This is a genomic window from Streptomyces sp. NPDC001231, from assembly GCF_042896885.1.
Classification (GTDB): domain Bacteria; phylum Actinomycetota; class Actinomycetes; order Streptomycetales; family Streptomycetaceae; genus Streptomyces.
Genome location: NZ_JBIAXS010000009.1, coordinates 1 through 113,311, shown reverse-complemented (window position 1 = coordinate 113,311; position 113,311 = coordinate 1). Strand labels below are relative to the sequence as shown.

97 protein-coding genes and 1 pseudogene (1 of these 98 cut by a window edge) are annotated in these 113,311 nt (G+C 73.2%); 43 read left to right on the top strand and 55 right to left on the bottom strand.

What is annotated here, in order from left to right; translation table 11 throughout:
- Nucleotides 1-7: the 3' portion of a rhodanese-like domain-containing protein gene (locus ACFY3J_RS13390; RefSeq protein ID WP_390840878.1), read on the top strand. 581 nt of this gene lie to the left of the window's left edge; only the last 7 of its 588 coding nucleotides appear in the window; its start codon lies off the left edge, out of view; it ends in the stop codon at nt 5-7.
- A 126-nt stretch (nt 8-133) separates the two neighbouring features.
- Here the strand turns inward: ACFY3J_RS13390 and ACFY3J_RS13385 are convergent, their stop codons facing one another.
- Nucleotides 134-940: a ribonuclease BN gene (locus ACFY3J_RS13385; RefSeq protein WP_384179873.1), complete on the bottom strand. Its 807-nt coding sequence runs from the start codon at nt 938-940 to the stop codon at nt 134-136.
- 701 nt (nt 941-1,641) lie between these two features.
- Between ACFY3J_RS13385 and ACFY3J_RS13380 the strand changes: the two genes are divergently transcribed.
- Complete coding sequence (locus tag ACFY3J_RS13380) at nt 1,642-3,891, top strand: tetratricopeptide repeat protein (protein WP_384179875.1); 2,250 nt, start codon at nt 1,642-1,644, stop codon at nt 3,889-3,891.
- A gap of 272 nt (nt 3,892-4,163) precedes the next feature.
- The gene (locus tag ACFY3J_RS13375; RefSeq protein ID WP_390840877.1) at nt 4,164-5,732 is read left to right on the top strand and encodes a phytoene desaturase family protein; all 1,569 of its coding nucleotides are present in this window, start codon (nt 4,164-4,166) and stop codon (nt 5,730-5,732) included.
- Between the two features lie 610 nt (nt 5,733-6,342).
- Here ACFY3J_RS13375 and ACFY3J_RS13370 read toward each other — a convergent pair.
- The 6 genes from ACFY3J_RS13370 to ACFY3J_RS13345 form a co-directional block, all read right to left on the bottom strand.
- A complete protein-coding gene (locus tag ACFY3J_RS13370; protein ID WP_384179879.1) occupies nt 6,343-8,304 on the bottom strand; it encodes a PQQ-binding-like beta-propeller repeat protein in 1,962 nt (653 codons plus the stop codon).
- A 49-nt stretch (nt 8,305-8,353) separates the two neighbouring features.
- The gene (locus tag ACFY3J_RS13365; protein WP_390840876.1) at nt 8,354-9,946 is read right to left on the bottom strand and encodes a VWA domain-containing protein; all 1,593 of its coding nucleotides are present in this window, start codon (nt 9,944-9,946) and stop codon (nt 8,354-8,356) included.
- A gap of 31 nt (nt 9,947-9,977) precedes the next feature.
- Complete coding sequence (locus ACFY3J_RS13360) at nt 9,978-12,566, bottom strand: hypothetical protein (protein ID WP_390840875.1); 2,589 nt, start codon at nt 12,564-12,566, stop codon at nt 9,978-9,980.
- Nucleotides 12,567-12,602: 36 nt separating this feature from the next.
- A complete protein-coding gene (locus ACFY3J_RS13355) occupies nt 12,603-14,015 on the bottom strand; it encodes a hypothetical protein (protein ID WP_390840874.1) in 1,413 nt (470 codons plus the stop codon).
- A gap of 98 nt (nt 14,016-14,113) precedes the next feature.
- Nucleotides 14,114-15,970 (bottom strand): hypothetical protein, encoded by a 1,857-nt coding sequence (locus tag ACFY3J_RS13350; RefSeq protein ID WP_384179887.1) that lies wholly within the window; start codon nt 15,968-15,970, stop codon nt 14,114-14,116.
- Between the two features lie 357 nt (nt 15,971-16,327).
- Nucleotides 16,328-18,115 (bottom strand): serine hydrolase, encoded by a 1,788-nt coding sequence (locus ACFY3J_RS13345; protein ID WP_384179889.1) that lies wholly within the window; start codon nt 18,113-18,115, stop codon nt 16,328-16,330.
- Between the two features lie 193 nt (nt 18,116-18,308).
- Here ACFY3J_RS13345 and ACFY3J_RS13340 point away from each other — a divergent pair, with 193 nt between their 5' ends.
- The 5 genes from ACFY3J_RS13340 to ACFY3J_RS13320 all read left to right on the top strand — a co-directional run bounded on the left by ACFY3J_RS13340 (nt 18,309) and on the right by ACFY3J_RS13320 (nt 23,001).
- Complete coding sequence (locus ACFY3J_RS13340; protein ID WP_384179891.1) at nt 18,309-19,808, top strand: acyl-CoA synthetase; 1,500 nt, start codon at nt 18,309-18,311, stop codon at nt 19,806-19,808.
- The gene (locus ACFY3J_RS13335) at nt 19,805-20,401 is read left to right on the top strand and encodes a GNAT family N-acetyltransferase (RefSeq protein WP_384179893.1); all 597 of its coding nucleotides are present in this window, start codon (nt 19,805-19,807) and stop codon (nt 20,399-20,401) included. Before ACFY3J_RS13340 ends, ACFY3J_RS13335 begins: the two co-directional genes overlap by 4 nt.
- Nucleotides 20,402-20,495: 94 nt before the next feature.
- Complete coding sequence (locus tag ACFY3J_RS13330) at nt 20,496-20,738, top strand: DUF397 domain-containing protein (protein ID WP_384179895.1); 243 nt, start codon at nt 20,496-20,498, stop codon at nt 20,736-20,738.
- Between the two features lie 124 nt (nt 20,739-20,862).
- On the top strand, nt 20,863-21,765 hold the full coding sequence (locus ACFY3J_RS13325; protein WP_384179897.1) for a universal stress protein: 903 nt from the start codon (nt 20,863-20,865) through the stop codon (nt 21,763-21,765).
- 738 nt (nt 21,766-22,503) lie between these two features.
- The gene (locus ACFY3J_RS13320) at nt 22,504-23,001 is read left to right on the top strand and encodes a hypothetical protein (RefSeq protein ID WP_141364343.1); all 498 of its coding nucleotides are present in this window, start codon (nt 22,504-22,506) and stop codon (nt 22,999-23,001) included.
- 76 nt (nt 23,002-23,077) lie between these two features.
- On the opposite strand, the gene ACFY3J_RS13315 is transcribed toward ACFY3J_RS13320, so the two are convergent.
- Complete coding sequence (locus ACFY3J_RS13315; RefSeq protein WP_384179899.1) at nt 23,078-25,057, bottom strand: N-acetylmuramoyl-L-alanine amidase; 1,980 nt, start codon at nt 25,055-25,057, stop codon at nt 23,078-23,080.
- A 326-nt stretch (nt 25,058-25,383) separates the two neighbouring features.
- Nucleotides 25,384-26,523, bottom strand: coding sequence for an aminoglycoside phosphotransferase family protein (locus ACFY3J_RS13310; protein ID WP_384179901.1), 1,140 nt, complete (start codon nt 26,521-26,523; stop codon nt 25,384-25,386).
- Nucleotides 26,524-26,757: 234 nt separating this feature from the next.
- On the opposite strand from ACFY3J_RS13310, the gene ACFY3J_RS13305 reads away from it, so the two are divergent.
- Nucleotides 26,758-28,251 (top strand): hypothetical protein, encoded by a 1,494-nt coding sequence (locus ACFY3J_RS13305; RefSeq protein WP_384179903.1) that lies wholly within the window; start codon nt 26,758-26,760, stop codon nt 28,249-28,251.
- A gap of 21 nt (nt 28,252-28,272) precedes the next feature.
- On the opposite strand, the gene ACFY3J_RS13300 is transcribed toward ACFY3J_RS13305, so the two are convergent.
- Nucleotides 28,273-29,727 carry a PP2C family protein-serine/threonine phosphatase gene (locus ACFY3J_RS13300; RefSeq protein ID WP_384179905.1) on the bottom strand — a complete coding sequence of 485 codons (1,455 nt, stop codon included), beginning with the start codon at nt 29,725-29,727 and terminating at the stop codon, nt 28,273-28,275.
- A gap of 417 nt (nt 29,728-30,144) precedes the next feature.
- Here ACFY3J_RS13300 and ACFY3J_RS13295 point away from each other — a divergent pair, with 417 nt between their 5' ends.
- On the top strand, nt 30,145-30,558 hold the full coding sequence (locus ACFY3J_RS13295) for an SsgA family sporulation/cell division regulator (protein WP_384179907.1): 414 nt from the start codon (nt 30,145-30,147) through the stop codon (nt 30,556-30,558).
- Between the two features lie 82 nt (nt 30,559-30,640).
- Here ACFY3J_RS13295 and ACFY3J_RS13290 read toward each other — a convergent pair whose 3' ends face one another.
- The gene (locus ACFY3J_RS13290; protein WP_384179909.1) at nt 30,641-31,741 is read right to left on the bottom strand and encodes a chemotaxis protein; all 1,101 of its coding nucleotides are present in this window, start codon (nt 31,739-31,741) and stop codon (nt 30,641-30,643) included.
- 435 nt (nt 31,742-32,176) lie between these two features.
- Here ACFY3J_RS13290 and asnB point away from each other — a divergent pair, with 435 nt between their 5' ends.
- Nucleotides 32,177-34,021: an asparagine synthase (glutamine-hydrolyzing) gene (gene asnB, locus ACFY3J_RS13285; protein WP_384179911.1), complete on the top strand. Its 1,845-nt coding sequence runs from the start codon at nt 32,177-32,179 to the stop codon at nt 34,019-34,021.
- Between the two features lie 6 nt (nt 34,022-34,027).
- Here asnB and ACFY3J_RS13280 read toward each other — a convergent pair whose 3' ends face one another.
- Entirely contained in the window at nt 34,028-35,635 is a 1,608-nt protein-coding gene (locus ACFY3J_RS13280) for an alpha/beta hydrolase (protein WP_384180072.1), read from the bottom strand.
- Nucleotides 35,636-35,899: 264 nt separating this feature from the next.
- On the opposite strand from ACFY3J_RS13280, the gene ACFY3J_RS13275 reads away from it, so the two are divergent.
- The gene (locus ACFY3J_RS13275) at nt 35,900-36,559 is read left to right on the top strand and encodes a chaplin family protein (protein WP_384179913.1); all 660 of its coding nucleotides are present in this window, start codon (nt 35,900-35,902) and stop codon (nt 36,557-36,559) included.
- A 116-nt stretch (nt 36,560-36,675) separates the two neighbouring features.
- Nucleotides 36,676-37,452, top strand: coding sequence for a GNAT family N-acetyltransferase (locus ACFY3J_RS13270; RefSeq protein ID WP_384179915.1), 777 nt, complete (start codon nt 36,676-36,678; stop codon nt 37,450-37,452).
- 31 nt (nt 37,453-37,483) lie between these two features.
- Here the strand turns inward: ACFY3J_RS13270 and ACFY3J_RS13265 are convergent, their stop codons facing one another.
- A complete protein-coding gene (locus ACFY3J_RS13265; RefSeq protein WP_141364363.1) occupies nt 37,484-37,750 on the bottom strand; it encodes a GlsB/YeaQ/YmgE family stress response membrane protein in 267 nt (88 codons plus the stop codon).
- A 142-nt stretch (nt 37,751-37,892) separates the two neighbouring features.
- On the opposite strand from ACFY3J_RS13265, the gene ACFY3J_RS13260 reads away from it, so the two are divergent.
- The gene (locus ACFY3J_RS13260) at nt 37,893-38,660 is read left to right on the top strand and encodes an ArsR/SmtB family transcription factor (RefSeq protein ID WP_390840873.1); all 768 of its coding nucleotides are present in this window, start codon (nt 37,893-37,895) and stop codon (nt 38,658-38,660) included.
- A 20-nt stretch (nt 38,661-38,680) separates the two neighbouring features.
- On the opposite strand, the gene ACFY3J_RS13255 is transcribed toward ACFY3J_RS13260, so the two are convergent.
- The 3 genes from ACFY3J_RS13255 to ACFY3J_RS13245 all read right to left on the bottom strand — a co-directional run bounded on the left by ACFY3J_RS13255 (nt 38,681) and on the right by ACFY3J_RS13245 (nt 42,504).
- On the bottom strand, nt 38,681-39,385 hold the full coding sequence (locus tag ACFY3J_RS13255) for a sigma-70 family RNA polymerase sigma factor (RefSeq protein ID WP_384179919.1): 705 nt from the start codon (nt 39,383-39,385) through the stop codon (nt 38,681-38,683).
- 119 nt (nt 39,386-39,504) lie between these two features.
- Nucleotides 39,505-40,878: a cryptochrome/photolyase family protein gene (locus ACFY3J_RS13250; RefSeq protein ID WP_384179921.1), complete on the bottom strand. Its 1,374-nt coding sequence runs from the start codon at nt 40,876-40,878 to the stop codon at nt 39,505-39,507.
- Nucleotides 40,879-40,971: 93 nt separating this feature from the next.
- Nucleotides 40,972-42,504 (bottom strand): SDR family oxidoreductase, encoded by a 1,533-nt coding sequence (locus ACFY3J_RS13245; protein ID WP_390840872.1) that lies wholly within the window; start codon nt 42,502-42,504, stop codon nt 40,972-40,974.
- Nucleotides 42,505-42,747: 243 nt separating this feature from the next.
- Between ACFY3J_RS13245 and ACFY3J_RS13240 the strand changes: the two genes are divergently transcribed.
- From ACFY3J_RS13240 to ACFY3J_RS13230, 3 genes are all read left to right on the top strand, one after another.
- Complete coding sequence (locus ACFY3J_RS13240; RefSeq protein ID WP_141366972.1) at nt 42,748-43,104, top strand: YciI family protein; 357 nt, start codon at nt 42,748-42,750, stop codon at nt 43,102-43,104.
- 375 nt (nt 43,105-43,479) lie between these two features.
- The gene (locus tag ACFY3J_RS13235; protein WP_384179925.1) at nt 43,480-44,850 is read left to right on the top strand and encodes a PI-PLC domain-containing protein; all 1,371 of its coding nucleotides are present in this window, start codon (nt 43,480-43,482) and stop codon (nt 44,848-44,850) included.
- A gap of 55 nt (nt 44,851-44,905) precedes the next feature.
- Entirely contained in the window at nt 44,906-45,814 is a 909-nt protein-coding gene (locus ACFY3J_RS13230; protein WP_384179927.1) for an aldo/keto reductase, read from the top strand.
- A gap of 46 nt (nt 45,815-45,860) precedes the next feature.
- On the opposite strand, the gene ACFY3J_RS13225 is transcribed toward ACFY3J_RS13230, so the two are convergent.
- Nucleotides 45,861-46,568 carry a dienelactone hydrolase family protein gene (locus tag ACFY3J_RS13225; RefSeq protein WP_384179929.1) on the bottom strand — a complete coding sequence of 236 codons (708 nt, stop codon included), beginning with the start codon at nt 46,566-46,568 and terminating at the stop codon, nt 45,861-45,863.
- A 329-nt stretch (nt 46,569-46,897) separates the two neighbouring features.
- Here ACFY3J_RS13225 and ACFY3J_RS13220 point away from each other — a divergent pair, with 329 nt between their 5' ends.
- From ACFY3J_RS13220 to ACFY3J_RS13205, 4 genes are all read left to right on the top strand, one after another.
- Nucleotides 46,898-47,272: a BlaI/MecI/CopY family transcriptional regulator gene (locus ACFY3J_RS13220; RefSeq protein ID WP_384179931.1), complete on the top strand. Its 375-nt coding sequence runs from the start codon at nt 46,898-46,900 to the stop codon at nt 47,270-47,272.
- Nucleotides 47,269-48,204, top strand: a complete 936-nt coding sequence (locus ACFY3J_RS13215) for a M48 family metalloprotease (protein ID WP_384179933.1) — start codon at nt 47,269-47,271, stop codon at nt 48,202-48,204. The genes ACFY3J_RS13220 and ACFY3J_RS13215 overlap by 4 nt, the downstream gene beginning before the upstream one ends.
- Before the next feature lie 89 nt (nt 48,205-48,293).
- The gene (locus ACFY3J_RS13210) at nt 48,294-48,692 is read left to right on the top strand and encodes a VOC family protein (protein ID WP_390840871.1); all 399 of its coding nucleotides are present in this window, start codon (nt 48,294-48,296) and stop codon (nt 48,690-48,692) included.
- A 44-nt stretch (nt 48,693-48,736) separates the two neighbouring features.
- The gene (locus ACFY3J_RS13205; protein ID WP_384179937.1) at nt 48,737-49,807 is read left to right on the top strand and encodes an adenosine deaminase; all 1,071 of its coding nucleotides are present in this window, start codon (nt 48,737-48,739) and stop codon (nt 49,805-49,807) included.
- Here ACFY3J_RS13205 and ACFY3J_RS13200 read toward each other — a convergent pair.
- Together ACFY3J_RS13200 and ACFY3J_RS13195 are read right to left on the bottom strand one after the other, a co-directional pair.
- The gene (locus tag ACFY3J_RS13200; RefSeq protein ID WP_384179939.1) at nt 49,789-50,304 is read right to left on the bottom strand and encodes a DUF664 domain-containing protein; all 516 of its coding nucleotides are present in this window, start codon (nt 50,302-50,304) and stop codon (nt 49,789-49,791) included. The two genes, ACFY3J_RS13205 and ACFY3J_RS13200, sit on opposite strands and share 19 nt — an antisense overlap.
- Nucleotides 50,305-50,356: 52 nt before the next feature.
- Nucleotides 50,357-51,250: a LysR substrate-binding domain-containing protein gene (locus ACFY3J_RS13195; RefSeq protein ID WP_384179941.1), complete on the bottom strand. Its 894-nt coding sequence runs from the start codon at nt 51,248-51,250 to the stop codon at nt 50,357-50,359.
- A 129-nt stretch (nt 51,251-51,379) separates the two neighbouring features.
- Between ACFY3J_RS13195 and mgrA the strand changes: the two genes are divergently transcribed.
- Complete coding sequence (mgrA, locus tag ACFY3J_RS13190) at nt 51,380-52,372, top strand: L-glyceraldehyde 3-phosphate reductase (protein ID WP_390840870.1); 993 nt, start codon at nt 51,380-51,382, stop codon at nt 52,370-52,372.
- A gap of 106 nt (nt 52,373-52,478) precedes the next feature.
- Here the strand turns inward: mgrA and ACFY3J_RS13185 are convergent.
- Nucleotides 52,479-52,877, bottom strand: a pseudogene (locus tag ACFY3J_RS13185) (nuclear transport factor 2 family protein); the annotation flags it as partial.
- A gap of 309 nt (nt 52,878-53,186) precedes the next feature.
- Here ACFY3J_RS13185 and ACFY3J_RS13180 point away from each other — a divergent pair.
- The gene (locus ACFY3J_RS13180) at nt 53,187-53,597 is read left to right on the top strand and encodes a hypothetical protein (protein ID WP_384179947.1); all 411 of its coding nucleotides are present in this window, start codon (nt 53,187-53,189) and stop codon (nt 53,595-53,597) included.
- Here the strand turns inward: ACFY3J_RS13180 and ACFY3J_RS13175 are convergent.
- Complete coding sequence (locus ACFY3J_RS13175) at nt 53,581-54,762, bottom strand: streptophobe family protein (RefSeq protein ID WP_384180074.1); 1,182 nt, start codon at nt 54,760-54,762, stop codon at nt 53,581-53,583. The genes ACFY3J_RS13180 and ACFY3J_RS13175 overlap by 17 nt on opposite strands.
- A gap of 233 nt (nt 54,763-54,995) precedes the next feature.
- On the opposite strand from ACFY3J_RS13175, the gene ACFY3J_RS13170 reads away from it, so the two are divergent.
- Entirely contained in the window at nt 54,996-55,451 is a 456-nt protein-coding gene (locus ACFY3J_RS13170) for an ATP-binding protein (RefSeq protein WP_384179949.1), read from the top strand.
- A 58-nt stretch (nt 55,452-55,509) separates the two neighbouring features.
- Here ACFY3J_RS13170 and ACFY3J_RS13165 read toward each other — a convergent pair whose 3' ends face one another.
- Nucleotides 55,510-56,394 carry an RNA polymerase sigma factor SigF gene (locus tag ACFY3J_RS13165; protein ID WP_390840869.1) on the bottom strand — a complete coding sequence of 295 codons (885 nt, stop codon included), beginning with the start codon at nt 56,392-56,394 and terminating at the stop codon, nt 55,510-55,512.
- A gap of 326 nt (nt 56,395-56,720) precedes the next feature.
- On the opposite strand from ACFY3J_RS13165, the gene ACFY3J_RS13160 reads away from it, so the two are divergent.
- Nucleotides 56,721-57,137, top strand: coding sequence for a helix-turn-helix domain-containing protein (locus tag ACFY3J_RS13160; protein ID WP_384179953.1), 417 nt, complete (start codon nt 56,721-56,723; stop codon nt 57,135-57,137).
- A gap of 67 nt (nt 57,138-57,204) precedes the next feature.
- On the opposite strand, the gene ACFY3J_RS13155 is transcribed toward ACFY3J_RS13160, so the two are convergent.
- The 3 genes from ACFY3J_RS13155 to ACFY3J_RS13145 all read right to left on the bottom strand — a co-directional run bounded on the left by ACFY3J_RS13155 (nt 57,205) and on the right by ACFY3J_RS13145 (nt 59,782).
- Entirely contained in the window at nt 57,205-57,807 is a 603-nt protein-coding gene (locus ACFY3J_RS13155) for an ATP-dependent Clp protease proteolytic subunit (protein WP_365426042.1), read from the bottom strand.
- Nucleotide 57,808: 1 nt separating this feature from the next.
- Entirely contained in the window at nt 57,809-58,468 is a 660-nt protein-coding gene (locus ACFY3J_RS13150; RefSeq protein WP_384179956.1) for a ClpP family protease, read from the bottom strand.
- A 111-nt stretch (nt 58,469-58,579) separates the two neighbouring features.
- The gene (locus tag ACFY3J_RS13145; RefSeq protein ID WP_390840868.1) at nt 58,580-59,782 is read right to left on the bottom strand and encodes an epoxide hydrolase family protein; all 1,203 of its coding nucleotides are present in this window, start codon (nt 59,780-59,782) and stop codon (nt 58,580-58,582) included.
- 373 nt (nt 59,783-60,155) lie between these two features.
- Between ACFY3J_RS13145 and ACFY3J_RS13140 the strand changes: the two genes are divergently transcribed.
- Nucleotides 60,156-60,638 carry a VOC family protein gene (locus ACFY3J_RS13140; protein WP_384179960.1) on the top strand — a complete coding sequence of 161 codons (483 nt, stop codon included), beginning with the start codon at nt 60,156-60,158 and terminating at the stop codon, nt 60,636-60,638.
- Nucleotides 60,639-60,729: 91 nt separating this feature from the next.
- Here the strand turns inward: ACFY3J_RS13140 and ACFY3J_RS13135 are convergent, their stop codons facing one another.
- Complete coding sequence (locus ACFY3J_RS13135; RefSeq protein ID WP_384180076.1) at nt 60,730-61,737, bottom strand: zinc-binding alcohol dehydrogenase family protein; 1,008 nt, start codon at nt 61,735-61,737, stop codon at nt 60,730-60,732.
- Between the two features lie 189 nt (nt 61,738-61,926).
- Between ACFY3J_RS13135 and ACFY3J_RS13130 the strand changes: the two genes are divergently transcribed.
- The 4 genes from ACFY3J_RS13130 to ACFY3J_RS13115 all read left to right on the top strand — a co-directional run bounded on the left by ACFY3J_RS13130 (nt 61,927) and on the right by ACFY3J_RS13115 (nt 65,152).
- The gene (locus ACFY3J_RS13130) at nt 61,927-62,724 is read left to right on the top strand and encodes a VOC family protein (RefSeq protein ID WP_384179962.1); all 798 of its coding nucleotides are present in this window, start codon (nt 61,927-61,929) and stop codon (nt 62,722-62,724) included.
- A gap of 54 nt (nt 62,725-62,778) precedes the next feature.
- The gene (locus ACFY3J_RS13125; RefSeq protein ID WP_384179964.1) at nt 62,779-63,471 is read left to right on the top strand and encodes a ribonuclease H; all 693 of its coding nucleotides are present in this window, start codon (nt 62,779-62,781) and stop codon (nt 63,469-63,471) included.
- A gap of 107 nt (nt 63,472-63,578) precedes the next feature.
- A complete protein-coding gene (locus ACFY3J_RS13120; protein ID WP_384179966.1) occupies nt 63,579-64,562 on the top strand; it encodes an aldo/keto reductase in 984 nt (327 codons plus the stop codon).
- Between the two features lie 95 nt (nt 64,563-64,657).
- Nucleotides 64,658-65,152 carry a DUF6328 family protein gene (locus ACFY3J_RS13115; RefSeq protein WP_384179969.1) on the top strand — a complete coding sequence of 165 codons (495 nt, stop codon included), beginning with the start codon at nt 64,658-64,660 and terminating at the stop codon, nt 65,150-65,152.
- An 18-nt stretch (nt 65,153-65,170) separates the two neighbouring features.
- On the opposite strand, the gene ACFY3J_RS13110 is transcribed toward ACFY3J_RS13115, so the two are convergent.
- The 4 genes from ACFY3J_RS13110 to ACFY3J_RS13095 all read right to left on the bottom strand — a co-directional run bounded on the left by ACFY3J_RS13110 (nt 65,171) and on the right by ACFY3J_RS13095 (nt 68,752).
- Complete coding sequence (locus ACFY3J_RS13110; protein WP_390840867.1) at nt 65,171-65,596, bottom strand: SsgA family sporulation/cell division regulator; 426 nt, start codon at nt 65,594-65,596, stop codon at nt 65,171-65,173.
- Nucleotides 65,597-65,727: 131 nt separating this feature from the next.
- Nucleotides 65,728-66,687 carry a threonine/serine dehydratase gene (locus ACFY3J_RS13105; protein ID WP_384179973.1) on the bottom strand — a complete coding sequence of 320 codons (960 nt, stop codon included), beginning with the start codon at nt 66,685-66,687 and terminating at the stop codon, nt 65,728-65,730.
- Nucleotides 66,688-66,804: 117 nt separating this feature from the next.
- Complete coding sequence (locus ACFY3J_RS13100) at nt 66,805-67,482, bottom strand: AIM24 family protein (protein WP_390840866.1); 678 nt, start codon at nt 67,480-67,482, stop codon at nt 66,805-66,807.
- A 37-nt stretch (nt 67,483-67,519) separates the two neighbouring features.
- The gene (locus ACFY3J_RS13095; protein WP_384179978.1) at nt 67,520-68,752 is read right to left on the bottom strand and encodes a serine hydrolase domain-containing protein; all 1,233 of its coding nucleotides are present in this window, start codon (nt 68,750-68,752) and stop codon (nt 67,520-67,522) included.
- A gap of 312 nt (nt 68,753-69,064) precedes the next feature.
- Between ACFY3J_RS13095 and ACFY3J_RS13090 the strand changes: the two genes are divergently transcribed.
- Nucleotides 69,065-70,855, top strand: coding sequence for a M4 family metallopeptidase (locus ACFY3J_RS13090; protein ID WP_390840865.1), 1,791 nt, complete (start codon nt 69,065-69,067; stop codon nt 70,853-70,855).
- Between the two features lie 73 nt (nt 70,856-70,928).
- Here the strand turns inward: ACFY3J_RS13090 and ACFY3J_RS13085 are convergent, their stop codons facing one another.
- The 3 genes from ACFY3J_RS13085 to ACFY3J_RS13075 are packed head-to-tail and all read right to left on the bottom strand — an operon-like array spanning nt 70,929 to nt 74,451.
- The gene (locus ACFY3J_RS13085) at nt 70,929-71,279 is read right to left on the bottom strand and encodes a UBP-type zinc finger domain-containing protein (RefSeq protein WP_384179982.1); all 351 of its coding nucleotides are present in this window, start codon (nt 71,277-71,279) and stop codon (nt 70,929-70,931) included.
- Entirely contained in the window at nt 71,276-72,763 is a 1,488-nt protein-coding gene (locus tag ACFY3J_RS13080) for an ATP-binding protein (protein ID WP_390840926.1), read from the bottom strand. The genes ACFY3J_RS13085 and ACFY3J_RS13080 overlap by 4 nt, the downstream gene beginning before the upstream one ends.
- A gap of 11 nt (nt 72,764-72,774) precedes the next feature.
- Nucleotides 72,775-74,451, bottom strand: coding sequence for an FAD-dependent oxidoreductase (locus tag ACFY3J_RS13075; RefSeq protein WP_384179984.1), 1,677 nt, complete (start codon nt 74,449-74,451; stop codon nt 72,775-72,777).
- Nucleotides 74,452-74,649: 198 nt separating this feature from the next.
- Here ACFY3J_RS13075 and ACFY3J_RS13070 point away from each other — a divergent pair, with 198 nt between their 5' ends.
- Nucleotides 74,650-75,522 (top strand): universal stress protein, encoded by an 873-nt coding sequence (locus tag ACFY3J_RS13070; protein WP_384179986.1) that lies wholly within the window; start codon nt 74,650-74,652, stop codon nt 75,520-75,522.
- Between the two features lies 1 nt (nt 75,523).
- Here ACFY3J_RS13070 and ACFY3J_RS13065 read toward each other — a convergent pair whose 3' ends face one another.
- Together ACFY3J_RS13065 and ACFY3J_RS13060 are read right to left on the bottom strand one after the other, a co-directional pair.
- Nucleotides 75,524-76,783 (bottom strand): DUF4032 domain-containing protein, encoded by a 1,260-nt coding sequence (locus ACFY3J_RS13065; RefSeq protein ID WP_384179988.1) that lies wholly within the window; start codon nt 76,781-76,783, stop codon nt 75,524-75,526.
- A gap of 10 nt (nt 76,784-76,793) precedes the next feature.
- A complete protein-coding gene (locus tag ACFY3J_RS13060) occupies nt 76,794-77,540 on the bottom strand; it encodes an MBL fold metallo-hydrolase (RefSeq protein ID WP_384179990.1) in 747 nt (248 codons plus the stop codon).
- 23 nt (nt 77,541-77,563) lie between these two features.
- Between ACFY3J_RS13060 and ACFY3J_RS13055 the strand changes: the two genes are divergently transcribed.
- The 4 genes from ACFY3J_RS13055 to ACFY3J_RS13040 all read left to right on the top strand — a co-directional run bounded on the left by ACFY3J_RS13055 (nt 77,564) and on the right by ACFY3J_RS13040 (nt 81,259).
- A complete protein-coding gene (locus tag ACFY3J_RS13055; RefSeq protein WP_390840925.1) occupies nt 77,564-78,055 on the top strand; it encodes a class I SAM-dependent methyltransferase in 492 nt (163 codons plus the stop codon).
- A gap of 63 nt (nt 78,056-78,118) precedes the next feature.
- Nucleotides 78,119-78,673 (top strand): YciI family protein, encoded by a 555-nt coding sequence (locus tag ACFY3J_RS13050; protein WP_384179994.1) that lies wholly within the window; start codon nt 78,119-78,121, stop codon nt 78,671-78,673.
- A gap of 234 nt (nt 78,674-78,907) precedes the next feature.
- Complete coding sequence (locus ACFY3J_RS13045) at nt 78,908-79,540, top strand: TetR/AcrR family transcriptional regulator (protein WP_384179996.1); 633 nt, start codon at nt 78,908-78,910, stop codon at nt 79,538-79,540.
- 45 nt (nt 79,541-79,585) lie between these two features.
- Nucleotides 79,586-81,259: an FAD-binding dehydrogenase gene (locus tag ACFY3J_RS13040; RefSeq protein ID WP_384179998.1), complete on the top strand. Its 1,674-nt coding sequence runs from the start codon at nt 79,586-79,588 to the stop codon at nt 81,257-81,259.
- Between the two features lie 44 nt (nt 81,260-81,303).
- On the opposite strand, the gene ACFY3J_RS13035 is transcribed toward ACFY3J_RS13040, so the two are convergent.
- Nucleotides 81,304-81,657: a DUF488 domain-containing protein gene (locus tag ACFY3J_RS13035; protein ID WP_384180000.1), complete on the bottom strand. Its 354-nt coding sequence runs from the start codon at nt 81,655-81,657 to the stop codon at nt 81,304-81,306.
- Nucleotides 81,658-81,775: 118 nt separating this feature from the next.
- Nucleotides 81,776-82,993: a saccharopine dehydrogenase family protein gene (locus ACFY3J_RS13030; RefSeq protein WP_384180002.1), complete on the bottom strand. Its 1,218-nt coding sequence runs from the start codon at nt 82,991-82,993 to the stop codon at nt 81,776-81,778.
- A gap of 103 nt (nt 82,994-83,096) precedes the next feature.
- Between ACFY3J_RS13030 and ACFY3J_RS13025 the strand changes: the two genes are divergently transcribed.
- Together ACFY3J_RS13025 and ACFY3J_RS13020 are read left to right on the top strand one after the other, a co-directional pair.
- The gene (locus ACFY3J_RS13025) at nt 83,097-83,852 is read left to right on the top strand and encodes a TetR/AcrR family transcriptional regulator (RefSeq protein ID WP_384180004.1); all 756 of its coding nucleotides are present in this window, start codon (nt 83,097-83,099) and stop codon (nt 83,850-83,852) included.
- Between the two features lie 39 nt (nt 83,853-83,891).
- Nucleotides 83,892-85,199: an MFS transporter gene (locus ACFY3J_RS13020; RefSeq protein ID WP_384180007.1), complete on the top strand. Its 1,308-nt coding sequence runs from the start codon at nt 83,892-83,894 to the stop codon at nt 85,197-85,199.
- Between the two features lie 19 nt (nt 85,200-85,218).
- Here the strand turns inward: ACFY3J_RS13020 and ACFY3J_RS13015 are convergent, their stop codons facing one another.
- From ACFY3J_RS13015 to ACFY3J_RS13005, 3 genes are all read right to left on the bottom strand, one after another.
- On the bottom strand, nt 85,219-85,671 hold the full coding sequence (locus ACFY3J_RS13015) for a cyclic nucleotide-binding domain-containing protein (RefSeq protein ID WP_141364455.1): 453 nt from the start codon (nt 85,669-85,671) through the stop codon (nt 85,219-85,221).
- A gap of 147 nt (nt 85,672-85,818) precedes the next feature.
- Nucleotides 85,819-86,058: a hypothetical protein gene (locus tag ACFY3J_RS13010; protein ID WP_384180010.1), complete on the bottom strand. Its 240-nt coding sequence runs from the start codon at nt 86,056-86,058 to the stop codon at nt 85,819-85,821.
- A gap of 308 nt (nt 86,059-86,366) precedes the next feature.
- Nucleotides 86,367-86,588 (bottom strand): 3-deoxy-D-manno-octulosonic acid transferase, encoded by a 222-nt coding sequence (locus ACFY3J_RS13005; RefSeq protein ID WP_390840864.1) that lies wholly within the window; start codon nt 86,586-86,588, stop codon nt 86,367-86,369.
- 239 nt (nt 86,589-86,827) lie between these two features.
- Between ACFY3J_RS13005 and ACFY3J_RS13000 the strand changes: the two genes are divergently transcribed.
- Together ACFY3J_RS13000 and ACFY3J_RS12995 are read left to right on the top strand one after the other, a co-directional pair.
- Nucleotides 86,828-87,700 carry a SigB/SigF/SigG family RNA polymerase sigma factor gene (locus ACFY3J_RS13000; RefSeq protein ID WP_384180014.1) on the top strand — a complete coding sequence of 291 codons (873 nt, stop codon included), beginning with the start codon at nt 86,828-86,830 and terminating at the stop codon, nt 87,698-87,700.
- A gap of 91 nt (nt 87,701-87,791) precedes the next feature.
- Complete coding sequence (locus ACFY3J_RS12995; protein WP_141364461.1) at nt 87,792-88,223, top strand: hypothetical protein; 432 nt, start codon at nt 87,792-87,794, stop codon at nt 88,221-88,223.
- A 34-nt stretch (nt 88,224-88,257) separates the two neighbouring features.
- On the opposite strand, the gene ACFY3J_RS12990 is transcribed toward ACFY3J_RS12995, so the two are convergent.
- From ACFY3J_RS12990 to ACFY3J_RS12960, 7 genes are all read right to left on the bottom strand, one after another.
- On the bottom strand, nt 88,258-90,477 hold the full coding sequence (locus tag ACFY3J_RS12990; protein ID WP_384180080.1) for an FUSC family protein: 2,220 nt from the start codon (nt 90,475-90,477) through the stop codon (nt 88,258-88,260).
- A gap of 157 nt (nt 90,478-90,634) precedes the next feature.
- Nucleotides 90,635-91,999, bottom strand: coding sequence for an NAD(P)/FAD-dependent oxidoreductase (locus ACFY3J_RS12985; RefSeq protein WP_384180016.1), 1,365 nt, complete (start codon nt 91,997-91,999; stop codon nt 90,635-90,637).
- Nucleotides 92,000-92,309: 310 nt separating this feature from the next.
- Complete coding sequence (locus ACFY3J_RS12980) at nt 92,310-94,079, bottom strand: PP2C family protein-serine/threonine phosphatase (RefSeq protein WP_384180018.1); 1,770 nt, start codon at nt 94,077-94,079, stop codon at nt 92,310-92,312.
- Nucleotides 94,076-95,143 (bottom strand): SpoIIE family protein phosphatase, encoded by a 1,068-nt coding sequence (locus ACFY3J_RS12975; RefSeq protein WP_384180020.1) that lies wholly within the window; start codon nt 95,141-95,143, stop codon nt 94,076-94,078. The genes ACFY3J_RS12980 and ACFY3J_RS12975 overlap by 4 nt, the downstream gene beginning before the upstream one ends.
- Complete coding sequence (locus ACFY3J_RS12970) at nt 95,143-95,583, bottom strand: anti-sigma regulatory factor (RefSeq protein WP_384180022.1); 441 nt, start codon at nt 95,581-95,583, stop codon at nt 95,143-95,145. The genes ACFY3J_RS12975 and ACFY3J_RS12970 overlap by 1 nt, the downstream gene beginning before the upstream one ends.
- Complete coding sequence (locus ACFY3J_RS12965) at nt 95,583-96,011, bottom strand: STAS domain-containing protein (protein ID WP_384180024.1); 429 nt, start codon at nt 96,009-96,011, stop codon at nt 95,583-95,585. Before ACFY3J_RS12965 ends, ACFY3J_RS12970 begins: the two co-directional genes overlap by 1 nt.
- Nucleotides 96,008-96,907 carry an STAS domain-containing protein gene (locus ACFY3J_RS12960; RefSeq protein ID WP_384180026.1) on the bottom strand — a complete coding sequence of 300 codons (900 nt, stop codon included), beginning with the start codon at nt 96,905-96,907 and terminating at the stop codon, nt 96,008-96,010. Before ACFY3J_RS12960 ends, ACFY3J_RS12965 begins: the two co-directional genes overlap by 4 nt.
- Nucleotides 96,908-97,172: 265 nt before the next feature.
- Between ACFY3J_RS12960 and ACFY3J_RS12955 the strand changes: the two genes are divergently transcribed.
- Nucleotides 97,173-97,607: a MarR family winged helix-turn-helix transcriptional regulator gene (locus tag ACFY3J_RS12955; RefSeq protein ID WP_384180028.1), complete on the top strand. Its 435-nt coding sequence runs from the start codon at nt 97,173-97,175 to the stop codon at nt 97,605-97,607.
- Between the two features lie 55 nt (nt 97,608-97,662).
- Here ACFY3J_RS12955 and ACFY3J_RS12950 read toward each other — a convergent pair whose 3' ends face one another.
- From ACFY3J_RS12950 to ACFY3J_RS12940, 3 genes are all read right to left on the bottom strand, one after another.
- A complete protein-coding gene (locus ACFY3J_RS12950; RefSeq protein ID WP_384180030.1) occupies nt 97,663-98,049 on the bottom strand; it encodes an STAS domain-containing protein in 387 nt (128 codons plus the stop codon).
- Between the two features lie 192 nt (nt 98,050-98,241).
- Complete coding sequence (locus ACFY3J_RS12945; protein ID WP_390840863.1) at nt 98,242-100,683, bottom strand: SpoIIE family protein phosphatase; 2,442 nt, start codon at nt 100,681-100,683, stop codon at nt 98,242-98,244.
- 97 nt (nt 100,684-100,780) lie between these two features.
- Nucleotides 100,781-105,055 (bottom strand): HAMP domain-containing protein, encoded by a 4,275-nt coding sequence (locus tag ACFY3J_RS12940; protein ID WP_390840862.1) that lies wholly within the window; start codon nt 105,053-105,055, stop codon nt 100,781-100,783.
- A 264-nt stretch (nt 105,056-105,319) separates the two neighbouring features.
- On the opposite strand from ACFY3J_RS12940, the gene ACFY3J_RS12935 reads away from it, so the two are divergent.
- Both ACFY3J_RS12935 and ACFY3J_RS12930 read left to right on the top strand, forming a co-directional pair.
- Nucleotides 105,320-105,790: an STAS domain-containing protein gene (locus ACFY3J_RS12935; protein ID WP_390840861.1), complete on the top strand. Its 471-nt coding sequence runs from the start codon at nt 105,320-105,322 to the stop codon at nt 105,788-105,790.
- A gap of 160 nt (nt 105,791-105,950) precedes the next feature.
- Nucleotides 105,951-106,322 carry a PRC-barrel domain-containing protein gene (locus tag ACFY3J_RS12930; protein WP_384180039.1) on the top strand — a complete coding sequence of 124 codons (372 nt, stop codon included), beginning with the start codon at nt 105,951-105,953 and terminating at the stop codon, nt 106,320-106,322.
- Between the two features lie 83 nt (nt 106,323-106,405).
- Here the strand turns inward: ACFY3J_RS12930 and ACFY3J_RS12925 are convergent, their stop codons facing one another.
- From ACFY3J_RS12925 to ACFY3J_RS12905, 5 genes are all read right to left on the bottom strand, one after another.
- Nucleotides 106,406-106,840: an ATP-binding protein gene (locus ACFY3J_RS12925; RefSeq protein ID WP_384180041.1), complete on the bottom strand. Its 435-nt coding sequence runs from the start codon at nt 106,838-106,840 to the stop codon at nt 106,406-106,408.
- A gap of 275 nt (nt 106,841-107,115) precedes the next feature.
- A complete protein-coding gene (locus ACFY3J_RS12920) occupies nt 107,116-109,023 on the bottom strand; it encodes an AMP-dependent synthetase/ligase (protein ID WP_384180043.1) in 1,908 nt (635 codons plus the stop codon).
- Between the two features lie 133 nt (nt 109,024-109,156).
- The gene (gene glgB / locus ACFY3J_RS12915) at nt 109,157-111,379 is read right to left on the bottom strand and encodes a 1,4-alpha-glucan branching enzyme (RefSeq protein ID WP_390840860.1); all 2,223 of its coding nucleotides are present in this window, start codon (nt 111,377-111,379) and stop codon (nt 109,157-109,159) included.
- 4 nt (nt 111,380-111,383) lie between these two features.
- A complete protein-coding gene (locus ACFY3J_RS12910; RefSeq protein WP_384180084.1) occupies nt 111,384-112,772 on the bottom strand; it encodes a maltokinase in 1,389 nt (462 codons plus the stop codon).
- A gap of 29 nt (nt 112,773-112,801) precedes the next feature.
- A partial coding sequence (locus ACFY3J_RS12905; protein ID WP_390840859.1) for an alpha-glucosidase C-terminal domain-containing protein occupies nt 112,802-113,311 on the bottom strand: 510 nt, incomplete at its 5' end.

Sequence of the window (113,311 nt, the reverse complement as noted above, 5' to 3'; positions counted from 1 at the left end):
CAGGTGAGACCGGCGGGGCGGCCGCCAGGCCGCCCCGCCGCCCCGGCTCCCACCGGGCCGGTGTTTCCAGCGATGCCGCCCTCCCGCTCGCCGGACCGGCCCCCTCCCGCATGTCGTCCCGTGCGGCGCGGACTCATTCCTCGGGGCCCTCCTCGTGCTCCAGCAGGTGCCCCATGCGGTCGCAGAACAGATGGCCGAACAGCGCGCCGCCGTAGACGACGAACCCCGCGCCGACCAGCCAGGACTCCACCACCAGGATGGTGCCGATGGCGCCGTAGCTGAACGCGTTGGTCACGATCAGCGGGGTGAACACCAGGAACGAGAAGGCCCGCAGACCCACCAGCCCCACCATGGTGGCGACGGCGCCGGGGAGGAGGAGCCGCCAGCGCACCTGGTGACCGAGCAGGAAGTGCGGGCCCCACCAGAAGAACAGCACGCCGATGCCCACGCTCAGCAGCATGCGGTAGGTCCCGTCGAACACGGTGCGGGTGAGCACCTGCACGTACAGGTACACCATGAGCGCGATCAGCCAGACGGCTTGCCGCCAGATCCGGTGCCACGGTCCGGCGGGCAGCCGCCACACCCGCTCGTAGCCGTTCTGCACGCTCGACGCGAAGGACACGCCGAACACCGCCAGCAGCACCAGACCCCATACGCTGGTGCTGCCGGCCACCTTGCGGGCCGGGCTGAAGACCTCGGAGAGCACGTCGGCGGACCGGCCGGACAGATCCATGCCGTCCACCAGCCACAACGCGAACCCGCCGTGGTGCAGCGGATCGAGCGCGGCCACCACGATCAGCAACGGGGCGAGGGTGACCAGGGAGAGCGTGGCGAACCCCATCGCCCGGTGCATGAGCTCCAGCCGCTTGCCACGCCGGTAGAGCTCAGCGGCCCACCCCAGGTGTGTCGTCGGGCGGTCGGCGGACTCCCGCTCGCTCAACTCGGCCGCCGTGAGCGCCCGTCTCCGCGACCGGTGCCGCTCGACGCCGGGCGGGACGGGGTGGGACGTGACATGACGACGGCGCCTCCTCTCCGAGTCCCGGGTGACCGGCGTACGGCCCCGCGCATACCCATCATCGCGACCCGTCCGCCCGGCCGCACCCGGGCAGGCGGGATTGCGGCAGCAGATCCCAGGACGGACGTTCGCGGCGCACCGCGACCGATGAGCCGCGGGTGGGACCACATCACGGTCCGGTGCTCCGGGTCGCGGCTTCGACCGTGCTACGGGACCACCACCTCCCGGCGGCCCACCGCACCTCCGCCACCGCCCGCGGACGGGAGCGGGCCGGCCGCGTCGAGCCCCTCACGACACCGGCACACCCATCCTCGCGCCGTTGTCGTGAACAGGCACACCAGGAGCACGGCCGCCCCCTCCACGCCCGTCGGCGTACCGAGGCCCCTCCCGCCCGTGGACGAGAAGGGCCCCCTTCGCTTGCGGTGAGGCGCCTGCTTCAGGGCTGGTGGACGGGTCCGCTCCGGGCCCTCGGGTCCGTCCCGCCCCGTACAAAGCCGGGCGGCGGCTCGCCATACTGGACGAGGGTCTCCCCGCGGATCGGGCCGCGCCGGGACGGGCCAGGGGGCGGCCCGTACGGCGGGCACGGCCCGGAGAGGCGGGGTACACGGCGACGGGGGCGGCGCGAGATGTCGGAGACCATGCTGATCCAGGGCCGTTACCGGCTGCTCGACACGATCGGGCGCGGCGGCATGGGGGAGGTCTGGAGGGCGCGGGACGAGTCACTGGGCCGCCATGTCGCGGTGAAGTGCCTCAAACCGCTCGGCCGGCACCACGACCCGTCCTTCACCCGCGTGCTGCGCGAGAGGTTCCGGCGCGAGGCCCGCGTGGCCGCCGCGCTCCAGCACCGCGGGGTGACGGTGGTGCACGACTTCGGCGAGTCCGACGGCGTGCTCTACCTCGTGATGGAGATGCTCGACGGCCGCAACCTCGGACAGCTGCTGGAGGACAACGGCCACCGGCCCCTGGCCGTGCCCGACATCGTCGAGATCGCCGAACAGGTCGCCGCCGCCCTCGCCTACACCCACCAACAGGGCATCGTGCACCGGGACCTGAAACCGGCGAACATCATGCGCCTGACCGACGGCACGGTGAAGATCTGCGACTTCGGCATCGCCCGGCTCGGCCACGACATCGGCTTCACCGCCCGGCTGACCGGCACCGGCGTCGCCATGGGCACCCCGCACTACATGTCGCCGGAACAGATCGGCGGAACCGAGGTCGACCAGCGCAGCGACCTGTACTCGCTGGGCTGTGTGCTGTACGAACTCGCCACCGGGGCACCGCCGTTCGACTTCGACGACGCCTGGGCGGTCCTCGTCGGCCATCGCGACACCCCGCCCGAGCCGCCGCGCCGCCACCGCGCCGAACTCCCTGAGTACCTGGAACGGATCGTCCTCGACCTGCTGGCCAAACCTCCCGAGCGACGACCGTATGACGCACACGAGTTGAGTCGCCGTATCATCGCCGGCCGCACGGCGGCGCCGCGGTACGCGCCCACGGTGGCCACCCCGCTGCCACGGCCCCGCCCGTCCGAGCCGGCCGGTCGCGACGCCCGCCTGCCCTCGTGGACGCGGGGCATGACGACCGGCCACAAGGCGGCCGGTGCCGGAGGACCGCGCAGCGCACGCCCGGACGCGGCGGGCGGCCTGACCGGGGAGTGGATCCCGCGCGCCGCCGCCGACGGCTCCGCGGAGACCGGGCGGCCGCCCGGCGGGCGGCCCGTCCCGTCACCGGAGGCCGTCAGAGCGCTGGCCGACCGGCACCAGGCGGGCCTGAGCCTCGGCCGGCTCGGCCGCTGGGACGAGGCGGCCCAGGCACACCGCGCGGTCGCCGGCGAGCGCGCCCGCCTCCTCGGCCCCGATCACCCCGCCACCCTCGCCAGCCGCTACGAACTCGCCTTCGGCCTCAGCCGCACCGGGCGCGCCGCCGAAGCGCTGCGCGAGTACAAGCAGGTGGCCGAGGCGCGGATCAGGGCCCTCGGCTCCGACCACCCGGACACACTCGCCGTGCGCCAGGAGATGGCGTACGTGCTGGGCCGCCTGGGCCGCCACTTCGACGCGCACCAGGTGTACGCCGCGGTGCTCGCCGCGCGCGAGCGCATCATGGGCCCGGACCACCCCGACACCCTGCGCTGCCGGCACAACCTCGCCTTCAGCCTCAGCCGGCTCGGCCGCCTGGACGACTCCTACCGCATGGCCTGCCAGGTCGCCGCCGCCCGCGCCCGGGTGCTCGGGCCGCAGCACCCCGACACCCTGGTCACCAGGTTCGAAGTCGCCTACGCGCTCGGTCAGTTGGGACGGTGGGCGGAGGCCCTGGAGACCTACCGCGACGTCGCCGAAGCACGGGCCCGGGCACTCGGCGCCGACCACCCGGACACCCTGGCCGCCCGCTACGAGGTCGGCATCAGCCTGGGCCGGCTCGGCCGCGGCGCGGAGGCGCTCCAGCTGTACCGCGCCCTGATCGACGACCGCACCCGGGTGCACGGCCCCGCGCACCCCGAGACCTTGCGCGCCCGCCACGGTTACGGGGTCAACCTCGGCCGGCTCGGCCGCTGGGAGGAGGCCCTCGCCGAATCCCGCGACGTGTGCGCGATCCGCGGGCGCTCGCTCGGCCCCGACCACCCCGACACCCTCGTCAGCCGCCGCGAGGTCGCCGTCAGCCTCGGCTGGCTCGGCCGCTGGGCCGACGCGCTCACCGAGTACCGCGCCGTGGCCGACGCCCGCGAGCGCGTCCTGGGCGCCGGCCACCCCGACACCCTCTCCAGCCGCACCGACGAGGCCCACTGCCTGGAACAGCTCGGCCGCGGCGGGGAGGCCGTCGAGCTGTACCGCAGGGTCGCCGTCCTGCGCGGGCAGCGCGCGGCCGACGGGCCATAGGCCCTGTCGTCGAATTCCCGCCTGCCTCGCGGCGTCTGGCACGCACTCCCCCAAGCTCTTCGAGCAGGGGGACCCCCAGTCGCGTTGCCGAACCGCCCACGCGGCTCCGCCACGAGGGCGCTCCGGCGCCTTGCGATCACACGCACCGGAAGCCGCGCGGCCCACCCTTCGGGCGGACGACGGGAATGTGACGACAGGACCTGGGCATGCGCCCCGGATCCGCAGCGGACCGCGCCCTGGCCGAAGTGGATCACCGCGTGTTACGAAGGACCATGAGCGCACACGAGGGACACGGGACGTACGACGTTGTCATCGTCGGCGGAGGGCACAACGGACTGGTCGCCGCCGCCTACCTGGCCCGGGCCGGACGGTCGGTGCTCGTGCTGGAGCGGCTGGACCACACCGGGGGCGCCGCTGTCTCCACCCGTCCGTTCGCCGGCGTGGACGCACGGCTGTCCCGCTACTCCTACCTGGTCAGCCTGCTGCCCCGGAAGATCGTCCAGGACCTGGGCCTGGACTTCCGGCTGCGTACCCGCACCATCTCCTCGTACACGCCCGTCGAACGCGCGGGGCGGCCCACCGGACTGCTCGTGGGCGGCGGCGAGGAGCGGACTCGCGCGGCGTTCGCCCGGCTCACCGGCTCCGACCGCGAGTGGGAGGCCTGGCAGCGTTTCTACGGCATGACCGGCCGCCTCGCCCGCAGGGTCTTCCCCACGCTCACCGAGCCGCTGCCCACCCGCGAGGAACTGCGCCGCCGCGTCGACGACGAGGATGCCTGGCGGATCCTGTTCGAGGAGCCGATCGGCGTCGCCGTCGAGGACCGCTTCGCCGACGACCTCGTACGCGGAGTGGTCCTCACCGACGCCCTCATCGGCACCTTCGCCGACGCCCATGACCCGTCCCTGGCACAGAACCGCTGCTTCCTGTACCACGTGATCGGTGGCGGCACCGGCGACTGGGACGTACCGGTCGGCGGCATGGGCGCCCTGACCGACGCCCTCGCCGCCGCGGCCCGCCGGGCCGGGGCCGTCATCGCCACCGGCCACGAGGTGACACGGGTGGCGAGCGACGGGCGCGCCGCGGAGGTCACGTACCGCACCCGCGACGGCGAGGGCACCGTCGGCGCCCGGCACGTGCTGGTGAACGCCTCCCCGCAGGCCCTGGCCGCGCTGACCGGCGAGGAGCCGCCGGAGCCCGCCGAGGGCGCCCAGATGAAGGTGAACATGCTGCTCAAGCGGCTGCCCAGGCTTCGCGACACCGCCGTCGACCCGCGCGAGGCCTTCGCCGGGACCTTCCACATCGCCGAGGGGTACCGGCAGCTCGCCGACGCCCACGCGCGGGCCGCCGCGGGCGAGCTGCCCGCCGCGCCGCCCTCCGAGATCTACTGCCACTCCCTGACCGACCCGACCATCCTCGGCCCCGACCTGGTCGAACAGGGCTACCAGACGCTCACCCTGTTCGGCCTGCACACACCCGCCCGGCTCTTCGCCCGGGACAACGACGCCGTACGCGGGGAGCTGCTGAAGTCGACCCTCGCGCAGCTCGACGCGCACCTCGCCGAACCCCTCGCCGACTGCCTGGCCACCGACGCCGACGGACGGCCCTGCATCGAGGCCAAGACCCCGCTGGACCTGGAGCGGGACCTGGGCCTGCCCGGCGGCAACATCTTCCACCGGGCGCTGAGCTGGCCGTACGCCCAGGAGGGCACCGGCCGCTGGGGCGTGGAGACCCGGCACGCCAACGTGCTGCTGTGCGGCGCGGGCGCGGTACGCGGCGGCGGGGTCAGCGGAGTGCCCGGGCACAACGCCGCCATGGCGGTGCTCGAAGGCCGGGGCGCCTGAGGGCACACGCCCCTCGCCCTCGCACGCCCGACGCGGCGGAGACCGGCGCCCCGTGTCCTCGCGTGGTGGGGACCGGCGCCCCGTGTCCTTGCGTGGTGGGGACCGGCGCCCCGTGTCCTTGCGTGGTGGGGACCGGCGCCCCGTGTCCTTGCGTGGTGGGGACCGGCGCCCCGTGTCCTTGCGTGGTGGGGACCGGCGCCCCGTGTCCCCGCCCGGCGGAGACCCGCGCCCCGCGCCCCCGCATGCCCGATGGACGCGGAGCGCCGCGGCTACGCGGGGCTGCTGGACGCGGTCACTCGCCCCGCGTCCGCCGCCGAGACGCCCGAGGACCTCTCCCGGCACCTCGCCACCTGCGAGGGGTGCGCCCAGGCCGCCGCCTGCCTGCGGCCGCACGGCGGCGGACTGCCCGCCGCGCCGGCCGGCGGCGCATCGGCTGGGGCGGCCCGGCCTACCTGGAGCGCCGCCGCCGGGTCGCCGAGGCCGCGCCCTCGCATGGTGGAGACTCGCGCCCTCGCATGGTGGAGACTCGCGCCCTCGCATGGTGGAGACTCGCGCCCTCGCATGGTGGAGACTCGCGCCCTCGCATGGTGGAGACCCGCATGCCCCTCCGCTACCGGACCGCGGTGGTGTTCGCCGCCGCGGCGGGCAGTGTGTGCAGGGTTCCGCCGGACGAGGCGGCGTGAACGCTGCGGCCACCGGGGGAGCAGGACGTGGCCAGGATCTGGCCGCCGAGGTCGAAGCTCTGCAGCGACGCCCCGTCCGACGCGTCCAGCAGATGCAGCCGCCCGCTCCAGCCGCCCGCGTACACCGCGGCCCCGTCGGAGCACAGCGCGAAGAACTCCTCCCGCTCCCCGTGGTGCGCGCGCCAGACCGGCTCGCCGGTCGCGGCGCCCAGGCAGTGGACCGTGCCCGCGACATCCCCGACGATCACCGTGTCGAGCACCCGGACCGGCGGGGCCACCACCGGCGCGCCGAGCCGGGCCTCCCACACGGCGGAGCCGTCGGCGGCCGCCAGGCACCTCACCGTGCCCTCCCCGTCCGCGACCACCAGGTGCTCCTCCAGCGGCAGCGGCGGTGCCAGGACCGGGGCCGGCAGCCGTGCGGGCGCCTTCCAGGCCAGGGCGCCGTCCTCGTCGTCGACGGCGAGGATCTCCGCGCCCCGCTCGGCCGACAGGTACACGTGCCGGGCGCCGGCGACCACCGGGACGGCCGGGGCTCCCGACGTGTCGGTGAGCGGATCGGTCTCCCACCACAGCCGGCGGGTGACCGCGTCGAAGTGGTGCAGCCGGCCGGTCGCGTCGCCGAGGAACACGCTCCGCCCGCGCAGCAGCACCCGGGCATGGGCGAGGCTGCCGGTGGCCGAGGACCACCACAGACGGTGCTCCCGGATGTCCCAGGACTCCAGCCGGCCGTCGGCGTCGCACACCAGCAGCACGTCGCCGTCCGCGCACAACTGCACCGGAGCGGTGAAGTCCGGCCTGCGGACCTTCTCCCGGCCCGTGGCCGCGTCCAGCCAGCGCACCGCGCCGCCGCCGTCGGCCACGACCACCCCGTCCTCCTCGGTGGCCACGACGCACTGCGGCCACTCCCCGACGTCGGCGCTCCAGCTGCGCCGCCCCGGCCGGAACGGCACGGTCAGATCGGCGGCGTTGCCCGCCCCGGCCAGGAAGTCCCGCAGTTCCGCGCGGTAGGCGGTCAGGGTGCGGCCCACGTCCACCGGCAGCCGCAGCGCGCCCGGCCGGCCGAAGCCGTCGGCGACCTCGTCCAGCCGGGGACGGTCGGCCGGATCCTCGGCCAGACAGGCGCGGATCAGCCGGCCCGTGGCGTCGTCCGGCAGCCCGGACAGGTCGGGCGCGGCCCCGCTGACCCGGCGCACCAGCATGGCCCGGGCGTCGTTCTCGGCCGTGTACGGCGGGTGGCCGGTGAGGGCGTACAGGACGATGCCGGCGATGCCGAAGACGTCGGTCGCGAGCCCGGTCCTGGCCAGCCCCCGCACCTGCTCGGGGGCACAGAAGTGCGGGTGGCCGATGACCATGTCGAGGGTGAGCGTGACCCGCTGGCCGCGGATCCGGGTCAGCCCGAAGTCGATGATCCACGGCCCGTCGTGGGTCAGCAGGATGTTCCCCGGGTGCAGGTCCCGGTGCAGCAGCCCCTTGCGGTGCGCGGTGCCGAGGGTGTCGAGGAGTTCGGCGGCGAGCGTGTGCACCGTGTCGCGGGGCAGCGGGCCGCCGTGCTCCTCAACGACCCGGTACAGCGACAGGCCGGGGATGAAGCGGGTGGCCAGCGTGGGCCGCCGCCCGGCGCCGAAGTCGAGCGCGAGCAGCTCGGGGATGCGCGCGCCCCTGCAGCGCTCCAGCGCCTTGCTCTCCTGGTGGAAGCGCTGCATGTGCTGGGCGTCCTCGGTGAACTCGTGTTTGAGGAGCTTCACGGCCGCCAGCGTGTCCGGGCCGTGCCGTTCACCCGGCCGCCGGCCGAGGTAGACCGTGCCGAACCCGCCCGTGCCCAGTCTGCCCAGCAGCCGGAAACCGGCGGCCTCCGGCGGATCGCCGTCCGCATCCAGCGGCATCACCATGTCCACGTCCTTTCTCCGGGCCGTTCCGTGGCGCCCGGCTGGGAGGGGGTCACTGAAGGACGACCGCCTCGTTCTCCGTCTCGTGGGAGAAGCCGATGCCGCACAGCACGGTGGACTTGCCCAGCTCGCAGGTGCCGGTGTCGCGCAGCCGCTCCCCGCCCGCGCGCGGGGCGTCGCGTTCGCACCGCACGACGAGGACCGGGCGTCCGGCCTCCTGCCGGCCGCGTACGGTGACCCTGGCCCGCACCTGCCCGGCGTCCGTCTCCTGGGTGACCTCCCGGCCGTGCAGCGGGATCGTCTGGCGGTTCCCGGTCCGCAGGTCGGTGACGACCAGGAGCCCGCTCAGCTCGGGGTTGCGCCGCCGGTGGACGTGCCAGACCAGGGTTGATCCCAGCAGCAGGACGAGCAGCACGAGGGGGTAGAGCCAGCCGGGCGGCCGGCCGGGCACCGTGCCCCGCAGGTCCAGCGCGGTGACGACCGGCTCGCCGGTGGAGAACTTCGACTCGCCCAGGGACCCGCGGACCGTCGTCGTCCACGCCGAGGAGATCTCGGCGCGCAGACCCACCCGTGCCTGGAAGTCGCGGGAGCCGGGGACGAGGCTGAACCGGGGCTCCTGACGCCAGGTCAGCGTCATCGGCACGGTCTTCTTCTCACCCGGTCGCAGGGTGACCGGAGCGGCCGGCCCGGCCGGGGCCGACCGCGGACCGCCGGCGTCCCCGGTGGTCGTCAGCCGGACGGTCAGCGGTACGTGCCGGGCCTTCGACTCCAGCGTCACCCGAAGCGTCCGGGTGCGGACGCCGGTACGGTCCCCGGTGCCCACGGTGACGTGTTCGCCACCCGCCCCGTGCACCCCCTCACCGGCGACCGACACGGTGACGGTGCCGCCCTGGTCTGCGCGGAGCAGGGACACCGCCTTCTGCGTGCGGACCTGGTCCTTGGCGCCGCTGAGCTGCGAGCCGAGGGCTGTGGGGTCGACCGGCAGGATCCGCGGGGCGCCGAAGGCGCTGCCGAGGACATCGGACACCCCGGTGCCCTCGGCGAGCGGAAGCCCGTAGCCCATGATCTTGCGGTCCGCGTCCAGCGCGGCGTAGCGCGACTTCAGCCGCTGCCAGGCCGTGCTGCCCAGACGGGCGTAGGGGCTGCCCGGCGCGTTCACGGCGCCGTCGGTGAGCATCAGCACCGCGCCGACCGGGGCCGTGCTGTGGTCGAGCTGGTCGGCGGCGGCGTCCAGCGCGGCGCCGTGGTCGCTCGCCGACTCCTTGGCGGCCTGGGGGAGTTCCCTGGTGAACAGGCCGTCGGTGCGGTTCGCCGGGGACATCGGGTGGACGACGCCGGTCGCCCGGCCGAAGGTGACGACGGCGACCTGGTCGGCGGGCGTGAGTGAGTCGAGGAAGTCGGCCAGGCGCCGCTTGACCGTGGTGTAGAGCGGTACGCCGTCGGGGCCCCGGTCCTGCATGGAGCTGGAGACGTCGACGAGGACGACGTAGGCCGCCGGGACGTCGTCGACCTTCAGCGAGCGGTAGATGTCGTCGCGCGGCGCCGGTGGGTCCGCGGCAGCGGCGGGCGCCGCGCCGCTCAGGGCCAGCAGGAAGGCGAGGGCGAGCAGCGCGGCTCGGTGGGCCGTGGCCCGGGTGGTGGGCATGAGGTGGTGTCCCCCTGGGGTCGTGCGTGGTTCAGGTACGGGTGCGGGCGGCGAGGGAGTCGAGCTTGCGCAGCCGGGCGATCTCCCGGTCGCACTGCCGGCTTTGCCGGTCGAGTTCGTCCTTCAGGCGTGCCTGCCTGCCGATCGCGTGATCGCGGTAGTGCGACCAGATCCGGTGGCCCGCACTGCCCCGGACGAGGGCGAGTTCCAGGTGCTCGCGCTCCTCGGCGGCGCGGCCGGTCGCGTCGTAGGAGGCCCAGGCCAGCTCGTAGGCCTCGAGCAGGGCGAGGACGCGTTCGCCGACGCGTCCGTGGGCGGCCCAGGTCTGCAGGGCGGCGGCGAGCTGGTCGTTCTCCGCGCCCGTCCGCCGTGCCGCGCAGGTCTGCACGGCCAGCTTCTCGCAGTCCTCCGGGACGCCCGAGCAGCGCGCCGCCAGGCGGTAGACCTCGCGCAGGGCGATCACGGGCCGCAGCCGTGGCAGGCGGTCGGCGATGCGCAGGAGCCACCGCTGGTCCTCGGGCGTCTCGCGCCAGTGCGGCGCCTCGGTGGCGAGCCGGTGCACGGCGTCGAGGACGATCCGCGGGCAGGGGTCGGGCCAGTCCGACAGGCGCAGGGCGAGGTCGCGGCCGGCCTGTCCCGGACCCTCACCGGTGGTCCCGTCGACCGAGAGGGCCCGGTCGAGCAGGAGGTGGACCACGGTGGTCGCGTGCTGTTGCGCGGGGCGCGGGTGGAGCGCCGCCCGCAGGGCCGAGACATAGGTGTCGACCCGTCCCGTGGGGCCCGCGGTGCCGGGCTGCGGCGCCGCGGCGGCCAGAGTGAGGAAGCCCGACGGAGACAGGCCGGCCAGGAGGCACAGCACGTCCCAGTGGGCCGCGGTCTCCGGCCGCATCCGGGCGGGCGGCCGGTCCAGAGTGCGCCAGAGCGGCGAGTGGGTCGGGGCGTCGTCCGCCGTGGAGGCGGAGCGGAGTACGCAGCCGAGGAGCCCCTGGAAGAAGCCGGGCAGCAGGACCTCGTCGACGGCTCCGCAGACGACCGCGCCCTCCAGCAGGCGTGCCGCCGCCTCGGGGTGGCCAACGGCCCATTTCCGGTCGGCCTCGGCCGGGCCGGTGCCGGAGCTCAACAGGGCGTACAGCAACGGTAGTTCCGGGCTGCCGGCGATGTCCGTCCGCCGTTCGGGCCCGGCCTCGCCGTACAGCCACCGCAGCCAGGCGAGGACGCGACCGCCCGGGTCGGTCTGTTCGTACAGGGCCCGGACCAGGCCGCCCGCCAGGCCGGGGACCTGACACAGCATGGACTGCGTGAAGCGCATGGTGCCCTCGGTGAACGGAGCGACGGCGGGCAGCAGCCGCTCTGTCACGGGATCCGGCACGCCCTGCGGGCAGCCGGCCCGGACCTCGTCCATGACGCCGGCCAGGACCTCGTCGAGAGGATCCAGGCTCCGCCCGGTGGAGGTGAGGGCGGCACGCATGTTCTCGAAGTCGCGGCGGGCCACGTCCGTCCGCCCGTGGAGCAGATCGTCGAAGAGCTGGTCGCGGAAGGCCTGGGAGACGACGGGGCTCGACATCAGGGGCGCCAGGGCCTCCATTCCGGTGTCCGGGTCCGTCAGCGCCTTCCCCGCGAGGACGGCGAGCGCTCCGGTGCTGATCCCGGGCGTGCGCAGGGCCTGGTTGATCCGGTCGGCGCCCACCTCCTGGCCCTCGGAGACGGCCTGGACGACCGCCAGCGAGGGGTCCAGGGCCTCCAGTACCTCCAGCGCCCGCGCGTGCGCGTCGGGCCCCGAGATGTCCAACGGCTCGCGGGCGTCGGCCAGATGCCGCACGACGGCGTCGCCGCCGTGCGCGGTCCAGTTCTCGATGAGCAGGTCGTGGTAGCTGCGCGCCTGCGGGGACAGCTCGCCGAGATCGGGCAGTTCGCCGCTCAGGGTCAGGCCGGTCACTCCGGGGGACCCGTCGGCGTCACCCCAGTACAGCCGCATGGGCACCTCGGAGCCCGAGGACGTCGAGCTGGCCGCGGACAGGGTGCTGCGCATGCCGAAGGGCAGCAGGGCGGCCACGGAGTCAAGGACGCGCAGCAGTTGGAACGGCTCGTGGTGGCGGTCGCCCGTCACCGCCACCGGGCCGTCCAGCAGATGGGCCGCGGCGGCCGCCAGCCATCGGGTGAGCTCCGAGACCCGAGGGGTGATGTTGGCGCTGACATCGGTGACCAGCAGGTCCTCCTCGCGGAAGGCGAGGTGCGCGGGTCCGGCGCCGGTCAGGCCCGCGGCCGCGGTGTGGGCGGCCCGGGCCAGCGCGCACCAGCCGATGCCCGCCGCCTCGATCGCCGCGTAGGGGACGGCGAAGTGGTTGATCCGGTGGATCGCACGGTTGCTGCCGTCCACGCCGTCCGTGCCGTCCAGCAGGAAGACCCCGACCGTGCCGGCTCCGTCCGGGCCCCTGGCGCATCCGATGGTGATCCACGGCAACGGGTCGCCGGGCTCCGGAGTACCCGGCGACCAGTGGTGGACGGCGGCGTTGAACTCGGCGCTGCGGCCGGGCGGGTGGGCGGCGAGAACCCCGTATCCGCTGCTGGTGTGGGGCTCCTTGCCCCACAGGGCCCAGTCGGCGATCAGCCCCGGTGCCATGGCGTGTCCTTCCTCATGCGGGTGTTCGGTGCCGGATCAGGACTGCGTCGGGCCGAAGCCCCGCAGGAAGAGGAACGGTTCGAGGACGTTGACGGGCCTGGGCGGCGCCACGAAACGCACGCTGTCCTCGACGTGGTTGATCAGGTACGGGTTCTCGAAGTCGAACCCCCGGTCGGGGTCGACCCAGAAACCGACGGCGGAGCAGACGAAGTAGCCGACCCGCTCGGGTGCGAAGAACTGCTCGATCTGCTGCCGGATCTCGTGCAGGCTGCCGTGCGGGAACGCGTGGCACAACCCGTCGAACAGCCGCTTGGCGTCCATGACCTCGGGTTGTCCGGTACGGGGGTTGACCCGGACGTTGCCCTGCTCGCAGGCGAAGCGGAAGACCCGGTCGTCGTCGAACTTCGCCAGGCAGACGGCGATGCTGTGCGGCAGGAAGTTGCCCTGGCGCTCACGGCGCATGTTGATCTCGGTGGCCACCCCGCCGAGGACGTCGGTGAAGAAGTCCGCGTTCTGCCGGGCGTCCTTGGTCACCGGTCCGTCGTCGCCGTTGACCTGCCATTCGCGGACGGGATCGACCACGTAGACCATGGCCCGCGAGGCGCCGAGGTCCTTGATCAGTCTGCTTCCGTAGGCGGCCCCGGTCTGCGAGCGCAGGTCGAACGCCTCCCCGGGCAGGTCGCGGACGGTGACCTTGAACTCCGTCAGGTCGCGTCCGCGGTCGCCGCCGCGCCGGAAGAGTCTGCGTCCGGCGCGGGAGAAGCGGGTCCCGGTGAGGTCCCCGGCCAGGGTGAAGCGGACCGGGCGCTGCTCGGTCAGCGTCGCGTTGGGGAACTTGCGCTCGCGGTACAGGAGACGCGCCAGGTCGCCCAGGAACTTCTGGGAGGCGTGGTCGTCCGGATAGATGGTCCATTTTCCGTACAGCGGGTCCTGCACGGCCCGGGAGAGGGCGGCCAGCAGCGTGGACTTGCCGCTCTGCATACCGCCCCAGAGGGTGATCGTCGACTCGGGCGAGGAGGTCCGGTCCTCCGGCTCCTGCGGGGTCGCGTCCTGCTTCTCGCGCTGCTCCGCGGCCCCCTTCCGGCCGGACTTGGCGGGCTTGGCGGGTTTGTCGGCGCGTGCGGGCGCGGCCGGCTCGTCCAGCTTCTCCAGGAAGATGCTGGGCAGCGCCTCGTCCTCCGGCGCGGACCGGGGCGCGGGCGCGGTGGACGGGCGCGCCCGGTCCTTCCGCGCGCCCGGGTCTCCCGGACGGGGGCGAGGGGGCGCGGTCCCGGTGCCGGCCGCGGATCCGGCGGGCGGGGCGGCGGTCGGCGGTGGGGGCAGGGCGGCGAGGCCCCCGACGAGGGTGGACCGGCCCAGGACGTCCAACGGCCCCTGTTCCCGGTCCTGTTGCCTGCGATCCGGTTCGGCGTCCTTGGCGCGCTCGGACCGCGCGTCGTCGTCGACCATGGATGTGCTCCCGCTTGACGGGCGGCGGACGTCGTCCGCCGCACGGTGGTGGTCCGGTCCGCGCGTGCGCGCGCACCGATGTGTGGGTGAGGTCCTCGTCAGCCGGCCACGGCGTGCTGCCAGTCGGCGGCCGTGCCGTCGGCGACGACGAGCCGGATCGGCGCGCCGTCCTGGGGCAGGCACAGCGCGGGTGCGGCGACGGCGGCGGCGATCTGCCGCGGGTCGTGCCCCGCGATGAACCGCCCCTCGGTGCCGAACGCGCCCCAGGCGTGGTCGGCCCAGTGCGCCAGGTGGGGTTCGCCCACCAGCTCGTCCATCCAGGCCGGTTCGTCCACGACCGCCACGCAGGCGACGCCCTCGTGGCGGCGTGCCGCGTCCAGTTCGGCCTGCCAGTCCAGCCGGTCGGGGCAGATGCGTACGGGGGCGCCGCGCCGCAGCACCTGGGGCGGGCGGGCTCGCGGGTGCGGCGGCCGGGAGCCGACCACGAGCAGCACCCGGTGGCTGTCGGTGCGCCACTGGTGGCGCCACCCGGGCAGTTCCCCGGGCACGTGCTCCAGCCCGGTGGCGAAGTCGTGCCGCAGGGGGCAGGGGCGCCAGGACTCCAGCGTCCGTGCCGCGTCCGGCGCCGCCGACATCCCCACCCGGTGCGCGACGGGGTCGTGGTCGCGCGGCCGGTGGAGCGGGTCGTGGTCGCGGTAGCCGATCAGACCCACCCGGAGCGTGTCCTCGCCGCCGACGGCGTCCTGTACGGCGGTGACGACGGCCGCGGCCTCCTGGAGGCGCTCCTCGACCGCGGTGCCCCCGTCGGCCTGCGGACCGGAGACCTCCACGGCGACCATCAGGTCGACCGGGCAGGGCCGGGAGAGCTGCCGGGGGGTGCTGGAGGCCAGCGCGGTCCAGGGGGAGGTCTCGGGTTCGTGGTGGCCGTCGTAGCCCAGTTCCACCCGGCTTCTTCCGTGCAGGGTGTAGGACAGCGTGGTCCGGGAGCCGGGCGGCAGTTCGAGCCGGTCGATGCGCAGTGAGCGCCACCGGGACGCGGGTTCGTCCCGCCCGGCGCAGACGACGGCGGCGACGCTCTCGCCGGTGGTCGCACCGGGCGGCGGCGCGGTGACCGGCACCCGTACGACGGGTCCCGCGGCGGTGCGGTCGTCCGCGCGGCTGCCCGCGGGGAACAGCGGCCGGCGCACCAGGTCCACCGTCCCCGAGGCGCCGTCGACATGGGCGGCGGCGAGCCACACCGTGGTGCGCAGCGGCAGTTCGGCCGTCAGGTCCTCCGGTGCCAGGGGCCAGTGCGCGGGCAGCCGCAGGCACAGCAGCGCACCCGACTGTGCCCGAACCGCCTCGGCCGCCCGCTCCAGGGGGTGCCAGCCGGCGGCCCTGACGGCGAGCACGAGCGGCTCCGTCGCGTCGCGGTGCGTGCTCCTCGCGAAGGCGGCCAGGGAGTTCCGCAGGGAGGCGCCCACCCCGCCCGCGGTGCCGTCCGCACCGCCGGCGAGCAGGAACAGGCGGCTCGGCCGCTCCTGCGGGAGCACCGCGGACACGGGTGCCAGTTCCGTCCAGGACGTCTCGGCCAGCCGGATCAGCTCCGGACCGGTCGCGCCGGGGGCGTAGGCCAGCCGGTTCAGGCGCAGCCGCTCACAGCCGACCTCCAGGACGTCCAGGGCCGGGAAGTCGCCGGAGGCCAGGCGGGTGAGCGCCCATCCCAGGCCCGCCCGTGACCGCCTGGCGCGTTCCTGGGCGAGCACGTCCTCCCAGGCGGACCGCCAGGCGGGCGGCGGGGCCGCCGCGGACAGGAGCCGCGCCACCGCGTACCGGTCGGGCGGCGCCGGCCGGTCGCCCCGCTCGCCGTCCTGTTCCGTGTCGCGCGCGGCGGGCCCGCCGGCCAGCAGGTCCGCGACGCGGAGCGCGGCCCGAAGGTCGGCCGGCCGCACCTTCGCACCGTGGTCCGACTGCACTGTTCCTCACCCCCCGATACGGTCGCCGACACCCTCAAGGGCGGCCGGCGACCGCTGTTGCACGTGAATCAGGCATGGAACGGCCCTGACCCAGAGGTCACTGAGGCAGCCACGACTGATCGCAGAACCCGGAATCCCCCATCCGGTTGCGGATTCACATTATCGCCCGCTGTGCGGATGGGGCCCGTATTCGTGAGCTTTTATTTCCGTCGCCGCCGTGCTGGTGGGGAGCTGAAAGGAATCTGAAAGAAACCTGAAAGAAAGACAGGGGAATGATGCTGGTCTATTTCCGTTGTCGACGGTTTTCCGAGTGCGGGAAAGCTGGAATTGATCGAAGTCGACCGGGTGTCGATCTCCTCAGTCCGCGGAGGCCGTCCAGCCCTTCGCCTCGACCCGGGCCGAGTCCGCCGGGCGCGCCTCGTCGAACAGGACGGCGCGGCCGGTCTCGACCCGCTGGGCGTCGACGTAGGCGCCGCGGCCCACGTACAGGCGGTCGGTCGTGTACCGCCAGCGCAGGGTCAGCCGTCCGGCCGCCGGGAGGCCGGCCGTGAGCCCGTGCCAGACCCGGCCCGAGTAGCCGGTGGCGGTGCCCGCGGGGTGCGGCTCCGGCTCCTCGCCCCGGTGCGTGGTGGTGAACGGCACCGGCTGCCAGGTGGCGCCCCCGTCCGTCGTGCACTCCAGGACGAGCACGTCCGACCCGGGCTCGGTGTCCCACCACAGGTCGCACCGCAGCCGGGCGCCGCCCGCGGAGGTGTCGAGCGCGGGGAGGGCCAGAGTCGCCGTCGTGGCGTTCGCCATCCCGGAGAACCACGCCGTGCGGCCCCGCGTCGGTCGGACCGGTACGGCCCGTGCCAGGTCGTTGCCGGTGGCGACGCGCGGAGCGGAGCCGGAGCGCCAGTTGCGCACCGGGTGCACGGAGTTGCCGAGGACGACCAGGAACGAGTCGGTGGTCGGGTCGAGGACCAGCGACGTGCCCGTGAAGCCGGTGTGCCCCGCGGTGCGCGGAGTGGCCATCGCGCCCATGTACCAGTGCTGGTGGAGCTCGAAGCCCAGGCCGTGCTCGTTGCCGGGGAAGGCGGTGTTGAAGTCGGTGAACATCAACTCCACCGACTCGGGCCGCAGGATGCGGGTACGCCCGTACGCGCCGCCGTTGAGCAGCGTACGGGCCAGGACCGCGAGGTCCCACGCGCACGAGAACACGCCCGCGTGCCCCGCCACACCGCCGAGGCTGAAGGCGTTCTCGTCGTGCACCTCGCCCCACACCAGACCGCGGTCCAGGCCCGACCAGGGCTTGCGGGCGTCCTCGGTGGCCGCGATCCGCGGCTTCCAGGAGGCGGGCGGGTTGTAGCGGGTGCGGTCGAGACCCAGCGGCCCGGTGATCCGCTCGTGCAGCAGGGTGTCCAGGGCGAGCCCGGTGACCGCCTCCAGGACCAGTTGCATGGAGATCATGTTCAGGTCCGAGTACAGGTACGCGGTGCCGGGCGGGTTGATCGGCGCCTCGTTCCAGACGAGTTCCAGTTTGCGCTCGTACGTCGGCGCGTTGTACAGCGGGATCCAGGCCCGGAATCCCGAGGTGTGGGTGAGGAGTTGGCGAATGGTGACGTCCTGCTTGCCCGCGCGCCCGAACTCCGGGAGGTAGGACGCGACCCTGCCCTCCAGCTCCAGCGTGCCCCGCTCGAGTTCCTGCACCGCGAGCATCGAGGTGAACAGCTTGGAGACCGAGGCCAGGTCGAAGACGGTGTCCCGGGTCATCGGGATCCGCCGGTCCGCCGGGAGCTCCACGGCGGTGTCGGTCTTCTCGTCGTACGCCGAGTAGCGCAGCGCCATGCCGATCGGCTCGTGCAGCGCCACGGTTCCGCCGCGCCCGGCGAGCAGCACGGCACCCGCGTACCACGGATGTGTGGGGGACGGGCCGAGGAACGCCTCGGCGTCCTCGACGAGTTGGCGCAGCGGGGCGGCGAGCAGGCCGGCCCGCTCGGGGGATCCGTGCCGCAGGGTGGGGCTGCCGTTCGCCGGGGCGGCGGCGGCCGGGCCCGCGGGCAGGGCCGCGAGCGCGAGGGCCCCGCCCAACGCCATTGTCCCCAAGCCCAGTTGGCGGCGGGTCAGCCCGCCCGCTGCTCTGCCTGCCGCGTCGTCGCTCGTCATGAGGCCTCCCGCCCACCGTCTGAAAGTATCTTTCGGGGATGGTCGTGTGCGGTGAAACTTTCGTGTCAAGTGGAGGCCGTGTCAACGGTGCGTGCGCTCCCGGAACGATCTGACGATACGTCAACTGACCTCGAGCGGGCGGTCGCACGAAGGTTCTTGACCTCCCGCCGCGCCGGACCCAGGATCATCTGTCATGACGCCTGGACACGGCAGCACGGTCGACGGAGTCCTGCGGCGCAGCGCCCGCCGCACCCCGGCACGCGTCGCCGTCGAGTACGGCGAGCGCTCCTGGACGTACGCCGAACTCGACGACGCCGTCTCCCGCGCGGCGAACGTCCTGCTCGGCCAGGGCCTCGCCCCCGGCGACCGGGTCGCCGCCTACGGCCACAACTCCGACGCCTACCTGATCGGCTTCCTCGCCTGCGCCCGCGCGGGCCTGGTGCACGTGCCCGTCAACCAGAGCCTCACCGGCGACGACCTCGCGTACATCGTCGGCCAGTCCGGCAGCGCCCTGGTCCTCACCGACCCGGATCTGGCCGGACGACTCCCGGCCACCGCACGGGCGTTGGCCCTGCGTGACGCCGGGGACTCGCTGCTCGCCCGGCTGCCGTCCACGCCGCCGTACGACGGCCCCGAACCGCGCTCCGAGGACCTCGTGCAGCTGCTGTACACCTCGGGCACCACCGCCCTGCCCAAGGGCGCGATGATGACCCACCGGGCACTGGTCCACGAGTACCTGAGCGCGATCACCGCGCTCGACCTCAGCGCGGGGGACCGCCCCGTCCACGCGCTGCCCCTCTACCACTCGGCGCAGATGCACGTGTTCCTGCTGCCGTACCTCGCCGTGGGCGCGACGAACATCGTCCTCGACGCGCCCGACGGCGACCGGATCCTCGACCTGATCGAGGCCGGACGCGCGGACAGCCTGTTCGCCCCGCCCACGGTCTGGATCGGGCTGGCCAACCGCCCCGACTTCGCCACCCGCGACCTCGGCGGACTGCGCAAGGCGTACTACGGCGCGTCGATCATGCCGGTGCCGGTACTTGAGCGCCTCCGGGAACGCCTGCCGGAACTCGCCTTCTACAACTGCTTCGGCCAGAGCGAGATCGGCCCCCTGGCCATGGTGCTCGGACCCGATGAGCACAAGGGCCGCATGGACTCCTGCGGCCGGCCGGTGCTCTTCGTGGACGCCCGCGTCGTCGACGAGGACGGCAAGGACGTCCCCGACGGCACACCCGGCGAAATCGTCTACCGCTCACCGCAGTTGTGCCAGGGCTACTGGGACAGGCCCGAGGAGACCGCGGAGGCGTTCCGCGAGGGCTGGTTCCGCTCCGGCGACCTCGCCGTGCGCGACCCGCACGGCTACCACACGGTCGTCGACCGGGTGAAGGACGTCATCAACTCCGGTGGCGTACTGGTGGCTTCGCGCCAGGTCGAGGACGTCCTGTACACGCACCCGCGGGTCGCCGAGGCGGCCGTGGTCGGCCTTCCCGACGAGCGGTGGATCGAGGCCGTCACCGCGTTCGTCGTCCCCTGCGGCGAGGTCACCGAGGCCGATCTGATCGCCCACGCCCGTGAGAAGCTGGCGTCGTTCAAGACCCCCAAGGAAGTGATCTTCGTGGACGAACTGCCGCGCAACGCCAGCGGGAAGATCCTCAAGAGGGAACTGCGCGACCGGTTCGGTGCGCGGTGACGGCGTACCCGTCGGCGGAGGCCACCCCCGGCACCCCCGCGCTGACCCTGCGCCCCTGGTGCGCGGCGGACGCCGCCGACCTGGTCGCGGCCTACCGGGACGAGACACTGCGCCGCTGGGCCGGTCCGGCCGTGGACGACGAGACCGGCGCGGCCCGGTGGATCCGGGAACGGCAACGGGACTGGGAGACGGGGGACCGCTACGCGTTCGCCGTCCTGGAGACCCAGGGCCCCGAGGGGCACGAGGAGCGTGGCGGGCCCGAGGCGCGCGAGCGGTTGGTGGGCCACGCCGTCGTCAAGGGCGTCCTCCCCGGTGCCCCGTCCGCCGAGGTGGGCTACTGGACCGCGGCGCACGCGCGCGGCAGGGGAGTGGCCCCCCGAGCCCTGCTGGCCCTGACCGACTGGGCCTTCGCCCGGTTCGCGGACCGGGGCCTGACCCGGCTGGAGCTGCTGCACCAGGTGGACAACACGGCCTCCTGCCGGGTCGCGCGGAAATGCGGCTACGCGCAGGCCGGGCTCCTGCCGGCGGCGCCGCCCGACTATCCGCTCGACGGCCACCTGCACATCCGCACACGGCTCCCCGACGCGGCCTGACGCCCCTCCTGAAAGTCCCCCTCACGTGGCCTGTTGACGCCGGGACTCGATGGCTAGGCTGACCCGCGGACGACGATTGGGGAGGAGCACGGACGTGGCCGAGAGCACTGTCCAGCAGCACCCGCTCGCGGGATGGGACAAGCCGGAACTGGATCTCAGCAGCGCGCAGTGGCGGTCCAGCAGCGGCGGACTGGGAGATGTCCAGATCGCCTTCGTCGAGGGATTCATCGCGATGCGCAACGGCGGCAGCCCGGAAAGCCCCTCCCTGATCTTCACACCCGCGGAGTGGGGTGCGTTCATGTCAGAAGCGCGGCACGGGGAGTTCGATCTCACCTGACCGGACGCGGACAGGGGGTGTTTCCCTCGTGTTCGGGGACAGGGGACCTTGAGAGCCCCGCAGGGGCCGGCGGCCGAGCGGCGCCGGGCCCGCGGGGAGGTCGCCGTCCGGAGGAGAGGAACCCATGAGCACCCCACCGGTCGTCGCCGCCGTCGACGGCTCCGACGACAGCCTGCGCGCCCTGGACTGGGCCCTCGACGCCGCCCGGCGGCGCGGGGCGCCCCTGCGGGCGGTCCACGTCCGTCAGTACGCGGCCCTGGCCCAGCCCGACGTCCTCGTCGCCGGACCGCCCGGCGACGACGGCGATCCGGTGCTCGACCGGGCACGCGCCCACCTGGGCGAGCGCACCTCCGGGACCGAGGTCGAGTACGCCGCTCTTGACGGGCTTCCGGGCGCGCTGCTGCCCGAACTGGGCGCTACCGCCCAGCTGTTGGTGCTCGGCTCACGGGGGCGCGGCGGCTTCGCCAGCCTGCTGCTCGGCTCCAGCAGCCTGGCCGCGGCCCGCGACGCCGAGTGCCCGGTCGTCGTGGTGCCCCGGCCCGGCCGCGAGGTCCACGGCGAGACGGAGGCCGGCCCGGGGCCACGGGTGGTCGTCGGCGTCAACGTCGACAGCCCCGACGACGCCTTGATCGATTTCGCCTTCGCGGAGGCCGCCCTGCGCGGGGCCCGGCTCCAGGTGCTCGCCGCCTACCCGTGGCCGCCCCCGGCCTGGGTGGCCCCGGCGGAAGTCACCACGCTCATGGTCGACCAGGACGCCGTGGAGAGTGAGACCCGGACCCTGGCCGAGGGCTTCCTCGCCCCGCACCGCGCCCGCCACCCCGACGTGCTCGCCGAGCCCCATGTGGCGCCCGGCGACGCGGCCGGTCTGCTGGTCGCCGCCTCCCGCGACGCCGAACTGGTCGTGGTCGGCCGCCACCGTCGGCGCCTGCTGGCACCGGCCCGCATGATGGGCTCCGTCACCCAGGCAGTCCTGCTGCACGCGGCGAGCCCGATCGCGGTGATCCCCCCGTCCCCGCCGGAGGAGTGACGACGGCCGCTCGGACGACGCGGCAGGGCGGCGTCCTCGGTCGGTGGCGCTGTCGCGTCGAGGGGTGGCGCCGGCCGTCACCGGGCAGTACGACAGGTTCCTGTCGCAGGGGGCGCGGTCGTGGTCGAGGGGGACCAGGAGTCGCGGCACGCTCCCGTGTTCGGGCGGTGTCGCTGCCGCCGTCGCCGCGGAAGGGGGTGACGGCGACATCACCTGGTCACGGCGACCGGTTTCCCTGCCGTCAGCACGAGGCCGGACTCGCCGCACCGGGACGCGCGGCGGTTCGCTCCGGGCCTCGTCCCGACCACCTCCGCCACGACGGCCCGCGTGGCGCCCCCGCCGACCGGCCGCCGGGACCGAACCGAGCGGGGGCTGGGGGGACCCGCCCGCGCCGCCGACCCCGCGCTCCTCACCCCCGCCGTGCGGCTTCTCGCCCACGCCGAGCGACCCGGCCCGCCGAGCGACGCCGGCACCGACCCGCCCGCCGCCCGCACTCCCGCCGTGCCCGTACCGGGACCGAGGAGGCGGGCCACACCGCAGACACGGTGGGGCTCGCTCACACCGCAGACGCAACGGTGCCCGCCCACGCCGCTGATCGCCTTCCCGACCAGCCCCGACGGGCCGTGGCGGCGCGCCGGCACCACGCGCGGCACCGCGGGCACGGCACCGGGTGATTCCGCCCCCGGCCGGTGGCCGCCCTCACGCCACGTGGCAGGCCGGGGCACGTACCATGGCGGCATGTCGTTCCTCCGCCGCCGCAACGCCACGCCCGCCGGGCCCGACTTCGACGTCCTGGCCATGGACCCGGGCGACTGGCCCGGCAACCTGGGCGCCGGTCTGCTGCCCGCGCCCGACGGCACCTGCCAGGGCGTGTTCCTGCGTTACGACCTGTTCGGCGGCCGCGGCACCGCGATGATCATCGGCAATCTGCCCGAGGGCTCGGTCGCCCGCGAGGTCGCCGAGGGCGAGGTGCCCTTCGAGGTGGCGCAGCTGCTGCTGGCCCTGGAGAACGACGAGGAGGTCACCGTCGTCGGAAGCGAGGACATGCCCGTGCTCCAGGGCGACAACCTCCTGATCGTGCGCCGGCTGAAGCTCTCCGAGAGCCGTATCTCCTGCGTGCAGTTCGACCGCAGCGACGGCGTCCTGGTCACCATCGCCGCCTGGGACCGGCCGATCACCGACGACCTGTACGCCCTGCTCAAGCCGCTGCCCGCGGAGCTGTTCCAGCAGGGCTGACCGGGCGCCACGCGAAAGGGCCGGCCCCCGCGGGACCGGCCCCTCACGTTCTCGTACGACGGACGACCTCGGCCCGCTACCGGGACGACGGCTCCACCCGTACGTCCGCGGCCCGCACGAACGCCACCCGGTGGCCGAACTGGATCTGGTAGTACATGTCCTTGCCGACCACCACCCGGTGCGACGCCGTGGTGAAGGTGGCCGAGTAGTAGTACTCACCCGGCTGCAGGCCGCCCACCACGTACTTCTGGCCCGCGAGCAGCTTGTACGGCAGCGGCGACACCGCCTGGACGGGCACGCCCGCCGGATAGGCCCCCTCCTCCGGGTAGGCCCTTCCGTACACCGGCACGCTGCCCAGCCCGGCCTTCGGCGTCACCACGGTTCCGGCCGCGGCCACCGCCGCCGGCTGCTTCGCCGGGTTCTGGAACCAGGCTTTCTGGCCCAGGTACCAGATCGCCGTCCAGTCGCCCTGCCGGCCGGCGACCGCGTACTGCTGCCCGGTCTCCACCCGCGAGGCCACGTCGTTCACGTCGATCGTCGACGGGCTGCCGTCCGGCCTGAGACCGATGTCCTTGATCAGCGGCGAGGAGGTGTCGGGCTGCGAATACAGCCGCACCTCGCTGGAGCCGTGCGCGGCGCACGGCCGGCCGCTGGTGACGCAGCCCGTGTACTCGGGCCGGTTCGTCGCGTAGTCGGGGCGGATCGTCACCAGGCCGCCCTTCTTGCCCGCGGACGGCTCGAACGGGCGGCCCAGCAGCTTGAAGTAGTGCCGCCAGTCCCAGTAGGGGCCCGGGTCGGTGTGCATGCCCGGGATGCTCGCGGTGGTCGGCCCGGGCACGGTGTCATGGCCGAGGATGTGCTGCCGGTCCAGCGGGATGTCGTACTTGCCCGCGAGGTACTTCACCAGTCGCGCCGAGGACCGGTACATCGCCTCCGTGTACCAGGCGTCCGGCGAGGCGAGGAAACCTTCGTGCTCCAGGCCGATCGACTTGGCGTTGATGTACCAGTTGCCCGCGTGCCAGGCCACGTCCTTGGCCTTCACGTGCTGGGCGATGTGCCCGTCGGTGGAGCGCAGGGTGTAGTTCCAGGACACATAGGTGGGGTCCTGGACCAGATTGAGGACGCCGTCCCAGCGGCCCTCCGTGTCGTGGATGACGATGTACCGGATGGACTGCGCCTTCGGCCGGTCGCCCAGGTCGTGGTTGCCGTAGTCGTCACCGCCGAACTCCTCGTACGGCGCCGGGACCCACTCGCAGGACACCGAGGCCGGGCACTCCGTACCCTCCGCCGAACGGTGCGGCAGGGCCGTCAGCGTCAACTGGGAGCTGCGCGGGGCGACGCCGGGCCGCGCGGCCAGGACGACCCGCTGGCCCGAATCGGTGGTGCGCCGCTCACCGGAGCGGATCACGTTGTACACGTCGTCGGCGTAGGCCGCCGCCGTCGCGCTGTCGTCCGCGCCGGAGAACCGGGCCACCGCGCCGTACCAGGCGGCCGGATCCGCGCTCAGCGGTTCGCCGAGCTTCTTCTGGGCGGCCGCCAGCAGGGCCGCGCCGCCCGCGATGTTCGCCGACTCGTCCTCACGCAGCCGCGCGGCGGGGATCTCGGTCAGCCCGGCCGCCTCGGGCAGCGTCTTCAGCCGTGCGGGCAGGGCTGATTCAGCCGGCGCCTTCGCCTCGGGGTGCAGGGCCGCCCGCGCGTCGTCCCCGCGCGCGTCCTCCGTGCCCTCGCTGTGGTGCGGGGCTTCGGCGAGCGCGGTGCGCGCGTCGGTCAGGTGCATCGGCCCGTATCCGCCGGTCACGCTCGGGGCGCCGCCGTGCGCGTCCCAGCGCGACTGCAGATAGGACACGCCCAGCAGGACGCTGAGCGGCACGTGGTACTCGGCGGACGCGGACGCGAACGCCCGCTGCAACCTGCCGGTGTCGTCCGTGGCGGCGCCCGCGGACGGGGTGCCGCCCAGCAGCGGCAGCAGCAGCGCCGCCGAGGCGACGACCCCCGCCGCGCTGCGCGCGCTTCTGCGTCCCGGCATGGGTCGGGGGTCGATGGCGGATCCTCGCAATGCAGCCTCCAGGGGCGCTCGGGCGTAGCGGGGCGTGCGGGGCCGGCGTGGATCAGTGGTACCGGCTGTCCGACGATCCGTCAATCACGCGCACAGCAAGGCGATTCCCCATGTCAAGCGGCATCTCGGCGAGTTTCTGCACGGCACCCCCAAGGCCTGCGCGGCGTCAGTGGCTTACACCAATGGCCCCTGCGGCCACTACTCCGAAAGAGCTGAACGAGACCCGCGCCGGGGATGGGGCGAAGAGGCGGGCGGCGGAGATGTCAGGGTATGACAAGGGACCGCGGGCACCCGGTCGATGGGTGCGCCGCGGACCGTTGTCCCCGTCAGCGAGTGCCGACGGCTGCGCGTACGGCCCGGCGGGCCAGCTGGCAGTCGTCGTGGAGCCGCCGCAGCAGCAGCCGCTGTTCCTCGCCGGACGGCGCAGCACCCGGGTGGGCCGTGCCCGGTGCCGCCGGGGCCGTATCGTGCATGGAGCGCTGCACGGCCGTCTCGTAGGTGCGGATCTCCCGGGTGAGCACGAGCATCAGGTTCACCAGGAACGCGTCCCGCGTGGCCGGGCCGGCCGACTGGGCGAGCTGGCTGACCTGTCGCCGCGCCGCCGGCGCGTCCCCGAGCACCGACCACAGCGTCGCCAGGTCGTAGCCCGGCAGGTACCAGCCCGCGTGCTCCCAGTCCACCAGGACGGGACCGGCCGGGGAGAGCAGGACGTTCGCGAGCAGCGCGTCGCCGTGGCAGAACTGGCCCATGCCCTGCCGGCCCGCGGCGTGCGCGATGCCGTGCAGCAGCTTCTGCAGGTCACCCAGGTCCCGGTCGGTGAGCAGACCCAGCTCGTGGTACCGGGAGATACGGGCGGCGTAGTCCAGCGGGGCGTCGAACGTGCCCGCCGGCGGCCGCCAGGCGTTCAGCCGGCAGATCGCGCCCAGGGCGGCCCCGATGTCCGCCCGGGGCGGGGCCTCCACCGGGTGCCGTTGCAGGGCGGCCACCCGCCCCGGCGTCCGTTCGATCACCAGCGTGCAGTTGTCCGGGTCCGCCGCGATCAGCCGGGGCACCCGGACCGGCGGCCGGTGCCGGACGAACGAGCGGTATGCGGCTATTTCGTGCCGGTAGCGCTCCGCCCACGCGGGGGAGTGGTCGAGTAAGCACTTGGCGACAGCCGTGCTGCGCCCGATGGTGCCGACCAGGAGCACGGACCGCCCGCTGCGGCGCAGCACCTGCACCGGAGAGAACTCCGGGCAGATCCGGTGCACCGAGGCGATCGCCGTGCGCAGTTGCGCGCCCTGCGGGCCGGACAAGTCGAGTCTCCCGCTCAGCGGTTGGGTGCCGGGCCCCACGGCGTGCCGCGCCCGGCCGGCACCGAGCGCGGGGGCCGCTGGACGCAGGGGGTCGAGGTGGGGGCCGCCGGTGCCCTGACGGGTACGCAGCGACCGGGGCGGGGCGGACACGGAGGACGATGCTGCATACATGTGGCGGGACCGATCCCTTCGTGTGCCTGATGCTTCAGCGCGCTCCCGGCCCGGACGCCCGGGTGCACCCTGGGGAATGTCCCTCGGCGACCGGGTCGGGGTGGCGCGTTCCTACCTGACACCCGGTGCGCACTGGCACACCATGTGGCGCACCCTGGCGAACCCTGGCGAATAGTCGCCCGGCAAGTCGCGGCGGGGCTACTGTCAACTCAGCCGAGTACCTGGGGGCTTGACGTGACAGGACAACCCAACACCCGTCTCGCGGACCTGTTCGGCCTGGCCGGCTGGTCCAAAGGCGAACTCGCGAGGCTGGTCAACCGGCAGGCGGCGGCCATGGGCCACCCCCAGCTGGCGACCGACACCTCTCGGGTGCGGCGCTGGATCGACATGGGAGAGATCCCGCGCGATCCCGTACCGCGGGTGCTGGCGGCCCTGTTCACCGAGCGTCTCGGCCGTGTCGTGACCATCGAGGACCTCGGTCTGGTACGGCACGGGCGTACAGGGAAACGGCAGGGCGACGGGAGTGCGGAACATCCCGACGGAGTGCCGTGGGCGCCCGAGCGGACCGCCGCGGTCCTCACCGAATTCACGGGAATGGACCTCATGCTCAACCGACGCGGCTTGGTGGGCGCGGGCGCCGCGCTCGCCGCGGGCTCCGCACTCAGCAGCGCCATGCACGACTGGCTGCAATCCGATCCGACACTCAAGACCGAAACCCCCGCCCTCGACCATCCCCTGCACGCCGACCCCGCTGGGTTCGACCGCTACGACGCCGCCCCCATCGGGTCGCAGGAGATCGAGGAACTCGAACGCTCGGTGGAGGTGTTCCGAGCCTGGGACGCCGCCCGCGGCGGCGGGCTGCAACGCAAGGCGGTGGTCGGCCAGCTCAACGAGGTGGGCGGCATGCTCGCCTACCGCCACCCATCCCACCTCCAGCGGCGCCTGTGGGGCGTCGCCGCCAACCTCTCCGTCCTCGCCGGCTGGATGTCCCACGACGTCGGCCTGGAACCCACCGCCCAGAAGTACTTCGTCATCGCCGCCCACGCCGCCAGGGAGGGCGGCGACCGGCCGCGCGCCGGGGAGGCACTGTCCCGCGCGGCGCGCCAGATGGTGCACCTGGGCCGGCCCGACGACGCGCTGGACCTGATGAAGCTCGCCCACTCCGGCGCGGGCGACCGCCTCCAGCCGCGCACCAAGGCGATGTTCCACACCATCGAGGCCTGGGCCCAGGCCTCGATGGGCAAGGGCCAGGCGATGCGCCGCACCCTCGGACAGGCGGAGGACCTCTTCGTCTCGGACACCGGCGACGCGCAGCCGCTCGACTGGATGCAGACCTTCAAGGACGAGGATCTGTACGGCATGACGGCGCTCGCGTACCGCACGCTGGCGGAGCACGACCCGAACGCGGCCGCGCACGCCCAGCACTACGCGGAGAAGGCCCTGGCCCTGCGGGTCGACGGACGCGAGCGGTCGAAGATCTTCGACCATCTGTCCATGGCCTCCGCCTGCTTCATCGCGAACGACCCCGAACAGGCGGACCGGTACGCACGGCTGGCCCTGATGGCGATGGGATCGAACTCCTCCCGCCGCACCTGGGACCGGCTGCGCGAGATGTACCGGCTCACCGCCGAGTACGCCACCTATCCGAAGGTCGGCGAGTTGCGGGAGGAGATCCGGCTGGCCCTGCCCAAGCCGAAGGGCAGGAACACCGGCGGCGCACCGGCGTAGGGTCCCGGTTCCGTACGCGGGCTACGACGTCACTCGGGCGACCAGCACGCAGGCGTCGTCCTCGCGCCCGGTTCCGCCGAACTCCTCCACGACCGTCCGTACGCACTCCTGCGCGCGGCGCGCCGCGGTGAACCGCGGGGCCAGCTCGAGCAGGCGTTGTGCGGTGGCCGTCGCTCCGTCGCGTTCGGCTGCGCTGGAGCGCGCGGACTCCCGTCGCGGCACCAGTCCGTCGGTGTGCAGCAGGAGCAGGTCGCCCGTCTCCAGGGTCTCCTCGGCCTGCCCGTAGCAGGCTCCCGAAGCGGCGCCGAGCAGGACGCCGTCCGGGCCGTCCAGGATCCGCCCCGTCCCGCCGCGGAACAGCAGCGGGGCGGGGTGTCCTGCCCGCGCCCAGGTCAGGGTGCGGGTGACGGGCCGGTAGCGGCAGCAGACGGCGCTGCCCAGAGCCGGCTGCACGGTGGCGTCGTGCAGTTGGTCGAGCCAGGTCATCAGCTGGCCGGGCCGGGCCCCCGCCATCGCCATGCCGCGCAGGGCACCCAGCAGCAGCGCCGTGCCCGAGGTCACGCCCGGCCCGCGGCCGGTGAGTCCGCCGACGCTGAGCAGAGTGTCGCCGTCGGACAGCTCCAGCGCGTCGTACCAGTCGGCCCAGATCGGCGTGCCGGTCGAGGACGGCAGGTGGTGGGCGGCCAGGTCGAGCCTCGGGCGGCCCCGGCGCGGGAGCCGCAGGGAGCCGCGCCACGGGGGGAGCGCGGCTTCCTGCGGCTCGACCGCGAGCCGGCGCTCGGTCTGCGTGCGACGCCGGTGACGGTGCAGCGAGTCACGGGTCTCGCGCACCGCCGACTGACTGAGCCGCAGTTCGCTGACGTCCCGCAGCACCGCCCACATCGAGGTGGTGCCGCCGTCGGCGTCGAGCACGGGCTCGCCCATCATGTGCACCGCGCGGACGGCTCCGTCGGGCCGCACGATGCGGAACTCCCCGTCGATCGGCTTGGCGTCGACCAGGCAGTCGGTGACCATGGCGGTCAGCCGGGGCCGGTCCTCGTCCAGCACCACGGAGGGCAGTTCGTCGAGGGTGAGCGGGGGAACGGCGGGGTCGCGGCCGAGGATCAGGAACAGCTCGCCCGACCAGGCGGCCTCGTCCGTCAGCAGGTTCCACTCGGCGCTGCCTACCCGGCTGAGCAGTGGACCGCGCGATGGGGCGGCCGGTGCGCCGAGCTCGGCCGCCAGTGCCTCGGGCACCGGTGGCGGGCCTTCCCGTAACTGTGCCAAGTATTCGTCCAGATCGTTGAGTTGGCGCAGCGCCAGGTCGCACAGGGCACGCTCCCACCGGCCCCGCGGATCCGAGGCGTCGCCCTGCGCGTCCTGCCGCACGGCGTCCACCTCGCCCCTGAGACGGCGCGCCTGCGACATCAGCGCGTCGACCGGCCCGCGCCCTGATGGCTGGGCGGGGGAGCGGTCCGCGGACACGTGGGGCGGCATGGCGCACTCCGATGCGGGGACGGTACGGCCGAGGCGGTGGGAGGGACCGCTATGACTGTTGCACAGCCGACGGCGCCCCGTAAGGGATTTGGCAAGAAGCGATGCGAGGGTGCACCTGGCATATGCCACAGTCTTCCCCGGGCGGCTGACCGGCACTTTAGGTGTAGCCGCCCCGGTGGCCAAGGCGTAGACGACGTACGTGATTTGGCGGTCGTTCGGAGACGGCGCCCGGACTTTCAGGCGTGTGTTCTACGGTCATGTGTTCCCTCCCGGTCGGCCGCCCGACCTCGATCATCGAAGGAGTGACGCACGTCACATGGATTGATGGGGGGTCATGCGTAATGCGAACGGCCCCTTCGGGCTCCTAAGGACAACGGCACAACCGGCCGACCTGACGACCCGCAGGGGAGACCGATCATGGACACCACTCTCGAGCAGTCCGCCCGCGCCCGCCTGATCACCGCGGACGGGCGGGAACTCGCCGTGCCCGCCATCCTGCGCTACGTCTCCACCGACCCGCTGGCCGTGCACGTGGACTTCCCGCCCGAGGCCTCCCTCGACGGCGCGGCGGTCTCGTGGACCTTCGCCCGCGCCCTGCTGGAAGACGGACTCGAAGGGCAGGCCGGGGCGGGGGACGTGCACCTGTGGCCGTGCGGAGGGTCCCGTACGGTGCTGGAACTGCACTCGCCCTCCGGCCTGGCCCTGCTCCAGTTCGACACCCCGGCGCTGCGCCGCTTCCTGCTGCGCAGCTACGCGGTGGTCGCGGCCGGCCAGGAGGACCTCACCGCGGCCGTCGACCGCGGCCTGAGCACCCTCTTCGGCACGGTCTGACCCGGCGGCCCGCCGCGCCGGGCGCCGCCGGGCCTCCCCGGAGGGGCCCCGGTGCCCGGCACGGCCGTGCCCGCGCCCGGCGTCAGTAGCGCAGCACTCCGGCGATCCCCTGCGCGTCACCCAGGGTGCCGTCGGGGACGAAGCGCACGTCGGCACCCGTCTCCAGGCACTGCTCGACGATCTCGTCCACGATGTCCTCGCGGGCGCCCGGCTCCTCGCTCTCCGCCGGAACCAGATGGCCGCCGGCGGAGTCGCGCACCGTCACACGGTAGTTCTCCTCGACGGCCAGCAGCCGGATCCGGCCCTCCCGCGCGGTCTGCCAGACCTCGTCGACACCGGCCGCGTACTCCTTGCGTCCGCGGGCCCCCTCCAGTTCCCGGGCCACCGCCTCGGTGTCACTCCGCGTCTCCTCGCCGTGGACGGGCCCGATCGCCCGCCAGACGGCCTCGGGGGTGGTGTGCGCCAGGCCGCCGTGCTGGACGGGTACCGCGCACTTGGCGACGCTGCCGACCTCCTCCAGGGCGGACAGTGCGGCCTGCTCACCCGTGATGTACAGCCGGCGCGGATGCTCGCGCAGGACCGCGCTCATCGCGCTGTCCGCCTCCCGCAGGAACTGGCGGGTGCTCTGGTCCCGGAACGTGCTCGGCGCGTCGCCGATCTGCATCCGGCGTTCGGCGTCGAAGTTCTCGACGAGTTTCCTGGTCAGCGGGAAGCCGCCGGTGTGGTCCTCCGTGACGCGGTCGACGCCGCCGCTCCACAGCGTCACGCGGTCCGCGGAGACGGACAGTATCCAGAACGGGCGCTCGGCGGTCCGCGCGGAGACCAGGTTGCGGGTCAGGAAGGTGTCCGAGAGGACCACGCGCTCCGGGACGGTACGGGTCAGCGACCACACCTGGTGCTCGCCCGGGGCGGCGAAGATCGCCAGTCCGTCCTCGGCGTACGTCAGGTCCACCTCGGCGAGGGCCTGGTCGAGTTGCCGGACGACGTCGTTGCGCTGCTCCCGGGTGACCTGGGGGTTGGTCTCCAGCTGCCGCTTGGCCTCGGCCACGACGTTGCGCAGCCGGACCGGATCCTGCGCGTTGTCGGGCTCGCGGCGGTGTGTCGGCGTCAGCACCGACACCGCCGGGTAGGGGCGCGGACGCCGCAGCTCGGTGAGGATCGAGGGACTCAGCTCGTGCTCCATGACAGCACGATAGGTCCGATTCGCGCTTCAGGCATTCGGGGCAACTCGGCTCGCGCGCGGGGTCTTTCGCTGGTAAGGCGCCGCAGGTGCCGCAGGCCCTGCGGCGTGCCCCGCCCGAGACCGTCCGGGATATGGGCCGCCCGAGTCGGCGCGGCCCCGTTCGCGGACATTGGAGAAGTCTTTGCCCTTGGCCGGTTCCCGGTGCTCCGTCCCTGGTACGAGGCCGTTTCCGCGATGCTCCGGGAGCAAAGTGCGGCCGGAACGAGCGGGTCACGGTGGCAACCGGGTGACGGCCGCGTTGACCGCCACCGCCCCGTGGCACACGCTCGTCATATAGATGCTCGATGCAACTGGTTCGCCCGGGCGTCGGGCGCCCACCCGGCTCCGTGCGGGTGAGCGACCCCTTCCGGCGGGCCGGAGGGCAGGAGGTAGCGGATGTGCGGCATCACCGGCTGGGTCTCCTACGACCGCGATCTGCGCGCCGAGGCCGCGACCCTGCGCGCCATGACCGAGACGATGGCCTGCCGCGGCCCCGACGACCGCGGCACCTGGACCGAGGGACCGGCGGCTCTCGGGCACCGCAGGCTCGCGATCATCGACCTGCCCGGCGGCCGGCAGCCCATGACCGCCGGCACCCCCGACGGCACGGTGGCGCTCGTCTACTCCGGTGAGGCCTACAACTTCACCGAGCTGCGCTCCGAACTGGCCGCGCGCGGCCACCGCTTCACCACCGACTCCGACACCGAGGTCGTCCTGCGCGGCTACCTGGAGTGGGGCGACGCCGTGGCCGAGCGCCTCAACGGCATGTACGCCTTCGCGATCTGGGACGGCCGCCACGACGAGCTCGTCATGATCCGCGACCGGATGGGCATCAAGCCCTTCTACTACCACCCCACCCCCGACGGCGTCCTCTTCGGCTCCGAGCCCAAGGCCATCCTCGCCAACCCCATGGTCCGTCCCCGGGTCACCCTGGACGGCCTGCGCGAGCTGTTCACCTTCGTCAAGACCCCGGGCCACGCCGTCTGGGACGGCATGCACGAGGTCGAGCCCGGAACCGTCGTCACCGTCGGCCGCACCGGCCTGCGCACCCGCGTCTACTGGCGGCTGCGGAGCCTGCCCCACCCCGACGACCGCGACACCACCGTCGCCACGGTGCGCACCCTGCTGGACGACATCGTGCGCCGCCAGCTCGTCGCCGACGTGCCCCGCTGCACCCTGCTCTCCGGCGGCCTGGACTCCTCCGCCATGACCGCGCTGGCCGCCCGCCGCCTGGCCGAGCAGGGTGAGAAGGTGCGCAGCTTCGCCGTCGACTTCGTCGGGCAGAGCGACCACTTCGTCGCGGACGACCTGCGCGCCACCCCCGACACGCCGTTCGTGCACGACGTGGCGCGCGCCGCCGGCACCGACCACCAGGACATCGTGCTCGACGCGCACACCCTCGCCGACCCGGAGATCCGCCGGAAGGTGGTCCGCGCCCGCGACCTGCCGATGGGCTTCGGCGACATGGACTCCTCCCTGTACCTGCTGTTCCGCAGCATCCGGGACCACTCCACCGTCGCCCTGTCCGGCGAGTCCGCCGACGAGGTCTTCGGCGGCTACCAGCACTTCTTCGACGAGGAGGCGCGCCGCGCCGACACCTTCCCCTGGCTGGTGCGCTTCCAGCGCGACTTCGGCGACGACGCCGGTGTCCTGCGCCCCGACCTCGCCCGGGCCCTCGACCTGCGCGCCTACGTCGCCGACGGCTACCGCACCGCCATCGGCGCCGTCAGCCGCCTCGACGGCGAGAGCGACTTCGAGTTCCGCATGCGGCAGATCTGCCACCTCCACCTGACCCGCTTCGTCCGGGCCCTGCTCGACCGCAAGGACCGGATGAGCATGGCGGTCGGCCTGGAGGTCCGCGTCCCCTACTGCGACCACCGCCTGGTCGAGTACGTCTACAACGCGCCCTGGGCCCTGAAGTCCTTCGACGGCCGGGAGAAGAGCCTGCTGCGGGAGGCGACCGCGGACCTGCTGCCCAAGTCCGTCTACGACAGGGTCAAGAGCCCCTACCCGTCCACCCAGGACCCCAAGTACGCCCTCGCCCTCCAGGACCACGCCAAGGACCTGCTCGGCCGGCCGGGGCACCCGGTCTTCGACCTCGTGGATCAGGAACGGCTGCGCCGCCTCGCGCACAGCGACACCGACCTCGGCGGCAACCAGGCGGCGCGACGCGGCCTGGAGCGGACCCTCGACCTGGCCGTCTGGCTGGACCTGTACCAGCCCCGGATCGTCACCGGCTGAGCCCGGTCAGCCGCTCGCGTCCGGCTCCCGGTCCGCGCCGCACGAGCTGCCGTCGGCCGGCAGGGAGCCGTACAGCAGGAAGTCGTTCACCTTCTTGTGCACGCACCGGGAGGACAAGTACCCGGTGTGCCCGTCGGCCCGGTTGTCGAGCACCACGGCGGACGGGCCGAGCCGCCGCGCCGTCTCCAGCGTCCAGCGGTACGGGGTCGCCGGGTCGCCGCGGGTACCGACCAGCAGCATCCTCGCCGTGTCGACGTTCTTCACCTTCTCGCGGATGAAGCCGGTGCCCTTGGGACGGCCGTAGCACATCAGCACCTCGTTCAGCCGGGCGCGGCCGAAGACCGGCGAGGCCTGCTCGTACTCGGCGCTCAGCCGGCCGAGGTCCTTGGTGAGCTGCGCGGCGCCGGGCCGGTCGGGGTCGTCGGCGCAGTTGACCGCCATGGTCGCGGCGGGCTGGTTGTCCGGCGGTATCTCGGCGGAGCCGACCAGACCACCGTCCGCCGGACGCGGCGCGCTCCGCCGTCCCGGCAGGGTGCCGCCCCCGGCGGTGAAGGCCTCGATGCCGTGCGTGTCGCCGTCCTCCACCAGGGAGGCCAACGCCCGTTCCAGGGTGGGCCACAACCGCTTGCTGTAGAGCGCCTGCCCGACCGCCCGGGCGAGGTCCTGGCCCGACAGCCGGCCGCCGAACCCGTTCGGCACCGGGTTCGCGTCGAGCGAGCGGACGAGCCGGACCATCTGGTCGCCGGCCGCGCGGCGGTCGTCGCCCAGCGGGCAGGCGAGGTCCCGCACGCACCAGTCGAGGAAGTCGTCGAGCGCCGTCTGCTGCCCCTCGGCGGCCACCAGCCCCTGCTCCGCCAGCGGCTCGGTCAGGGTGTCGACCCCGTCGAGGGCCATCCTGCCGACCTTGCCGGGGAACAGCGCGGCGTACACCGCGCCGAGCCGGGTGCCGTAGGAGAAGCCCAGGTAGTCGAGCCGGTCGTCGCCGAGCGCCTGACGGATCACGTCCAGGTCCCGGGCCGCGTCGACGGTGCCCATGTGCGCCTGGACCGGGCCCGAGCGCCGGGCGCACTCGGCGGCCGTCCGCTGCCACGCCGCGAGTTTCTCGCGGGCGACCTTCGGGTCGCCGAGGTCCCCGTTCGCGCCGATCGTCCGCGCGGCCCGGTCGTCCGTGCTCAGGCCGCAGCCGACCGGAGAGGACCTGCCGACGCCCCGCGGGTCGAAGGCGACCACGTCGTAGCCGTTGGTCAGGTCCATGAACCGTCTGCCGTCGGTGGTCAGTCCGGGCACGCCCGCGACACCGGGACCGCCGAAGTCGAGCAGCACCGAGCCCCGGGAGGGGCCGGTGGCCCGGTAGCGGGCCAGGGCGAGGTCGAGGGTGCCGGCGCCGGGGTGCGCGTAGTCCAGGGGAACGGTGACCTTGCCGCACTGCATGTCCTTCGGGGCGTCGGCCTCGCACGCCGACCACGTCACCTTCTGGCGGTAGAACCGGCTCAGGCCGCCCGGCATGCCGCTGTCGGCCCCCGCGGGCAGTCCCGCGGCGAGGACGACAAGCGTGACGGCCCCGACGCACGCGCCGCGCCGGGCCGCGCGCCGCGTCGACAGTTTGGCCGGCATGGACGCCTCCAGCAACGTTCCGCCGAGGACCGGGAACAGGCCTTCGCCCACCTTAGGCGGCCCCTCCGGACGCCGCCTCCCGGCGGGCGGCCGCACGGTCTCGGCATCGGGACCCGCCGCCCGGCACCGGCGGCTTCGCCCATCGTTCGATAACAGGCCCCCCGATGGGGTGAAAGGACGACAGGCCATAACCCCGAATCCTTCACCAGCGTTTTACGTGGTGCGGGTGAGCGCCCGCGACCATGTCTGGAAGGCAGGGAACCTATGAAACGGGTCACCCGGAACAGTGTGATCGCCGTGGCCGCCGCCTCCGGGGCGATGGCGATGGCCATGCCGGTGTCCGCCTTCGCGGCGGACGGCGGCGCCGCGGCGGAGGGTGCCGCGGCCGGCTCGCCCGGTGTGCTCTCCGGCAACACCATCCAGCTGCCGGTGGACGTTCCGGTGAACGTGTGCGGGAACACCGTGGACGTGGTGGGGCTTCTCAACCCCGCGGCGGGCAACCGGTGCGCCAACGCGTCCGACGGGAGGGACCGGACGCCGGCAGCCGACGGTGCGGCGGCACAGGCGAGCACACAGGATTCCCCGGGTGTGGGCTCCGGCGACACCATCCAGCTGCCCGTGCACGTTCCGGTGAACGTCACTGGCAACGGCGTGAACGTGGGGGGCATCGGCAACGCGGCCTCCGGCAACACGTCCACGAACACCCCGGGCGACCACGTCGCCCCGACGCCTGTGCCGCCCGTGCGGTCCGAGCCGCAGCAGCCGCCGAGGCCCGTGACCGAGCCGGCGGCCGTGCCTCAGGCGCAGTCGACGCTCGCCCACACCGGCGCGGATCAGACCGCGCCGGTGGTGGCCGCGGGGGCGGCCCTGGTGCTCGGCGGAGCCGTCCTGTACCGGCGTTTCCGGCCCGGCGCGTACCGCTGAAGCGGCCCCGCGACCGTGGCGGAGGCCCACCGGACCTGCCCGGTGCGGCCCCCGGGTCGCGGGTCCCGCGCATAAACCTGTTGCCGTGGACGTCCGCGGTCTGTTCCAGTCGGCGTATGGATCACACCGCGGTACTCGCCCTGTACGACCGGGACCTGCGCGAGAGCGCTCGCCCCGACGGCCCCGGCATGCGCGTGGAGCGCGTCGGGAAGGTGGTGCGCCAGGTCGGCTCGGAGCAGGACTGGAACGGCGTGCTGTGGTCGGACCTCGACGAGGCCTCCGTGGACGCCGCGATCGCCGAACAGACGGCCCGCTACGGCGAGTCCGGCCTCGCCTTCGAGTGGAAGGTGTACGGGCACGACCGCCCCGTGGACCTCGGGCGGCGTCTACTGGCCGCCGGCTTCGCCCCCGAGCCGCAGGAGACGCTGATGGTCGGCGAGATCGCCGATCTGCCCCTCGACGCCGAGCCGCCCGAGGGTGTTCGCCTGCGCACGGTCACCGACGAGGCGGGTGTCGACCTGCTGGTCGGCGTGCACGAGCGGGCGTTCGGCACGGACGGCTCCCGTCTGCGCCACCGCCTCCTCGCCCGGCTCGCCGCCGAGCCGGACACGCTCGTCGCCGTCGTCGCCCTCGCCGGTGACGTGCCGGTGAGCGCGGCGCGCATGGAGCTGGTGCCCGGGACACCGTTCGCGGGCCTGTGGGGCGGCGGCACCGCAGAGGGCTGGCGGGGCCGGGGCATCTATCGCGCCCTCGTCGCCCACCGCGCCCGTGCCGCCGCCGACCGCGGCTACCGCTACCTCCAGGTCGACGCCTCCAGCCAGAGCCGCCCCATCCTCGAACGCCTCGGCTTCGTCGCGCTGACCACCACGACGCCGTACGTGTACGAGCCGTGAGCCGTCTCCCGGATCGAGCGGGGTCGCCGGCTCAGCGGTGACCCGCCTTCGCCCGGTCCAGCGCGGTGACACCCACCGCGGCGAGGGCGATCTGGATGAGCCACTCGATCCAGTCGACCCCCTTGGTGTCGGCGACACCGAGCGCGGAGGCGATCGCCGCGCCGACCAGGGCGGCCACGATGCCGATGAGGATCGTCCACAGAACGCCTATGTGCTGGCGGCCGGGAACGACGAGCCGTCCCAGGACACCGATGATCAAGCCGATGACGATGGCACTGATGATGCCCGTGATCTCCATCTTCCGCCCCTCTGCGTCGTGACCCCCGCGCCCTTCGAATGCCCGCTGGAACCGGAGCCACACCGGTCGGTTCCACCGCCCCGCTTGACATGCAGGTAACTGCCTGCATGACTGGAGTGTGCAATCACGCGGTGACTCGGAGATGGACAGGGTCTTCAAGGCACTCGCCGACGAGACCCGCAGACTGCTGCTGGACCGCCTGCACGAGTACAACGGGCAGACGCTGGGCGAGCTGTGCGCGCGCATCGACATGACGCGTCAGTCGGTCACCCAGCACCTGGCCGTACTGGAGGCCGCCAACCTGGTCAGCACGGTGCGGCGGGGGCGGGAGAAGCTGCACTACCTCAATCCCGTCCCGCTCCACGAGATCCAGGAGCGGTGGATCGACAAGTTCGAACGCCCGCGTCTGAGCGCGTTGGGCGCCGTGAAGCGACGAGCCGAGGAAGCCATGGCCGACTCACCGAGCTATGTGTACGTCATCTATATCGAGAGCACACCCGAAACGGTCTGGGACGCCCTCACGGACGCCGATCTGACCGCCGTGTACTGGGGCCACAGCAATGTCTCGGACTGGCGGCCCGGCTCCGGCTGGGAGCATGTCCGCACGGACGGTTCGGGCGTCGCCGACGTGGTCGGCACGGTGATCGAGGCCGACCGCCCCACCCGCCTGGTGACGACCTGGGCCGCGCCCGAGGACGCGGAGCGGCCGGACAGGCACTCCCGGGTCACCTTCGACATCCGGCCGCACGGGGACATCGTCCGCCTCACCGTCACCCACGAGGACCTCAACGACGAGGGCGAACTCGCCGACGTCTCGGGCGGCTGGCCCGCGGTCCTGTCCAATCTCAAGTCCCTCGTGGAGACCGGCAGTCCGCTTCCCCAGGACCCCTGGCTGGTGCCCGGTCACTGACCCGGGGCGAGCCGGTCCGCTCATGCGCGGGCCGGTCCGGACTTCTCGCATCGTTCGTGCATCGCATGCCGGTCCCCACCGCAGGCCTGCTGCTCCAGGCGGCGGCGCAACTGGTGCAGGCCCCGGCGGGCGTGGCTCTTGACGGTGCCCAGCGGCCAGCCCGTGCGCGCCGCGATCTGCGTCTGGGTCAGGTCCTCGAAGAAGGCCAGACGCAGCACGCGCCGCTGGGCGGTCGGGAGCCGGTCCAGCTCGTACCGGACCAGAACGCGGTCCAGGGCGGCCTCCGGCCGGCCGCAGGACGGATCGGCGGTGCCCAGGGCCGCCCCGGCGGCCGCGACCAGCTCCCCGCGACGGGTCCGGGCGGACAGCGCGTCGGCGATCCTGCGCCGGGTGATGCCGACGATCCACCCGGCGAGCGGGCCGCGTTCGGGCCGGTAGCCGTGCCTGCCCCGCCAGACACCGAGGAAGACCTGCTGGGTCACGTCCTCCGCCTCCTTGGGGTCCCCCAGGGACCGCCAGGCCAGCGTGTGGACCAGGGCCGACCAGCGGTGGTAGGCGGCGGCCAGGCAGGCGTCGTCGCCCGCCACCAGGCCGCGCGCGAGCTCCTCGTCGGGCGCCCGCGCGGACACTTCCGCGAGACGGTCCGTAGCGCAAGCGGAAGCCGACGCGGCGGCGCCGGTGGGATGCGCGGTGTCGGTCGGAACGGAGGTCGGATGCGGTGTCATGACGACGGCTCCTGTGACGGTTCCCGGGGCTCGCCCCCGTGCCGCAATCGTGTGATCCCCGGCACGCTCTCCTCAACTTGCATCGATCCTGCGTCGTTTTCCAGGGCGGGCGCGGATCCTCACTCGCGTCCGCGGGCACGCTTGAAGCGGGCCAGCCCCTCGGACAGTTCCACGACCGGGTCCGGGTAGTCGAGGGCGGCCCGCGCCGGCCCCTGGAGCTTCCACGGCTCGTGCACGGCAGGCCCGTCCAGCCCGGCGAGTTCGGGTACCCAGCGGCGTACGTACGTGCCGTCGGGGTCGTACCGCTTGGCCTGGGTGACGGGGTTGAGCACCCGGTTGGGCCGGGCGTCCGTGCCGGTGCCCGCCATCCACTGCCAGTTGAGCTGGTTGTTGGCGATGTCGCCGTCGACCAGGTACCGCAGGAAGTGCCGCGCGCCCACCCGCCAGTCGACGTACAGGGTCTTGGTGAGGAAGCTCGCGGTCAGCAGGCGGCCCCGGTTGTGCATCCAGCCCTCGTGCAGCAGCTGGCGCATGGCCGCGTCGACGATCGGGTAGCCGGTGCGGCCCTCCCGCCACGCCTCGACATCCTCGCGCGCGGACCGCTCGGACCGCCAGCGGTCGTGCTTCGTGCGGTAGTCGGCGCTCGCCGCGGCGGGCCGCGCCGCCAGCACCTGGCGGTGGAAGTCGCGCCAGGCGAGCTGCCGTACGAAGGCCTCCGCGCCCGGTCCGCCGGCGCCGCGCGCCCGGTGCACGAGCTCGACCGGGGAGAGGGTGCCGAAGTGCAGGTGGGGGGAGAGCCGGGACGTGGCGTCGCCGGCCAGGTCGTCGTGGCGCTCCTCGTAGGCGCCGACGCCGGAGCGCAGCCAGGCCGCCAACCGCCTGCGGCCCTCCGCCTCGCCGCCCGGCGCCAGTCCCGCCGACAGGTCCGCGGCGGCCGGCCGGGAGGGCAGCTCCTCGGAGGCGACGCCGTCCGGCACGCGGACGGTGCGGGGTGCGCCGAGCGGAGCGCGCAGTCGCTGCCCCGACCACTGCCGGAAGTAGGGGGTGAAGACGGCGAAGTGGTCCGAGGAGGACGGTGTCAGCGCGCCGGGCGTGACCGCCGTGGTCACCGTGTCGTGCACGTGCAGCCGGCGTCCGTCCGCCTCCAACGCGCGCCGCAGGCGCTCCTCGCGGCGGTGGGCGAAGCCGCTGACGTCGGACGCCATGTGGACCTCGTCGGCGTCTGCCTCACGGGCCACCTCGCACACCTGGTCGACGAGGTCGCCGCCGCGGACGACCAGTCGGCCGCCGCGCCGGCGCAGTTCCGCGTCGAGGCCGTGGAGGCAGTCGGCGAGGAACGCCAGCCGGTTCGGGGCGGCGAAGCCGGCCCCGTCCACGGCCCGGTCGCGGACGAACAGCGGGACGACGTGCCGGGAGCCGTCGAGGGCGGCGCGCAGCGGCGGGTGGTCGCGTACCCGCAGGTCGGCGGTGAACAGGACGACCGAGACATTCATGTGGGGTCTCCGTGCAGGGGACGGGAAGGCCGGACGGATCGCTCCGGATCGCTCGGATCGCTTCGGGCGCGGGGCGTCCGACGGATGCGGGGGTCAGCGCACGGAGGTGCGTTCCCCCGCCTGGGTGAGCCGGGCCTGCTCGGCCGCCGCGCCGGCGATGTTGCGGGCCATCCCGCCGAACACGAGCGCGTGGAAGGGCGAGACACTCCACCAGTAGGCGTGCCCCAGCAGCCCGTGCGGATGGAACACCGCGCGCTGGCGGTACAGCGTGCGGCCCCGGGCGTCGGTGCCGACGCGCATCTCCAGCCAGGCCAGACCCGGCAGCCGCATCTCGGCCCGCAGCCGGAGCAGCCGTCCCGGCTCGATCTCCTCCACGCGCCAGAAGTCGAGCGAGTCGCCGGCCCGCAGCCGCTGCGCGTCACGGCGGCCCCGGCGCAGCCCGACCCCGCCCGCCAGCCGGTCGAGGCCGCCGCGCAGCGCCCAAGCGAGGGGGAAGGAGTACCAGCCGTGGTCGCCGCCGATGCCCTCGATGACCCGCCACAGGGCCTCGGGCGGGGCGTCCACCGTGCGTTCCCGCCGGTCCGTGTAGAGGCTGCCGCCGGCCCAGTCGGGGTCGGTGGGCAGGGGATCGCTGGGCGCGCCGGGCACCGACGCGGACGACCACCGGGTCGTCACCTGCGCGTCGCGGACCCGTCGCAGGGCCAGCCGCACCGCCTCGTCGAAGCCGATCGGATGCCCGGGAGGGTCGGGCACGTACCGCAGGATGTCGTGCTCGCGGCAGACCACCTCGTGGCGCAGCGACTCGGCGAGCGGCCGCGCGATGGCCGCCGGTACGGGGGTGACCAGGCCGATCCAGTGACTGGACAGACGGGGGGTGAGCACCGGGACGGGGACGATGACCCGGCGGGGCAGGCCCGCCACCACCGCGTACCGCAGCATCATGTCCCGGTACGTCAGGACGTCCGGCCCGCCGATGTCGAAGGCCCGGTTCACGTCGGCGGGCATCCGCGCGCTGCCCACCAGGACGCGCAGCACGTCGCGCACGGCGATCGGCTGGATGCGGGTGCCCACCCAGCTGGGGGTGACCATCACGGGCAGGCGCTCGGTGAGGTAGCGCAGCATCTCGAAGGAGGCGGAGCCGGAGCCGATGATGACGGCGGCGCGCAGGACGGTGGTCGGGACACCCGAGGCCAGCAGGATGCGGCCGACCTCCGTACGCGAGCGCAGATGTGGGGACAGCTTTTGTTGCGGCACACCGGCGGGGGTCAGGCCGCCGAGGTAGACGATGCGCCGTACGCCCGCGGCCCGGGCCCGTTCCCCGAAGATACGCGCGGCCCTGCGGTCGGTCTCCTCGAAGTCCTTGCCGGTGCCGAGGGCGTGCACCAGGTAGTAGGCGACGTCGACGTCCCGCAGGGCCTCGGCGACCGACTCCGGGTCGGTGACGTCCCCGCGCACCACCTCCGTGCGAGCCGCCCACGGATGGTCGCGCAGCTTGCCGGGGGAGCGGGCCAGGCAGCGCACCCGGTGGCCGGCGTCGAGCAGCTCGGGGACCAGCCGACCGCCGATGTACCCGGTGGCGCCCGTCACCAGGCAGCGCAGCCCGTCGCCCGTGTCCTCACCGTTCATCGGCCTCTGTCCCTCGCGTGTCGGTGCCTTGTGACTCTCCGGATCACTTCCACATGACTTCCACCGGAACGGCTCTCGCGGATGCGTGCCCGGCGCTTTCCGTGGGCCGATCGCGTGGCCGGGGCTGCCGCACCGCGATGGCCGGGGAAGGGATTCCGCCGAGGCCGTCGGGCGAGGTGCCGGTGCGGGGGCCCGCCGTTCGTGTACGAGGTGGGACGACGGCACGACGCCAAGGAGAACGTCATGAAGTACTACCTGCTCAGCGTGATCCAGCCGGCCGAGGGCGAGCCGCCCTCGGCCGAGGCGCTCGCGCGGATCATGCGCGACGTCGAGGGCTTCCACCAGGAGCTGCGCGAGGCGGGCGCCTGGGTCTTCGCCGGCGGGCTGCACGGCCCGGAGACCGCCGTCGTCCTGCGTCCCGGGGGCGGTGAGGTGCGGGTCACCGACGGCCCCTACACCCAGGGTGACGAGTACCTGGGTGGCCTGTGCCTCATCAAGGCGCCCGACCTGGACGCGGCCCTGGAGTGGGGCCGGAAGGCAGGCCTGGCCACCACCCTCCCCATCGAGGTGCGGCCGTTCCTGCATCCGGCCGGGGATTGATGCCCGGCGCATCCGCCGTCGAGGCCGGCGCCGAGTACGGCCGCGCCGTCTCCGGCCCACCGGGGCAAGGGATTTGACTGGTCTATACCCTTGACTGGTGCAGGCCAATGCGGTTGAGTGCCCCCAACCCCCCACCGCGGCCGCCCCCCACACCGTGCCCGGTACCACCGGCGCATGCGCACGAGGACCGGCTCCGTCCGGCCTCGCGGGGGTGCGGCCGTGCTCGCCGGGTCCTCGACGTCGCGCCGGATGCCGACCTGTTCCGCTGACGTCCGGCCGCCGAGCGTGGTGTCATGCACCTGACCATCCTGGCCGACGGTGTCATCGGCCGCTCCCCCGGGGTACGGCCACCGTCCGGACGAAGGGCACACCGCCATGCGCACCCCCCACGCGCTGCTCGCCACGACCGCGGCGCTCGCCGCCGCCGTGGCGCCCCCCGCTCCCGCGAGCGCCACGGCACAGGCTCCGGCCGCCGGGGCGTACTACGTCCAGAGCGTCACGACCGGTCTGGCCGCGGCGGCCACCGGTGCCGACGCCGTGGAACAGCACAACCCGAGGGGCGACGAGGACCACCAGCAGTGGAACCTGAGGGCGAACGGGCCGTCGTACGTCCTGGAGAACGCCGACCTGACCGGCACCTGCCTCGGCCGCTCGGGCGACCAGGCGCGCGCCGTCGCCTGTACCGACGCGGCGGCGGCCTGGGAGATCGCGCCGGCCGGGGACGACCAGTACGCGCTCAAGTCACCCGGCGCCGAACGCTACTTGACCGTCGCCGCCAAACCGCCCGGCGCCAACTACCCGGCCCCGTTGGCCATCGGGCCGGCGGGCGATCCGGCCCGCTGGTACCTCACGCCGGTGACACCGGACACCCGGCCCATGCCACCGGCGGACCAGCGCACTCTCGACCAGGTCACCTTCCTCACCGCCCACAACGCCTACGCCAACGGAGTCGACGGCGGCTTCGCCCCGCCGTTCGTCAACCTCTTCCCCAACCAGAGCCGTGGCATCGACCAGCAACTCGCCGACGGCGTGCGGGGGTTCATGCTGGACATCCACCAGACCCCGGACGGCGCGATCCTCTGCCACAACAGCTGCACCCTGGTCAGCAGGCCGGTCGCCCTGTGGGTGGACCTCCAGCGCATGGTGGACTTCCTGGAGGCGCACCCCGACCAGTTCGTCACCGTGTTCCTGGAGGACTACGTCGATCCGGGCGTCCTGCGCGCCGAACTCGCCCGTGTCCGGGGCCTGTCCGACGTGCTCTACCGGCCCGACCGGACCGGGGTGCGGAACGGCGGCTGGCCCAGGATGGCCGACCTGATCGCGGCGAACGACCGGCTGCTGATCCTCACCGACCACAGCCGCTCCGCCGACGAGGCCGCGGGCCTGGTCCGGGACGGCTTCGGCGTGATGTACCAGCGCGAGTGGACGGTCGAGAACCACTGGTCGATGGGACCGGGCCTCGGCGCGTCCGACTGGTCCTGCCACAGCCGCTGGTACGGCGCCGACCTCAACATCCCGCTGACGCACACCGAACCGGGCTTCCGGCCGCTGTTCGTGATGAACCACTTCCGCGACAGCACGATCGCCGCCACGGCACAGACCGACAACACCAAACTCGCCGACCGCGCCCGGCGGTTCTGCGAGCCCGCCGCACGCAAGAAGCCCAACTTCCTCGCCGTGGACCGCTACGACCTGGGCGGCCCCGCGGCCGCCGTGGACGCGCTGAACACCCACACATATCCCTGACATCCGCCCGTACGGCACACGGGACCGTGATACGCGGGTGTGCGAGACTCCGCCGATGACCTCCGAAACGATCACCGCGGACGCCGCGGGCACCTGGGAACTCGGCGGCCTGCCCGTCCACCGCATCGGCCTCGGCGCGATGCGGCTGACGGGCAGCGCCGCCTTCCACCTCGGCACACCGAGCGACCGGACCCGCTCGATCGCCGTCCTGCGCCGGGCGGTCGAGCTCGGCGTGAACCACATCGACACGGCGGCCTTCTACTTCTCCGCCCGGCGCTCCGCCAACGAGCTGATCAACAGCGCCCTGTCGCCGTACCCGGACGGCCTGGTCGTCGTCACGAAGGTCGGTCCGTTCCGGAACTGCTCGGGGGAGTGGGGTCCGTCCGCGCGCCCCGACGACCTGCGCGGCCACGTCGAGGAGAACCTGCGTCAGCTCGGCCGCGACCACCTGGACGTGGTGAACCTGCGCCGGATGGGGCAGGACTCCATCGCCGAGCACTTCGGCGCGCTCGCCGAACTGCGCGAGGAGGGCCTGATCCGCCACCTCGGCATCTCCGACGTGGAGCCGCGCCACCTCGAGGAGGCCCGGGCCATCGCGCCGGTGGTGTGCGTGCAGAACCGCTTCGGGCTCGATCTCCACGATCCCGGCACCGACGAACTGCTGCGGATCTGCGGCGAGGAGGGCATCGCCTTCGTGCCGTTCTTCGCCATCGCCGGCGAGGGCGGCTCCCAGGGGGCGGCGGGCGGTGCGCACGACGAGGCGGTCGCGGCCGTCGCGAAGGCCCACGACGCGACACCCGCACAGGTCCGGATCGCCTGGACCCTCCAGCAGGGCCCGCACGTACTGGCCATCCCCGGCACCGGCAACCCCGACCACCTCGTGGAGAACGTGGCCGCGGGCGCCCTGCGCCTCACCGACGAGGAGATGGCCCGTCTCGACGCGCTGCACGCCGGGACCGACTGAGCGTTCTCCCGCGCCCGCCGGCCCCGGCCGCGGCATCCGGTCCCGGTCAGTCCAGCTGCCGGTGCAGGAACGCCACGGTGCTCTGCCAGGCGCGGTCCGCCGATCCTGGCTCGTGGCTGGGGCGGCGGTCGTTGAAGAAGGCGTGGCCGGCCGGGTACAGGCGGAAGTCCGCGGTGACGCCCGACTGCCGCCGGATCGCCTCGCCCAGCTCCTCGACCTGCTCCGGCGGGATGCTCCGGTCCTGCTCCCCGTAGTGGCCGAGGAGCTGGGCGCGCAGCCCGGAGAAGTCGGGCAGCTCGCCCCGGACGACGCCGTAGAACGGCACGGCCGCGCTCACCCGCGGCTCGACCGCCGCGAGGTACAGCACGAACCCGCCGCCCATGCAGAAGCCGACCGCGCCGACCGTGGCGGAGGTGACCTCGGGCAGGGACAGCAGGTGGCCGACGGCGCCGGAGAGCAGTTCGACACCGCGGGAGACCGGCAGGGCCTTCATCATCCGCAGGGCCTCGTCGGCGTCGTGCGCCACGCTGCCGCCGTACAGGTCGGGTGCCAGGGCGACGAAGCCCTCGGCGGCGAGCCGGTCGGCCACGTCGGCGATGTGGTCCGTCAGCCCCCACCACTCCTGGATGACGAGGACGCCCGGACCGCTTCCCGACGGGGGCAGCGCGAGATAGCCGTGCGCGGTGGCTCCCGCGCTCGGGAAGGTGACGTTCTGCCGGGCGGGCGTCTCGGCGGGCCTGGGCCGCTCGGACATGGCGCTCAACTCCTTGCCGGGGTGCGGATCGGCGCCCCGCCGGTGGTGACGGAGGGCCTCCCCGGATCCTTACCGCGTTCGCCGTGCCGATTCCGCCCGCCGTTCACGGTCCGGTTCGCGCCTCTTCGTACGCTGCTGCCGGTGGTCCGGTCGCGCACCGGCCGGGCGGAGCGCACCGCGGCGCGGGTGCGCGCATCCCCGCGGCCGTTTCCGGCGGCTCCTTCCATAATGGGCGGGCGGCGAGGCCGCGAGCGGATCACGGCGCCAGACTGACTACAATCATGTAGACGATCTACGACTCTGGGCGACGACGGGGTGAGGAAGTACCCATGACCGACGACGACAAGGACGAACGCAGGCCGGCCGGCGAGCTCGAAGCCAGCGTCATGGCCGTCCTGTGGGCGGCCGGCGCGCCCCGGACCCCCGGCCAGGTCCAGCTGGGCCTCGGCGCCGGCCTGGCCCGCACCACGGTCACCACCATCCTGACCCGGCTGCACGACAAGGGCGTGGTCGACCGCCGCCGCCAGGGGCGCGGGTATGCCTACTACCCGGTCCAGGACGCGCACGGGCTGACCGCCCGCCGCATGCACTCCGAGCTCGACCGCGACACCGACCGCGAGACGGTCCTCGCCCGCTTCGTCGCCCAGCTCAGCCCCGACGACGAGCGCGTCCTGCGCGACCTGCTCGAATCAGGTGAGCGATGACCGCATCCCTGCTCCTGCTCCTGCCCCTGCTGCTGCCGTTCGCCGCGCCGGCGCTGGCCCGGCGTGCGCTCGACCGCCTCGCCCCGGTCACCGCGCTGTGGATGATCACCCTCTTCGCGGTCGTGCTCGCCGGCTGCTCCCTCGCGGCGCTCGGCGCCTTCGTCCTCACCGGCCTGCTCAAGCTGCCCCTCGTCGCGGCGCTGGGCGATCTCGTCCACCCGCTGCCCACCACCTCCGACCTGGTGGTCGTCCCCGCGGCCGCGATCTCCGTCGGGGTGCTCGCCGTGTGCGCGTGGACGCTCGGGCGCGCCGCGCTCAGGGAGTTCCGCGCCTTCCGCAGCGCGCACACGGAGGCCGGCCGCAGGCCCGCCGCCGGCGACCTGTGCGTGGTGGACTCCCCGCACCCGGACGCCTACGCGCTGCCCGGCCGCCCGCATCGCATCGTCGTCACCACCGCGATGCTCCGCAGCCTGGACGCGGCCGAGCGCGAGGCACTGTTCGCCCACGAGCGGGCCCACAACCGGGGCGGGCACCACTACTTCCTGGCCGCCGCCGAGCTCGCCGCCCACTGCCATCCCGCGCTGCGACGCGTCCGCGGGGCGATCCGCCTCGCGGCCGAGCGTGCCGCCGACGAGGCCGCGGCCGAGGCCGTCGGCGACCGCCGGCTGACCGCCCGCGCCATCGCGCGCGCCGCCCTGGCCGGCCAGGAGGCCCGCTCCGTGCGCCCGGAGTTCGCCCCCGCCGCCACCTCCGGCCCGGTCCCGCACCGCGTCAAGGCCCTCCTGGCCGCCCCGCACGTCACGCGCCGCGCCGCGACCCGGATCGCCGCGCTGCTGATGGCCTGCGCCGCGGTCTCCTTCGCCGCCTCGGCGACCGGCATGATCGACTTCCATCACCGGGTCGAGGTCGCTCAGGGCGACACCTCCCGCTGAAACCCCGCCGACCGGAGTCCGGGATGACTGGCGCCGACGACGTTTTACGTATAACCTCACCCGACGATCGCCCGTTCCGAAAGGCCCCAGTGAGACGCATCGCCCTGATCACCCTCGTCGTCGACGACTACGACGGGGCGATCCGCTTCTACACCGGAGCCCTCGGCTTCCGTCTCGCCGAGGACGCCCCGCGCCCGGACGGCTCCCGCTGGGTCGTCGTCGAACCGGGCGACGGGGCCGGGACCGCGCTGCTGCTGGCCCGCGCCCGGACCGGGCCCCAGCGCGCCCGGGTGGGCGACCAGACCGGCGGACGCGTCGGGTTCTTCCTGCACACCGGCGATTTCGCCCGCGACCACGCCCGGATGCGGGCGGCGGGCGTGACCTTCCTGGAGGAGCCACGCCGGGAGCCGTACGGCACGGTCGCCGTCTTCGAGGACCTGTACGGCAACCGCTGGGACCTGCTCCAGCCCGCCCCCGACGCCGACTGACCCGCCGAACACCACCACCGCTCGACTGCCCTAGGAAACGCCCCATGACCGCGCCCCGCATCGACACCGACACCCTCCGCCGGCTCCCCAAGGCCGTGCTGCACGACCACCTCGACGGCGGCCTGCGCCCCGCCACCGTCGTCGAACTCGCGGACGCGGTCGGCCACACCCTGCCCACCACCGACCCCGCCGAGCTCGCCGCCTGGTACTACGACGCGGCCAACTCCGGCGACCTGGTCCGCTACATAGCCACCTTCGAGCACACCCTCGCCGTGATGCAGACCCGCGAGGGCCTGCTGCGCACCGCCGAGGAGTACGTCCTGGACCTGGCCGAGGACGGCGTCGTCTACGGCGAGGTCCGCTACGCCCCCGAACTGATGGTCAACGGCGGGCTGACCCTCACCGAGGTCGTGGAGACCGTCCAGGAGGGCCTCGCGGCGGGCATGGCCAAGGCGGCGGCCCAGGGCACGCCCGTCCGGGTCGGCACGCTGCTGTGCGGCATGCGGATGTTCGACCGCACCCGTGAGATCGCCGACCTGGCCGTCGCCCACCGCGACGCCGGTGTCGTCGGCTTCGACATCGCCGGCGCCGAGGACGGCTTCCCGCCCGCCGACCACCTGGACGCGTTCGAGCATCTGCGCCGCGAGAGCGTGCCGTTCACCATCCACGCCGGCGAGGCGCACGGCCTGCCCAGCATCCACCAGGCCCTCCAGGTGTGCGGCGCCCTGCGCATCGGGCACGGCGTGCGCATCACCGAGGACATCGTCGACGGCAAGCTGGGCCGGCTGGCCGGCTGGGTGCGCGACCGCCGGATCGCCCTGGAGATGTGCCCGACCTCCAACCTCCAGACCGGCGCCGCCACCTCGATCGCCGAGCACCCCATCACCGCCCTGAAGGACCTCGGCTTCCGGGTCACCCTCAACACCGACAACCGTCTGGTGTCCGGCACCACGATGACCCGTGAGATGTCCCTGCTGGTCGAGCAGGCGGGCTGGACGGTCGAGGACCTGCGCACGGTCACGGTCAACGCCGTCAAGAGCGCGTTCATCCCCTTCGACGAGCGGGTGAGCCTGATCCGCGACGTGGTGCTGCCGGGCTACGAGTCCGCGCTCTGAAGCAGCCCCCTGACGTAGGCGGCCTGTCCGGCGTGCTGGAGATCGTCGGACAGGACGCTGACCAGGCGCACGCCCAGCGTGACCGGGGGGTCCCAGCCCTCGTCGACGACGCCCTCCAGGTCCTTGGCGGTCAGTTGGCGCAGGGCCGTCAGGGTCTGCTCGTGCACGGCGTCGTAGTAGCCGGTCAGCAGCTCACCGGAGTCGACCCGTACCTCCGCGACCTTCGCCGGAGTGTGCCCGTAGCCGGTGTCGTGGCGGTTCAGGGGGAGTCCGAAGCGCTTCTGCCAGTCCCGCGCCAGCCACACCTGGTCGAGGCCGAAGGCGTCGGCGACATGGTCGTCCTGCACACGCGTGAGGTGCCAGACGAGCCAGGCCACGGAGTTGGCGTCGGCGGTGGGACGGGCGTTGAGCCATTCGGCCGGCAGGCCGTCGACGACGGCATGGACCTCTTCCCGGATGCGGCCGTAGCCCTCGATGAGGATGTCCTTTGCATGCATACGTCCACCTTGGCGCATCGCTCCCCGTCCCGCGTCCGGAACCCGGAGTCCGTCAGACGGTGCCGCGCTCTTCCGGCCCGAGCAGGGTGATCAGGGCGCGGGCCGCCGGGCTGGTGGCCTGTTCGGACGGCAGCAGGGCGACGGTCTCGTACTCCGTCTCCGTGGCGCCCTTGAGCGGCAGCGCGGTGAGCGAGGGCCGCTTGTGCCGGAAGTGCCGGGGGACGACGGCGATGCCCAGGTTCTCGTCGACCAGGTCGAGCAGGCTGTGCACGTCGTTGACCTCCAGGGCCACCGTGCGCCGGACGCCCGCGGCGGCGAAGGCGGCGTCGGTGGTCCGGCGCGGCCCCCAGTCCGGGTGGAAGTCGACGAAGACCTCGCCGTCCAGGTCCCGCGGCGTCAGGACGGCCTCGGCCGACGCGAGCCGGTGCCCCGGGTGGCACAGCACCGTCATCGGCTCGCCGGCCAGGGACACCGAGCGCAACTGGTCGGTGTCCGCGCGGGTCCGGTAGGCGAACGCCAGGTCGAGCCGGCCGGCCGCGACCTCCTCCGCCAGCGCGCCCGAACCCGTCTGCCGCAGCCGTATCTCCACATCCGGATGCCGCCGCCGGAACGCGGCGAGCAGCCCGGCCACGTGCACCCCGGCGATGCACTGCTCGGTGCCCAGCGAGAGCGTGCCGCGCAGCACGCCCTGCACCGCCGCCACCGCCTCGTGCGCCGCCCGCACCTGCGCCAGGATCCGCTGCGCCTCGCCGAGCAGCGCGCGCCCGGCCTCCGTGAGCGTCACCCGGCGGGTGGTGCGCACGAACAGCGAGGTCTGCAACTCCCGCTCCAGCGCCCGGATCGACGCCGAGAGCCCCGACTGGGAGACCATCAGGCGCTCCGCCGCCCGGGTGAAGTGCCGGTCCTCGGCGACCGCGACGAAGTGCTGGAGATGACGCAGTTCCATGATTGAGCAGCGTAACCGTTGAATCCCATCGGATTCTCCTGTTGGACCGCTGCCCATGGGGCGCGCGAGAGTGGGGACACCGGTTCCGCCGGAACCGTTCACCCCCGTGCCAACCCTGATGGAGTCGCGTTGTTCACCGCCCACCCCGACCGCTACGCGGACATGCCCTACCGGCGCACCGGACGCAGTGGCCTGAAGCTCCCCGCGCTGTCGCTCGGCCTGTGGCACAACTTCGGCCCGGACCGCCCGGTCGACACCCAGCGCGCCATCCTGCGCCGCGCCTTCGACCTCGGCGTCACCCACTTCGACCTGGCCAACAACTACGGCCCGCCGCCCGGCGCCGCCGAGTCCGCCCTCGGCGACGCGCTCCGCGCCGACTTCGCGCCGTACCGCGACGAGTTGGTGATCTCCACCAAGGCCGGATACCTGATGTGGCCCGGCCCGTACGGCGAATGGGGTTCCCGCAAGTACCTGCTGTCCTCGCTCGACCAGAGCCTGACGCGGATGGGCCTGGAGTACGTCGACATCTTCTACTCGCACCGCCACGACCCGGACACTCCGCTGGAGGAGACGATGGGCGCCCTGCACTCGGCGGTCCAGCAGGGCAAGGCGCTCTACGTCGGCGTCTCCAACTACTCCCCGGAGCAGACCCGTGAGGCCGCCCGGATCCTGGGCGAACTGGGCACCCCGCTGCTGATCCACCAGCCCCGCTACTCGATGCTCGACCGGCGCCCCGAGGAGGAGGGCCTCCTGGACGCCCTGGACGAGCTCCAGGTCGGCTCCATCGTTTACTCCCCGCTGGAGCAGGGCCTGCTCACCGCCCGTTACCTCGACGGCATCCCCGAGGACTCCCGGGCGGCGAGCGACAGCCCCTTCCTCGACTCCGCGGCGCTGACCGGCGAACTGGTGGGCAGGCTGCGCGCACTGGACGAGATCGCCAAGTCCCGTGGGCAGTCCCTGGCGCAGATGGCGCTGGCCTGGGTGCTGCGCGGCGGACGGGTCACCTCGGCCCTGGTCGGCGCGAGCAGCCCGCGGCAGCTGGAGGACAGCGTCGCCGCGACGCGGTCCCTGGACTTCGACGCGGAGGAGCTGGCCCGCATCGACGCGGTCGTCGCGTCGTAGGACGCGTCCGGCCCACGACACGGGCCGGACGCGCGCTCGTACCGGCCCCGGCGGACGCTCCGCCGGGGCCGGCCCTCATGCCCGGGCGGGCACCCGGTCGCCTCATGCCCCCGGCGGGCACCCGGTCGAGGAAGCCGAGGACGGTCCGGATCCTGCCTTCGCCGTCCAGGGTGATCACGTCGGACCCGGCGACCGGCGCGGAGCCTCCCCCAGAGGAGGCACCCCCAGCCTCGCTCACCAGTTCCCAGGAGAAGCGTGCCGTGTCGTGGTGCCCGTCGACGGCGCCGGTGATCCGGAAGGCGAACCCGGGGAACTGCTCGCGGGCGGCGGTGATGACGGCGATGATCTCCTCGTGGCCGCCGGCGTCGGCCAGGGGATCGGTGTAGCTGCCGTCCCGGGTCCAGGCGTCGGCCACCGCCTTCGCCCGGGCCTGGGTGTCCGGCGCGTTCCAGGCCTCGAAGTAGCGGGTGACGGCGATCGTGTACCGGTCGGACTGCGCGGACATGCTGAATCAGCCTCCATCGAGGTCGTAAACGCTGGTCGGAGCCCGGGTCCCGGTGATCGGCGACCCGATGGGACCACCCTGCCGCGCAGCTGCCGCCGGGGTCGATTACCGCGCGGGTCATGCCCGTTGGTCACGCATCGTCGCGTTTCGGCCACATGGCGTGCTGAATATGCCAGGAGACTGGCTGGAAAGTCGTGGTGACAGTGGTTCAGGAGTGAACATACTCGAATTCAGGGGCACTTCACCGCATAAAAGCCGTACGCAGGGCGGGGCGGGCCGGCCGGGCGGCGACGCTACGGGGGAGGAGCAGTGCACGACGAATTCCTGTGCCATGTCACCGCGTACGGGGTGTGCGACGGCCGCCGCGTCGGCGTGCCGCTCGGCACCTACCGGGCGCCCACCCTGGCCCTGGCCCTGTGGTGGCTGCGCGACCGCGCCTCCTGGATCGCCGAGCGGCTCGACCCCGGCCCCGACACCCCCCATGTCCCGCCGGGCGCTCTGGTCCCGGTGCCGGAGTCCGCGCCCGACGTCCCCGGCATCCTGCGGGCCTGGTGTGCCGACGTGGCTCAACAGGAGATCGCGGCCGACGAGTTGGCCGAGGGAAGGCTGGTGCGGATCGCCGCCAGTGACGAGACCACGGAGTACGAACTGCTCGCCGAGTCGGTGGACGCCCTGCGCATGCACCGGACCCTGCCCGCGCTCGTCATGCCGATGGCCTGACCGCCCGGTGACGTGACCGGTGCGCCGGCAGAGCACCCAGGAAGCCCGTGACCAGACCCCACAGGGCGGCGAGGCCCAGCGCGCTCCAGAAGCGGGGACGCAGCAGCAGCTCTCCGGAGAGGTTGCCGCCCACGTCTCCGATGCCGAGGAGCGACAGACCGTAGTGCGCGGAGATCCGGCCCACGACACAGATCGTCAGGACCGTCAGCACCAGGGCGACGGCCATGCGCAGGGCGTGCCGCCAGGCCGGCGTCCCGGCCGGGGAACGGGCCGCCATCAGGAACGCGGCACCCAGCAGCAGCACCGCGTCCACGGCCACCAGCCACCACACCCGCCCGTCGTGCTCGGCGAGCGTGCGCAGGTTGAGCGTGGAGACGTCCGGGGTGCGCAGCACCTCGTCGAGCAGGTGCGGCATGGGCAGCCCGAACGGGCCGTCCACCCGGCCGTCCCAAGTGGCCCCCAGGCCGATGGTGAACACCGGCCAGACCACGTTCGGCAGCCCGAGCAGGATCACGGCGAAGTGCTCCGCCGGGCGTCCGCGGGTGGCCGCCGTCACGAGCGCGACGACCAGTCCCACGGCCACGCACGCGAGCAGCAGGGCCACCATGGCGTACGCCGCCGGACGCACGGACTCCCGCCATCGCAGGAGCCACGTCGGCAACGGTGCCCCGGGTGCCACCATGAGGGCCAGCACCAGCACGCCCGCCAGCCACAGCAGCCCGAAGACCACGGTCAGTGGCACCTGCGCGGCGAAGCCGACCTCCGGCGCGGCGCCGAACAGGCCGCCGATGACGCCGAGCACCCCGTCGCCCAGGTCGATGGCGAAGGTCTGCCGGGCGCCCAGCGCCAGACCGATCAGCGCGAGCAGCCACAGGACGGCGATCCGGGCGGCCCACCCGGCCAGTTCCCGCGCCCCGGCCACCGCACGGTGCCGCAGCGGACGCAGAAAGCCCGCGGCGACGACGAGCGCGCCGGCCAGCGTGACCGACAGCGGCATCACCGTGATGCCCGCGTGGGTCCGGGCGAGGTCGCCCGCGTCGCCCGACAGCTCCACGCTGCCGCCGACCGCCGTCACCAGGGTCGCGGCGACCACCCGGGGGAAGGCGTTGTCGGGGAGTCTCGCCGCACCGGCCGCCCACAGCCCGAGCGCGGCGACCACACCCATGCCCACCACCGCGGCCAGTACCGTGGCCAGGGCCTGTGCCCAGCCGTGGCGGGCCGCCGACGGGACCGGGGGGCTCACGGGGCTCACAAGGCAACGCTATGCAGGGCCCCGGCGCCGCGCCTGCCGGAAGGTCCGTCCGCGTCCGCCGGCGGGCGGGGACTGCCGGGCGCGGCTCGGGGTAACAGCACACATGCAGCAGTGTCCGGCCTGGCCGGCTTCCGAGAGAGACACGCATGACCGACCATCTGGACGGGGCAGTGATAGCGACTGGCTTCGACGTTCCCGTGGAACCGCTCCGGCGGGCGACGCACTACACCGGCGAACCGGGTTGCATCGCCGAGGCGCGTTCCTTCGCCGCGCACTTCCTGGAGCAGCTCAGGACCGAGTGGTGCGCCGAGATCGGCCGCCGTTGCGGCGACGCGCTCCTGCTGGTGGTCAGCGAACTGGTCACCAACGCCGACCGGCACAGCGACGGGCCGTACATCCTGGAACTGGAGGGTACGGACAGCGCGGTGAACGTGTGCGTGTACGACAGCAGCGCCGCACTGCCCCGGCGCTTCCCCCGGGATCCGCGGCGCGTGGGCCGGCACGGCCTGGAGATCGTGCACGCGCTGGCGCTGGAAGTGACCGTGGAACGCGTCCCGGTGGGCAAGCGGGTCCGCGCACTGGTCGAGCTCGGCGGCGAGTGACCGGCGCGCGACCCGCGCGGGAGGCCCCCAGGCTCTGGCGGGGGTCCGGCAGGAGGCCTCAGGCGCAGCCCAGTTCGCCGAGCATGCCCTGGCGCAGCTGGGTGATGATCCGCTTGATCAGCCGGGAGACGTGCATCTGCGAGCAGCCGAGCCGTTCGCCGATCTCCGCCTGGGTGGCCTCCTCCACGAACCGCAGGTGGATGATCTGCCGGTCGCGTTCACTGAGCCCGGCCACCAGCGGCGCGAGGGAGTGGAAGTCCTCGACCAGCCTGATCCCGTCCTCCTCCACGCCGATGAAGTCGGCGAGCACCGCCTCGCCGTCCTCGGGTCCTTCGCCGGTGAGAGCGGCGTCCAGCGACGCGGAGTTGTAGCCGTTGGAGGCGATCTGGGCCTCGACCACCTGGTCCTCGGGGATGTTCATGAGCGTGGCGAGTTCGGCCACCGTCGGGTCCCGGTCCAGGCGGCTGGACAGCTCCTCGCGTGCCCGGGCCAGTTCCACCCGCAGCTCCTGAAGCCGCCGCGGCACGTGCACCGCCCACGTGGTGTCGCGGAAGAACCGCTTGATCTCGCCGACGATGTAGGGCAGGGCGAAGGAGGTGAACTCCACCTCGCGCGACAGCTCGAACCGGTCGATGGCCTTGATCAGGCCTATCATCCCGGTCTGGACGATGTCCTCCATGTCGTCGCCGCGGTTGCGGAACCGGCCGGCCGCGAACCGCACCAGCGACATGTTCATCTCGATGAGCGTGTTGCGGGCGTACTGGTACTCGTGCGTGCCCTCGTCGAGTTCCGTCAGACGCCGGAAGAAGTGGCGGGACAGCTCGCGCGCGTCACGCGGAGCGACCGACCGCGGGTCCTCCACCCCCGGCAGCGGCTCGCCACCCGTCACGGCCTCCCGGGTCTCCTCGACCGCTGCCCCGGACCGGATCACGGTGGTGTCCATCGCCTCTCCCACGTAAGTCACGGTTCGCCCTCTGCCTCGTCGGCCTGCGTACGTCTGTTCCGGCGCCGGCGGCACCGAGCGGTTGCGCGACCCCCGGGTACCCGGCCCGCCGGAATGTATGCGCGCCGCCGGCCTCGGGGGTCGTGCTCCGCTCCCTGCCTGCCGGGCCGTTGGAGCTGCGGATACCCGGAGTGACCCGGCACATGCCCCTCGTGTGCCGGGCGGCGTGAATTCGCCGGTACGGGGTGGGGAGGTCCGGCCGCGAATTCACCCAGGGCGCAACCGCCCTTCCCTCCGCCCGTGTCCGGGACTTCTAGGCTGAGGGGATGAGCGAACGAGCGCCGAACCAAGCCCGCGTCATCCCCCTGCGCCCGCCGGCCGCGCGCCCGGGGCCGTCCCGTCCGGCATCCGGACGTCCCGCCCAGGGCGCGGCCCCCAGGGAACCCCTCTGGCGCGATCTGGTCGGCGACGTCCTGCGCCGCGAGCGGCAGGCGCAGGAGCGCACGCTCAAGGACGTCGCGGACGCGGCGCGGATCTCGATGCCGTATCTGTCGGAGATCGAGCGCGGCCGCAAGGAGGCCTCCTCGGAGGTCCTCGCGGCCGCGGCGCAGGCGCTCGGCTTCGGCCTCGGTGACCTGCTCTCACTCGCCCAGGACGAGCTGGCGCGGACCGCACGAAGCGGCGCCGTGCGCGGCCGCCGCCCGTCCGTCCCCCGTAACGACGGACTGTGCCTGGCCGCCTGACGGCCGCACCCGGCCCGGCGCCTCGGAGCCGGGAGCCGGACCCGCGCGAGGCGCCTGCCCGCGCGGGTCAGACCCGCGCGAGGCGCCGGCTCAGCACCTCGTCGGCCAGCCCGTACGCCACCGCCTCCTCGGCGGTGAACACCTTGTCGCGGTCCATGTCCGCGCGCAGAGTCGCCGCGTCGTGGCCGGTGTGCCGGGACAGCACCTCCTCGACCTGGGAGCGGATCCGGCTCATCTCCCTGGCCTGGACCGCCAGATCGGAGACCGTGCCCTGCCGGCCGCCGGTGGCAGGCTGCCCCAGCAGCACCCGGGCGTGCTCCAGCACGAACCGCCGCCCCGGGTCCCCGCCCGCCAGCAGCACCGCCGCCGTCGAGGCCGCCTGCCCCACGCAGAACGTGGAGATCGGCGCCTGCACGAACGTCATCGTGTCGTAGATGGCCATCAGCGAAGTGAACGATCCACCGGGCGAGTTGAGGTAGATCGCGATCTCCTGGTCCGGGGCCGCCGACTCCAGGTGGAGCAGCTGGGCGATGACGACGCCCGCGACGCCGTCGTCGATCTCGGTGCCGAGGAAGACGATGCGTTCGTTCAGCAGCCTGCTGAACACGTCGTAGGACCGCTCACCCTGCGCGGTCCGCTCGACCACGTACGGAACCGTGTACGACCCCATGTCACAACCCCATCCGTCGGCGCGAGTTGGCCGGGCGGATGTCGGCGAGCGACTCCACCACCCGGTCCACCATCCCGTACTCCCTGGCCTGTTCGGCGGTGAACCAGCGGTCCCGGTCGCCGTCCCGCGAGATCGTCTCCTCGCTCTGCCCGGTGTGCTCGGCGGTGATCCGCTCGATGGTCCGCTTGGTGTGCTCCAGGTTCTCCGCCTGGATCTCGATGTCCGCGGTGGTGCCGCCGATGCCCGCCGACGGCTGGTGCATCATGATCCGCGCGTTCGGCAGCGCGAACCGCTTGCCGCGCGCCCCCACCGCGAGCAGGAACTGGCCCATGCTGGCGGCGAATCCCATCGCCAGTGTCGACACGTCGTTCGGGATGAGCCGCATCGTGTCGTAGACGGCCAGCCCCGCGGTGACTGATCCGCCGGGGCTGTTGATGTACAGGGCGATGTCGGTGTGCGGGTCCTCGGCCGACAACAGCAGCAGTTGGGCGCACACCCGGTTGGCCGACACCTCGTCGACCTGGGTGCCCAGGAACACGATCCGCTGGGCGAGCAGCCCGGCCGCGAGGTCGTCGTCGAACCGGCTGGGCGGGGTGTCGTGCTCCTCGGCGCGCGGCGCGAGCGCGCCGGGTGAGAGCAGCAGCGCGGTTGGTGGGGTCATCGGATCTCCTTGTCGTGGCACGGATGCCGTGGACCCCACTGTCGGCCCGGAGCCACCGCCGCGTGCGGTTTCTCTGCCCGTGGCAGATTCGCCACCGGCAGAGCGGCCCGCTCAGCCCTTCTCGCGCAACTGCCGGAAGAACGCCCGCACATCGGCGACCAGCAGGTCCGGCTCCTCCATCGCCGCGAAGTGCCCGCCCCGGTCGAACCGCGTCCAGCGCACGATGTTCTCGGTGCGCTCCGCCCGGTGCCGCAGCGGGACCTGCAGCTCGGCGGGGAAGACGGCGAGCGCGGTCGGCGCGGTCGACGGCTCGGCGGGCGCGGCGGCCCGGCCGGAGGCGTGCGCCCGCTCGTAGTAGATCCGCGCGGACGAACCGGCCGTCCCGGTCAGCCAGTACAGCATCACGTCGGTGAGCAGCCGGTCCCGGTCGACGGCCTCCTCGGGCAGCTCCTCGGAGTCCGTCCACTCGCGGAACTTCTCGACGATCCAGGCGAGTTGGCCGACCGGAGAGTCGGTGAGCGCGTACGCCAGGGTCTGCGGACGGGTCGCGTGCAGCATCGCGTAGCCCGTGCCCTCCCGCTGCCAGTCCTCCCAGCGCCGCCACGACGCGAGTGTCCGCTCCCGCTCCTCCGAGCCGAGCCCGGCCAGCTCCTCCCCGGTCGGCTCGGTGGACTGCTGCGCGCCCGGCAGCAGATTCAGGTGGACGCCGATCACCCGGCCGGGGTGGGCGCGGCCCAGTTCGCGGGAGATCATCGCGCCCCAGTCGCCGCCCTGGGCGCCGAACCGCTCGTAGCCGAGCCGCCGCATCAGCTCGGCCCACGCGTCGGCGACCCGTCCCGCCTCCCAGCCCCGCTCGGTGGTGGGCCCGGACAGTCCGAAGCCCGGAATGGTCGGCAGTACGACGTGGAAGGCGTCGGCCGGGTCGCCGCCGTGGGCGGCCGGGTCCGTGAGCGGGCCCACGATGTCGAGGAACTCGACGATCGAGCCCGGCCAGCCGTGCGTGACCACCAGCGCGGTGGCGTCCGGCTCCGGGGAACGGACGTGGACGAAGTGCACGTTCGCCCCGTCGATCGTGGTCGTGAACTGCGGCCACCGGTTCAGCAGCGCCTCGGCCGCCCGCCAGTCGTAGTCGTGCCGCCAGTACCGTACGAGCTCGCGCAGGTAGTCGACGGGAACGCCGTAGTCCCAGCCCGCGCCCGGCAGCTCGTCCGGCCAGCGGGTGCGGTCGAGGCGGTCGTGGAGGTCGTCCAGATCGCTCTGCGGGACGCTGAGCTGGAAGGGCCGGATGCCGTCGGCGGGCGGGGACGTCGTCATGCCCGCGATGCTAGGTCCTGTCGTCACATTCCCGCCTGCCTCGCGGCATCCGGCACGTACTCCCCCAAGCTCTTCGAGCAGGGGGGACCCCCAGTCGCGTTGCCGAACCGTCCACGTGGCTCCGCCAAGAGGGCGCTCAGGCGCCTTGCGATCGCACGCACCGGACGCCGCGCGGCCCGCCCTTCGGGCGGACGACGGGAATGTGACGACAGGACCTAGTTCCGACGCGGCTCCATCACGGGCGAACGTCGCCTGCCGCGGCACTGGTTCCGGACTGCCGTAGCGCACGCGATTTTTTCCGGAGCCGCCGATGAGTTTCGCGGCGCGGGCCGGTCGATACACATGACCGCGTCGCACACCCCAGGAGGAACCCGTGGCCACCGAAGGATTCACCACCTGTCTCTGGTTCGACGGCCAGGCCGAGGAAGCCGCCCACCACTACGTCTCGATCTTCAAGAACTCCACCATCGGGCGGATCGGCCGCTACACGGAGGCCGGGCCCGGCCCGGCCGGATCGGTGATCGCGGTCGACTTCGTGGCCAACGGCCAGAAGTTCGTGGCACTGAACGGCGGCCCCCAGTTCACGTTCAACGAGTCGATCTCCTTCCAGATCCACTGCGAGAACCAGGAGGAGATCGACCACTACTGGACCAAGCTCACCGAGAACGGCGGTGAGCCCGGCCCCTGCGGCTGGCTCAAGGACAAGTACGGCGTCTCCTGGCAGGTGGTCCCGGACAGGCTCATCGACATGATCGGCGACCCCGACGCCGAGAAGGCGGCCCGCACCACGCGGGCGATGCTCGCCATGCGCAAGCTCGACATTGCGGCCCTGGAAAGGGCGTACGCGGGCGAGTGACGGCGGGCGACGGGGCCGGTCCACCCATCCGGGGGAGTGGACCGGCCCCGCCATTTTGTGCACGGGCCGGGCGCGAGGTGCGGGGCCCCGGTCAGGACAGGTCGTTCACCAGCACCGCGGCCCCGTCGAAGCGGCCGGCCTTGAGGTCCTCCAGCGCCTGAGGGGCCCGGGAGAGCGGATAGGTGTGCGTAGTGGCGCGCACTCCGTGCCGGGCGGCCAGGGCGAGGAAGTCCCGGCCGTCCTCGCGCGTGTTCGAGGTGACGCTGCGCAGCTCCTTCTCGTAGAAGAGCTCGCTCTCGTAGCGCAGCGGCGGTGTGTCGCTCAGGTGGATACCGGCCACGGACAGGACACCGCCGCGGTCGAGGGCCCGCAGAGCCACGGGCACCAGATCGCCCACGGGGGCGAACAGGATCGCGCTGTCCAGCGGCTCGGGCGGCACCGCGTACGCGTCCTGGGCCGAGGTCGCGCCCAGCTCCAGCGCGAGTCGCCGCGCGGCCGCCCCACGGGTCATGACGTGCACCCTGGCGCCCTTGGCGAGTGCCACCTGCGCGCACAGGTGGGCGCTGCCACCGAACCCGTACAGGCCGAGGCGTCCGCCGCGCGGCAGGGCGGCCCGGCGCAGCGCCCGGTAGCCGATGATGCCCGCGCACAGCAGTGGCGCGAGCGCGACGTCGTCGACCTCGCCGGGCAGCCGGTAGGCGAAGGCGGCCGGGACGGTCGTGTACTCGGCGTAGCCGCCGTCGGCGTCCCAGCCGGTGTACCGGGAGGCCGGGCACAGGTTCTCCGCGCCGCGCAGACAGTACGCGCAGGTGCCGTCGGTGTGGCGCAGCCAGGCCACGCCCACCCGGTCGCCCGGCGCGAAGCCGTTCACCGCCCGCCCCCGGCCCGTGACCACGCCCACGACCTCGTGGCCGGGCGTGACCCCGGCCCTGTGCACCGGCAGATCGCCCTCGGTCACGTGCAGATCGGTGCGGCACACCCCGCACGCCCGCACGTGCACCAGCAGCTCGTCGTCCCCCGGCACGGGAACCGGCTTCGCCGTCAGCCGCAGCGGGCCCTCCTCCACCGGCCGGGGCCCGGTCACCGTCCACGCCCGCATCGTGCCGTCCGTCATCCCGCCGTCCGCCATCTCGCGCCCCGTCCGCCGAAGGCCGCCCGGTCCACCCCTGTCCGGTACACCTCTGTCCGTCCCAGTGTGGAACAGGCGAGCCCGCTCAGCGCGCGATCGGACCCGGGAGTCACTAGCGTGAGGGCGGGACACATCAGCGATCGGGAGAGGGCGGCGGCCATGGCGGTACGACCCGAGGGAACCCCCTGCTGGGCCGATGCGATGTTCAGCGACCTCGAGGGGGCCAAGAGCTTCTACGCCGAGGTCCTCGGCTGGACCTTCGGCGAGTCCTCGTCGGAGTACGGCAACTACACGCAGGCCTACGCGGACGGCAAGGCGGTGGCCGCCGTCGTACCGCCCATGCCCGGGCAGGAGGGGCAGTCGCAGTGGTGCCTGTACCTCGCCTCGCCCGACGCCGCCGCCACCGCCCGCAGGATCCGCGACAAGGGCGGCGAGGTGCTGATGGAGCCCATGCAGGTCGGCGACTTCGGCACCATGTGCCTGGCCCGGGAGCCCAGCGGTGCCGTGTTCGGCGTCTGGCAGGGCGGCACCCACGAGGGCTTCGAGGCGACCGCGGTGCCCGGCGCCTACTGCTGGGCGGAGGTCTTCACCCGCGAGCCCGCGAAGGCCGACACCTTCCTCACCGCCGTCTTCGGCTACACCGCCAAGCAGCTCCAGGACGAGGCGATCGACTTCCGCCTGTTCGACGTGGGCGGCGAGACGGTCCTCGGCCGGATGACGATGACGGAGGACTTCCCGCCCGAGGTGCCGTCGTACATCAACGTCTACTTCACCGTCGCGAACTGCGACGAGGCGGTCGCCGCCGCGACCGGGCGGGGCGGTGTGCTGCGGTTCGGTCCGCACGACAGCCCCTTCGGCAGGTTCGCGGCGCTCACCGATCCACAGGGTGCGAACTTCTCGGTGATCGACATCACCACGACGAAGGGGGAGAAGCCGCAGGCCGCGGACGTGTCCTAGGCGCGTCCTGGGCGGCGGTCCGAAGGACCCGGCCGGCGTGGCATGATCGGGCCCATGCGTGAACGTGTGGTGGCCGCCTGCGACGGGGCGTCGAAGGGAAATCCGGGTCCGGCGGGCTGGGCGTGGGTCGTCTCGGACGACGCCGGGACCCCGGCCCGCTGGGAGGCGGGAGCACTCGGCACCGCCACCAACAACGTCGCTGAACTCACCGCGCTGGAGCGGCTGTTGACGGCGACCGACGCGGACGTGCCGCTCGAGGTGCGGATGGACTCGCAGTACGCGATGAAGGCCGTGACCACCTGGCTGCCCGGCTGGAAGCGCAACGGCTGGAAGACGGCCGCGGGCAAGCCGGTCGCCAATCAGGAACTGGTCGTCCGGATCGACGAGCTGCTCCAGGGCCGCTCGGTCGACTTCCGCTATGTGCCCGCCCACCAGGTCGACGGCGACCCGCTGAACGACTTCGCCGACCGGGCGGCCAGTCAGGCGGCGAGCGCGCAGCAGTCCGCGGGCAGCGCCCTCGGCTCGCCGGAGCCGCCGCCCGCCGCCCCCGCGTCCGCCGCCCCGCACCGCCGCGCGAACGGGACCAAGCCGGCGCGGCCGCGCGCCGGCGGCGCGTCGTCCCGCACGATCAAGGCGAAGTTCCCCGGCCGCTGCGTGTGCGGCCGTTCCTACGCGGCCGGCGAGTCCATCACCCGCAACGACCAGGGCTGGGGCCACCCGGAGTGCCGCACGGCGGCCGCCGGATAGCCCGTTCGCCACGCGCGGGACGCCGGCCCCCGCGGTCGCCTCTGCCCGGGTGAGCACCCGGAGCGGCCCGCACCGCGCGGGCGGACGGCTGATGACAGACTGTCGCCATGGACGAACGTGAATTCGGCAGGTCGCACCAGCACGCGTCGGTCGTCGGGCTCGGCACCTGGCAACTGGGCGCCGACTGGGGCGACGTGGACGACAAGGAAGCCGTCTCCGTACTGGAGGCGGCCGCCGAGTCGGGGGTGACCTTCTTCGACACGGCCGACGTCTACGGCGACGGGCGCAGCGAGTCGGCCATCGCCACCTTCCTCGGCAGCCGGCCGGACCACCACGTGCTGGTCGCCACCAAGATGGGCCGACGCGTCGAGCAGGTCCCGGAGAACTACGTCCTGGACAACTTCCGCGCCTGGAACGACCGTTCGCGGCGCAACCTGGGCGTCGACCGCATCGACCTGGTGCAGCTGCACTGCCCGCCCACCTCCGTGTACTCCAGCGACGCGGTGTTCGACGCGCTGGACACCCTGGTGGAGGAGGAGCGGATCGCCGCCTACGGCGTCAGCGTGGAGACCTGCGCCGAGGCGCTGACGGCGATCGCCCGGCCGAACGTGGCGAGCGTGCAGATCATCCTCAACCCGTTCCGCATGAAGCCGCTGCGCGAGGTGCTGCCCGCGGCGCGGGAGGCGGGCGTCGGCATCATCGCCCGGGTCCCGCTCGCCTCCGGGCTGCTGTCGGGCAAGTACACCAAGGACACCGTCTTCGCCGCCGACGACCACCGCACCTTCAACCGTCACGGCGAGGCCTTCGACCAGGGCGAGACCTTCTCCGGCGTCGACTTCGCCACGGGCGTGGAGGCCGCGGCCGAGTTCGCCGCGCTCGCCCCCGAGGGGTGGACCCCGGCCCAGCTCGCGCTGCGCTGGATCATCCAGCAGCCCGGCGTCACCACGGTCATCCCGGGCGCCCGCTCGCCGGAGCAGGCACGCGCGAACGCCGCCGCCGCGAAGCTGCCCCCGCTGGGCGAGGAGATGCTGACGGCGATCCGGGACCTCTACGAGCGCCGGATCAAGGACCAGGTGGAGGCCCGCTGGTAGCAGCGGGTCGGGGACCGCTCGCCGGGGAACCCGCATGACACAGGGGCCGGCCCGGGACGCGGGCCGACCCCGGGGGCCGGAAGCCGGGAGGCGGAATGGCGGTGACGGGAGACGGCGACGCGGGGCGCTGGGGGCGCCACGAGACCGAGGAGGAGCGGGCCGACCGCAGATGGTCGGAGCTCATCCAGGAGGTGCGGGTGGCCCAGACGGGTGTGCAGATCCTCTTCGGCTTCCTGCTCACCGTCGTGTTCCAGCCGAAGTACGACCACCTGGGCCACACCGACCAGGTGATCTACGTCGTCACCGTCGTCCTCGGCGCCGCGACGACCGGCGCGCTCACCGGCCCGGTGTCCCTGCACCGCCTGGTCTCCGGGCGCCGGGTCAAGCCCCAGGCCGTGGCCTGGGCCTCACGGCTGACCTTCGTCGGTCTCCTCCTGCTGCTCGCCACCATGACCTCCTCCCTGCTGCTGATCCTCAGGGTGGCGACGCACGGGGGGTTCGTGTCCTGGCTGGTCGCCGCGGTGGTGGCCTGGTACCTGCTGTGCTGGTTCGCGCTGCCCCTGTGGACCCGCCGCCGCACCACCCGGTGAGGCGACGTGGCACCTCGCTCAGCTCCCCGCGAGCACCTCCGCGAGGAAGTCGTCGACACCGGTCTCCTCCTCGCCCGGCGCCACCACGGCATGGGTCTCCCGCAGGAAGGCCGCGACGGCGGACGCCCACATGAACACCGTCGCGTGCTGCCGTCCCCCGTCGGCGTGGGCGTCGCCGTAGAACTCCATGCACAGCTCCTCCGACGGGCCGTCGGCGACGGGGCGGAAGCGGACGTCGCCGACGCCGACCGGCTTCGTCAGCCCCTCGCCGAGCATGCCCCGGTCCACCTTCCACCGGGCCAGCACCCGCCCGTCGTGGGCGAAGACGACCGTGACGGCGAACGGGTCGTCGGCGTTGTACTCCAGGTGCGCCAGCACGGGGAAGCGCTCCGTGCCGTGCGCCTGCAACTGCACCACCAGACTCTTGTGCACCAACGCGTTCACGAATTCGGCCCTCCGAGGACGACATCGGGACGTAGACCCCTCTGGTACCCCTGATCCGCGGGAGATGCCCGGCCGTCCGACCGGATCTCCCCGTGCCGCGACGGCCCGGACCGGGGCGCGTGGGGCGCGTGTCAGCGCAGTCCGAACCGGTCCGCCCAGGACATGACGTCGGCGACCGCCGCGTTGCCGCCGCACACCACCAGGCCGAGCCGGACGTCCGGGCCCATCCGCTCCCGGACGTGCCGGGCGGCCGGCAGCAGGCAGCCCGCCGCGGGCTCGGCCCAGACCTTGGCGTGCTCGGCGAGGTCGAGGCAGCCTCGCACGGCCTCCCGGTCGGGCACCACGAGCACCTCGTGGACGAGGGCGCGGACATGGTCGTACGTCAGCTGCGACACCGTCGGCGCGCTCAGCGTCGTCACGATCGAGGAGAGGGCGACCGGCACCGGGCCGCCGGACGCCAGCGCCTCGGACATGGCCTGGGCGCCCTCGGTCTCCACGCCCCAGATCCGCACCCCGGGCCGCAGTGCGCGCAGCGCCGCGGCGACACCCGCGATCAGCCCGCCGCCACCGATGCTGACGAGTACGTCGGTCAGCTCGCCGGTGTCCGCTGCCAGTTCGAGGCCGACGGTGCCCTGCCCGGCGACCACCACCTCGTCGTCGAAGGGATGGACCAGGGTGAGCCCCTCGTCCCGCAGCCGTGCGGCCGTGGCGAACGCCTCGTCCATGCCGTCGGTCAGCCGCACCGACGCCCCGGCCTCCTCCGCGATCGCGACGGACCGGGCGGGCGCCGAGCGCGGCATGACGACGGTGGCCTTCACATGCAGCGCGGCGGCCATCACCGCGAGCGCGATCCCATGGTTGCCGCCGCTGACCGCGACCACGCCCGCGGCCCGCTCCGCCTCGTCGAGCGACAGCAGCCGCGCCGTCGCGCCGCGCGCCTTGAAGGAGCCCGTGCGCTGCAACAGCTCCAGCTTCGCGGTCACCGGGGCGCCTAGCAGCGCGGACAGGCCGGGACTCGGCACGGTCGGGGTGCGCACGACGTGTCCGGCGATCCGCTCGGCCGCGGTTTCGATCTCCGAGATGCCGATCAAGGCAGTCCACCTTTCCGGCGCGGGGTGGTGATCCGCGCCGACCCGACCCTCACCTGCCGGGGGCACGCAGGTCAACAGGTACCGCCGGATCCCGGCCCGCGAGACGGGCCGGCTCCCTCAGTGCTGCTGCGGCCGGTGCGGCGTCGCCTCGCTCGGCCGGACGACGACGACCCCCTCGCCCTCCAGCATCAGCTGCACCGCCTCGCCCGACCCGCCGCGCAGCATCGAGCCGAACGACTGCGAGCGGTGCAGCGACGTCCGCAGGCGGGCGGTCCAGCCGACGACCGCGTTCGTGTCGACGTACACCGGCTGCCGCGGCGTGACCGGTATGACCAGCGGATTGCCCTCGCACACCAGGCCCAGGAGTCCCTGCCCGGTGAACACGCTGTTGAACAGCCCGCCGCCCGCCATGCCCGAGCCCTTGACCGTCCTGATCTGGTACGACAGCGTCGCGTCGAAGCACAGCACGTTGCGGCCGTTGACGGTGAACTCGTCACCCGGGTCGACCTCGACGACGAAGCAGTTCTGGGCCTCCTGCGCGAACCAGGCCTCGCCCTGCCCGCGCACCGCCATCAGCGGCAGCCCCTCCCCGGTGACCGCGCGCTTGAGCATGCCGCCGACGCCCTGCCCCTTGCGCTCGAACCGCAGATCGCCGCGGTAGGCCACCATCGAGCCCTGGCGGGCGAACATCTCGCCGTCCACCGTGTACTTGACGCACTTGGAGTTCTCGACGGACATGCCCGGCGCGGTCGCGGGGCCCACCACGTACTCACTGGAAAACAGGTCACCCTTCATGCGGGCATCCTGCCCGGAGGCGCCTGTTCCGCCAAGGTCACTGGGCGAGGTCGTTCTCCAGGACCGTACCGGGCAGTTGGGCAGTGCCGCGCGCCTTCGTCCGCTTGCCGCAGAACGCCGACTCCAGTGTGCGCAGCATCGTCAGGTGCACCGCGCCGTTGTTGGAGGTGCTGGCGAGCGCGGCCAGGCTGCGTCGGCCGTCCTTGCTCGTGAACGCGTAGGTGTAGTAGCCCTGCACGGCGCCGGTGTGCCCGTACACCGACACCCCGCACGACAGGTCGCGGCGGCGCAGCCCGAGCCCGTACGCCTGGGCGGTGCCCGCCGGCATCCACCGTTCCATCTGGTCCAGTTGCGCGGGGGGCAGCAGCCGACCGCCCAGCAGCGCCGAGAAGAACGTGTTGAGGTCGCGCGTGCTGGAGATGAGCGCGCCCGCGCTCTGTGCCCAGGACATCGTCTGCTCGGTGGCGTCGACCAGGGGCGACTTGGCCTCGTCGGGGGTGAGATAGCCGTGCGCGTACCGGCCGGGGATCTTCATGGCGGGATGGACGTAGAAGGTGTCGCTCAGCTTCAGTGGCTTGATGATGCGGTTGTCGTACGCGGTGCGCACCGAGTGGCCGGTCAGCTTCTCGATGAGCAGGCCGACGACGACGAAGTTGGTGTTGGAGTAGGCGTAGGCGGTGCCGGGCGCATGGGTGCGCGGGTGTTTCAGGGACAGGGCGAGCAACTGGCGGTAGGTGAACACCTTGGTGCGCACGGCCTCGAAGCCGGACACGGTCCTGGCGAACATCTCGTCGCCGTAGTCGTACAGACCGCTGCGGTGGCCGAGCACGTGCCGCACCGTGATCCGGTCGTCGGGCAGCAGTCCCGGCAGGTAGCGGTTGACCGGGTTGTCGAGCTCCATCCGGCCCTCGGCGGCCAGTTGCAGCAGCACGACCGCGGAGAAGGTCTTGGTGACGCTGCCGATGCGGAACCTGTCGGCCGCGTTGATCCAGTCCCCGGTCCTGCGGTCGGCGACTCCCTCCGTGGCCTTGTGGACCGTGGGGTGGTCGTCGTAGGACAAGCGATGGTCGTCGATCCGCGCCATGGCGCCCGGCGCGCCCTGCTTCAGTGCCGTGCGCAGGAGGGTGCCGAGTGCCGCTGTGTCCGGCGCGGGCAGCGCGTCCGGTGCCGCCGTCCCGGGCCGGTGGCCCGCCGCGTGCGCCGGTCCCGCGAGCAGGGCCAGCACCAGCGATCCGAGTACCGCACCGCTGCACACCGTTCGTGAGGCCATACGCTTTCTCTCCCGTCTCCGTCCGCGCGGTGATCCGTGCGAGATCGATCACATTCGGGCAACGCAACCTTCTCCCACCCGGTCACATCTCCGCAGACGACACACAGTTGGCCATTCGCCGATCACTGAGTGGGGTGGGTTGGCAAAGGATTGTCCTGTATCGCACGGAATGGATCATTCGTGCTTTACATGCACATGATCGGTCCATGAGAGTTCCGTCCCGGGGGCCCGACCAGCTCCCATGGCGCACCGGCGTCATCCCCGGGCGGCCGGCGAACCGGGCCTCCGCCACGAACGAAGGAACTCCCGAGAGTGCACAGACCCCATATACGCACCGTGGCGCTCGCCGTCGCGGTGGCGACGGCCGTCACGGGCCTGGCCGGCCCGGCGCTGGCCGCCCCTTCCGGGGGGCAGGACCACACCGTGTCGTCCGCCGGCACATCCACCGACTCGGTGGTGGCCGCCGCCGGCGCCGCGGCCTTCGCGCACGCGTCGGCGACCGGCGTCACCCAGGGGGACGAACTGCGGGCGCAGGACGTGCTGTTCGACCCCGAGGGCGCGCGCCACGTCCGGTTCCTACGCACCCACCGGGGACTGCCGGTCCTCGGCGGCGACCTCGTCGTCCATCTCGACCGGCAGCTGAGGTACACCGGCGTCACCCGGGCCGCCGGCCACACCGTCCGGCCCGCCGCCACCCGGGCCGCGCTGACTCCGCGACAGGCGGCGGCCAGGGCCGCCTCGGCCGCCCACGGGGAGGCGGGCACCGCACGGCTCGTCGTGGACGCCCGTGGCGGCGCCTCCGCCCTCGCCTACGAGGTGCGGGTCACGGCCCCCGCGACCACCGCGAGCGGCGGTTCCCGGATGGTCGTCGTCGACGCCGTCACCGGCGAGGTGCGCAGCGACATGCCCGACCGGGACGAGTTCCTCTCACCCAGGCTGGTCGAGACCCTGCGCAGACGCGGCGAGACGCTCGACCCGGCCACCGGCAACGTCCCGCGGGCCGCCGCCCTCGCCGCGACGCGGTCGGCCGCCGGCTATCCGCGGACCGCGACGGGCACCGGCTCCTCCCTGTTCGTGGGCAAGGTCTCCCTGACCACCACCCGGACTGCGAGCAAGAGCTTCCTGCTGAAGGACCCCAGCCGGTACGGCACGGAGACCCGGGACGCCAAGAACAAACCGCTGGAGAACTTCGCGCGGGGTACGAAGTTCACCAGCACCACCAACAAGTGGGGCAACGGCGCCGTCTCCAGCCGCGCCAGCGCCGCCGTGGACGCGCAGTACGGGATCACCAGGACCCTGGACTTCTACAAGAAGTCCTTCGGGCGCAAGGGCATCAAGAACAACGGCAGGGGCGCCCAGGCCATGGTCCACTTCGGCAACAAGGTCGCGAACGCGTTCTGGGACCCGGCGTGCACCTGCATGCTGTACGGCGACGGCGACGGCCTGATGTTCAAGAAGCCGCTCGTCGCCCTCGACGTCACCGGCCACGAACTCACCCACGGGGTCGTCGACGCCACCGCCGGACTCGAACCCACCTTCGTGGACTCCGCCGGCAACCAGTACGGCGAGCCGGGGTCGCTGAACGAATCACTGGCCGACATCTTCGGCTCCGGCGTCGAGTTCCACGCCAACAACCCCAAGAACCCGCCGAACTACCTGATCGGCGAGAAGCTGGGCCTGGCGCAGAAGTTCCTGCGCCGGCTCGACCGGCCGTCCCTGGACAGGCTCGAGGGCGCGATCGACTACTGGTCGCCCGAGGTGTACTTCACCGAGGTGCACGCCGGTTCCGGTGTCTCCTCGCACGCGTACTACCTGCTCGCCGAGGGCAGCGGCAGCAAGAGGATCGGCGCCGTCACCTACAACTCGCCGACCTACGACGGACTGCCGGTCAAGGGCATCGGCCGTACCAAGGCCACGGCCGTGTTCTACCGGGCGCTGACCCGTTACATGGTGTCCACGACCGACTTCCACGACGCGCGCGTCGCGACGCTGAAGGCGGCCAAGGACCTCTACGGCGCGACCGGCACCGAGTACAAGGCGGTGGACCGGGCCTGGGCCGCGGTCAACGTCACCGCCGCCAACACCCCGGCCACCGTCCGCTGACGGACCGTCAGGACACGGTGACCCGGATGCCCCGCCCCGGCGGGGCATCCGCACGTACGGCGTGGGGCGCGGCTCAGCGCAGGGTGTCCGCCCAGTTCGCCGGGACGCGTCCCGCCGGGCCCGGGGCCGGCTGGTTCGCCGGGTGGCTCTCGGGCGGCGCGAGTTCGGGTCCGGACTCGTAGAACTCGTTCGTGTCGTAGTTCCAGAACCAGTCCTCGCCGGGCTCGTAGCTGCGGATCACCGGGTGACCGGTGGCCCGGTGGTGGGCGGTGGCGTGCTTGCCGGGGGAGTCGTCGCAGCAGCCGATGTGGCCGCAGCGGGCGCAGCGCCGCAGATGGAACCACCAGCCGCCGGCCGCGTCGCACTCGGCACAGCCGGTGCCGCTGGGCGGCACGCTCGGGTCGATTCCGGTGTCACGGGTCATGTCGGCTCCTCGGATGGCGGGCGGTCCTCGGCGGTGAGCGGCGATCCGGCCGCCGTCGGTCCTTCGCCTTCACCGGCGGTCAGTGGCAGCAGCACCTGGAACCGGGTGTCGCCGGGCACCGACTCCACGTGGATGGCACCGTGGTGCTTGTTGGCGACGATCCGCCAGGAGATGTCAAGACCGAGTCCGGTGCCCTGGCCGACCGGCTTGGTGGTGAAGAACGGGTCGAAGATGCGGTCCCGGATCTCCGGCGGCACCCCCGGCCCGGTGTCCCGGAACTCGACCAGCAGCCGGTCGTCGTGGAGCGCGGTCCGCACGGTCAGGGTGCCCTCGCCGCCCGCGCCGTTCATGGCGCACACCGCGTTGTCGATCAGATTGGTCCACACCTGGTTGAGTTCGGCCGGGTAGGCGGGGATCCGCGGCAGCGTACGGTCGTACTCCTTGACGACCTCGATGCGGGGCCCGATCTTGCCCGACAGCATCAGCAGGGTGCTGTCGAGGAGTTCGTGCACATCGGCGACCTGGTAGGGGGCACGGTCCAGCTGGGAGTACTGCTTGGCGGCGTCCACGAGACGGGAGATCCGGGTGGTGGAGTCCGCGATCTCGTCCATCAGCAGCTCCGTCTCCACCGTGTAGTTGAGCCACCCCACGGCACCCGGCAGGATCTCCTCGTCGACGGCCGCCGCGACCTGCTCCAGCCAGTCGACGTCAAGGCCCGCCTGCACGAAGGTGGGCGCCAGTTGCGGGCCCTGGTCGATGCCGTGGTCCTCCAGCCAGTCGGTGAGGGCGTCCTCGCGGTCGGCGGCCTGGAGCGGGCTGAGATCCGGGGCCTTGGCGACCCGCTCGGCCGTACGCTCCTGGATCTCGATGAGGCTGGTCAACTGGTCCCGGGTGAAGGGCCCTCCGGCGATCACGGCGAGCTTGCGCCGCATCTTGGCCACCCGCTCCCGCAGCGTCGCGGTGGCCCGAACGGCCGCCGCCGCGGGGTTGTTGAGCTCATGGGTCAGACCGGCGGACAGCGAGCCGAGCGCCAGCAGCCGCTCCCGCTGCCCGACGGCCGCCTGAGTGCTCTTCGACCCGAAGAACAGCCCCTCCAGCAGGTGCACCGCCATCGGGAACCATTCCCGCATGATGTCCGCGAACGCGTCGGCGGGCAGCACGAAGAACCGCGTCGGCTCCGTGACCCGCATCGAGTTGATGTAGACCTGCCGCAGCCGGTCCCCGAGGTACGCCTGCATGGCGCCCGAGTACACCCCGCGCTGCGAGGTCCGGGTGACCTCCACGTCGTCGCCGCCGACCCGGCGGGAGAGCACCACCGTGCCCTCGATCATCACGTAGAAGCAGGTGGCCGGCTCGCCCTCGGTGTACACCGGGCCGGGCTCGAACATCTCCACCCGCCCCTCGGCGCACAGCCGGCCCATCTGCTCGGGCCGGAGCTTCTCGAACAGGAACAACGAGCCGACCTCACCGGGGCTGCACGGCATTCGCCGGCCGCTCACGACTGCTCCAGGTAACGGTGGACGAGCAACACGGCCATGGCTCCCTCTCCGACGGCGGACGCGACCCGCTTGGCGGACTCCGCGCGCGCGTCACCGGCTACGAACACGCCGGGCACGTTGGTCTCCAGGTGGTACGGCGGCCGGTCCAGCTCCCACCCCGGGGGCGGCCGGCCGTCGGCGGTGAGGTCGGGCCCGGACAGGATGAACCCGCGCCCGTCCCGCAGCACCGTGTCGTCCAGCCATTCGGTCCGCGGCGCCGCGCCGATGAACACGAACATCCACTGCGTGTCGACGAGTTCGGTCTCCCCGGTGGCCGTGTCGCGCAGGGCCAGCTTCTCCAGGTGGCCCGAGCCGTGCGCGGAGTCCACGACGGTGCCCGTGCGCACCGTGATGTTGGGAGCCTCTTCGATCTGCTGGATCAGGTAGTACGACATCGACGCCGCCAGCGACGCCCCGCGCACCAGCAGGGTCACCGACTTCGCGCCCCGGGACAGGTACATCGCGGCCTGTCCCGCGGAGTTGGCGCCGCCGACGACGTAGATGTCCTGCCCCTGGCAGGCGGGCGCCTCGGTCAGCGCCGAACCGTAGAACACCCCGCAGCCGGTCAGCTCCTCCACGCCGGGCGCCGGAAGCTGCCGGTAGGACACGCCCGTCGCCAGGATCACGCTGTGCGCGGCGACCGCCGAACCGTCGGAGAACCGCACGGTCCGCGCCGCGCCGCAGATCTCCAGGCCGGTCACCTCGCGCGCGGTCAGGATCTCCGCGCCGAACCTCGTCGCCTGCCGGCGGGCCCGGTCGGTGAGCTGGGCGCCGGACACGCCGTCCGGGAACCCGAGGTAGTTCTCGATCCGGGAGCTCTGCCCCGCCTGTCCGCCGGTCGCCGAGCGCTCCACGAGCACCGTCCGCAGCCCCTCGGAGGCCCCGTAGACGGCCGCGCCGAGCCCGGCCGGGCCGCCGCCGACCACCACCAGGTCGTAGAAGTCGGCCGCCGGTGTCGTCGCGAGCCCCACGTGGGCCGCGAGCTCGGCCGCCTCCGGTTCGAGCAGCGGGGTGCCGTCCGGGGTGACCACCAGCGGCAGCCGCTGACCGTCCTGCCCGGCCGCGGCCAGCAGCCGCCTGCCCTCCGGTTCGTCCGAGGAGTACCAGCGATACGGCACCTGATTGCGGGCCAGGAACTCCCGCACCTGGGAGGACCGCGCCGACCAGCGGTGCCCGACCACCTTCGTGCTCGGCACCGGCCGGTAGTCGCCGGCCCGCCAGACCTGGAGCAGGTCGTCCAGGACCGGGTACAGCTTCTCCTCGGGCGGGTCCCAGGGCTTGAGGAGGTAGTGGTCGAGGTCGACGACGTTGATCGCGTCGATCGCCGCGTCGGTGTCCGCGTACGCGGTCAGCAGCACCCGCCGGGCGCCCGGGTGGATGTCCAGGGCGCGTTCGAGGAACTCGATGCCGTTCATCCGCGGCATGCGGAAGTCGGCCAGGATGACGGCTACGGGGTCGCCGCGCAGCTTCAGCTCGCGCAGCGCGTCCAGCGCGGACTCGCCGGACTCCGCGCGCACGATCCGGTACGACCCGCCGTAGCGCCGCCTGAGGTCCCGGGCGACGGCGCGGGAGACGCCCGGATCGTCGTCCACGGTCATGATGACGGTCCGCGCCTGCTCCACGGCCTGTGTCATGCGGCTGTCACCCCGGGTGCTCGGATCGGCGGCCCGGTGCCCCCGTCGTCACCACGCCGGCTCCTGACCATCGTATGTGCGGCCGTACCGCTTCGCCCGGGTATGCGGGAGGCGACAGCCCCGGCCGCCCGCTTCGTTGATCGGCCGGTAGGGGAGACTGGCACCGAGGACGGATCACCACACAGGGAGGCACACGGCATGACGCGCCCGATCACGGCAGGGGTGGACGGATCGGAGGAGAGCCTCGCCGCACTGGCGTGGGCCGCTCGGGAGGCAGAGCGCCGCGGGCTGCCGCTGCGTGTGGTGCGGGCCTGGCGCCACGAGGTGCACGACGCCTTCGACGTGGGCGACCGGGACACCCAGCGCCAGTGGGTGAGCGAGTCGGTCGCCGGGGCCGTCCGGACCGTCACGGAGCGCCACCCGGGCCTGACCGTGACCGTAGACACCGTGGAGGACGACGCCGTGCCGGCTCTCCTCGGCGCCGCGGCGGAGTCGGAGGCGCTGGTACTCGGCTCGCGCGGACGGGGCGCCCTCGTCGGGTTCCTGGTCGGCTCCGTCGGACAGCAGGTGATCGCCGGGACCGAACGGCCCGTCGTCCTGGTGCGCACCGGGGACCGGCCCTCCGTCGAGGCCGCGGGCCGGGAGGTCGTCGTGGGCCAGCAGGGTGCCCCCGAGGACAGCGCCGCGGCCCTGGCGTTCGCCTTCGAGACCGCCGCCGCACGCGGCGCCGGGGTGCGGGCGGTACGCGCCTGGACGCTGCCGCCGGTGTTCGCCTACAGCCCCGGCTCCCTCAAGCTGCTCGACGAGGCCGGCGGCCTGGAACCGTACGAGCGGAAGGCGCTGTCCGCGGCGCTCCAGCCGTGGCGGGAACGCTTCCCGGACGTCCCCGTCGTCGAGCACGTGGAGATGGGCAGCGCGGGCCAGGTGCTGCTGGCCGCGGCCGAGCACGCCCAGCTGCTGGTCGTGGGGCGCCGGGCGCGCCGTACGGCGGTGGGCGCGCGGATCGGCTCCGTCGCGAGCGGGATGCTGCACCACGCCGGCTGCCCGGTGGCCGTCGTCCCGCACCCGTGAGTCACCCGGGCGTCGTTTCCGGCGCCTGGCGTGCCCCGGGCAGGACGTTCCTGACGTAGTCCCGCACCGCGGTGTCGAGGCCGATGTCGTGCTGCGCCCGCTCGGACAGGTACCAGCGGTGCTCCAGCAGCTCGTGGTACAGCTCGGCCGGGTCCATGGTGCCGCGCAGCTCGCTCGGCACCGCCCGCACGGTGGGACGGAACACCTCCCGCACCCAGCGGTGCGCCAGCACCTCCGGACGGGCGGCGAGCGCATGCCCGCCGCCCGGCCCCGGCCGGGTGCCGCCCGGCGCGTAGTCGTCCTGGGTGGCCATCCAGCTCTCCAGGTCGGTCAGCAGCCGCCGCGCCTGGTTCTCCTCGGTGTCCAGGCCGGTCAGGCGCAGCAACTGCCGCTGGTGGTGGCCGGCGTCGACGACCTTGGGCACGAAGGTGACCGTGTCGCCGGTGGCGGAACTCTCGATCTGCATCTCGGCCACGTCGAAGCCGAGGTCGTTGAGCCGTCTGATCCGGCGCTCGATGTAGTGGTACTTGCCCGCCGGGTAGACCGAGGTGCGGGTCAGCTCCTGCCACAGGCCGCGGTAGCGGGCGCAGATCTCGGTGCCGAACTCGACCGGGTCCACCGAGGGGTGCAGCGCCCCGGAGGCCTCCAGGTCCAGCAGTTCGCCGCTGATGTTGACGCGGGCCAGGTCGAGGTCGTACTCCCGCTGTCCGGGGCTCAGCCGCCGGTGCAGCTCGCCGGTCTCGGCGTCCACCAGGTAGGCGGCGTAGGCGCCGGCGTCGCGCCGGAACAGCGTGTTGGACAGCGAGCAGTCCCCCCAGGCGAACCCGGCCAGGTGCAGCCGCACCAGCAGGACGGCCAGGGCGTCCATCAGGCGGTGCATCGTGGCCGGGCGCAGGGTGGTCTCGAACATCGAGCGGTACGGCATCGACCCGCCCAGGTGCCGGGTGATCAGCACCGGCTCCAGCGGCTCGCCCGCGCGGTCGGTGCGGCCGGTGACCACGGCCAGCGCGTCCACCGCGGGGATGCCGAGCCGGTCCAGGTCGCGCAGCAGCTCGTACTCGCGCAGCGCCGGGCGTTCGGCGAGTTCCTTGACGGCGACCACCTCGTCGCCGGCGCGGGCGTAGCGCACCACGTGCCGGGAGATGCCGCGCGGCAGTGGCACGAGGTACTTCTCGGGCCACTCCTCCAGTGCTGTCCGCCAGGGCAGTTCGAGCAGGAGCGCGGGGTGCTCCGGGTTGGTGGCACTGATCTGCAAGCCCATGGCACGAACCCTAAAGGGCGCGTTCCCGCGCCCGCAGCGCCGCCTGTGGCACCGGACCGCGGAGGACGGGGCCGTGTCCGGGCAGCAGCAGGTCTCCGTCGAGGCGTTCGAGTCTGCCCAACGAGGCCAGCGCCTGGGCGCGTTGGTGGTGGAACATGTCGGGCAGCAGTTGCGGGCCGGCCAGGCGTGAGGTGGGGTGGCCGCTCACCAGGGCGTCGCCGGAGACCAGCACGCCGGTGTCGGGGAGGTGGAACGCGGTGTGGCCCCGGGTGTGGCCGGGCGTGTGCACGGGCACGGGCCGCCCCGGCAGGTCCAGCGGGCCGGCGGCCGGGAACGGCTCGGGCGCGGCGACCGGGACGTGCGCGGTGCCGCCGAGGCGCAGCGCGTGCACCGCCCAGGGCAGCACACCGGGCCGCCAGCCGTTGCGCAGCACCTGCCCGACGGTCACCTGATGCAGGAACTCCCGCCGTGCGTGCGGCAGTTCGGCCTCGTGCAGATGCACCGGGGTGCCGTAGGCGCGGCGCAGGTACTCGGCGTTGCCCAGGTGGTCGTTGTGCGCGTGGGTGATCAGTACGGCCGCCACCGCCTGGGGCGAACCTCCCACCGCCGTCAGCGAGTCGAGCAGCCGCTGCCGGTCGCCGGGGTAGCCGGTGTCGATCAGCGTGACGGCGTCGCCCTCGGTCAGGATCACCCAGTTCGTGTTGCTGCCGTGCACCAGATAGGTGTCGTCGGCGACCTGCTGCACGTCCGCGCGCATCGCTCTCCTCGTATCCCGGGCGGCTGTCCGACGGGGCAGCCCCAGATGGGTCCCAGGGTAGAGCGAAGGGCGTCGCCCGACAGCGCGGCCATGGCGGGACCTGTCCGACCGGGCAGTCGTCACCGCGGATCGGGTCGTCAGCGCGACCGGGGGCCCTCGGGTCCTCGCCGGCGACTCGATCCTCCTCCCGCCCCGGTGCGACGGCCGAGGTCCACGACGCCGTCGCCGTCCGCTGTGCCGACTTCGCCCGCGACGAGCTCGACGCCCTTCCGCCGGACCGTGCGGCGCCCGCCGCGCTCGCCGCGTTCGCCGGATTCGCCCGGACCAGCGGACCCGGGCCCGTCGCCGAGCCGGGATGCGGCCCCGGACGGGTGACCGCGTACCTGCGGAACCCGGGGCTGGACGTCTTCTGCGTCGACCTGTCTCCGGTGATGCTCGACCTCGCCCGCGAGGCCTGCCGGCCACCTGCTGATGAGCGCAGCCGAGCACCTCGGGTGACCGGCGGCGGGCTTTGACGGGCCCGGCGGCCCGCAAAGCCGGTTGAGACACCGCCCCGCCTTGCGGAAGGGTCTGTGGTCATGGAGTTCTTCTGCTACCACCGTGACCGGCCCGGCTCCCTGGCGTTGCGCCACGAGAAACTGGAGGAGCACTGGTCCTACATGGACCGGTACGCGAAGGAGATGATCGCCCGCGGCCCGACGTTCGCCGACGACGGCGAAACACCCACCGGCAGCGTGCACATCCTCGACCTGCCGGATCCCGCCGCCGCCCGCGCGTTCGCCTTCGACGAGCCCAACTACCAGGCCGGCGTCTACCGGGACGTACTGCTGCTCCGGTGGCGCAACGCGCTCGGCCGCACGATGTGGGACTTCCCCGGCGGCCGGGACGGCGGCAACCGCCACCTCGTGCTCGGCCTCGGCACGGATCAGGCCGCCGACGCCCCGACCGCACCAACCGACCGGGACGAGCTGATCGCGTACGGACCGCTGCTGTCCGACGACGGAACCGCCCGGCTGGGCACGGCGGCTCTGGTCCGGGCACCGGACCCGGACACGGCACGAGCCGTCCTGGCCCCGGTCCGGTACGCGGACGTCGAGGTCCACACCTGGCGGTTCGGCGGCCGGCCGTCCTGAACCGGCAAGGCACCGGGCCGACGGCGGCGCCGCGCTGATTCTCCTGCGGCCCCGACGCGCGCCCCGCCCCGTTACGGGTACTCAGGACCGTCTCGTCCACGCCAGAACACACTCCCGCTCAACCGAGCCCCGGCAGTTCCCAACCTTCCCGGCACCGCCGGCGGCGGGTGCCTCCAACCCCCTTTTGATACACCGGTGTATCGGATACATTCGCGTATCGAACGGAGGTCCGGCATGGCGGTCGGGGGCACGGAAAGGCGCGTCACCAGGCGTCGGCAGCGGACGCGGGCCAACCTGCTCGACGCCGCCTTCACGGTGTTCGCCGCCAAAGGCTTCGGCCGGGTGTCGATCGAGGAGGTCTGCGAGGCCGCCGGCTACAGCAGGGGCGCCTTCTACTCCAACTTCGACACCCTCGACGAGCTGTTCTTCGCCCTGTACCGGGAACGGGCCGAGCTGATCGCCGACCAGGTGACCGGGGCGCTCGCCCTCGACGGCCCGGACCTCGACGTGCCCGCCGCCGTCGACCGGGTCACCGACGTGCTGCTGCTGGACGTGGACTGGCTCCTGGTCAAGACGGACTTCCTGGTGTACGCCGCCCGCGACGCGGCCGTGGCGCGGACGTTGCTGGAGCACCGCGCGCGGCTGCGCCGGGCCGTCGCCGACCGGCTCGCCCGCGCCCGCACCCCCCTGCCCGCCGTCCTCGGCGACGCCGACGGCGCCGCGCACGCGGTCGTCGCCGCGTACGACGGAGTCACCACCCGACTGCTGCTCGACAAGGACGTCGAGGGCGCCCGCGCCTGGCTCGGACAGCTGCTCACCGCGCTCCTCACCGACGGCGGCACCGCACACGCATCACGAGAAGACTGACGGAAACCGAGAAAACCCGGGAAACCGAGGAAGGGGACGGTCGCCATGGACGCCGACGTCATCGTCGTCGGAGCGGGCCTCGCGGGCCTGGTCGCCGCACACGAACTGACCAGCCGGGGCCGCAGGGTCGCCCTCGTCGACCAGGAGAACGCCGCCAACCTCGGCGGGCAGGCGTACTGGTCCTTCGGCGGGCTGTTCCTCGTCGACACCCCGCAGCAGCGCAGGCTCGGCGTCAAGGACTCCTTCGAGCTGGCCTGGAACGACTGGCAGGGCAGCGCGCGGTTCGACCGGCTGGACGACGAGGACTCCTGGGCGGTGCGCTGGGCGCGCGCCTACGTCGAGTTCGCGGCGGGGGAGAAGCGGTCCTGGCTGGAAGGGCACGGCATCACGCTGCTGCCCACGGTCGGCTGGGCCGAGCGCGGCGATCTGCGCGCCGACGGCCACGGCAACTCCGTACCCCGCTTCCACATCGCCTGGGGCACCGGCACGGGCGTCGTGGAACCCTTCGCCGCGTACGCCCTCCAGGCCGCGCGCGACGGCCTGCTCACCTTCCACCACCGCCACCGGGTCGACGAACTCGTCGTCCAGGGCGGCGCGGCACACGGAGTGCGGGGCACGGTCCTCGCCGAGGACGACTCGCCCCGCGGTGTCGCCTCCAACCGCGAGGAGACCGGCGCCTTCGAACTCACCGCGCAGGCCGTGGTCCTCACCACCGGCGGCATCGGCGCCGGCCACGACCTCGTCCGCCGCTACTGGCCCGAGCGCCTCGGCACCCCGCCGTCGCGGATGGTCACCGGCGTCCCGGCGTACGTCGACGGCCGGATGCTGGACATCAGCGCCGAGGCCGGCGTACGGCTCGTCAACCGGGACCGCATGTGGCACTACACCGAGGGTCTGCGGAACTGGAATCCGATCTGGCCCGGCCACGGCATCCGCATCCTGCCCGGCCCGTCCTCGGTGTGGCTGGACGCCCTCGGCCGCCGGCTGCCCGACCCCTGCCTGCCCGGCTACGACACGCTCAGCACCCTCAAACACCTGCGCACCACCGAGGACATCGCCGGGTACGACCACTCCTGGTTCGTGCTGACCCGCAGGATCGTCGAGAAGGAGTTCGCCCTGTCGGGCTCCGAGCAGAACCCCGACATCACGGCCAAGGACCGCAAGGCGGTGCTGCGCGACCGGCTGCTCGGCAAGGGAGCACCCGGACCCGTACGGGACTTCCTGCGGCACGGCGAGGACTTCCTGATCGCCAACACCCTGGAGCAACTGGTCGAGAAGATGAACCAGTCGACCGACAAGCCCCTCCTCGACGCCGCCGAGGTGCGGCGCCGGATCGAGGCCCGCGACCTCCAGATCGCCAACCCCTACAGCAAGGACACCCAGATCCAGGGCATCCACAACGCCCGCCGCTACATCGGCGACCGCCTCGGCCGGGTGGCCGCCCCGCACCGCGTTCTGGACCCGGCGGCCGGCCCGCTGATCGCCGTCAAGCTGCACATCCTGACCCGCAAGACACTCGGCGGCATCCAGACCGACCTGGACTCGCGCGCCCTCCGCAGCGACGGGCAGGTGATCGACGGCCTCTACGCGGCCGGCGAGGTCGCCGGCTTCGGCGGCGGCGGCGTCCACGGCTACAACGCCCTGGAGGGCACCTTCCTCGGCGGGTGCCTGTTCTCCGGGCGCGCGGCCGGGCGGGCCGCCGCACGGCAGACCGCCTGAGCGGACCCGTCGCCCGCCCCCGTGCGACGCGGGGGCGGGCGGACTCACTTCCTCTTCAGCAGTCCGGCCACCACCGAGGCATGGCTCTGCTCCGGCGCCTTGGAGGCGGTCAGCAGGGTCACCGGGCCCCGGTGGGCCAACTTCCGGATGTGGTCGAGCAGTTCGGCCGCCTCCGGCTCGGCCAGCTCGGCCTCGTAACGGCGCTGGAACTCCTCGTAGGACCCTTCGCCGCCGTGGTACCAGCGGCGCAGCTCGGTGGACGGCGTCATGGCCTTCGGCCACTCGTCGACGTGCACGTCCTCCTTGGAGACACCGCGCGGCCAGAGCCGGTCGACCAGGACCCGCACACCGTCGTCGGGCTCGGGCGGATCGTAGATGCGACGCACGCGGACGCTCACGGTCGGGCCTTTCTCGGGTGCGGGCGGTTCCGGTGCGGAGCGTACTGCGGTGCGGCCGGGAGCCGGCCGCACCTCGCGGGCGAGGGGACCCGACATGACCTGAACGGGCCGGACCCGGTCACTGCTCGCGCATGCCCCACGGGGAGCCGTACTCCGTCAGCAGGTCCAGGAAGGGGCGGGCCGGGAAGGCCTCGGGTCCCAGCACACCCGCTCCGGTCCAGGCGCCGGTCGCCACCAGCTCCAGCGCGACCACGGGGTTGACCGCCGTCTGCCACACCACCGCCTGGCATCCGTACTCGCCCATGGACCACTGGTTGTCGACCACGTGGTACAGGTACACCTCGCGCGGCGCGCCGTCCCGGGTGCCGCGTACCCAGGTGCCCGCGCAGGTCTTGCCGCGCATCCGCTCGCCCAGGGTCGCCGGGTCGGGCAGGCAGGCGGCGACGACGTCCCGGGGCGAGACGGCGACCGGCCCGTCCGGGCCGGGGACGGTGACCGGGTCGGTGCGGTCCAGACCCAGCAGGTGCAGCGTCTTGAGGGTGTCGATGAACTCGCGGCCCAGACCGTACTTGAAGGTCACCCGCCGCGCGTCCACCCAGCGCGGGACCAGCAGCACCTCCTCGTGCTCCACGTTCACGCACTCGACCTCGCCGATGCCCTCGGGGAAGTCGAACACCTCCGGCTCGCTGAACGGCTCGGTGGTGAACCAGCCGCGCCCGGCCTCGTACACCACCGGCGGGTTCAGGCACTCCTCGATGGTGGTCCAGATGCTGAAGGACGGCGCGAAGTCGTAGCCGTCGACGGTCAGGTTCGCGCCGTCGCGGACGCCGATCTCCTCGATCTCGTCGAAGAGTTCGTCGGCGGCGTACCGCGCGAACACGTCGGACAGGCCCGGCTCCACCCCCATGCCGACCAGCGCGAGCGCGCCGGCCTTCTCCCAGTCCTCCGCCAGCGCGAACTGCTCGTCGCCGAGCTTGACCCCGCACTCCTCGTGCGGCCGTTCGGGGTGCGGCCGGGACAGGGACATCGCCATGTCGAGGTAGCCGGCGCCGGCCGTGCGGGCCGCGCGGAACAGGGTCATGACGAAGCGCGGGTCGGTCGCGTTCAGCAGCACGTCGCAGCGGTGCCGGGCGAGCAGGTCCGCCACCGCCGCCTCGTCGCTCGCGTCGACGCGCTCGGCGACGAACCGGCCGTCGTCGCCGACGGCCGCCACGGCGGACTCGGCCCGCCCGCGGTCGTAGTCCGCGACGACCATCGTCTCGAAGAACGTACGACGGGCCGCGATCCGGGTGATGGCGGTACCCACACCACCGGCTCCCACGAGCAGTACACGCATGACCAGAACTCCCTCTCGGTCTTTGTCCTGACCGTCGATACAACGCCGCGGACCACGTAAGGTCAATGGCGTTGGCATAAGCCTGGAGTCCATGGAGGTCGGGATGCCCAAACCGGTGGTCCCCGAGGAGAAGCGACGGCGGCGCCGCCCCACCCGGAGCGGCACCGTACTGTCCGAGACACTGATCGTCGACACCGCCCTGCGCCTGCTGCGGGAGCACGGCAGCGCGGGACTGACCGCCCGCCGCCTCGGCCTGGCGCTCGACTGCGACCCGAGCACCCTCTACCGCTACTTCCGCGGCATGGACGACCTCACCCTGGCGATCGGCGACGCGCTCATCGGCCGGGCGCTGGGCGGCTGGGAGCCGACCGGGCGGTGGCGGGCCGACCTGCGCGAGATGGGCCTGCGCATCCACTCCGCGTACGTCGCGCATCCGCAGGCCGCGGTGGTGACCGCCAACCGCGTCTCCGGCCGGGCCAACGAACTGGCCGCCGACGAGGCTGTCTTGGGCGTGCTTCGCCGGGCCGGCTTCCCGCTGCCCGACACGGTGCGGATCTACCACGTCTTCGTCGACCAGACCCTCGCCTTCGCCGCGCTCGACGCCGCCTCCCTCGCCCTGCCGAGCGCCGCCCTGCGCGCCGACGAGGAGATGTGGCACTCGACCTACGCCCGGCTGCCCGCCACCACGCATCCGCGCATCGCCGAGGCGGCGCCCCTCCTCGCCACCCGCATGGTCACCAGCGCCTACCCGACCGCCCTGGACATGCTGCTCGACAGCGCGGCGGCTCAACTGGAGCGCGTACGCGGCAGCGGTCCGGATCCGGGCGGTCCCCGGGCCCGGCCGGTGCTGCGACACTGAACACCGCACCGATAGATGTAACGAGCAGCCAGGAAGCCCGTGGACACCAGCGAGAGCACCGACAGCAGCACGGCACCGCACGGCGACGCCCCCGACCCGTCCGGAGCAGGCCGGCGCGGCTGGCGCCGCTGGGCCATGGACACCCGGCCGCTGCGCCGCCCCGCCTTCCGCCGGCTGTGGTCCTCGACCATCGTCACCGCGGTCGGCAGCCAGCTCACCGCCGTCGCCGTGCCCAAGCAGATCTACGACATCACCGGCTCCTCGGCCTGGGTCGGCTACGCCAGCCTCGCCGGCCTGGTCCCGATGGTGGTGTTCGCGCTGTGGGGCGGCGCGGTCGCCGACACGATGGACCGGCGCAAACTGCTGCTGATCACCAACAGCGGTATCGCCGTCACCTCGGTGCTGTTCTGGTTGCAGGCCGTGGCCCGGTTCGACTCGGTCGTGGTGCTGATGGTGCTGCTCGCCGTGCAGCAGGCCTTCTTCGGGCTGAACTCCCCGGCCCGCAACGCCTCCATCGCCCGGCTGGTCCCGGCCGAGGAACTGCCCGCCGCCAACGCCCTGGGGTCGACCGTCATGCAGACCGGTCTGGTGGCGGGACCGCTGCTGGCCGGCGCGCTCATCCCCGTCATCGGGCTGCCCGAGCTGTACCTCATCGACGCCGTGGCCCTGTGCGTCGCCGTGTGGGCGGTGCTGCGCCTGCCCGCGCTGCCACCCCTGGCCGGATCCGCCGTGCGCCGCGCGGGGGTGCGGGAGATAGCCGACGGGTTCCGCTACATCTCCGGGCACAAGGTGCTGCTGCTGTCGTTCCTCGCCGACATCATCGCCATGGTCTTCGGGATGCCCCGCGCCCTGTTCCCGCAGCTCGCCGCCGAGACGTACGCCCCCTACGGCGAGGGACTCGCGCTCGGCCTGCTGTTCGCGGCCATCCCGGTCGGGGCGGTGGTCGGCGGGCTGTTCTCCGGCACCTTCTCCCGGGCGCGCCGGCACGGCTGGATGGTGATCGGCGCGGTCACCGCCTGGGGAGCGGCCGTCACCGGGTTCGGGCTGAGCCGCAGCCTGTGGTTCGCGGTGGTGTTCCTGGCGGCCGCCGGAGTCGCCGACATGGTCTCCATGGTGTTCCGCGGCGCCATCCTGCTGTCCGCCGCCACCGACGAGATGCGCGGCCGTATGCAGGGTGTCTTCACCGTCGTCGTCGCGGGCGGTCCGCGCCTGGCGGACGTCCTGCACGGCACGGCCGGCTCGGCCTTCGGCCCGCGCGCGGCGGTGGCCTGCGGCGGCCTGCTGGTGGTCGCCCTGATGCTGGGCCTGGCGGCGGCCGTCCCGGCGCTGCGCCGCTACCGGATCTGACCCACCCGGATCCGGCGGCTCAGTGAGAGCGCCGGGGGATGGTGTACTGCTCCAGGAGCTTGCCCCGGGTCAGTTCCAGCCGGTGGGCGAGGATCTCGGCGACGGTCCGCACCAGCGACAGCCCGAGCAGCGGATCCTCCACCGACAGCGCCAGCACCGCCGAGGCGTCGAACTCGTAGGCGCGGACCTGGCTGTACGCCTCCGCCCCGAAGTCCCACTGGTACGGCGGGAACAGCCAGGACCAGCCGAGCAGGTCGCCCGCGCCGAGGGACGCCACCGTCACCTTGCGGGTGGGCGTCACCTGCTGGTCCAGGTGCACGGCGCCGGAGCGGATGACCCAGAAGCGGTCGGCCGTACCCCCCGCCTCGAAGATCCTCGTGTCCTCGGGGAAGGAGACCTCCCGCGCGACCTCCATCAGGCGCTCGCGTTGTTTCTGGGGGAGGGCGGTCAGCAGTTTTATCGCTTTGGTCATGACCCGAAGCTCCTCGCCGGCGATGGGTTCCGCGCATGTGCCTCCTCCCCATTTCAGCCGCTGCGGGTTCCCAGGGCACCTCGGCGGAGGCGACTTTTCAACTTCTGCTGACGGCTTCCGCTCACCGCTTCCGCTCACCGCTTCCGCTCACCGCGACGAGGGCTGTCCGGTCGACCCGCGCTGGAAGGGGGCGTACAGCAGCCACAGCGAGGGGACCAGGAGCACCGCGGCGGCGCCCAGCGACACCAGGACCGCGGCCGGTACGGAGGCGTTGGACGCGGCCTGCGGGACGGTGGTGCCGCCGACCGGCATGGCCGGGTACCGGGCCGCGCCCCACGTCCACAGGATCGCCGCGACCGCCAGGGCGGCGGCCCCGCCGGCGGCCACGAAGCGTCTCCCTCCGTCACCCGGCGGACCGCGTACGCGGTGAGCACCCCCGGTTCGGAGGGCAGAGCGCGCATCGCGAGAACTGCCGGCACCCGGCTGGGGCGGCCGAAACCGGGATTCTTCGCCGGTCTCCGGGCGAAGGCATGAAAAAGCCCTGGCTGGACGGGGGAGGCCAGCCAGGGCCGTATATGGCGGTGTACGGGGACGCCTCGGGTCCACCCCGTCGCCGCGTATGAATGAACCGTAAACCATCTCGGGCGGTTCCGCGCAGCAGGAACCGGGTCACGTGAGCGGACTCACTCCGCCCGTCAGTCCCGCTCGACGTGCCGGCCCGGAGCCAGGATCTCGTCCAGCACCCGCAGGACGGCCTCGTAGGTCAGGGCGCGTACGGCCGCCTCGCCTGCGGCGTCCGGATCGGTCGCCCCGAGGGTGTCGCGGCGGTCCCGCCATCGGCGCTCCTCCTGCACCGCGCACGCCCTCGCGCGCTGGATGCGCCGCAGCAGTTCGTCCGAGTGCACCACATCGGTCATGTCCTCCACCTACCCGCTCCCGCGCGCCGCGATGGCGGCTCGAATCGGTCGTTCCGGGAGAAGAACTACGCGAAGCGGAGTTTGTCGCTCCCACCGCCGGGCAGACGGAACCTCGTGCTTCGGACCGGAGGCGCGTCAGCGGAAGCTGTTCCTGCTGCTCCGGGAGGTCTCCAGGCGGACCGGACGGCACCACTCCTTCCGCGGTCAGTCCCTGAAACACCGTTCAGGAGCCATGCCGCATGCTCATCGACATATCCACAAGCCGCCCCGACGCTCCCGCGGACCAGGCGGCTCCCGCCCGCCGGCCGCACGGCGACGCCCCCGACACCGCCGCCCTCTTCCAACGCCTCGCCGCCGCGGAGGACGGCCCTGAACGGGAGGCCGTGCGCGACGAACTCGTCAGCGCGTGGCTGCCCATGGCCCACCGCATCGCCGGCCGCTTCCGCGACCGCGGCGAGTCCATCGAGGACCTGCGGCAGGTGGCGGCACTCGGGCTGGTCAAGGCGATCGACCGGTTCGACCCGGATCGCGGCGCCTTCGAGAGCTACGCCGTGCCGACCATCACCGGAGAGGTCAAGCGGCACTTCAGGGACCGGATGTGGGCGCTTCGGGTGCCCCGCCGTGTCCAGGAACTGCGCAACAAGGTACGAGTGGCGCGCCGCGAACTCGTCCAGAACCCCGGCAGCCCCGAACCCTCGGTCGCGGCGATCGCCGCGCAGGCCGGGCTGACGGAGGAGGAGGTCAACGCGGGGATGGAGGCGATCGACAGCTTCAGCACCCTGTCCCTGGACGCCGAGCTGTCGGCCGGCGGCGACGGCTACAGCCTCGCCGACAGCCTCGGCGCGTCGGACTCGTCCTACGACACCGTCGTCGACCGGGAGTCGGCCAAGGAAGGGCTGCGCCGGCTGCCGGAACGTGAACGCGCCATCCTCTACATGCGTTTTTTCGAGGACATGACACAGAGCCGTATCGCGGACCGGCTCGGCATCTCCCAGATGCACGTCTCCCGGCTCATCAGCCGCAGCTGCGCGCGCGTGCGCGACGAAGTGCTGTCGGAACGGGCGAACCGCTCCGGCGACGGACCGGGACCCGCGACGGAACCCACGACGTGAGGGGTCCATCCTCCCCGGCTCGTGCCGTCGGCCCCCGCCGCCGATCGCGCGTTCCGCGTCTGAGCGGGCGCACGCGGGGAACACGGAGCCAATGAACGAAGACGAGCTACCGCCCGACGGCCGGGCCGTGGAGGTGTATCTCGACCTGCTCCGCGTCCGGATGCCCGAGGAGGAGTACGAACTGCTGCTCGACGTCGTCGACCCGGTCCTGCGGGCGATCGACGAACGCGGCGTGCCCTCCGCCGACTTCCCGCTGGAGGGCGCCCAGGCGCAGGGCCTCCCCCAGGAGATACGGGACGAGGCCGCCCTGGTCATCGCCACCGCGGTGACCGGAAGGCTGGACAACGAGCTGGTCGTCCTCGACATCGAGGAGACCGGCCCGGTCCGGGTCGTCACCGACGCGGCGACCGCCGCCGACCCGGCGCGCCTGACCGAGATCGCCGACTACATCCGCGACCGGCACCGGGAGACCGAGGAGCTGCGGGGCATCGCCGAGGCCAGCGACATGCCCACCGACTTCTGACCGGCGGGGCGGGCCGTGGCCGGACCCCGGCCCGTCACGGCGCCGGTTTCGACGCGGGGACGTCCAGCGGGCGGGCGAGGCCGACCACCGCCTCGTCCAGGCGCTGGAGATGCCGCAGCACCCGGTCGGTGATGCGTCCGTACCGCGGGACACCGGGCGCCCCGCCCGCCTCCAGCAGCGAGGCGATGCTCGGACCCCGCTCGACCTCGGCGGAGGTGGGCTCGTCGGCCACGTGCGCGCGGATCGTCTCGATGTTGCGGGTGATCCGGGCACAGGCCTGGCGCAGCCGGGGATCCGCGGCTATCGACGGATGGGTGGGCAGCAGCTCGGCGGTCGCCGCCAGCGACCGCGCGTGGTAGGCACAGGTCTCCAGCAGCGCCACGACGTACTGGACGGTGTTCCGCCGAGCCCGCAGCGGCGTGATCGGATGCGTCAGCGGCTGCGTGGCCGACCGCAGATCGCCCAGCGCCTGGTCCAGGTCGCGCGCTCGGTCGAGCAGATCGACCGCCGGGCCGCCGCTGAGCTGTTCGACGGCGGCGGTCGTGACGTCCGTCAGCCGCTCCAGCGCCTTGCCGAGCAGCTCGTTCGTACGGCGGTCGGTGTGCACCGGCATCACCAGCGCGGCGGCGATGATCCCGCAGGCCGCCCCGAGCGCCGTCTCCTCCACACGCAGCACGAGCACCGCCGCGCTGTACCGGTGCAGCACCGTGTACAGCAGTCCCAGCGCCGCGGTGACGAAGAAGGACATCAGCGTGTACGACAGCGGGGCCGTGTAGAACATCGCGAAGACGAACAGCAGCACCAGCGCCAGCGCCGTCCACGTGTGCGGCCCGACCAGCCCCGCCAGCACGATGCCGGCCACGACGCCGAGCACCGTGCCCACCAGACGGCGGTAGCCCTTGACCAGGATCTCGCCCGTGGACGAGGTGTTGATGAAGACGATCCAGCAGGTCAGCACCGCCCAGTACCAGCGCTGGCTGGAAAGGAACTCGCCGCCGACGATGGCCAGCGACGAGCCCACCGCGACCTGCACGGCCGCCCGCGTGGTGGGCCGCCGCCACCCGGTCGGGGCCTGCTCCTCCCGCTCGGCCTCCTCGGCGCCCTCGATGGCGGCGTTCTCGGCGTCCAGCTCCTCCCGGGAGCGGACCGTCGCGGGCGCGTCGTCGGACTCGTCCTGCGGGCCGTCCAGCGCGATCCGCAGCCCCATCACGGCCCGCGCGGTCTCGCCGATCCCGCGGAAGACGTCCTGCACGGCGGGCGAGGCGGGCGGCAGGTTCTCCTCCTCGCGGTAGCCGAGGAGCCGGTTGCGTACGTGCGCCAGCGCCGTCCCGCCGCTCTCCCCGACGGGCCGCAGTACCAGCATCGCCAGCGCCCGCAGATCGCGGCGCAGTGTCTCGGTCGCCTCGTCCCGCACCGGCAGCCGGCCGCTGGACGGGACGGACGCGCCGGGCAGGTGGAGGGTGAGCGTGTTGGTCCGCTCGGCGCTGCGGGCGTTCAGCAGGAGCAGCCCCAGTCGCTCGGCGGCGATCTCGGCGTCCGCGATCCGCCGCTGCACCAGCCGCGCCACGGCCTCGTCGGAGGTGCCCTCCGCCAGCCGGGACTGGATCATCATCGCCGTCTCGTGCAGCCGGGCCGTGCCCTCCCGCACCGCCTCCAGGACCTTCTCCACCTCGTCCGGACCGGCGTCCAGCAGCTCCAGCTGGGCGGTCACCAGCTGCGCCAGACGCACCCGGAACGCCTCGCGCAGGCGTTGCAGGACGCCCGCCGGTGTCTCGTACACGATCACGAACCGGACCAGGGCGCTGGAGGCGAACGCGACCGCGATGACGACGTAGAGCCCGGGCAGCGCCGACGTGGTGGCGCCGACGAACAGGGACATGAAGTAGAGCTGGAAGCCGATCAGGCCGAGCGCGTTGCCCCGGTCGCCGAACCGGCGGCTGTAGACCGCGCAGAAGATCAGGACGACGAAGAAGACGTCCCCGGCCACCACGAGCGGATTGAGCAGCGCGCCGAGCGAGACGGACACCAGCGCCACCGGAAGACCGAGGGCGAGCGTGACCGCCTGCTGCGAGCGCTGCTTCTCGCGGATGGCGAAGGTGGCCGCCATCGACGCGATCGCCCCGGCCACCAGAAGCGTCACGGGTACGCGCAGCACGCCGAGTACGGCCAGCGTCAGCGCGATCGAGCCCGCCGTCCGCGATCCGGCGGCCAGCCGCAGCAGGCCGGGATCGGACGCCGTGAAGCGATCACGCAGCCCCGACCGGACCGGCCTCTGTGCTGCTTCCACGCCGCCGTACCCTCCCGTTGCCCGTCCCCGTCTCCCGTCATGATCCGCCCGACCAGCATGGCATGTCACGGCCGGACCGCCCTTCGCGGCCCGGCCGTACCGGCGGGAGGGGCGCCGCCGGGTGTCACACCTGCCGGGGGCGGGCCCGCTCGACGTGCTCCCGCACCTGCTCGGGCGTCATGTACGCGTTGGTGTACTCGAAGTCCTTCAGCTTGGCGGGCTTGCGGGCCTGGAATCCGGTGCGGACGAAATCGTCCCCGGCGACCGCGTTCAGCAGCCAGTTGGTCGCGACCCTGGTCTTGGCGACGTTGGTGCGCAGCGCCCCGAGGTGGTAGCCGCGGGCCACGGCCTGGGCCGGGACGCCGCGCAGTTCCACGCCGAGCGGCTTGGAGACCGCGTCCGCGCCGCCGAGGTCGACGACGAGACCGAGGTCTTTGTGCTCGTACGGCCGCAGGGGCTGCCCGCGCAGCGTCGCGATGACGTTCTCCGCGACCCGGCGGCCCTGCCGCGTGGCGTGCTGCGCGGTCGGCGGGCACACCGCGCCGTCGCCCTTGGCCAGGTCGGGTACGGCGGCGGAGTCCCCGAGCGCGAACACCCCGTCGTGGCCGGGCAGGGACATCTCTGCGGTCACCGCGAGCCGGCCCCTGACCGTCTCCGCGCCCAGGGTCGCGATGAGCGGGCTGGCCACCACGCCCGCGGTCCAGATCAGGGTGCGGGTCGGCACCACCCGGCCGTCGGTGAAGGTGACCTCCTCCGGCCCGGCCTTGGCGATGGACACCCCGAGCGAGATCTCGATGCCCCGGCGGCCCAGCACCTCCTGGGCGCTGCGGCCCAGCTTGTCGCCCAGCTCCGGCATCAGCTTCGGCGCGATGTCGATCAGGTGCCACTTGATCAGCGCCGGGTTCAGCCGGGGGTAGCGCTTGACGGCGGCGTGCGTCAGCCGTTGCAGGCACGCCGCGGTCTCGGTGCCGGCGTACCCGCCGCCGACCACCACGAACTGGAGCCGCGAGGCGCGCTCGGCCGGGTCCTCGCTGGCGTCGGCGAGGTCCAGCTGGGTGATGACGTGGTCGCGGATGTAGGCGGCCTCCGCCAGCGTCTTCATGCCGAAGGCGTGGTCCAGGAGCCCCGGGATGTCGAATGTCCGGGTGACGCTGCCGGGGGCCAGTACCAGGTAGTCGTACGGCTCGTCGACGACGCGGTCGGTGAGCGTGCGGACGACGCACACCTTGGCCTCGAGGTCCACGCCGACGGCGCCGCCCGGGATGATCCGGGTGCGGTACTTCCTGCTGCGGCGCAGGGAGATGGCGACCGACTGGGGTGTCAGCACCCCGGAGGCGACCTGGGGCAGCAGCGGCAGATACAGCTGGTAGGACTGCGGCGTCACCAGGGTGAGGTCCGCCTCGCCGGGGGAGAGCCTGCGCTCCAGACGGCGGACGCACGCCACACCGGCGAAGCCCGCGCCGACCACCAGGATCCTGGGTCGTGTCACGATGTTTCATCCCTTCTGCGGAGCTCCGGGCTGCTGCATCGACGTCCTTGCGTCTGCCCGTGGACGGCTGCTTCGCACCTCACTGATCCGTCGAGTCCGTCGAGTCCGTCGAGCACAACGATGCCCCCGCCGGGCCACGTGCGCACCGGACGCCGTCGTCCCCGCCGTCCGGAACGCGGCCGCACGGCAGGGGCCGCCTCGGCGGGTTCCCGGGATCCGGTGCCGTACCGGGGCCGTTCCGACAGCGCCCACGGGCGGCCGGAGGCCCGTTCGTCCCGGCGGCCGCCGGGCGGGGTGCCGCCGCGCGGCGCTACCGCAGGGGGTCCGCGCCCGCCGGGACCCGGCCCGGCTCCCCGCCGGCCGCGCGGTCGATGTGACACAGCAGGAGACAGACGTCGTCGTCGCGTTCGGAGTCGCTCAGCAGCGGGCCCAGGATGCGGTCCGCCGAGCCGTCCAGGTCGGTGTCCAGCTCGGCCGGGTCGAGCGCCTCGAGGGCGGCGGCGAGGCGGTCGATGCCGGGGTCGATGCCCCGTGCCCGGCGCTCCACTAGACCGTCCGTGTACAGCGCCAGGGTCGCGCCGGGGGAGAGGCGCACCGTGTGGTCCTCGATCTCCTGCCTCAGCGGGATGCCGAGCATGGCGCCCGGCTTGGCGTCGAGGACGCGCACCCGGCCGTCCGGCAGCCGCAGCACGGGCGGCGGATGGCCCGCGGCGGCCCAGGTGATCGTGGGATCGTCCGGGCTGAACCGGGCGATGACCGCGGTCGCGAACAGGTCGGGCTGGAGATGGTGCAGGAACACGTGCAGCCGGGTCAGCAGCCGGCCGGGGCTCCCGCCGTCGACGGCGTAGGCGCGCAGCGCGGTGCGCAGCTGGCTCATCATCACGGCCGCGTGCAGCCCGTGGCCGGTGACGTCCCCGATGACGGTGATCAGGCTTCCGTCGGGCTGCCGGAAGGCGTCGTACCAGTCCCCGCCGATGTTCAGCCCGTACGTGGCCGGCAGATAGCGCGCGGCCAGGCGCAGGCCCGGGGTGGTGGGCAGGTCGGTGAGCAGCGCGCGCTGCAACGTCTCGGCGATGTCGCGGTTGTGCTCGAAGCGGCGCGCGTTGTCGAGGGCGACGCTGGCCCGCCGGGCCAGCTCGATCAGCATGACCGCGTCGTCGGGGTCCCAGCGGGCGCCGGGCGGCGACAGGGTCAGCACACCGAGCGGTGCCCGCCGCGCGAGCAGCGGGACGCACAGCAGGGGCCGGCCGGGGTTCAGCGCGGACGGCGGCTGGTCGTCGACGCCCGGCAGGTCGCCGGGGTGGTCGGCCGCGTACTGCGGCCGGCCGGTACGGGCCGCGAGCACCGCGGCCGCCGGATGCGGGGCGGACCGGAGCCGCTCGTCCTCGTGGTCGAACAGCCATACGTCGACCCGGTCGGCGTACCGGGGCACCAGCAGGTCCGGCAGCCGCCGCAGGATCTCCTCGTGGTTGAGCGAGGTCGTCAGCAGCGCGCTGGCGTCGGCCAGGAACCTCAGCCTGCGGCGGGCCTCCTCGGCCTCGGTGCGCGCGGCGCGCTCGGCGGCGAACGCCTCCCGCTGGGCCCGCCAGGCGGCGTCCAGATCGGCGTGCAGGGCAAGGACTCCCTGGTTGGTCTGGTGCAGCTCCTCGCGGTGGAAGGCGACCAGTTCCTCCTGCTCCGCGAGTTTCCCCAGGGCCACCGCCGTGTCCTCGTCGGCGCCCAGCAGCGCCTCGGCCAGGAGGGCCGTGTCGTCGGGCACCACGGGGTCCGGCGGCGCGCCGGCCCCCGCGCAGGTCACGGACATCCGCCACGGCGGTTCCCCGTCGTCCTGCGAGCCACCGGCCGGAGCCACGGTGACGTGCAGCGTGCCCGCGTCCCCGTCGGGGGCCGGGGCCCGGGCCCCGAGGACGACCGTCCAGGTGCCGCCCTCGGCCAGGCACTGCCGCAGGCGGGCGCCGAGGGCCGTGGCCAGGCGGGCCCGATCGAGCGGCGGCACCCCGTACGCGGCCGCCGCGCGGACCGTGGTGACACGGGCCCGGGCGGCGTCGGTGACGGTGGTGATCCGCAAGGTGTGCGTCATGGGCGGTCCGGCGGGGTGGGAGTCAGAACGGCCACGGTGGTGTCGTCCCGGACCGGGCGGGCGGAGCTGCTGGCGTCACGTACCGTCACGGCGGCCGTCACCGCGGGGTCGGTCGCCGTGAGCGGACCGGCCGCGCCGGGCGGCGCCCACCGGCTGGGCAGGCCGTCGCTGTGCAGAACGAGCAGGCGGTCGGCCCCCCAGGGCACCTCGGTCTCGGGCAGCGTCGCGGGCCGGTGCACGCCGACGATGCCCGGCCGGGACAGCAGATGGCGCCAGGTGCCGCCCTCGCGCAGCCGGGCCCCCACGTTGCCGACACCGGCGAAGCGCAGCCGCCCGGCCCGCAGGTCCAGCTGGGCCACGGCGACGGCCGCCCCCCGGGTGCCGCGCAGCGCCGTGTCGAGTCGTCGGAGCAGCTCGGCCGGCGCCAGACGGGCCGAGCTGCGCAGGGTCTCGACCGCCGCCGACGAGGCGCGGGCCGCTTCCCGGCCGTGGCCGAGACCGTCCGCCAGCATGAGGGTCACCCGGTCCTCGGCGCCGGCCCAGGACCAGGCGTCACCCGAGTACTCCGCTCCCGCGAACGGGATGGTGACACCGCCCGCCCGTACCGCGGCCGGCCGCGGTACGGCCACGGCACGTGGGACGGCGGCGCCCACCCGGGCGAGGGCCACCGTGCCCCGGCCGGGTGCGCTGTGCAGGTGGAACTCGTCGGCCACGCGATGGCAGGTGCCGAGTCCGGCTCCGAGCGACCCGCTGGTGGAGAACCCGTCGCGCCGGGCGGCGGCGACGTCGGCCATGCCGGGACCGTGGTCGACGGCCGCTATCTGCACCACCGGCGCCGGATCGCCGGGCCCGCCCGGAGCATCCGGCGGGGGCACGACCTCGATCAGGAGCCGCCCGCCCTCGGCGTACTTGAGCAGGTTGGTGGCGAGTTCGGTCGCCACCAGCGCCGCGGCGGCGGTGCGGGACTCGCCGAGGCCGGCCAGCGCGGCCGCGTCCTCGGCGGCGACCCGCGCGTCGCGCACCCGGGTCGAGTCGGGCACCGGGACCTCCCAGACGCGCGGCATCAGGGTCCCTCGTACGACCGTGGCGCCCGGGTCGCCCAGGAGGTGACGGTGACCGTGGTGCCGGCGCCCGGGGTGCTGTCGATCGTGAACTCGTGCACCAGGCGCCGGGCGCCGCCCAGGCCCATGCCCAGACCGTCGCCCGAGGTGTAGCCGTCGCTGAGCGCGCGGTCCAGGTCCGTGATGCCCGGCCCCTCGTCGCTGAACGCCAGCCGGAGCCCGTGCACGTGCCCGTCGACGACGAAGGCCGCCTCCACCTGCCCGCCGCCGCCGTGCACCAGCGTGTTGCGTGCCAGCTCACTGGCCGCGGTGACCAGCTTCGTCTGGTCGACCAGGCCGAAGCCGAGCCGGGCCGCCGCCTGGCGCACATGCTGCCGTACCCACACCAGATCCATGTCCGACCGGATCGGCAGGCAGGCCCGGACGCCCGCTGCTGTCTCCATCAACGGCTCCCCGCCCGGGCGCCGCCGGGGCGCGGGAGCGCGGTGTGCTCGGTGTGCGCGGTGACGAGCCGCAGGGCGTCCTCGGTGGTGAGCGCGGTGCGCAGTCCGGGCAGCGTCAGACCCAGTTCGACCATGGTGATCGCCACCGCGGGACGCATGCCCGCCACCACGGTCTGCGCGGCCAGCAGCTTGGCGTTGGCCGCGATCTCGGCCAGCACCCGGCCGAGGAAGGAGTCGACGATCTCCACACCGGAGATGTCGATGACCACCCCCGTGGCCGCGTTGTTCGCGATGGCCTCGCCGATGTCCTGCTGGAGCTGTTCGGCGGTGCTGTCGTGCAGATCTCCCTGGAGCGTGACAAGGAGCACGTCGCCGAGTCGGAGCACCGGCACGTGTCCCGTGCCGGGCGTCGGAAAACGGTCGTTCACCGGTCACCCACACCATGCGGTGCCCGGCTCACGATGTCGGCGCCCAGCTGGTGCAGGGCGTGGGCGAGAGCGTCGGCGAGGGTCGCGCGGGTGACGACCGTGCCCAGGTCCAGGCCGAGGTGGACGATGGTCTGGGCGATGGCGGGGCGGATGCCGGAGACCACGCACTCGGCGCCCATCAGCCGGGCGGCCGCCACGGTCTTCATCAGGTGCTGGGCGACCAGCGAGTCGACGGTGGGCACCCCGGTGATGTCGAGGATCGCGAAGCGCGCCCGCTGGTCGACGACGGCCTCGAGCAGCGTCTCCATGACCACCTGGCTGCGGGCGCTGTCGAGCGTTCCGATCAGGGGGACCGCGACGATGCCGTCCCACAGCTTGATGACCGGCGTGGCCACCTCCAGCAGCTGGAGCCGCTGGCGGTCGATGAGGGCCTGTCCCTCGCTGAGCGCCGTCTGCATCACCACAAGCCGCAGGGTGCCCGTGAGGACCGTCAGGACGCCGGCGCACTCCCGCAGATGCTCAGCCGGGGCGTCGGCGAGCTCGGCGGTCAGCAGCTCCACCGCGGGCGGCCGCAGGGCGTCCACGTCCCGCGAGACCTCCGAGGCGGTCAGACCTGTCCTGCCGCGCGCGGCGCCCATCCGCGCCAGCTGCTCGCGCACCAGCAGGAAACCGTGGGCGTCCGGGTCGGACACCCGCTCGGAGGCGGCCACCTCGGCCAGGGCGTCGACGACGGCGCGGCCCGCCTCCACCGCCTCGTCCCGGGAGACGGTGAACACGGTCCGGAAGAGCGGCTCCTCGGCCCACCGCTGGGCGATCTGCTCCCTGCGGCGGCGCAGGAAGTCCGCGACCTCGCGCGCCGGCGATCCGTGCTGTGCTGCCGCTGCCTGCTCCGGCACCTGCTCAACTCCTCATCCGCGTTGCACCGTTGCGAATCCGCCCCCGGGCGGCACGGCGGTGCGACCGTTGCCGGGCGACAACTGTAACCACAGGCCGACCTCGCACGACACCGCGTCCGGACGACGCGGCCCGGGCCGCGGCCCGGGCCGCGGCCCGGGCCCCGAGCGCGGTCGGGACGGGCCACCGGGGCGAGCTGACAGCCCGCGTCAACCCTGCGAGAGTGTCGGCGTGACGTCCTCCCACCCGCCAGGCGAGGTGGTGCGCGTGACCTCCACGGCGGCCGAGCTGCTGGAGGTCCTGTGGGGCCGCGCGTCCACGGCGCCCGTCTCCGCCGCCCAGCTCAGGGTGCTGCTCGTCCTGGAACACGACGAAGGCATCAACCTGCGCACCCTCGCCGGCGCCCTGGGCTCCACGCCGCCGTCCACGAGCAGGCTCTGCGACCGGCTGGAGGCGGGGGGCTTCGTACGGCGGCAGGTGGCCGCCACCAGCCGCCGGGAGGTGGAACTGCGCCTCAGCCGCCGCGGCAGAGCCTTCCTGGCCGACGTGCGTTCGCGCCGGGAGACGGAGCTGCGGTCCGTGCTGGAGCGGATGTCGACGGGCCGGCGGGTGGCGCTGCTGACCGGGCTCGAGGGCTTCTGCGCGGCCGCATCGGCACTGATCCACGACGGCGGCGCGGCGGGCGACGCCCGCACGGCCTGACACCGTCCCCGTACGCGCTCGGCGGTCCTGGCGCTCCCCGCGCCCGCCGACGCGCTCACTTCGCCTCCGGCTCCTGCGGCTGCCGGTCCACCAGGGCCAGCGCCTCCTCGGCGCTCCGCGAGACCGGCACCGTGATGCTGACCCCCGTGAGATCGAGGATCCGCAGCACCGCCGGGGTGGGGGCGATGATGTGCACGCTGCCCGCCCGCTCCCGGGCCTCCTGGTACACCCGCAGGATGATGTTCATCCCCGAGGAGTCCATGAAGGGGACGGCGGACAGCTCCAGCAGGAAGTGCCGTCGGCCGTGGTGGAGCTGGTTGGCCAGATGGGCCTGCAACTCGGTCGCGGTGTCGACGTCCAGGTAACCCTCGACCGTGAGCAGGGCGACATCCTCCCGGGGCAGGGTGACCTCCACGGACAGTGGATTGTGGGCAAGGGGCACGGATACCTCCAACGGGTGCTGACGGCCGGCCAGTGGCGGCTACCCCCGTCGACGCCTTCGACGCACACCGGTCGTGCACCGGCGACGTGATCCATTTCGCGTCACCGGCGACGGGCGGCACCCCGCACTGCGCATCCGCGCCTACCCCCGAACGGGGCCGCCATGCGTCGGACCGGGCACGACCGCTCGCCGTCAGGCGACCCGGATGCCCACGATGCACGTGTCGTCGTCCGTGTCCGACCTGCTGTAGGTCAGCAGCCGGTCCAGCTGCTGGTCCAGGGTCCTGGGCGCCGAACGGACCGTGGTCAGCAGATGGCTGAGCGACTCCTCCACGGAGCGGTCCCGGCGCTCGATCAGACCGTCGGTGTACATCAGCAGCGTGTCCTGCGGCGCGAACCGAAGCTCGGCCTCCTCGTACGCGGCCTCCGCCACCGCGCCCAGCAGCATGCCCCGGACCAGCGGCAGCGGCGCCGCCTCCGCGCCGCGCACCAGCACGGGCGGCAGATGGCCCGCCCGGGCCCAGCGCAGGGTGCGCCGCCGGGGGTCGTACAGGGCGCAGACCGCGGTGGCGGTGACGGCACCGGTCAGATGGTGCGCCACGATGTTGAGCCACGACAGCAGCTGGCCCGGCCCGGCCCCGGTCACGGCCAGGCCCCGCAGCGCGTTGCGCAGCACCACCATGCTGGTGGCCGCCTCGATGCCGTGGCCGGCGACGTCGCCGACGCACAGCAGCACGAGCCCGGAGGGCAGCACCACGGCGTCGTACCAGTCGCCGCCCACCAACTGCTCGGTCTCCGCCGGCCGGTAGCGCACCGCGACCTCCAGCCCGCTCACCCGCAGCGGCGCCTGGGTCGGCGGCATGATGGCGTGCTGCAACTGGAGTGTCAGCCGGTTGCGCTCGGTCGCCTGCTGCTCGGTGTGCGCGAGCTGGTCGCGCGTGGCGGCGAGCGCGACCTCCGTCCAGTGCTGCGCGGAGATGTCCTGGTAGGCGCCGCGCACCACGAACAGCCGCCCGTCGGTGTCCAGGACCGGCTCGGCCACCACCCGGATGTGCCGGGTCACCCCGTCGGGCCGCTGGAGCCGGAAGGCCGCGGAGGCCGGGTGGCGGTGGTGCAGCAGCGTGCGCAGGAACCGCCGGATGGCCACGGCGTCGTCCGGGTGGGCGTGCGCGGGCAGCTCCTCCAGCGGCACCGGGGTGCTCGACGGGGCGCGGCCGTAGAGGCCGAACAGCTGGTCGTTCCAGGTGATCTCGCCCGTCAGCAGGTTCTCCTCGAAGCCGCCGATGCGGCCGAGGCGCTGCGCGTGCTGGAGCAGGCTCGCCAGCCGTGCCGTCTCGTCCTCGATACGCCATATCAGCAGCACGCTGCCGCCGTGCCGGCTGATGCTGATGTCCGCCACCGCCGACAGCGGCACCTGGTCGACCAGCGCCGTCAGATGCATCCGGTGCGCCCGGTACACCTCACCCGTGGCGTACACCCGCTCCACCCGCTGGAACAGCTCGCTCTTCCCGGCGGCCATGGGAAAGGCCTCCAGGAGCAGCGCGCCGTTGACCACGGCCCGCGGCCGGCCGGCCGGATCCAGGAAGCGGCTGTTGACGTGCTGGATGCGGAAGTCCACCAGCTGTCCGTCACCGTCGACGTGCGGGACCAGCACCAGGGCCGGGTCGTGCAGCCCGTCGGCCAGGTCCATCAGCTCGGCGGCGTCCGGCAGCACCCGCGGTTCCTGTCCCGCGTCCTGGCCCGGCGTGGACGTCCCCAGGGTGTGCGCGCACAGTTCGGCGAGGGCCTCCACCTGGCGTACGACCTGGGGCGGCTGCGGCTCCAGCGGTCCGGGCCAGGCGATCTCCAGCACCCCGTGGATACGGCCGCCGGTGCCGGCGGGCACCGCCACCCGGCCACCGTCCGGGTGCAGGTGCCGCCCGATGGTGGGCAGTCCCGTCGCGGCGAGCGAGGTGAACCACTGGCCGGTGCGCTCGGTGAGTCCACGGCGGGCCACCGTGGCCACCTCCGGCGGCACATAACGCCACCGGGTGGCCTCCGCCGGGGAGAAACCGGCGCTGCCCGACAGGGCCAGCGAGCCGTCGGCGCCCGCCGCCCAGACCGCCACGGCCACCGCGCCCAGCGGGCGCAGCGCGTGCTCCAGCAGCGAGTCGGCGACGGCCTGGGTGTCGTCCGCCGCCAGTGCCCCGCTCTCCGCGGCCCGCAGCCGCACGGCCGAATCGCGCTCCGCCGCCCCCTCGGCGGCGGCCAGGAAGGCGTCGGTGACCTCGGAGACGCGGTCGCGGGCGGCCTGGTTGATGACCTCCACCGCGAACTCCAGCGGCGTCACGCGGGCCTGCCCGGCCAGTTCGGCGAGCTGCCGGGCGGCCTGCGCCGGACCGCAGCCCAGCCGCTCCACCAGGATGCCCTTGGCGAGTTCGATCAGGGCCCGGCCCTCGGCCTCCGCCTGCGCGGCGCGCACTTCGCGGCGCAGCCGCTCCACGGTGGCGGCCAGCCGCCCCACGGGGGACGTGGGACAGGCCGCCGCGGGATCGGCCGGTGCCGGGCCGCCGGCGGGCGGCTGCGCCTCCGACGCGGACGGCTCCGGAACCGGCCCGGCGCCGGCCGGATCGCGCTGCTGCTCGGACGTGCTCACGATGGACAAGCTCCTCGGCTGAACGGCGCTGGGGTGCGGGAGGTGCCGCGGCGGACCGGGCCCGCCCCGCCGCTGCGCGGGGCGGGCGCCGACGCGCTCACGCGGACAGCCAGTGCCGGACGCAGGCGATGAGGTCGTCCGTGTCGACGGGCTTGGTGACGTAGTCGCTCGCCCCGGACGCCAGTGACTTCTCCCGGTCCCCGGGCATCGCCTTCGCGGTGACGGCGATGATCGGCAGCTCGGCGTACTGCGGCAGCCTGCGGATCTCGGACGTCGCGGTGTAGCCGTCCATCTCCGGCATCATCACGTCCATCAGGACGAGCGCGACGTCGGGGTTGCCGACCAGCGTCTCGATGCCCTTGCGCCCATTCTCCGCGTGCAGCACCCGGAAGCCGTGCAGCTCCAGGATCCCGCTCAGCGCGAACAGGTTGCGCGCGTCGTCGTCGACGACCAGGACGGTACGGCCCGAGAAGACACCGTCGACGGGTGGCGCGAGGTCCCGCGGCTCGTCGGCCCGCACCAGGGACAGCACGTCCCCGGGCTCCTCGGCCGACAGGTGCAGGGCGATGCGCTCGCGCAACTCGTCGAGGCTGGAGAGGAATTCGAGCGATCCGTCGTCCCCGCGCGAGCGCAGCGCCTCCGCCCGGGCCACGTCCGGACGCCGGCCGCTGTGCACGAGCACCGGTACGCCCGCCAGAGCCGAGTCGCCCTGAAGCGCCCGGAGGAACCGGGACGCCTCCCGCTCGGGCATGTCCAGGTCGAGGACGACGCAGTGGCACGGCTCGGCGGCCAGCGCCCCCGCCGCCTCCTGCGCCCCCATGGCGGTGATGACGTCCACGGTGGGCAGCGCGCCCGCGTCGTCGGCGCTGTGCCGGACCACGTCCGCGACCACGCTCTCGGCGACCAGGGTCAGCAGCCCGCGGGAACGCTCCTCGACGACCAGCAGCCGCCGCCTGCGCGGCCCGTCGCCGCCCGAGTGCGTCCGCGCGGCCTCCCGGTCCGCCGCGGCGGCCGGCACCAGCTCGGCCGGACCCCTCTGCGGGGTCCGGCCGCCGCCGAGCACCTGCTCGAAGTCGGGGCGGGCCACCGGCAGGAAGAGCGTGAACGTGCTGCCCCGGCCGGGCACGCTGTCCACGGCGACGGCACCGCCGAGCAGATGCGCGATCTCCCGCGTGATGGACAGCCCGAGGCCGGTCCCGCCGTACTTGCGGCTGGTGGTGCCGTCCGCCTGCTGGAAGGCACCGAAGATCGTCTCCAGGTGCTGTTCCGGGATGCCGATGCCGGTGTCCTTGACCCGGAAGGCCACGACCGCGCCGCCCCGCACGACGCCCTCGGGCACCTCGTCGTCCGCGGCCGGCTCGATGCACAGCTCGACGCCGCCCTGCTCGGTGAACTTCACGGCGTTGGACAGCAGGTTGCGCAGGATCTGGCGCAGCCGGGAGTCGTCGGTGAGCAGGTCCGCGGGCGCGCCCGTCGCCGTGGTGACCGCGAACTGAAGGCCCTTCTGCGTCGTCATCGGCTGGAAGGTGGCCTCGACGTAGTCGATGAGCTGGCGCAGCGACACCCGCTCCGGGGTGACGTCCATCTTGCCCGCCTCGACCTTCGACAGATCCAGGATGTCGTTGATCAACTGGAGCAGGTCACTGCCCGCGGAGTGGATGATCCCCGCGTACTCGACCTGCTTCGGGGTGAGATTGCGCGAGGGGTTCTGGGCGAGCAACTGGGCGAGGATGAGCAGGCTGTTGAGCGGGGTGCGCAGCTCGTGGCTCATGTTCGCCAGGAACTCCGACTTGTACTTCGAGGCCAGCGACAACTGCTGGGCGCGGGCCTCCAGTTCCTGCCGGGCCTGCTCGATCTGGAGGTTCTTCGCCTCGATGTCGCGGTTCTGCTCCGCCAGCAGCGAGGCCTTGTCCTCCAGTTCGGCGTTGGAGCGCTGGAGCTCGTCCTGCTGCGACTGCAACTCGGCCGAGCGGGCCTGGAGTTCGGCCGTCAGCCGTTGGGACTCGTCGAGCAGCTCGTCGGTGCGGGCGTTGGCCACGATGGTGTTGACGTTGACCCCGAGGGCCTCGCGCAGCTGCTCCAGGAAGTCCCGGTGCACCGGCGTGAACGCGGTGACCGACGCCAGCTCGATGACGCCGAGGACCTGGTCCTCGAACAGGATCGGCAACAGGATCAGCGCGGTCGGCACCGACTGGCCGAGTCCGGAGGAGATGGTGACGTACCCCGCCGGCAGTTCGCCGACCGTGATGGTACGGCGGCTGCGCGCGGCCTGGCCGACCAGTGAGCGGCCGAAGGAGAAACGGGTGGGCCGGTCGTCGTCGGGCCTGCCGTAGGAGCCGACGAGCCGCAGCTCGGGGCCGCGCTCACCGTCCTCGGCCAGATAGAAGGCGCCGTACTGCGCCGACACCAGCGGGGTCAGCTCATCCATGATCAGCTCGGCCACGACCGGCAGGTCGCGGTGCCCCTGCATCAGGCCGGTGATCCGCGCCAGGTTGGACTTGAGCCAGTCCTGCTCCTGGTTGGCCCGGGTGGTCTCGCGCAGGGACTCCACCATGGAGTTGATGTTGTCCTTGAGTTCGGCGACCTCGCCGGAGGCCTCCACGGTGATCGAGCGGGTCAGGTCGCCCTCCGCCACGGCGCTGGCCACCGCGCCGATCGCCCGCACCTGCCGGGTCAGGTTGCCGGCCAGCTCGTTGACGTTCTCCGTGAGCCGCTTCCAGGTGCCCGAGACGCCCTCGACCTCGGCCTGTCCGCCGAGGCGTCCCTCGGTGCCGACCTCGCGGGCGACGCGGGTGACCTCGTCGGCGAAGGCGGAGAGGGTGTCGACCATCGTGTTGATGGTCGTCTTCAGCTCCAGGATCTCGCCGCGCGCGTCGACGTCGATCTTCTTCGACAGGTCGCCCCTGGCCACCGCGGTCGTCACCAGCGCGATGTTGCGCACCTGACCGGTGAGGTTGTTCGCCATCGAGTTGACGTTGTCGGTCAGGTCCTTCCAGGTGCCCGCGACGTTGGGCACGTGCGCCTGTCCGCCGAGGCGTCCCTCGGTGCCGACCTCGCGGGCGACGCGGGTGACCTCGTCGGCGAACGCGGACAGGGTGTCGACCATCGTGTTGATCACGTCGGCCAGGGCCGCGACCTCGCCCTCGGCCTCGACCGTGATCTTGCGGGACAGATCGCCGCGGGCCACGGCGGTGGCGACCTGGGCGATCGACCGGACCTGCCCGGTCAGGTTGGACGCCATCACGTTGACGTTGTCGGTGAGGTCCTTCCACGTGCCGGAGACGCCCTGGACGTCGGCCTGTCCGCCGAGGCGTCCTTCGGTGCCGACTTCTCGGGCGACGCGGGTGACTTCGTCGGCGAAGGCGGAGAGCTGGTCGACCATCGTGTTGATGGTGTTCTTGAGTTCGAGGATCTCGCCGCGGGCGTCGACGGTGATCTTCTGGGAGAGGTCGCCCTCGGCGACCGCCGTCGCCACCTGGGCGACGTTGCGGACCTGGGCGGTGAGGTTGCCCGCCATGAAGTTGACGGAGTCGGTCAGGTCCCGCCAGGTGCCCTTGACGCCCTGGACGTCGGCCTGTCCGCCGAGGCGTCCTTCGGTGCCGACTTCTCGGGCGACGCGGGTGACTTCGTCGGCGAAGGCGGAGAGCTGGTCGACCATCGTGTTGATGGTGTTCTTGAGTTCGAGGATCTCGCCGCGGGCGTCGACGGTGATCTTCTGGGAGAGGTCGCCCTTGGCCACCGCGGTCGTCACCTGGGCGACGTTGCGGACCTGGGCGGTGAGGTTGCCCGCCATGAAGTTGACGGAGTCGGTCAGGTCCCGCCACACACCGGCCACTCCGGGCACCTTGGCCTGTCCGCCGAGGCGTCCTTCCGTCCCGGCTTCTCGGGCGACGCGGGTGACTTCGTCGGCGAAGGCGGAGAGCTGGTCGACCATCGTGTTGACGGTCTCCTTGAGCTGCAGGATCTCGCCGCGCGCGGGCACGTCGATCTTCTGCGACAGATCACCCTTCGCCACCGCGGTCGCCACCTGCGCGATGTCACGCACCTGGGTGGTCAGGTTGCCCGCCATGGCATTGACCGAGTCGGTCAGATCGGCCCAGGTGCCCGAGACCCCCGGCACCTCCGCCTGACCGCCGAGTGTGCCCTCGGTGCCGACCTCCCGGGCCACCCGGGTGACTTCGGAGGTGAACACGGACAACTGGTCGACCATCCCGTTGAACACGGTCGCGATGTCGCCCATGAGCCCGTCGGCGTCCTCCGGCAGGCGCGTGCCGAAGTCGCCGTCCCGCACGGCCGTCAGGCCGGCCAGGAGCTGCCGCAGCTCCCGGTCGCCCGGAACGGCGTCGAGGACCTCGGTTCTGTCGCTGGTCATGCGCACCCTCGTCCCGCTCCCCAGGAGTCCTCGCCGGTGAGGACTCGGACATCTCCAACGGGCCGCCGCGGGCCCGCCGACGTGCGTGCATTTCCGCGATTTCACGGATCTGCGTGATGAGAAATACGCCGCAGGCTAACCCACCCGGCCCGCCCCGAACAAAACACGTACGTCAATATCCGGCCCGGTGAATTCGCCCCCGTACGCCGTGCATGACCTCGGGGTTCAGGGGTACGCGGACGTTTTGACCGCATGGCGTACCGCATGACGCCCCGTGCGGAAGAACCCGAAGACCCCGGCCCCGGAAACGCCCGTATGACAACAATGCCGCCTTCGCCCTTCAGCCTCTCCGCGGAGACCCGTGGATCCGTTGTCGTGGTTCGCGTGGGAGGCGACCTCGACTACCTCACCCACGGCCAACTCCTGGACGCGGTGACCGTGGTGCTCACCCGGCGCCACGCGGCACGGCACCCGGTCGCCGACATACGCCTGGAGTTCTCACGACTCGGGAGCGTCGACTCCTCCGGCCTGTCCGCGCTGCTCCAGATCCGGCGCCTCGTGGACGAGGCGGGCGTCGCACTCCACCTGGACGAGCGTCCGGCCGTCCTGGACCGGCTGCTGGACATGACCGGAACGCTGGAACTGCTCACCTGCCCGCCCGAGAACAGATCCCCGCCCGAGAACATCTCCGCGCCCGAGGACGCCACCAGGCCCGCTCGTCCGCCGGCGACCTGAGCCCGCGTGGCGACCGCGCCTCCCGTCTCCGGCCCCCGCTCTTCGCGGCGCGGCGCCGAATGCCGTGGTCGGAGAAGGGTAGTTGGTGCGGTGGGAGCCGACGGACCGGGACCGCCGGCCCGAGGCTCGTGACACGTCAGCCCGGGGAGGAAGGAGCAGCGTGACCATAGACAGGATCTGGTCGTATCCGCCGCAGGTCGCTCGTACCGAGGAAGAGGACCTGACCGGCTTCACCGTCGTCGCCACCGACGGGACCGTGGGCCACGTGGACCGGGAGGGCGGCCACTCCGGGATGCGGCACCTGGTCGTGGACACCGGGGTGTGGGTGTTCGGCAGGAGCATGCTGGTGCCGGTCGGCATGGTCGCCGGCATCGACCGCGCGGAGCGGAGGATCACGGTGGCCTGTTCACGTGGGCAGATCAAGGCGGCGCCGCCCTTCAGGACCGACAGCGAGACCAGGGACCCGGGGTATCTGACGCGGGTGGCTGCCTACTACCACGGGCTTCCGCCCCGCGAGGCGACCAGCGCCTGAACCGGTGCGGCCCGCGGGGCGGGTCCCGACACCGCGACCGAGCCCGGACCCCGTCCGCAGCCGGGGCTCCGGGTGATCGGGGTTCACCAGGGCAGGAAGACGTGCACGTCCTTGCCGTGATCGTTGACCACCACGCTCACCTGGTCGCACAGGGTGTGGATCAGGTGCCAGCCGATGCCGCCGCCGCCCCGGCTGGGGCGGAAGGGCCGCGGGGCCGGACGTGTGGTGCTGGTGTCGCTGAGCGTCACGTGCACCCCGTCGAAGGTACGCCGCATCCGCAGCTCGAACGGCCCCGGCGCGTACTGCACCGCGTTCGCCGCGAGTTCCGTGACGACCAGCAGGATGTCGTCCCAGTGCTCGGGTGTCGCCGGCAGCGAGAGCCGTGCGACCTCGTCGAGGAACTCCTCCGCGGCGAGTCGCGCACCCGTGACATGGTGCAACTCACCCGCGAAGCGGGCGGTGCGGCTCGGAATGCCCTCGCTGGCCAGTGTGTCGTCCCCAGGCGGCTCGAATGCCATCTCGCCTTCCGGCCCGGCCCCGTCGGCCGGGCTGTCGTCCTTTCTTTCCCTTGCGTCCACTGTCTTGTTCCCAGGGGCGCGGAGCCTACGCTCGGGCGTCGCAGGAAGCGGAAGGCAGACAGCCGGCCGGGGGCGGACGGCGGTACGAAGCGGGCAGCACGAAGCCGGCAGGAGGCTGACGGCAGCAGGTCGGCGGCAGGTCGGGAGCATGTCGGCGGCAGAGAAATGGCAGCGGGCAGCCGGCCCCGTACGGGTCCCGTGTTCTTCTGCCCGCGTCAGCGGAAGACGTTGTCGGAGTCGTCCCAGTCGGCCATCGGGTCGTGCGCGGTGTCCTGGCGCGGAAAGCGGCTCCGCGCCTGGTACATGGCGTCGATCTCGACCGCGTAGTGCCGCACAATGGCGTCCCTGCGCAGCTTCATCGACGGTGTGAGCAGCCCGCTGGCCACGTCGAAGGGCGCGGGCAGCACCCGGAAGACCCGGATGGACTCCGAGCGGGAGACGGCGCTGTTCGCGGCGGCCACCGCCCGCTCGATCTCCTCCCGCAGAGCGTTCTCCTCGCGCGCCTCCTGCCCCGGCGCGTCCTCCTGCAAGGCCAGTGCCGCACGCCAGTGGGCCAGGAACTCCGGATCCAGGGTGATCAGCGCGCCCACGCAGGGACGGTTGTCGCCCACGACCACCGCCTGGTGGACCAGCGGATGCATCCGCAGCCGCTGCTCCAGCGGCGCCGGGGCCACGCTCTTGCCGCCGCTGGTGACGATGATGTCCTTCTTGCGCCCGGTGATCGTCAGATAACCCTCGGCGTCCAGCTTCCCGATGTCCCCCGTGGCCAGCCAGCCGCCGCGCAGCGCGGCCCCGGTCGCGGCCTCGTCGCCCACGTACCCCTGGAACACCGACGGCCCCTGGACCAGGATCTCCCCGTCCTCCGCCACCTCGATCGCCGTGCCCGGCAGCGCCGTGCCGACGGTCCCCGACTTCTCCCGGCCCAGCGGCTGCATGGTGATGCCGCCCGCGGTCTCCGTGAGCCCGTATCCGTCGTGCACGTAGATGCCGATGCCCTCGTAGAACAAGATGAGTTCGCGGCTCAGCGGGGAGCCGCCGGAGGTGGCGCGGACCACCCTGCCGCCCAGCGCGGTCCGCAGCTTGCGGTACACCGTCCGCTCGTACAGGGCGTGTTGCAGCCGCAGGTCGAGCCCCGGGCCCGGACCCTGGCCCAACCGCTGCCGCTCCGACGCCGCGGCGAAGTCCCGGGCCGTGTCGGCCGCCCGCTCGAACAGCGCGCCGCGGCCGGTCTGCCGGGCCGCGTGCAGGAAGTTCTTGTAGATCTTCTCGAAGACGGAGGGCACGGCGTAGAAGTACGTCGGCCTGAACGTGCGCAGCGCCGACGTCAGAGCCTCTTCGCCCAGCTCCGGTTCGTGGCCCATCAGGACGCCGCCGCGGATGCACAGGCCCTGGACCATCAGCCCGTACACGTGCGAGAAGGGCAGGAAGGCGAGCACCGACGCCTGCTCTCCGGGCGGCGCGGCGGTGTGCCCCCAGCCGGCCAGCAGCGTGTCGCAGGGGCTCGCCAGCGCGCGGTGGCTCAGCGCGCAGCCCAGGGCGCGGCCCGTCGTGCCGGAGGTGTACGCGATCGCCGCGGTCGCGTCCGGCAGCACGATCCGGCGCAGCGAGTCCACCGTGGTCGGCGGTATCACCGCTCCCCGTTCGACCAGGTGCTCCAGCGCCCCCGCGTCCAGCTGCCACACGTGCTGGAGCCGGGGCAGCTTCGCGCACACCGGGCCGACGGTCATCACACCCTGCTCGTCCTCGACGACGACGGCCACGCACTCGGAGTCCCGCAGGATCCACTCGACCTGCTCGCGCGAGGAGGTCGGGTAGATCGGGACGACCTCGGCGCCGACCGCCCACAGCGCGTACGCGAGGACCGTCCACTCGTACCGGGTGCGGGCCATGACCGCCACGCGGTGGCCGGGCGAGATCCTGGCTGCTACCAGCCCCCTGGCCAGGTCGATCACCTGGTCCCGCAGCTCCACGGCGGTCACCTCCTCCCACACCGGGGAGGAGGGGTCGGCGCGGCGCGCGAGCACCGGCAGGGTGGGACGGGTCTCCGCGGTCTCGAAGACGCTGTCGGCGAGCCCGCCGGCCAGCGGGGCGACGGCGGACGGAGCGAGGGCGAAGTCGCGCATGCGCTGCTCCTGGGGTTTACGGAGGTGACTCCGCCGATGAGTGGGGTGGTCGACGCGGATCGAATGTAGCCCAGGTCAGCGCGTGCCGGGCCCCGAACCGGGAAGTAGCCCCGTTCCCCGCGCCCCCGCCCGCTCAGGCGGGGTGCGGAGTCAGCCAGAGCGTGGCGAGCGGTGGCAGCGTGAGCCTGAGGTGCCCGTCCTCCGGTTCGAGCGGCCCGGGGTTGGCGACGTCGCCGCCGCCGTAGCGGGCGGCGTCGGTATTCAGGACCTCGCGCCATGCCGTGACCACGCCCGGCACGTCCAGGCGGTAGCCCTCGCGCACCACGGGGGAGAAGTTCGACACCGCCAGCAGCGGGCCGCCGGCCGCGTCGTGGCGCAGGAACGCGTAGACGTTGTCGTCGGCGGCGTCCACGGCCACCCAGCGGAAGCCCTCGGGCCGGGTGTCGCGCTGCCACAGGGCCGGTGTGGCCCGGTAGAGCGTGTTGAGGTCGCGCACCAGGTCCCGCACCCCGCGGTGGTCGCCCGCGGCGCAGTAGTCCTCGTCGAGCAGCCACCACTCGGGCCCGTGTTGCTCGGAGAACTCGCCTCCCTGGGCGAACTCCTGGCCCATGAACAGCAGTTGCTTGCCCGGGTGGGCCCACATGAAGCCCAGGTACGCGCGGTGGTTCGCGCGTCGCTGCCACCAGTCGCCGGGCATCTTCGACACCAGCGCCCGCTTGCCGTGCACCACCTCGTCGTGCGAGATCGGCAGGACGTAGTTCTCGCTGTAGGCGTACACCATCGCGAAGGTCATCTCGTGGTGGTGGTACTTGCGGTGCACGGGCTCCTTGCTCATGTACTGGAGCGAGTCGTGCATCCAGCCCATGTTCCACTTCAGCCCGAAGCCCAGGCCACCGCTGTCGGTCGGCGCGGTCACCCCGCCCCAGGCGGTCGACTCCTCGGCGATGGTCACCACGCCCGGAGCGCGCCGGTACACGGTGGCGTTCATCTCCTGGAGGAACGCCATCGCGTCCAGGTCCTCCCGGCCGCCGTACGCGTTGGGCGTCCACTGGCCGGAGTCGCGCGAGTAGTCCAGGTAGAGCATGGAGGCCACCGCGTCCACCCGCAGGCCGTCGACGTGGAACTCCTCGCACCAGTACACGGCGTTCGCGACCAGGAAGTTGCGCACCTCCGTGCGGGCGAAGTCGAACTCGTACGTCCCCCAGTCGGGGTGCTCGGCGCGCTGGGCGTTCCCCGGCTCGTACAACGGGTCCCCGTCGAAGCGGGCCAGCGCCCAGTCGTCCTTGGGGAAGTGCGCCGGCACCCAGTCCATGATCACGCCGATCCCGGCCCGGTGGCAGGCGTCGACGAAGTACCGGAAGTCGTCCGGCGAGCCCAGGCGAGCGGTGGGGGCGTAGTAGGAGGTGACCTGGTAGCCCCAGGACGGCCCGAAGGGGTGCTCGGCCACCGGCATCAGCTCCACGTGCGTGAAGCCGAGGTCCTTGACGTACGCGGGCAGCCGCTCGGCCAGTTCGCGGTACGTCAGCCCCGGCCGCCAGGACGGCAGGTGGACCTCGTACACCGAGAACGGCGCCTCGTGCACCGGGATGTCCGCGCGGTGCGCCATCCACTCCTGGTCGCCCCACTCGTGGTGGGCGGCCGTCACGACGGACGCGGTGGCGGGCGGCACCTCGGTGCGCCGTGCCATCGGGTCGGCCTTGAGGAACCGGCCGCCGTACTGCGAGGTGATCTCGAACTTGTACTTCGCGCCCTCGCCGATCCCGGGCAGGAACAGCTCCCAGACGCCCGCCGCGCCCAGCGAGCGCATCGGGAAGGCGGTCCCGTCCCAGTGGCTGAAGTCGCCGGCCACCCGCACGCCCCGGGCGTTCGGCGCCCACACCGTGAACCGGGTGCCCCGCACGCCCTGGTGGGTCATCGGCTCCGCGCCCAGCGCCTGCCACAGCTGCTCGTGCCGGCCCTCCCGGATCAGGTGCAGGTCCAGCTCGCCGAGGGCGGGCAGGAAGCGGTAGGGGTCGTGGACCTCGTACTCGTCCCGCTCGTAGCCGACCACCAGGGTGTAGTCGGGGATCGCGGTCAGGGGCAGTACGGCCGAGAACAGCCCCTCGCCCTCCGAGGCGAGCGGGGTGTGCTCGCCGTCCACGACCACGCTCACCGCGCGGGCGAAGGGACGCAACACCCGCAGGGCGATCCCGCCCGGAACCGGATGCGCGCCGAGCAGCGCGTGCGGGTCGTGGTGGGCGCCGGACAGCAGGCGCTCACGGTCGGCGGGATCGAGCGGCGGGGCCGTCCGGGCCCGTACCGCCGCGGGCAGGACGGGGCCGGACGGCTCGGGAAGTGACGTGTCGCGCAGTGCCACCGGTTCAGCCTCCTCTCACGGCGAGACGTTCGATCGCCGCCATCGGTACGGCGAGCCAGTCGGGGCGGTGCCGGGCCTCGTACAGCACTTCGTACACGGCACGGTCCGTCTCGTAGGCCCGTAGCAGGGCGTGCTTCTTGCGGGGGTCCCAGCCGGCCCGGGAGGCGTAGCCGGCGCAGTACGCCTCCCGGCAGCGGCGCGCCCACTCCGGGCGCCAGGGGCGGCGCTGGCGGGCGGCGTAGTCGAAGGAGCGCAGCATCCCGGCCACGTCCCGCACCGGGGACTCGGGGATGCGGCGCTCGGCGAGCGGACGCGACGGCTCGCCCTCGAAGTCGATGACGAACCACTCGCGCCCGGCCCGCAGCACCTGGCCGAGGTGCAGGTCGCCGTGCACGCGCTGGGCGGGCGGTCCGGCGTCGCAGCTGGCCAGCGCGGCGAACGCGGTGCGTAGCCGGGTCGCGTACGGCCGCAGCGCGGGGACGCTGTGCGCGGCGGCCTCCAGATGCTCGGTCATCGTCGCGGCGGTGCGCGCGATGTCCTGGTGGGCGCCGGTGGGGAAGGCACCGGCCAGCGCCAGGTGGACCTCCGCGGTCGCCTGCCCCAACTGGTGCGCCCGGGTGGTGAAGTCGTCACCGGTGGCCAGGGCCCGCAGGGCCAGCGTCCAGCCGTCCGCCGCGTCGCGCAGGAACGGCTGGAGCACCCCGAGCGTCGCCGGCTCCGGTTGCGTGGTGCGGAACCAGGCCACCGGAGCGGGCACCCGGGTGCAGTCCTGCCCGGCCAGGGCCCACGGCACCTCCAGGTCCGGGTTGACGCCCGGCTGGATGCGGCGGAACACCTTCAGGATGAACTCGTCCCCGTACACGATCGAGGAGTTGGACTGCTCGGCGTCCAGCAGCCTGGGCACCAGGGCACCGGGGATCAGTACGGACGGGTCCGCCTCGAAGTGCAGCGGGCCCGAGGCACCGGGGTGGCGCATCCGCTCCAGGAGCAGCTGGGCCGAACGCGGGTCGCACAGCGCGTCGTAGACCGCGAGGCCGGCCAGCGGCCCCTCCTCGGGACGGCCGATGAACGCCCGGTGCAGGCGCGGGGCCGGCTGCCGCCGTACGCCGAGCAGCAGTTGATAGCAGTCGGCGGGCGGCGCGGCGGGCGTGCCGGTGGGGGCGGGGACCGTGCCGGGACCGGAGGGGACGCCCGCGTGCTCGGCGTGGAGGAGCAGATGCAGACAGTCCGGGAACAGCTCCGTCATCGACAGCAGACGCAGATCGGTGACGGGCCGGTCCTTGCCTGCGAACCAGCGCTGCCGCGGCAGCCATTCGCGCAGCAGCGAGCCGAGCGAGGCCATGGGGCCGGCCAGGCTCCCGGCGCTCGGCGTCAGCGACGCGGCCTTCGGCATGGTCACGCCTCCTTTCGTCGGCCGCACGCTCACACGCGTCGGCCGGTCCGGGATGCGACGTTGGCGGAGAGCCGGAACCAGTAGAAGCCGTGGCCCGCCAGGGTGAGCAGGTAGGGGAGTTCACCGATGGCCGGAAAGCGGACTCCGCCGATGAGTTCGACCGGGTGGCGTTCCTGGAAGGCCCGCAGGTCGAGTTCGGTGGGCTGGGCGAAGCGGGAGAAGTTGTGGACGCACAGGACCAGGTCGTCCTCGTACTCCCGCAGGAAGGCGATGACCGCGGGGTTGGAGGACTGGAGTTCGGTGAAGGAGCCGAGTCCGAAGGCGCGGTTCTGTTTGCGGATCTCGATCATGCGGCGGGTCCAGTGCAGCAGCGACGAGGGGGAGGACATCGACGCTTCGACGTTGGTGACCTGGTAGCCGTAGACGGGGTCCATGATCGTGGGCAGGTAGAGGCGGCCGGGGTCGCAGGAGGAGAAGCCGGCGTTGCGGTCGGGGGTCCACTGCATGGGGGTGCGTACGGCGTCGCGGTCGCCGAGCCA

Excerpts from the sequence above, each read along its gene's own strand:
- ACFY3J_RS13025 (WP_384180004.1), top strand. The coding sequence starts at position 83,097 with ATGCCCAAACCGGTGGTCCCCGAGGAGAAGCGACGGCGGCGCCGCCCC.
- ACFY3J_RS13115 (WP_384179969.1), top strand. The coding sequence starts at position 64,658 with ATGGCGGTGACGGGAGACGGCGACGCGGGGCGCTGGGGGCGCCACGAG.
- ACFY3J_RS13065 (WP_384179988.1), bottom strand. The coding sequence starts at position 76,783 with ATGGGCTTGCAGATCAGTGCCACCAACCCGGAGCACCCCGCGCTCCTG.
- ACFY3J_RS13125 (WP_384179964.1), top strand. The coding sequence starts at position 62,779 with ATGCGTGAACGTGTGGTGGCCGCCTGCGACGGGGCGTCGAAGGGAAAT.
- ACFY3J_RS12935 (WP_390840861.1), top strand. The coding sequence starts at position 105,320 with ATGACGCCCCGTGCGGAAGAACCCGAAGACCCCGGCCCCGGAAACGCC.
- ACFY3J_RS13260 (WP_390840873.1), top strand. The coding sequence starts at position 37,893 with ATGGACAGGGTCTTCAAGGCACTCGCCGACGAGACCCGCAGACTGCTG.
- ACFY3J_RS13290 (WP_384179909.1), bottom strand. The coding sequence starts at position 31,741 with ATGGAGCACGAGCTGAGTCCCTCGATCCTCACCGAGCTGCGGCGTCCG.
- ACFY3J_RS13015 (WP_141364455.1), bottom strand. The coding sequence starts at position 85,671 with ATGACCAAAGCGATAAAACTGCTGACCGCCCTCCCCCAGAAACAACGC.
- ACFY3J_RS13245 (WP_390840872.1), bottom strand. The coding sequence starts at position 42,504 with ATGAACGGTGAGGACACGGGCGACGGGCTGCGCTGCCTGGTGACGGGC.
- ACFY3J_RS13045 (WP_384179996.1), top strand. The coding sequence starts at position 78,908 with ATGGCGGTCGGGGGCACGGAAAGGCGCGTCACCAGGCGTCGGCAGCGG.
- asnB (WP_384179911.1), top strand. The coding sequence starts at position 32,177 with ATGTGCGGCATCACCGGCTGGGTCTCCTACGACCGCGATCTGCGCGCC.
- ACFY3J_RS13215 (WP_384179933.1), top strand. The coding sequence starts at position 47,269 with ATGACCGCATCCCTGCTCCTGCTCCTGCCCCTGCTGCTGCCGTTCGCC.
- ACFY3J_RS13235 (WP_384179925.1), top strand. The coding sequence starts at position 43,480 with ATGCGCACCCCCCACGCGCTGCTCGCCACGACCGCGGCGCTCGCCGCC.
- ACFY3J_RS13165 (WP_390840869.1), bottom strand. The coding sequence starts at position 56,394 with ATGGACACCACCGTGATCCGGTCCGGGGCAGCGGTCGAGGAGACCCGG.
- ACFY3J_RS12975 (WP_384180020.1), bottom strand. The coding sequence starts at position 95,143 with ATGCCGCGCGTCTGGGAGGTCCCGGTGCCCGACTCGACCCGGGTGCGC.
- ACFY3J_RS13275 (WP_384179913.1), top strand. The coding sequence starts at position 35,900 with ATGAAACGGGTCACCCGGAACAGTGTGATCGCCGTGGCCGCCGCCTCC.
- ACFY3J_RS13195 (WP_384179941.1), bottom strand. The coding sequence starts at position 51,250 with ATGGAACTGCGTCATCTCCAGCACTTCGTCGCGGTCGCCGAGGACCGG.
- ACFY3J_RS13060 (WP_384179990.1), bottom strand. The coding sequence starts at position 77,540 with ATGCGCGCGGACGTGCAGCAGGTCGCCGACGACACCTATCTGGTGCAC.
- ACFY3J_RS12910 (WP_384180084.1), bottom strand. The coding sequence starts at position 112,772 with ATGCCGAAGGCCGCGTCGCTGACGCCGAGCGCCGGGAGCCTGGCCGGC.
- ACFY3J_RS13360 (WP_390840875.1), bottom strand. The coding sequence starts at position 12,566 with ATGGCACCGGGGCTGATCGCCGACTGGGCCCTGTGGGGCAAGGAGCCC.
- ACFY3J_RS13225 (WP_384179929.1), bottom strand. The coding sequence starts at position 46,568 with ATGTCCGAGCGGCCCAGGCCCGCCGAGACGCCCGCCCGGCAGAACGTC.
- ACFY3J_RS12920 (WP_384180043.1), bottom strand. The coding sequence starts at position 109,023 with ATGCGCGACTTCGCCCTCGCTCCGTCCGCCGTCGCCCCGCTGGCCGGC.
- ACFY3J_RS12925 (WP_384180041.1), bottom strand. The coding sequence starts at position 106,840 with ATGGCATTCGAGCCGCCTGGGGACGACACACTGGCCAGCGAGGGCATT.
- ACFY3J_RS13050 (WP_384179994.1), top strand. The coding sequence starts at position 78,119 with ATGGAGTTCTTCTGCTACCACCGTGACCGGCCCGGCTCCCTGGCGTTG.
- ACFY3J_RS13220 (WP_384179931.1), top strand. The coding sequence starts at position 46,898 with ATGACCGACGACGACAAGGACGAACGCAGGCCGGCCGGCGAGCTCGAA.
- ACFY3J_RS13340 (WP_384179891.1), top strand. The coding sequence starts at position 18,309 with ATGACGCCTGGACACGGCAGCACGGTCGACGGAGTCCTGCGGCGCAGC.
- ACFY3J_RS13075 (WP_384179984.1), bottom strand. The coding sequence starts at position 74,451 with ATGACACAGGCCGTGGAGCAGGCGCGGACCGTCATCATGACCGTGGAC.
- ACFY3J_RS13280 (WP_384180072.1), bottom strand. The coding sequence starts at position 35,635 with ATGCCGGCCAAACTGTCGACGCGGCGCGCGGCCCGGCGCGGCGCGTGC.
- ACFY3J_RS13270 (WP_384179915.1), top strand. The coding sequence starts at position 36,676 with ATGGATCACACCGCGGTACTCGCCCTGTACGACCGGGACCTGCGCGAG.
- ACFY3J_RS13230 (WP_384179927.1), top strand. The coding sequence starts at position 44,906 with ATGACCTCCGAAACGATCACCGCGGACGCCGCGGGCACCTGGGAACTC.
- ACFY3J_RS13130 (WP_384179962.1), top strand. The coding sequence starts at position 61,927 with ATGGCGGTACGACCCGAGGGAACCCCCTGCTGGGCCGATGCGATGTTC.
- ACFY3J_RS13295 (WP_384179907.1), top strand. The coding sequence starts at position 30,145 with ATGGACACCACTCTCGAGCAGTCCGCCCGCGCCCGCCTGATCACCGCG.
- ACFY3J_RS13370 (WP_384179879.1), bottom strand. The coding sequence starts at position 8,304 with ATGGTGATGCCGCTGGATGCGGACGGCGATCCGCCGGAGGCCGCCGGT.
- ACFY3J_RS13170 (WP_384179949.1), top strand. The coding sequence starts at position 54,996 with ATGACCGACCATCTGGACGGGGCAGTGATAGCGACTGGCTTCGACGTT.
- ACFY3J_RS12980 (WP_384180018.1), bottom strand. The coding sequence starts at position 94,079 with ATGACGCACACCTTGCGGATCACCACCGTCACCGACGCCGCCCGGGCC.
- ACFY3J_RS13145 (WP_390840868.1), bottom strand. The coding sequence starts at position 59,782 with ATGACGACGTCCCCGCCCGCCGACGGCATCCGGCCCTTCCAGCTCAGC.
- ACFY3J_RS13070 (WP_384179986.1), top strand. The coding sequence starts at position 74,650 with ATGACGCGCCCGATCACGGCAGGGGTGGACGGATCGGAGGAGAGCCTC.
- ACFY3J_RS13345 (WP_384179889.1), bottom strand. The coding sequence starts at position 18,115 with ATGACGAGCGACGACGCGGCAGGCAGAGCAGCGGGCGGGCTGACCCGC.
- ACFY3J_RS13000 (WP_384180014.1), top strand. The coding sequence starts at position 86,828 with ATGCTCATCGACATATCCACAAGCCGCCCCGACGCTCCCGCGGACCAG.
- ACFY3J_RS13250 (WP_384179921.1), bottom strand. The coding sequence starts at position 40,878 with ATGAATGTCTCGGTCGTCCTGTTCACCGCCGACCTGCGGGTACGCGAC.
- ACFY3J_RS13265 (WP_141364363.1), bottom strand. The coding sequence starts at position 37,750 with ATGGAGATCACGGGCATCATCAGTGCCATCGTCATCGGCTTGATCATC.
- ACFY3J_RS13380 (WP_384179875.1), top strand. The coding sequence starts at position 1,642 with ATGTCGGAGACCATGCTGATCCAGGGCCGTTACCGGCTGCTCGACACG.
- ACFY3J_RS13310 (WP_384179901.1), bottom strand. The coding sequence starts at position 26,523 with ATGTATGCAGCATCGTCCTCCGTGTCCGCCCCGCCCCGGTCGCTGCGT.
- ACFY3J_RS13300 (WP_384179905.1), bottom strand. The coding sequence starts at position 29,727 with ATGCCGCCCCACGTGTCCGCGGACCGCTCCCCCGCCCAGCCATCAGGG.
- ACFY3J_RS13095 (WP_384179978.1), bottom strand. The coding sequence starts at position 68,752 with ATGGCCTCACGAACGGTGTGCAGCGGTGCGGTACTCGGATCGCTGGTG.
- ACFY3J_RS13120 (WP_384179966.1), top strand. The coding sequence starts at position 63,579 with ATGGACGAACGTGAATTCGGCAGGTCGCACCAGCACGCGTCGGTCGTC.
- ACFY3J_RS13200 (WP_384179939.1), bottom strand. The coding sequence starts at position 50,304 with ATGCATGCAAAGGACATCCTCATCGAGGGCTACGGCCGCATCCGGGAA.
- ACFY3J_RS12970 (WP_384180022.1), bottom strand. The coding sequence starts at position 95,583 with ATGGAGACAGCAGCGGGCGTCCGGGCCTGCCTGCCGATCCGGTCGGAC.
- ACFY3J_RS13175 (WP_384180074.1), bottom strand. The coding sequence starts at position 54,762 with ATGGGTGTGGTCGCCGCGCTCGGGCTGTGGGCGGCCGGTGCGGCGAGA.
- ACFY3J_RS13325 (WP_384179897.1), top strand. The coding sequence starts at position 20,863 with ATGAGCACCCCACCGGTCGTCGCCGCCGTCGACGGCTCCGACGACAGC.
- ACFY3J_RS13005 (WP_390840864.1), bottom strand. The coding sequence starts at position 86,588 with ATGACCGATGTGGTGCACTCGGACGAACTGCTGCGGCGCATCCAGCGC.
- ACFY3J_RS13155 (WP_365426042.1), bottom strand. The coding sequence starts at position 57,807 with ATGGGGTCGTACACGGTTCCGTACGTGGTCGAGCGGACCGCGCAGGGT.
- ACFY3J_RS12940 (WP_390840862.1), bottom strand. The coding sequence starts at position 105,055 with ATGACCAGCGACAGAACCGAGGTCCTCGACGCCGTTCCGGGCGACCGG.
- ACFY3J_RS13205 (WP_384179937.1), top strand. The coding sequence starts at position 48,737 with ATGACCGCGCCCCGCATCGACACCGACACCCTCCGCCGGCTCCCCAAG.
- ACFY3J_RS13375 (WP_390840877.1), top strand. The coding sequence starts at position 4,164 with ATGAGCGCACACGAGGGACACGGGACGTACGACGTTGTCATCGTCGGC.
- ACFY3J_RS13355 (WP_390840874.1), bottom strand. The coding sequence starts at position 14,015 with ATGGTCGACGACGACGCGCGGTCCGAGCGCGCCAAGGACGCCGAACCG.
- ACFY3J_RS13100 (WP_390840866.1), bottom strand. The coding sequence starts at position 67,482 with ATGAAGGGTGACCTGTTTTCCAGTGAGTACGTGGTGGGCCCCGCGACC.
- ACFY3J_RS13365 (WP_390840876.1), bottom strand. The coding sequence starts at position 9,946 with ATGCCCACCACCCGGGCCACGGCCCACCGAGCCGCGCTGCTCGCCCTC.
- ACFY3J_RS13240 (WP_141366972.1), top strand. The coding sequence starts at position 42,748 with ATGAAGTACTACCTGCTCAGCGTGATCCAGCCGGCCGAGGGCGAGCCG.
- ACFY3J_RS13255 (WP_384179919.1), bottom strand. The coding sequence starts at position 39,385 with ATGACACCGCATCCGACCTCCGTTCCGACCGACACCGCGCATCCCACC.
- ACFY3J_RS13135 (WP_384180076.1), bottom strand. The coding sequence starts at position 61,737 with ATGCGGGCGTGGACGGTGACCGGGCCCCGGCCGGTGGAGGAGGGCCCG.
- ACFY3J_RS13030 (WP_384180002.1), bottom strand. The coding sequence starts at position 82,993 with ATGCGTGTACTGCTCGTGGGAGCCGGTGGTGTGGGTACCGCCATCACC.
- ACFY3J_RS13085 (WP_384179982.1), bottom strand. The coding sequence starts at position 71,279 with ATGACCCGTGACACCGGAATCGACCCGAGCGTGCCGCCCAGCGGCACC.
- ACFY3J_RS13150 (WP_384179956.1), bottom strand. The coding sequence starts at position 58,468 with ATGACCCCACCAACCGCGCTGCTGCTCTCACCCGGCGCGCTCGCGCCG.
- ACFY3J_RS12995 (WP_141364461.1), top strand. The coding sequence starts at position 87,792 with ATGAACGAAGACGAGCTACCGCCCGACGGCCGGGCCGTGGAGGTGTAT.
- ACFY3J_RS13040 (WP_384179998.1), top strand. The coding sequence starts at position 79,586 with ATGGACGCCGACGTCATCGTCGTCGGAGCGGGCCTCGCGGGCCTGGTC.
- ACFY3J_RS13080 (WP_390840926.1), bottom strand. The coding sequence starts at position 72,763 with ATGCCGTGCAGCCCCGGTGAGGTCGGCTCGTTGTTCCTGTTCGAGAAG.
- ACFY3J_RS13320 (WP_141364343.1), top strand. The coding sequence starts at position 22,504 with ATGTCGTTCCTCCGCCGCCGCAACGCCACGCCCGCCGGGCCCGACTTC.
- ACFY3J_RS13160 (WP_384179953.1), top strand. The coding sequence starts at position 56,721 with ATGAGCGAACGAGCGCCGAACCAAGCCCGCGTCATCCCCCTGCGCCCG.